Source organism: Arthrobacter sp. 05L417, from assembly GCF_056397865.1.
The window spans coordinates 1-112700 of sequence record NZ_JBFTOG010000018.1; the positions used below are offsets into that span (position 1 = coordinate 1).

The 112700-nt window shown below is 64.1% G+C and carries 106 protein-coding genes and 2 pseudogenes; 47 read left to right on the forward strand and 61 right to left on the reverse strand.

Annotated elements, in window-relative coordinates; translation table 11 throughout:
• From AC1DJW_RS14060 to AC1DJW_RS14085, 6 genes and pseudogenes are all read right to left on the reverse strand, one after another.
• Positions 1-278: pseudogene (locus AC1DJW_RS14060) on the reverse strand (urocanate hydratase); the annotation flags it as partial.
• 45 nt (positions 279-323) lie between these two features.
• Positions 324-1241 (reverse strand): ABC transporter substrate-binding protein, encoded by a 918-nt coding sequence (locus AC1DJW_RS14065; protein ID WP_476901697.1) that lies wholly within the window; start codon positions 1239-1241, stop codon positions 324-326.
• Positions 1242-1370: 129 nt separating this feature from the next.
• Positions 1371-2099: an ABC transporter permease gene (locus AC1DJW_RS14070; RefSeq protein ID WP_284753633.1), complete on the reverse strand. Its 729-nt coding sequence runs from the start codon at positions 2097-2099 to the stop codon at positions 1371-1373.
• Complete coding sequence (locus AC1DJW_RS14075; protein WP_059389395.1) at positions 2096-2746, reverse strand: ABC transporter permease; 651 nt, start codon at positions 2744-2746, stop codon at positions 2096-2098. Before AC1DJW_RS14075 ends, AC1DJW_RS14070 begins: the two co-directional genes overlap by 4 nt.
• Complete coding sequence (locus AC1DJW_RS14080) at positions 2743-3849, reverse strand: ABC transporter ATP-binding protein (protein ID WP_390282482.1); 1107 nt, start codon at positions 3847-3849, stop codon at positions 2743-2745. Before AC1DJW_RS14080 ends, AC1DJW_RS14075 begins: the two co-directional genes overlap by 4 nt.
• Entirely contained in the window at positions 3846-4577 is a 732-nt protein-coding gene (locus AC1DJW_RS14085; RefSeq protein ID WP_459342879.1) for an IclR family transcriptional regulator, read from the reverse strand. Before AC1DJW_RS14085 ends, AC1DJW_RS14080 begins: the two co-directional genes overlap by 4 nt.
• 201 nt (positions 4578-4778) lie before the next feature.
• Between AC1DJW_RS14085 and AC1DJW_RS14090 the strand changes: the two genes are divergently transcribed.
• Together AC1DJW_RS14090 and AC1DJW_RS14095 are read left to right on the forward strand one after the other, a co-directional pair.
• Positions 4779-5978, forward strand: a complete 1200-nt coding sequence (locus AC1DJW_RS14090) for an allantoate amidohydrolase (protein ID WP_459342878.1) — start codon at positions 4779-4781, stop codon at positions 5976-5978.
• Entirely contained in the window at positions 5975-7333 is a 1359-nt protein-coding gene (locus AC1DJW_RS14095; protein ID WP_476901698.1) for a formimidoylglutamate deiminase, read from the forward strand. Before AC1DJW_RS14090 ends, AC1DJW_RS14095 begins: the two co-directional genes overlap by 4 nt.
• A gap of 190 nt (positions 7334-7523) precedes the next feature.
• Here the strand turns inward: AC1DJW_RS14095 and AC1DJW_RS14100 are convergent, their stop codons facing one another.
• The 9 genes from AC1DJW_RS14100 to AC1DJW_RS14140 form a co-directional block, all read right to left on the reverse strand.
• Entirely contained in the window at positions 7524-8465 is a 942-nt protein-coding gene (locus AC1DJW_RS14100; RefSeq protein ID WP_459342876.1) for a carbohydrate ABC transporter permease, read from the reverse strand.
• 11 nt (positions 8466-8476) lie between these two features.
• Positions 8477-9433 carry a carbohydrate ABC transporter permease gene (locus AC1DJW_RS14105; RefSeq protein ID WP_390282490.1) on the reverse strand — a complete coding sequence of 319 codons (957 nt, stop codon included), beginning with the start codon at positions 9431-9433 and terminating at the stop codon, positions 8477-8479.
• Between the two features lie 31 nt (positions 9434-9464).
• Positions 9465-10427: a phosphodiesterase gene (locus AC1DJW_RS14110; protein ID WP_459342875.1), complete on the reverse strand. Its 963-nt coding sequence runs from the start codon at positions 10425-10427 to the stop codon at positions 9465-9467.
• Between the two features lie 29 nt (positions 10428-10456).
• On the reverse strand, positions 10457-11254 hold the full coding sequence (locus AC1DJW_RS14115) for a tyrosine-protein phosphatase (RefSeq protein ID WP_476901699.1): 798 nt from the start codon (positions 11252-11254) through the stop codon (positions 10457-10459).
• Positions 11255-11284: 30 nt separating this feature from the next.
• Positions 11285-12640, reverse strand: a complete 1356-nt coding sequence (locus tag AC1DJW_RS14120; protein WP_390282493.1) for an ABC transporter substrate-binding protein — start codon at positions 12638-12640, stop codon at positions 11285-11287.
• Between the two features lie 62 nt (positions 12641-12702).
• On the reverse strand, positions 12703-13854 hold the full coding sequence (locus AC1DJW_RS14125) for an ABC transporter ATP-binding protein (protein WP_476901700.1): 1152 nt from the start codon (positions 13852-13854) through the stop codon (positions 12703-12705).
• Positions 13855-14013: 159 nt separating this feature from the next.
• A complete protein-coding gene (locus AC1DJW_RS14130; RefSeq protein ID WP_390282495.1) occupies positions 14014-14904 on the reverse strand; it encodes a MurR/RpiR family transcriptional regulator in 891 nt (296 codons plus the stop codon).
• 94 nt (positions 14905-14998) lie between these two features.
• Positions 14999-15472, reverse strand: a complete 474-nt coding sequence (locus tag AC1DJW_RS14135; protein ID WP_390282496.1) for a sensor histidine kinase — start codon at positions 15470-15472, stop codon at positions 14999-15001.
• A gap of 230 nt (positions 15473-15702) precedes the next feature.
• On the reverse strand, positions 15703-16539 hold the full coding sequence (locus tag AC1DJW_RS14140; protein ID WP_476901742.1) for an alpha/beta fold hydrolase: 837 nt from the start codon (positions 16537-16539) through the stop codon (positions 15703-15705).
• A 177-nt stretch (positions 16540-16716) separates the two neighbouring features.
• Between AC1DJW_RS14140 and AC1DJW_RS14145 the strand changes: the two genes are divergently transcribed.
• The 6 genes from AC1DJW_RS14145 (at position 16717) to AC1DJW_RS14170 (ending at position 23283) form a co-directional block, all read left to right on the forward strand.
• Complete coding sequence (locus tag AC1DJW_RS14145; RefSeq protein WP_459342872.1) at positions 16717-17757, forward strand: LLM class flavin-dependent oxidoreductase; 1041 nt, start codon at positions 16717-16719, stop codon at positions 17755-17757.
• A gap of 157 nt (positions 17758-17914) precedes the next feature.
• Positions 17915-19648, forward strand: coding sequence for an ABC transporter ATP-binding protein (locus AC1DJW_RS14150; protein ID WP_476901743.1), 1734 nt, complete (start codon positions 17915-17917; stop codon positions 19646-19648).
• Complete coding sequence (locus AC1DJW_RS14155; protein WP_390282498.1) at positions 19645-21615, forward strand: ABC transporter ATP-binding protein; 1971 nt, start codon at positions 19645-19647, stop codon at positions 21613-21615. The genes AC1DJW_RS14150 and AC1DJW_RS14155 overlap by 4 nt, the downstream gene beginning before the upstream one ends.
• Before the next feature lie 5 nt (positions 21616-21620).
• The gene (locus tag AC1DJW_RS14160) at positions 21621-22382 is read left to right on the forward strand and encodes a formylglycine-generating enzyme family protein (RefSeq protein WP_476901744.1); all 762 of its coding nucleotides are present in this window, start codon (positions 21621-21623) and stop codon (positions 22380-22382) included.
• Between the two features lie 57 nt (positions 22383-22439).
• Positions 22440-22772, forward strand: a complete 333-nt coding sequence (locus AC1DJW_RS14165; RefSeq protein ID WP_284753649.1) for an ArsR/SmtB family transcription factor — start codon at positions 22440-22442, stop codon at positions 22770-22772.
• A 13-nt stretch (positions 22773-22785) separates the two neighbouring features.
• Positions 22786-23283 carry an SRPBCC family protein gene (locus AC1DJW_RS14170; RefSeq protein WP_476901701.1) on the forward strand — a complete coding sequence of 166 codons (498 nt, stop codon included), beginning with the start codon at positions 22786-22788 and terminating at the stop codon, positions 23281-23283.
• An 89-nt stretch (positions 23284-23372) separates the two neighbouring features.
• Here AC1DJW_RS14170 and AC1DJW_RS14175 read toward each other — a convergent pair whose 3' ends face one another.
• From AC1DJW_RS14175 to AC1DJW_RS14235, 13 genes are all read right to left on the reverse strand, one after another.
• Positions 23373-23585: a hypothetical protein gene (locus AC1DJW_RS14175; RefSeq protein WP_284753651.1), complete on the reverse strand. Its 213-nt coding sequence runs from the start codon at positions 23583-23585 to the stop codon at positions 23373-23375.
• Positions 23586-23722: 137 nt separating this feature from the next.
• Positions 23723-24622, reverse strand: a complete 900-nt coding sequence (locus AC1DJW_RS14180) for an N-acetylglucosamine kinase (protein ID WP_476901702.1) — start codon at positions 24620-24622, stop codon at positions 23723-23725.
• A 3-nt stretch (positions 24623-24625) separates the two neighbouring features.
• Entirely contained in the window at positions 24626-25705 is a 1080-nt protein-coding gene (locus AC1DJW_RS14185) for a glycoside hydrolase family 130 protein (RefSeq protein ID WP_476901703.1), read from the reverse strand.
• Between the two features lie 38 nt (positions 25706-25743).
• Positions 25744-27828: a hypothetical protein gene (locus AC1DJW_RS14190; protein WP_476901704.1), complete on the reverse strand. Its 2085-nt coding sequence runs from the start codon at positions 27826-27828 to the stop codon at positions 25744-25746.
• A 55-nt stretch (positions 27829-27883) separates the two neighbouring features.
• Positions 27884-28966 (reverse strand): glycoside hydrolase family 130 protein, encoded by a 1083-nt coding sequence (locus AC1DJW_RS14195; RefSeq protein WP_459342866.1) that lies wholly within the window; start codon positions 28964-28966, stop codon positions 27884-27886.
• Positions 28967-28971: 5 nt separating this feature from the next.
• On the reverse strand, positions 28972-29727 hold the full coding sequence (locus AC1DJW_RS14200) for a carbohydrate ABC transporter permease (RefSeq protein WP_284753762.1): 756 nt from the start codon (positions 29725-29727) through the stop codon (positions 28972-28974).
• A gap of 217 nt (positions 29728-29944) precedes the next feature.
• A complete protein-coding gene (locus AC1DJW_RS14205; RefSeq protein WP_476901705.1) occupies positions 29945-30907 on the reverse strand; it encodes a carbohydrate ABC transporter permease in 963 nt (320 codons plus the stop codon).
• A gap of 13 nt (positions 30908-30920) precedes the next feature.
• Positions 30921-32231, reverse strand: a complete 1311-nt coding sequence (locus tag AC1DJW_RS14210; RefSeq protein ID WP_284753659.1) for an extracellular solute-binding protein — start codon at positions 32229-32231, stop codon at positions 30921-30923.
• Between the two features lie 124 nt (positions 32232-32355).
• Entirely contained in the window at positions 32356-33381 is a 1026-nt protein-coding gene (locus AC1DJW_RS14215) for a LacI family DNA-binding transcriptional regulator (RefSeq protein ID WP_476901706.1), read from the reverse strand.
• Positions 33382-33639: 258 nt separating this feature from the next.
• Positions 33640-34119: an RpiB/LacA/LacB family sugar-phosphate isomerase gene (locus tag AC1DJW_RS14220; RefSeq protein ID WP_476901707.1), complete on the reverse strand. Its 480-nt coding sequence runs from the start codon at positions 34117-34119 to the stop codon at positions 33640-33642.
• Positions 34116-35846, reverse strand: a complete 1731-nt coding sequence (locus AC1DJW_RS14225) for a dihydroxyacetone kinase family protein (protein ID WP_476901708.1) — start codon at positions 35844-35846, stop codon at positions 34116-34118. The genes AC1DJW_RS14220 and AC1DJW_RS14225 overlap by 4 nt, the downstream gene beginning before the upstream one ends.
• Positions 35847-35879: 33 nt before the next feature.
• Positions 35880-36656: an SDR family NAD(P)-dependent oxidoreductase gene (locus AC1DJW_RS14230; RefSeq protein WP_284753664.1), complete on the reverse strand. Its 777-nt coding sequence runs from the start codon at positions 36654-36656 to the stop codon at positions 35880-35882.
• A gap of 29 nt (positions 36657-36685) precedes the next feature.
• The gene (locus AC1DJW_RS14235) at positions 36686-37510 is read right to left on the reverse strand and encodes a sugar phosphate isomerase/epimerase family protein (protein WP_390282511.1); all 825 of its coding nucleotides are present in this window, start codon (positions 37508-37510) and stop codon (positions 36686-36688) included.
• A 193-nt stretch (positions 37511-37703) separates the two neighbouring features.
• Between AC1DJW_RS14235 and AC1DJW_RS14240 the strand changes: the two genes are divergently transcribed.
• From AC1DJW_RS14240 to AC1DJW_RS14265, 6 genes are all read left to right on the forward strand, one after another.
• Positions 37704-39041, forward strand: a complete 1338-nt coding sequence (locus AC1DJW_RS14240; protein ID WP_476901709.1) for an MFS transporter — start codon at positions 37704-37706, stop codon at positions 39039-39041.
• Positions 39041-39955, forward strand: coding sequence for a transketolase (locus AC1DJW_RS14245; RefSeq protein ID WP_390282515.1), 915 nt, complete (start codon positions 39041-39043; stop codon positions 39953-39955). The genes AC1DJW_RS14240 and AC1DJW_RS14245 overlap by 1 nt, the downstream gene beginning before the upstream one ends.
• Positions 39952-40959, forward strand: a complete 1008-nt coding sequence (locus AC1DJW_RS14250; RefSeq protein ID WP_476901710.1) for a transketolase family protein — start codon at positions 39952-39954, stop codon at positions 40957-40959. The genes AC1DJW_RS14245 and AC1DJW_RS14250 overlap by 4 nt, the downstream gene beginning before the upstream one ends.
• A 123-nt stretch (positions 40960-41082) precedes the next feature.
• Complete coding sequence (locus tag AC1DJW_RS14255; protein ID WP_284753764.1) at positions 41083-41742, forward strand: GntR family transcriptional regulator; 660 nt, start codon at positions 41083-41085, stop codon at positions 41740-41742.
• A 182-nt stretch (positions 41743-41924) separates the two neighbouring features.
• Entirely contained in the window at positions 41925-42251 is a 327-nt protein-coding gene (locus AC1DJW_RS14260; RefSeq protein WP_390282518.1) for a type II toxin-antitoxin system PemK/MazF family toxin, read from the forward strand.
• 112 nt (positions 42252-42363) lie between these two features.
• The gene (locus AC1DJW_RS14265) at positions 42364-43764 is read left to right on the forward strand and encodes an MFS transporter (protein WP_476901711.1); all 1401 of its coding nucleotides are present in this window, start codon (positions 42364-42366) and stop codon (positions 43762-43764) included.
• Positions 43765-43779: 15 nt separating this feature from the next.
• Here the strand turns inward: AC1DJW_RS14265 and AC1DJW_RS14270 are convergent, their stop codons facing one another.
• A complete protein-coding gene (locus AC1DJW_RS14270; RefSeq protein ID WP_476901712.1) occupies positions 43780-46170 on the reverse strand; it encodes an ATP-binding cassette domain-containing protein in 2391 nt (796 codons plus the stop codon).
• A 57-nt stretch (positions 46171-46227) separates the two neighbouring features.
• The gene (locus AC1DJW_RS14275) at positions 46228-46587 is read right to left on the reverse strand and encodes a VOC family protein (RefSeq protein WP_284753672.1); all 360 of its coding nucleotides are present in this window, start codon (positions 46585-46587) and stop codon (positions 46228-46230) included.
• A gap of 215 nt (positions 46588-46802) precedes the next feature.
• Between AC1DJW_RS14275 and AC1DJW_RS14280 the strand changes: the two genes are divergently transcribed.
• Complete coding sequence (locus AC1DJW_RS14280) at positions 46803-47234, forward strand: YybH family protein (RefSeq protein ID WP_476901713.1); 432 nt, start codon at positions 46803-46805, stop codon at positions 47232-47234.
• On the opposite strand, the gene AC1DJW_RS14285 is transcribed toward AC1DJW_RS14280, so the two are convergent.
• A complete protein-coding gene (locus AC1DJW_RS14285) occupies positions 47231-47701 on the reverse strand; it encodes an NUDIX hydrolase (protein ID WP_476901714.1) in 471 nt (156 codons plus the stop codon). The genes AC1DJW_RS14280 and AC1DJW_RS14285 overlap by 4 nt on opposite strands.
• A gap of 19 nt (positions 47702-47720) precedes the next feature.
• Positions 47721-48353 carry a TetR family transcriptional regulator gene (locus AC1DJW_RS14290; RefSeq protein WP_476901715.1) on the reverse strand — a complete coding sequence of 211 codons (633 nt, stop codon included), beginning with the start codon at positions 48351-48353 and terminating at the stop codon, positions 47721-47723.
• Positions 48354-48435: 82 nt separating this feature from the next.
• Between AC1DJW_RS14290 and AC1DJW_RS14295 the strand changes: the two genes are divergently transcribed.
• The gene (locus AC1DJW_RS14295; protein WP_390282523.1) at positions 48436-49215 is read left to right on the forward strand and encodes an SDR family NAD(P)-dependent oxidoreductase; all 780 of its coding nucleotides are present in this window, start codon (positions 48436-48438) and stop codon (positions 49213-49215) included.
• A 6-nt stretch (positions 49216-49221) separates the two neighbouring features.
• Here the strand turns inward: AC1DJW_RS14295 and AC1DJW_RS14300 are convergent, their stop codons facing one another.
• The gene (locus AC1DJW_RS14300) at positions 49222-49473 is read right to left on the reverse strand and encodes a DUF2630 family protein (protein WP_059389430.1); all 252 of its coding nucleotides are present in this window, start codon (positions 49471-49473) and stop codon (positions 49222-49224) included.
• 158 nt (positions 49474-49631) lie between these two features.
• Here AC1DJW_RS14300 and AC1DJW_RS14305 point away from each other — a divergent pair, with 158 nt between their 5' ends.
• Positions 49632-50249 carry a DnaJ family domain-containing protein gene (locus AC1DJW_RS14305; RefSeq protein WP_476901716.1) on the forward strand — a complete coding sequence of 206 codons (618 nt, stop codon included), beginning with the start codon at positions 49632-49634 and terminating at the stop codon, positions 50247-50249.
• A gap of 238 nt (positions 50250-50487) precedes the next feature.
• Complete coding sequence (locus AC1DJW_RS14310; RefSeq protein WP_476901717.1) at positions 50488-51960, forward strand: HNH endonuclease; 1473 nt, start codon at positions 50488-50490, stop codon at positions 51958-51960.
• On the opposite strand, the gene AC1DJW_RS14315 is transcribed toward AC1DJW_RS14310, so the two are convergent.
• Genes AC1DJW_RS14315 through AC1DJW_RS14325 form a run of 3 tightly spaced genes read right to left on the reverse strand, consistent with a single transcriptional unit; the run spans position 51957 to position 53767 of the window.
• Positions 51957-52178: a nuclear transport factor 2 family protein gene (locus AC1DJW_RS14315; RefSeq protein WP_476901718.1), complete on the reverse strand. Its 222-nt coding sequence runs from the start codon at positions 52176-52178 to the stop codon at positions 51957-51959. The genes AC1DJW_RS14310 and AC1DJW_RS14315 overlap by 4 nt on opposite strands.
• 33 nt (positions 52179-52211) lie before the next feature.
• Positions 52212-53027 (reverse strand): SDR family NAD(P)-dependent oxidoreductase, encoded by an 816-nt coding sequence (locus tag AC1DJW_RS14320; protein WP_476901719.1) that lies wholly within the window; start codon positions 53025-53027, stop codon positions 52212-52214.
• Complete coding sequence (locus AC1DJW_RS14325) at positions 53024-53767, reverse strand: hypothetical protein (protein WP_476901720.1); 744 nt, start codon at positions 53765-53767, stop codon at positions 53024-53026. Before AC1DJW_RS14325 ends, AC1DJW_RS14320 begins: the two co-directional genes overlap by 4 nt.
• Positions 53768-53865: 98 nt before the next feature.
• Here AC1DJW_RS14325 and AC1DJW_RS14330 point away from each other — a divergent pair, with 98 nt between their 5' ends.
• Entirely contained in the window at positions 53866-54387 is a 522-nt protein-coding gene (locus AC1DJW_RS14330) for a MarR family winged helix-turn-helix transcriptional regulator (RefSeq protein ID WP_476901721.1), read from the forward strand.
• A 4-nt stretch (positions 54388-54391) separates the two neighbouring features.
• Here AC1DJW_RS14330 and AC1DJW_RS14335 read toward each other — a convergent pair whose 3' ends face one another.
• Both AC1DJW_RS14335 and AC1DJW_RS14340 read right to left on the reverse strand, forming a co-directional pair.
• Positions 54392-55453, reverse strand: coding sequence for a Gfo/Idh/MocA family protein (locus AC1DJW_RS14335; RefSeq protein WP_390282532.1), 1062 nt, complete (start codon positions 55451-55453; stop codon positions 54392-54394).
• 1 nt (position 55454) lies between these two features.
• Positions 55455-56309, reverse strand: coding sequence for a sugar phosphate isomerase/epimerase family protein (locus AC1DJW_RS14340; RefSeq protein WP_476901722.1), 855 nt, complete (start codon positions 56307-56309; stop codon positions 55455-55457).
• Positions 56310-56462: 153 nt separating this feature from the next.
• Between AC1DJW_RS14340 and AC1DJW_RS14345 the strand changes: the two genes are divergently transcribed.
• The 8 genes from AC1DJW_RS14345 (at position 56463) to AC1DJW_RS14380 (ending at position 64643) form a co-directional block, all read left to right on the forward strand.
• Positions 56463-57980: a M81 family metallopeptidase gene (locus AC1DJW_RS14345; RefSeq protein ID WP_476901723.1), complete on the forward strand. Its 1518-nt coding sequence runs from the start codon at positions 56463-56465 to the stop codon at positions 57978-57980.
• 149 nt (positions 57981-58129) lie between these two features.
• On the forward strand, positions 58130-59428 hold the full coding sequence (locus AC1DJW_RS14350) for an extracellular solute-binding protein (RefSeq protein WP_476901724.1): 1299 nt from the start codon (positions 58130-58132) through the stop codon (positions 59426-59428).
• 30 nt (positions 59429-59458) lie between these two features.
• A complete protein-coding gene (locus AC1DJW_RS14355) occupies positions 59459-60421 on the forward strand; it encodes a carbohydrate ABC transporter permease (protein WP_284753690.1) in 963 nt (320 codons plus the stop codon).
• A complete protein-coding gene (locus AC1DJW_RS14360) occupies positions 60422-61261 on the forward strand; it encodes a carbohydrate ABC transporter permease (RefSeq protein ID WP_284753692.1) in 840 nt (279 codons plus the stop codon).
• A gap of 7 nt (positions 61262-61268) precedes the next feature.
• Positions 61269-62279, forward strand: a complete 1011-nt coding sequence (locus AC1DJW_RS14365; RefSeq protein ID WP_476901725.1) for an ROK family protein — start codon at positions 61269-61271, stop codon at positions 62277-62279.
• Between the two features lie 2 nt (positions 62280-62281).
• Positions 62282-63481 carry an ROK family transcriptional regulator gene (locus tag AC1DJW_RS14370; protein ID WP_284753696.1) on the forward strand — a complete coding sequence of 400 codons (1200 nt, stop codon included), beginning with the start codon at positions 62282-62284 and terminating at the stop codon, positions 63479-63481.
• A 27-nt stretch (positions 63482-63508) separates the two neighbouring features.
• The gene (locus AC1DJW_RS14375) at positions 63509-64255 is read left to right on the forward strand and encodes a copper homeostasis protein CutC (protein WP_390282538.1); all 747 of its coding nucleotides are present in this window, start codon (positions 63509-63511) and stop codon (positions 64253-64255) included.
• Between the two features lie 85 nt (positions 64256-64340).
• A complete protein-coding gene (locus tag AC1DJW_RS14380) occupies positions 64341-64643 on the forward strand; it encodes a DUF4193 domain-containing protein (protein ID WP_059389433.1) in 303 nt (100 codons plus the stop codon).
• A gap of 54 nt (positions 64644-64697) precedes the next feature.
• On the opposite strand, the gene AC1DJW_RS14385 is transcribed toward AC1DJW_RS14380, so the two are convergent.
• On the reverse strand, positions 64698-66203 hold the full coding sequence (locus tag AC1DJW_RS14385; protein ID WP_476901726.1) for a CYTH and CHAD domain-containing protein: 1506 nt from the start codon (positions 66201-66203) through the stop codon (positions 64698-64700).
• Positions 66204-66405: 202 nt separating this feature from the next.
• On the opposite strand from AC1DJW_RS14385, the gene AC1DJW_RS14390 reads away from it, so the two are divergent.
• Both AC1DJW_RS14390 and AC1DJW_RS14395 read left to right on the forward strand, forming a co-directional pair.
• Positions 66406-67074, forward strand: coding sequence for an alpha/beta fold hydrolase (locus AC1DJW_RS14390; RefSeq protein ID WP_476901727.1), 669 nt, complete (start codon positions 66406-66408; stop codon positions 67072-67074).
• A 315-nt stretch (positions 67075-67389) separates the two neighbouring features.
• Complete coding sequence (locus tag AC1DJW_RS14395) at positions 67390-67689, forward strand: ribbon-helix-helix domain-containing protein (RefSeq protein WP_284753700.1); 300 nt, start codon at positions 67390-67392, stop codon at positions 67687-67689.
• Positions 67690-67724: 35 nt separating this feature from the next.
• Here the strand turns inward: AC1DJW_RS14395 and AC1DJW_RS14400 are convergent, their stop codons facing one another.
• The 5 genes from AC1DJW_RS14400 to AC1DJW_RS14420 form a co-directional block, all read right to left on the reverse strand.
• Positions 67725-67916 (reverse strand): hypothetical protein, encoded by a 192-nt coding sequence (locus tag AC1DJW_RS14400; RefSeq protein ID WP_476901728.1) that lies wholly within the window; start codon positions 67914-67916, stop codon positions 67725-67727.
• Between the two features lie 121 nt (positions 67917-68037).
• Entirely contained in the window at positions 68038-68379 is a 342-nt protein-coding gene (locus AC1DJW_RS14405; protein WP_284753703.1) for a hypothetical protein, read from the reverse strand.
• Positions 68380-68552: 173 nt separating this feature from the next.
• A complete protein-coding gene (locus AC1DJW_RS14410) occupies positions 68553-70265 on the reverse strand; it encodes an alkaline phosphatase family protein (RefSeq protein WP_476901729.1) in 1713 nt (570 codons plus the stop codon).
• Between the two features lie 221 nt (positions 70266-70486).
• Positions 70487-71398, reverse strand: coding sequence for a carbon-nitrogen hydrolase family protein (locus AC1DJW_RS14415; protein ID WP_390282544.1), 912 nt, complete (start codon positions 71396-71398; stop codon positions 70487-70489).
• The gene (locus AC1DJW_RS14420) at positions 71399-72964 is read right to left on the reverse strand and encodes an APC family permease (RefSeq protein WP_476901730.1); all 1566 of its coding nucleotides are present in this window, start codon (positions 72962-72964) and stop codon (positions 71399-71401) included.
• A gap of 106 nt (positions 72965-73070) precedes the next feature.
• On the opposite strand from AC1DJW_RS14420, the gene AC1DJW_RS14425 reads away from it, so the two are divergent.
• Positions 73071-73763, forward strand: coding sequence for a TetR family transcriptional regulator (locus AC1DJW_RS14425; RefSeq protein WP_476901731.1), 693 nt, complete (start codon positions 73071-73073; stop codon positions 73761-73763).
• Here AC1DJW_RS14425 and AC1DJW_RS14430 read toward each other — a convergent pair.
• Positions 73691-75865 (reverse strand): transglycosylase domain-containing protein, encoded by a 2175-nt coding sequence (locus tag AC1DJW_RS14430; RefSeq protein ID WP_390282547.1) that lies wholly within the window; start codon positions 75863-75865, stop codon positions 73691-73693. The two genes, AC1DJW_RS14425 and AC1DJW_RS14430, sit on opposite strands and share 73 nt — an antisense overlap.
• 205 nt (positions 75866-76070) lie before the next feature.
• Here AC1DJW_RS14430 and AC1DJW_RS14435 point away from each other — a divergent pair, with 205 nt between their 5' ends.
• The 4 genes from AC1DJW_RS14435 (at position 76071) to AC1DJW_RS14450 (ending at position 79864) form a co-directional block, all read left to right on the forward strand.
• Positions 76071-76343 (forward strand): hypothetical protein, encoded by a 273-nt coding sequence (locus AC1DJW_RS14435; protein WP_284753713.1) that lies wholly within the window; start codon positions 76071-76073, stop codon positions 76341-76343.
• Between the two features lie 38 nt (positions 76344-76381).
• Positions 76382-77314: a threonine/serine dehydratase gene (locus tag AC1DJW_RS14440; RefSeq protein WP_284753714.1), complete on the forward strand. Its 933-nt coding sequence runs from the start codon at positions 76382-76384 to the stop codon at positions 77312-77314.
• 91 nt (positions 77315-77405) lie between these two features.
• Positions 77406-77990 (forward strand): adenylate kinase, encoded by a 585-nt coding sequence (locus AC1DJW_RS14445; protein WP_284753716.1) that lies wholly within the window; start codon positions 77406-77408, stop codon positions 77988-77990.
• 41 nt (positions 77991-78031) lie between these two features.
• Positions 78032-79864 carry a glycoside hydrolase family 15 protein gene (locus AC1DJW_RS14450; protein WP_476901745.1) on the forward strand — a complete coding sequence of 611 codons (1833 nt, stop codon included), beginning with the start codon at positions 78032-78034 and terminating at the stop codon, positions 79862-79864.
• Here AC1DJW_RS14450 and AC1DJW_RS14455 read toward each other — a convergent pair.
• Positions 79844-82453: a bifunctional lysylphosphatidylglycerol flippase/synthetase MprF gene (locus AC1DJW_RS14455; RefSeq protein WP_476901732.1), complete on the reverse strand. Its 2610-nt coding sequence runs from the start codon at positions 82451-82453 to the stop codon at positions 79844-79846. The two genes, AC1DJW_RS14450 and AC1DJW_RS14455, sit on opposite strands and share 21 nt — an antisense overlap.
• 221 nt (positions 82454-82674) lie before the next feature.
• Here AC1DJW_RS14455 and AC1DJW_RS14460 point away from each other — a divergent pair, with 221 nt between their 5' ends.
• Genes AC1DJW_RS14460 through AC1DJW_RS14470 form a run of 3 tightly spaced genes read left to right on the forward strand, consistent with a single transcriptional unit; the run spans position 82675 to position 84695 of the window.
• On the forward strand, positions 82675-83529 hold the full coding sequence (locus AC1DJW_RS14460; protein WP_284753719.1) for an SGNH/GDSL hydrolase family protein: 855 nt from the start codon (positions 82675-82677) through the stop codon (positions 83527-83529).
• The gene (locus AC1DJW_RS14465; protein WP_476901733.1) at positions 83526-84398 is read left to right on the forward strand and encodes an NAD-dependent epimerase/dehydratase family protein; all 873 of its coding nucleotides are present in this window, start codon (positions 83526-83528) and stop codon (positions 84396-84398) included. Before AC1DJW_RS14460 ends, AC1DJW_RS14465 begins: the two co-directional genes overlap by 4 nt.
• 54 nt (positions 84399-84452) lie before the next feature.
• Positions 84453-84695: a hypothetical protein gene (locus AC1DJW_RS14470; protein ID WP_284753723.1), complete on the forward strand. Its 243-nt coding sequence runs from the start codon at positions 84453-84455 to the stop codon at positions 84693-84695.
• Here the strand turns inward: AC1DJW_RS14470 and AC1DJW_RS14475 are convergent.
• Entirely contained in the window at positions 84692-85360 is a 669-nt protein-coding gene (locus AC1DJW_RS14475) for an FMN-dependent NADH-azoreductase (RefSeq protein ID WP_476901734.1), read from the reverse strand. The genes AC1DJW_RS14470 and AC1DJW_RS14475 overlap by 4 nt on opposite strands.
• Positions 85361-85614: 254 nt before the next feature.
• Here AC1DJW_RS14475 and AC1DJW_RS14480 point away from each other — a divergent pair, with 254 nt between their 5' ends.
• Entirely contained in the window at positions 85615-86031 is a 417-nt protein-coding gene (locus AC1DJW_RS14480; RefSeq protein WP_390282557.1) for a winged helix-turn-helix transcriptional regulator, read from the forward strand.
• 52 nt (positions 86032-86083) lie between these two features.
• Here the strand turns inward: AC1DJW_RS14480 and AC1DJW_RS14485 are convergent, their stop codons facing one another.
• Complete coding sequence (locus AC1DJW_RS14485) at positions 86084-87469, reverse strand: AAA family ATPase (protein WP_390282558.1); 1386 nt, start codon at positions 87467-87469, stop codon at positions 86084-86086.
• Between the two features lie 58 nt (positions 87470-87527).
• Here AC1DJW_RS14485 and AC1DJW_RS14490 point away from each other — a divergent pair, with 58 nt between their 5' ends.
• Positions 87528-87758, forward strand: a complete 231-nt coding sequence (locus AC1DJW_RS14490) for a hypothetical protein (RefSeq protein ID WP_459342515.1) — start codon at positions 87528-87530, stop codon at positions 87756-87758.
• A 10-nt stretch (positions 87759-87768) separates the two neighbouring features.
• Here AC1DJW_RS14490 and AC1DJW_RS14495 read toward each other — a convergent pair whose 3' ends face one another.
• From AC1DJW_RS14495 to AC1DJW_RS14515, 5 genes and pseudogenes are all read right to left on the reverse strand, one after another.
• Positions 87769-88977 carry a serine hydrolase domain-containing protein gene (locus AC1DJW_RS14495; protein WP_476901735.1) on the reverse strand — a complete coding sequence of 403 codons (1209 nt, stop codon included), beginning with the start codon at positions 88975-88977 and terminating at the stop codon, positions 87769-87771.
• Between the two features lie 168 nt (positions 88978-89145).
• Positions 89146-89856 (reverse strand): annotated as a pseudogene (locus AC1DJW_RS14500) (bifunctional allantoicase/(S)-ureidoglycine aminohydrolase); the annotation flags it as partial.
• Positions 89857-89866: 10 nt separating this feature from the next.
• Entirely contained in the window at positions 89867-91135 is a 1269-nt protein-coding gene (locus AC1DJW_RS14505) for a DUF6986 family protein (protein WP_459342517.1), read from the reverse strand.
• 2 nt (positions 91136-91137) lie between these two features.
• Positions 91138-92733 (reverse strand): malate synthase A, encoded by a 1596-nt coding sequence (gene aceB / locus AC1DJW_RS14510; protein WP_459342518.1) that lies wholly within the window; start codon positions 92731-92733, stop codon positions 91138-91140.
• Between the two features lie 26 nt (positions 92734-92759).
• A complete protein-coding gene (locus AC1DJW_RS14515; protein WP_284753739.1) occupies positions 92760-94148 on the reverse strand; it encodes an NAD-dependent malic enzyme in 1389 nt (462 codons plus the stop codon).
• A 210-nt stretch (positions 94149-94358) separates the two neighbouring features.
• Between AC1DJW_RS14515 and AC1DJW_RS14520 the strand changes: the two genes are divergently transcribed.
• Complete coding sequence (locus tag AC1DJW_RS14520) at positions 94359-95114, forward strand: IclR family transcriptional regulator (protein WP_059389461.1); 756 nt, start codon at positions 94359-94361, stop codon at positions 95112-95114.
• 197 nt (positions 95115-95311) lie between these two features.
• On the opposite strand, the gene AC1DJW_RS14525 is transcribed toward AC1DJW_RS14520, so the two are convergent.
• From AC1DJW_RS14525 to pucL, 4 genes are all read right to left on the reverse strand, one after another.
• Positions 95312-96898 carry an NCS1 family nucleobase:cation symporter-1 gene (locus AC1DJW_RS14525; RefSeq protein ID WP_390282563.1) on the reverse strand — a complete coding sequence of 529 codons (1587 nt, stop codon included), beginning with the start codon at positions 96896-96898 and terminating at the stop codon, positions 95312-95314.
• Positions 96899-97054: 156 nt separating this feature from the next.
• Positions 97055-97879 (reverse strand): MurR/RpiR family transcriptional regulator, encoded by an 825-nt coding sequence (locus AC1DJW_RS14530; RefSeq protein ID WP_284753741.1) that lies wholly within the window; start codon positions 97877-97879, stop codon positions 97055-97057.
• Positions 97880-97991: 112 nt separating this feature from the next.
• Complete coding sequence (locus tag AC1DJW_RS14535; RefSeq protein WP_476901736.1) at positions 97992-99482, reverse strand: nucleobase:cation symporter-2 family protein; 1491 nt, start codon at positions 99480-99482, stop codon at positions 97992-97994.
• Between the two features lie 218 nt (positions 99483-99700).
• A complete protein-coding gene (gene pucL / locus AC1DJW_RS14540; protein ID WP_172465633.1) occupies positions 99701-100615 on the reverse strand; it encodes a factor-independent urate hydroxylase in 915 nt (304 codons plus the stop codon).
• 416 nt (positions 100616-101031) lie between these two features.
• On the opposite strand from pucL, the gene AC1DJW_RS14545 reads away from it, so the two are divergent.
• Positions 101032-101208 carry a hypothetical protein gene (locus tag AC1DJW_RS14545; protein ID WP_172465634.1) on the forward strand — a complete coding sequence of 59 codons (177 nt, stop codon included), beginning with the start codon at positions 101032-101034 and terminating at the stop codon, positions 101206-101208.
• A gap of 113 nt (positions 101209-101321) precedes the next feature.
• On the opposite strand, the gene AC1DJW_RS14550 is transcribed toward AC1DJW_RS14545, so the two are convergent.
• Together AC1DJW_RS14550 and AC1DJW_RS14555 are read right to left on the reverse strand one after the other, a co-directional pair.
• Positions 101322-102032 (reverse strand): DUF2510 domain-containing protein, encoded by a 711-nt coding sequence (locus AC1DJW_RS14550; protein ID WP_476901737.1) that lies wholly within the window; start codon positions 102030-102032, stop codon positions 101322-101324.
• A gap of 40 nt (positions 102033-102072) precedes the next feature.
• Positions 102073-103467 (reverse strand): 8-oxoguanine deaminase, encoded by a 1395-nt coding sequence (locus AC1DJW_RS14555; RefSeq protein ID WP_476901738.1) that lies wholly within the window; start codon positions 103465-103467, stop codon positions 102073-102075.
• Between the two features lie 387 nt (positions 103468-103854).
• Between AC1DJW_RS14555 and AC1DJW_RS14560 the strand changes: the two genes are divergently transcribed.
• The 5 genes from AC1DJW_RS14560 to AC1DJW_RS14580 all read left to right on the forward strand — a co-directional run bounded on the left by AC1DJW_RS14560 (position 103855) and on the right by AC1DJW_RS14580 (position 111169).
• Complete coding sequence (locus AC1DJW_RS14560; RefSeq protein ID WP_459342524.1) at positions 103855-104349, forward strand: nucleoside deaminase; 495 nt, start codon at positions 103855-103857, stop codon at positions 104347-104349.
• Between the two features lie 15 nt (positions 104350-104364).
• Positions 104365-105936, forward strand: coding sequence for an NCS2 family permease (locus AC1DJW_RS14565; protein WP_390282585.1), 1572 nt, complete (start codon positions 104365-104367; stop codon positions 105934-105936).
• A gap of 288 nt (positions 105937-106224) precedes the next feature.
• Positions 106225-107415: an XdhC family protein gene (locus AC1DJW_RS14570; protein ID WP_476901739.1), complete on the forward strand. Its 1191-nt coding sequence runs from the start codon at positions 106225-106227 to the stop codon at positions 107413-107415.
• The gene (locus tag AC1DJW_RS14575; protein ID WP_390282574.1) at positions 107406-108344 is read left to right on the forward strand and encodes an FAD binding domain-containing protein; all 939 of its coding nucleotides are present in this window, start codon (positions 107406-107408) and stop codon (positions 108342-108344) included. Before AC1DJW_RS14570 ends, AC1DJW_RS14575 begins: the two co-directional genes overlap by 10 nt.
• Before the next feature lie 2 nt (positions 108345-108346).
• On the forward strand, positions 108347-111169 hold the full coding sequence (locus tag AC1DJW_RS14580) for a molybdopterin-dependent oxidoreductase (protein ID WP_390282576.1): 2823 nt from the start codon (positions 108347-108349) through the stop codon (positions 111167-111169).
• Between the two features lie 51 nt (positions 111170-111220).
• Here AC1DJW_RS14580 and nboR read toward each other — a convergent pair whose 3' ends face one another.
• Positions 111221-111850, reverse strand: a complete 630-nt coding sequence (gene nboR, locus AC1DJW_RS14585; RefSeq protein WP_476901740.1) for a nicotine blue oxidoreductase — start codon at positions 111848-111850, stop codon at positions 111221-111223.
• Between the two features lie 202 nt (positions 111851-112052).
• Between nboR and AC1DJW_RS14590 the strand changes: the two genes are divergently transcribed.
• Positions 112053-112244 (forward strand): YegP family protein, encoded by a 192-nt coding sequence (locus AC1DJW_RS14590; RefSeq protein ID WP_236812809.1) that lies wholly within the window; start codon positions 112053-112055, stop codon positions 112242-112244.
• 57 nt (positions 112245-112301) lie between these two features.
• Here the strand turns inward: AC1DJW_RS14590 and AC1DJW_RS14595 are convergent.
• Positions 112302-112700 (reverse strand): transketolase-like TK C-terminal-containing protein (locus AC1DJW_RS14595; RefSeq protein WP_476901741.1); only part of this gene is annotated, 399 nt, incomplete at its 5' end.

Below are 112700 nucleotides of genomic sequence, written 5' to 3' on the forward strand. Positions count from 1 at the left end.
AACACCCCGACGGGCTTGCCGGACTGGACCAGGAGCGTCTCGTCCTTCTCCATCGTCTCCAGGGTCCGGGTGATCGCGTCGAACGCGGCCCAGGACCGGGCGGCCCGGCCCGTGCCGCCGTACACGACCAGGTCATCCGGGCGCTCGGCGACCTCCGGGTCCAGGTTGTTCATCAACATGCGCAACGGCGCTTCGGTCTGCCAGCTCTTGGCCGTCAGCTCGGTGCCGCGGGCGGCCTTGACCGGACGAGCTCCGGTAGTGAAATCGGCGGGTGCCATTCTTCGTACTCCTTAGTCTTCTGGACTAGTTGCTTCTTGCTCGAACTAGGCCAGGTTCTTGGATTTGAGCCAGTCCTGGGCGATTTGTCCCATGTCCTCGAACTTGGCGGTCCTGCCGTTCATCTGGATCAGGTCATCGGTGGTCAACGCTGCAGACACCTTGTCCAGCACGCTCTTGACGGTGTCCGTGGACTTCTTCTGGTTGATGAGGGGGACGATGTTCTCTGACAGGAACAGGTTCTTGTTGTCATCCAGGGCAACCAGGTTGTTGGCGGCGATTGCCGGATCGGTGCTGAAGAGATCGGCAACCTGTACCTGACCGGAAAGGAGGGCGTTCAGCGTCAGCGGACCGCCGGCGTCGAGCGCTGAGAAGTCCTTGAAGTCGAGGTTGTAGACAGACTTCAGGCCGGCGACACCGTTAATACGGGTCTTCCACTCCGGCGGGCCGCCCAGGACCAGGTCCTTGGCAGCAGGCTGGAGGTCGCTGATGGACTTGAGGTTGTACTTGTCGGCAGTTTCCTTCTTGATGGCCAGGACGTCCTTGTCCTGTGCCTTGGATGCCGTCAGCTGGGTCAGTCCGGAAGGGATCTTGGTGCTCAGCTCTTTGGTGACTTCATCCGGGGTGACCGCTTTGGTGGCTGCGTCAAGATACTGCAGCAGGGCTCCGCCGTATTCCGGCATGAGGTCGATGGAACCGTCCTTCAGCGCCGGGATGGTGACTTCGCGGCTGCCGATGCTGGGCTTTTCGGTGACCTGGACGCCCTTGGCCTTGAGGGCCTCGGCGTAGATCTTCGCGATGAGCTGGCTTTCCGGGAAATCAGCGGAACCCACGATGATGCTGTCCGTGGAACCCGCGGCCTGGGAGTTGTTGTTGGAGGAGCTCATGGGATCCCCACCGCCACAAGCGCTCAGGGCGATGGCGGTGGCTGCCGCGAGGGCGAAGCCGCTCAGGTACTTTTTCATGTCAATTCTCTCTGGGGAGGGCCGTTGCAGGGCATGCGGTGGCCAAGTGGGGGTGGATTGGTGGTGTTGCCGCCGCGGGACGAGGGCGCCCGACGACGGATGAAGCGGGGGGGGGGGGGGGAGAGATGCCTAGGCCGCGACGGGGGTTTTCACGGTGTCGGTCGCAGCGGTCGGGGCGGCCGCCTTGACGGTGCGCCGGGTCAGTCCGGGTGAGACGACCCTGCGGGTGATGAAGGCGAGCAATTGGTCGAAGAACAGGGCCAGCAGCGCAACCAGCACGGCGCCGGCAACCATCTGGCTGTAGTCGTTCTGGGCTTTGCCGTCGATGAGCAGCCGTCCGAGGCCGCCGAGCGAAATGTACGCGGCGATGGTCGCCGTCGAGATGATCTGCAGCAGTGCGCTGCGGACGCCGGACAGCATGAGCGGGAGCGAGCAGGGGAGCTGGATGTCCGTGAGGATTTTCATGGTGCGGAAGCCCATGCCCTTGGCGGCGTCGACGGCGGCAGCATCCACAGCGCGGACGCCGGCGTAGGTGTTGGTCAGGATGGGCGGGACCGCGAGGAGCACGAGGACGATGAGGCTCGGCAGGATGTAGCCCATTTTGGACGGGAACGCGGGCGAGATCAGCAGGACCAACAGGATCAGCAGGCCCACGCTGGGGAGGGCACGGAGGGCGTTGGCCAGGCCTGCGATCATGAAGACGCCCTTGCCGGTGACGCCGATGTAGATGCCGAGTGGAACCGCGATGATTGCCGCGACCGCCAGGGCGATGAGGGAGTAGAGCAGGTGCTCCCCGATGAGGGTGGGGATGCCGTCGGCGCCGCTCCAGTGCGCGGGATTGAACAAGTAGTTGATCATGATGCCACCACCTTGGGGGTCCACGGTGTCAGCCACCGGTTGAGGAGGATGATCAGTCCGTCGAGGATCATGGCCAGGACCACACAGAGGATGATGCCGGCGATGATCGGGGTGAAGAACCGCAACTGGAAGCCTTGGGTGAAGAGCGAGCCGAGCTGCGGGATGCCTAGCAACGCTGCCACGGAAACGAGGCTCACGTTGGAGACCGCCGCGACACGGAGTCCGGCACTGATGACGGGGACGCCCACGGGTAGTTCCACTTTCACCAGGCTTTGGTAGCCGCGGTAGCCCATGGCCTTGGCGGCTTGGACCGTGTCTTCCGGCACGGAATCCAAGGCATCGGCCACCACGCGTACGAGCAATGCGACGGTGTAGATGGTCAGGGCCGCCACGATGTTGAGGGGGTCCAGGATCTTGGTGCCAAGGACCAGCGGCAACAGGACGAACAGGGCGAGGGAAGGGACCGTGTACAGCAGGCCTGCCACGCCCACCAGAAGGGGGTAGATCCGGCGGCTGCGGTGCGCCCACCAGCCGAGCGGCAGCGCGATGAGCAGTCCCAGGATGAGGGGAGTGACGGCGAGCAGCACGTGCCAGCCGAGGAGGAAGACGATGTTGTCGGACTGACGGCCGAGCCATTCAAAGTTCATCGCGCCGTCTCCAAGTGCGGCTCGGCCTCAATCGCCTTGACGACGTCGGTGGCCGTCACTGTGCCGATGAGCTCGCCGTGTTCATTGACGACGACGCCACGCCGGCTGGGGGAGGAAAGCGCCGCGTCGAGCAATTGGCGCATGGTCCCGGACGATGATGCGGAGGTGCCGCTGAGGTTGAGGTGCTCCCTCTTGAGTTCGCCCTTAATGAGATCGGCTTGCGCCCAGCCGAGCGGTTTCCGGCCGCCGTCGACCACGAGCACCCAGGCTCCCGTGGCCTTGCTTTGCGCCTCGGCGGCGGAGGCGCCGATGGTGACTACTGCTTCCTCTGAAACAGTTACCGTGCCGGCCGCGTTGGTGAAACCGAGCGAACGATAGCCACGGTCACGTCCCACGAAATCGGCCACGAATTCGTCAGCCGGGGAAGTCAGCAGCTCCGACGGCGTCGCCATCTGGGCGAGTTTTCCGCCGACGCGCATCACGGCCACCTGGTCGCCGAGCTTGAGGGCCTCGTCGATGTCGTGGGTGACCATGATGATGGTCTTGCCGATCTCGCGCTGCAGCCGGAGGAACTCCTCCTGGAGCTGTGCGCGGACCACGGGGTCAACGGCACTGAAGGGTTCGTCCATGAGCATGAACGCCGGATCCGAAGCTAGGGCCCGGGCCACGCCGACGCGCTGCTGCTGTCCGCCGGACAGTTGCCACGGGTAGCGCTTTGCGAAGCTCGCGGGAAGGCCGACGCGCTCCATGAGTTCGAGGGCTTTCATGCGGGCCTTCTGCCTGCTCTCGCCGAGCAGAACGGGCATGGTGGCCACGTTGTCGATAATGGTGCGGTGCGGAAAGAGGCCTGCGTGCTGGATGACGTAGCCGATCCGGCGGCGCAGCAGCGCCGCGTCCATGCCCGACGTCGGCTGGTCATCGAGGTAGATGGTTCCGCTGGTGGGTTCGATGAGGCGGTTGATCATCCTCAGCGAAGTTGTTTTGCCACAACCGGACGGGCCAACCAGGATGGTCAACTTGCCGGTGGGCGCCTCGAGGTTCAGGCCATCGACGGCGACCGTCCCATCGGGGTACGCCTTGGTGACATTTTCGAACTTGATCATTTCTTTTCCATGCTTTCCTGGGGCACTTCATGGTTTCCGGAGGGTTCCACGAGGATGTTGTTCGCCACCCTCGCCAGTTCCTCGCCAAATGTCTGGGCCTTCGCTTCGCCCAAGCGGTAGCTCGGTGCGACGATGCTGAGGGCTGCCACGGTGCGGCCGCCGATCACGATAGGTGCGGCGACGGCCGTAATGTCGTCTTCTACGCCGCTTCGCACGATGGCGAAGCCGCGGCCGTTTTGTCCGCCAGTCAGGACCTTTCCGGCGGCGGATCCTTCCAGCGGAATGCTCCTGCCGACCCAGCTGGTGTGTCGGACAGAGTGGGTACCTTCGACAATGGCGATGTAGATTCCGGTTTCCCCAGGACCGGGAATGCTCAAATAGCAGGACTCGCCCGTGTCGGCCACCAGCCTCTTCATATGCGGTGTGCATAGAGACACGAGGGATTCCTGACCCAGCGCGAGTGCTCCCAACTGGATCACACTGGCGCCGGGCCGGAAGTTTCCGCTCGGATCCCGCTTCACGAATCCGCTGCCCTCCAGTGTGCGGAGGAGGCGGAGTGCGGTGCTGGCCGACAAGTCGACAACGCGTGCTGCGTCGCTCAAGCTGATGGCGCCATCGGTGCAGACCGCGCTCAGGAGGGCCAACGCCCTTTCGACCGTCCGGGTGGAAGAGTCTGCTGCCACTGACTGACCTGCTTTCAAGTGGTCTGAATCACCATGTCTTGCCACTTAGTAAAAATCAACTTTCATCGAATGGCAATAGATTTCGAGAAATTACCTGAGATTCCGGGATTTGAGACGCTCAGTGGGAACAAGCCGTTTCGGCGATGTTTCAGGCCTGTTAATTGTCATGCTTCTAGGCTCAGGGCCTTGTCATTGGGTGACATGTGGTTTTTACTTGGTGGCAGTCTTCATTAATCGGAGGAACACGTGGAAACCGTCAATCAGCTCCTTGACTCAATCAAGGACGTGGGCCGCGATGCGGTTCGCGGAGGATACTCCAGGGCCGTCTACTCGACACCCGAGCTCGACCTCAGGCACTGGTTCATCGAACAGGCCCAGCAGCGCGGCCTCGGCGTCGAGACCGACCGCAATGGCATTATCTGGGCCTGGTGGGGAAAGCCCCAGGACGGTGCGCTCGTTACCGGCAGCCACCTCGATTCCGTCCCGGGCGGGGGCGCCTTTGACGGGCCGCTTGGCGTCGCGTCCGCACTCGCCGCCGTCGACATACTTAATTCCCGCGGTCTTGAGCCTGGACGTTCCCTGGCCATCACGGTCTTCCCGGAAGAAGAAGGATCCCGCTTTGGCGTGGCCTGCTTGGGCTCGCGGCTCCTGACCGGTGCCATCGACGTCGACAAGGCGCTGAACCTGCGCGACGTCGACGGCAACACCTTCGCCGACGTCGCGCGCGGTAACGGGCTGGATCCCCGGCACGTTGGTCCCGACCCGGAAACCATGGCTCGAATCGGCGACTTCGTTGAACTGCATGTGGAACAGGGAAAGGGGCTCGGCCAAGGCGGTCCGGCCATCGCCGTCGGAAGCTCGATCCTGGGCCACGGCCGCTGGAAGCTGAGCGTCAGCGGCCAAGGCAACCACGCCGGGACCACGCTCATGGCCGACCGCGCCGATCCCATGGTCGCGGCCGCGCAGATCGTCGTTGCCGTCCGCGACACCGCGGCGAAACAGCCGGATGCGCGGGCCACGGTCGGCCGCTTGACCCCGGTACCGGGAGGCACCAACGTGATTGCCTCCCGGGTCGATCTGTGGCTCGACGCCCGCCATCCCGACGACGCCGTCACGGCGCAACTGATCGAATCGATTTACCGCGTGGCCCGGGAAATCGCGGCAGGTGAGGGGTGCACTGTCAGCCTCACCGAGGAGTCCTACAGCGACACCGTGCACTTCGATCCCGAGCTGAGCCGACGCGTTGGCGAACTCCTGCCGGGCGCGCCGGTGCTGGCAACCGGCGCAGGGCACGACGCCGGAGTCTTGGCTGGACATGTCCCCTCGGCGATGCTTTTCGTCCGCAACCCGAGCGGAATTTCGCACTCCCCGGAAGAATACGTCGCTGACGAGGATGCTTCAGCCGGCGCCGTTGCCCTCGCCGACGTTCTGGAGGGACTCCTGTGAGTGGGATCTGGTGTGAATCGGCGCTATTGAACGTCGACGGCGGTTCTGTCGGGGGCGGCGCGGCTGTCGCCACCGGTGTTCGGCTGGAAGTGCACGAGGGCCGCATCTCCGGGATCTCTACCGGGGTCCAGCCCGAAGCCGCTGACCGGATATTGAACGGGGTCGTCTTCCCCGCCGCGGCCAACGCCCATTCGCACGCTTTTCACCGGATCCTGCGCGGACGGACGCATGACGGGCGCGGTGACTTCTGGGTGTGGCGGGAGCAAATGTACCGGAGCGCTGCGGAACTGACACCGGAGAAATACGAGAAGCTCGCCACGGCAGTCTTCACGGAAATGGTGGTCTCGGGCTTCAGCAGCGTGGCGGAGTTCCACTATGTCCACCACCAGTCGGAAGGAACGCCGTACCCGGAGCCGCACGCGATGGAACTGGCGTTGGCCAGGGCAGCCGTGGCGGCCGGGATCCGCCTGACATTGCTGGACACCCTGTATCTCGCGGGAGGGATCGGGACGCCGCTCAGTCCGGAACAGGCACGGTTTGGCGACGCCGACGCCCAGGCCTGGCTGGACCGGCTCGCCTCGTTGCGGGCCGAGGTGGCTCGGACTTTCCCGCCGGACAGGGTGAGCGTGGGAGCCGCACTGCATTCCGTCCGCGGCGTACCGGAGGAGGCTCTCAAGACTGTCGCACAGCAACTGCCTGCGGACATCCCGCTGCACATCCACCTCAGCGAACAACCGGCGGAGAACGAGGCCTGCCTGCAGGCTTACGGTGTCACACCGGCCGGACTTCTTGCCCGGCATGGCCTACTGTCCGGGCGGCTTTCCGCCGTCCACGCGACCCACCTGACGCCGGACGACATCCAGCTCCTCGGGGATGCGGGATCTACTGTGGTGATGTGTCCCAGCACTGAGGCCGATCTCGCCGATGGCATCGGGCCGGCACGCGCATTGTCCGACGCCGGCTCCACCATCGCCCTGGGCACGGACCAACACGCGGTGATTGATCCCTGGGTTGAAATGCGCACCTTGGAACACGGGGAACGCCTCGGTTCCGGTCAGCGGGGCAGGTTCTCACCCCAGGAACTGCTCCGTGCCGCTACGGTTGGTGCGGCGGCATCCATGGGCACACCCGTCGCATCGGCATTGGAAGTCGGTGCAATCTGCGACTTGATGGCCGTGGCCCCGGACTCGGTTCGAACCGCGGGCTCCATGCCGCAACAGTTCGCGTTCAGTGCGACGGCGAGCGACGCCACCGCCGTCGTCATAGCTGGCGAACTCGTGGCTTCGAACGGAGCCCATGTCCGGCTCGGGTCTCCGGGGAGCCTGCTGACCGAGGCGTTGAAGGAGTTTTCCTAGGGGGCTTCCTTAGGTGATATGACGGGACTCCTTGGCTTGACTCGCTCACCCAAGACGCTCGCTCACTTATGTGGTTGTTTTCCGGATCCCTCGCTCACATCTAGTGAGCGAGGGATCCCGGAATTGGGCCTGTATGTGAGGGGGCGTCGGCCGAAACGGCCCTATATGTGAGCGGGCGTTCGGGGCGGGGCTACTTCAACCCTGAGCGGACAAAGGCGTCCACCACGTATCGCTGGAGGAAGATGTAGATCAGGAAGATCGGCAGGCAAGCGAGCGAAGACGCTGCCATGATGGCTCCCCAGTTGTTGCCTTCGGCTCCCAGGAAACCGCGGATGCCTACCTGGATGAGGGCATCGGACTTCTGCATGATCAGGGAAGGCCACAGGTATTCGTTCCAGGCGCTGATGAACAGCATGATCCCAAGGGCCGCAAGTGCCGGCCGGAGGTTCGGAACCACCACTTCCCACAGCGTCCTCCAGGATGACCGTCCGTCCATCTGGCTCGCATCCAGGAGGTCCTTCGGGAAGGCCTCGAGGTGCTGGCGCAGCATCATCACGGCGAAGGCCGAACACAACTGCGGGATGACGACACCGGTGATGGTGTTGAGAAGGCCCATCTGGGACACCAGCAAGTAGTTGGGAATCATGGTGACTTGGAAAGGCACCAGCCAGGACCCCACAAACAACAGGTACAAGGCCTTCTTTCCGAGGAAGTCCCAGCGCGCAAAGCCGTAGGAAGCCAGGATGGCCACGAGCAATTGGGACACCGCCAGTGTCAGTGCCATGCCGAAGGTGTTTGCCAGCATGCCCGCGATGGGGATGGTCTTCAGGACGTACTGGAAATTCTCCAGGCTCAGCGGTCCCGGCAACGGATTGGTGGACAAGGCGTCCGACGACGGCCGGAAGGCCGTGACGAACATCCAGTAGATGGGGAAAATGGAGACGACCGCGAGGGCGATCAGGAGAGCGTGGCTGGGTACTAACCGCAACCACGGGAGCCGCAGCGACCCAGACCGCAGGCGTCCGCGCCCGGCGGCGGGCGCCGTCGTCGGCCCTGGGACTTTCGTCGGCCCTGAAAGGGGAGCATCCAAGGAACCAGGCTGGGCCGGCGGGGCGATGGTGATGAAGGCCATGGTGGTTCTTTCTAGTTGTCGTAGAAGCTGAGTCGCTCCGAGAGTTCCACGAAGACCAAGGCGATCAGCCCGAATCCGAGGAAGAAGAGCGTGCCCGCCGCGGAGGACAGGCCGGCGTCGAAGTTCCTAAAGCCGAACTGGTACAGCAGGTAGTAGATGTTCGTTGATGAATTGCCCGGCCCGCCCTGCGTCACGAGGTCGATGATCGGATATGTCCACTGCGCGGACAGCAGGATGGTCATGAGCGAGAGGAACACCAGGCTCGGCGAAAGCAGCGGGATGATGATCCGCCACGTGATCTGCCTGCCGCTGGCGCCGTCGATCGAAGCGGCTGCGGCATAGTCGGGGCTGATGCCTGCTAGTCCGGCCGAAACCACCAGCACGCCGAAGCCGAGCATCTGCCAGCCGACGATCACGATCACCGCCGTCATCGAACTGTCGGGATCGCGGAACACGTTGCCCATGGGTGCGCCCAGCGCGGCGGCGATCGCGGGAATCGTTCCGCCTTCTGGAGCGAACAGCCACCGCCAAATGGCGCTGCTGGCAACTGGAGTGATGAGGAAAGGAACGAAGATCAAGGCCTGGTACGCGGTGCGGGCCTTGCCCTGGACCTTGCGCGAGAGCAGCGCGAACACGAGCGGCAAGGCAACCGAAATACCCAGGAACGCCAGGATGTACAAGCCGGTGTTGATGAGCGCTTGGTGCAGTTCGGGCAGGCTCAGGACCTTCGCGTACTTCTGCACGTCAACGTATTGCTTGGGCTTGGTGGGGATCAGGTTCCAGTCATTGAAGGACAGGTTGACGGTCTGTCCCAGAGGCCAATACGTCCAGACGAGCAGCAGGACGACGGCGGGCAGGATGTAGAGGTAGGGGCTCAGGGCGCGGCGCTTGGGACGCCTGTTGGCCGGGAGCCCCGCCGGGCCGGCAGGGGCAATGCCCGTTGCCGGCCCGGCAGTCTCGATGAACATTCTTTAGGCTTCCTTCCGGTGCTGTGACTGGTTAGCGAACGCTTTCGGCGAGTTCGCCGTCGCCCGCTTCGGCAGCGATGGAGGGCTCGACGTCGGACTCCTCACCGGGAGCGGTCATCGCTGCGGTCGCCTCTTCGAGGGTCATCTTCTCGAACGCGGCCATCTGCTCAGCCGTGACGGAGTACACCGTGGAGAACTCGCCGATCGGCACAACCGAGCTGAGCATCTTGTCCTGGTAGAGATGGATCAGGTTGAACGCCTGGGCACCGTTCTGGCCGCGCATCGACTTCGGCGCAACGTTCAGGTCCTGCGTGTAGCACGTAGCCGAAGCGACCGTCACGGGGGCGCCTCCGAAGGTGCTGAAGGTGGAGTAGTGCAGGTGGCCGGCCAGGATGCCGCGGACGTCGGTGCCTTCGATGACCTTCTCGAAGCGGCTCTGCTCACGCAGTTCGAACATGGCCATCATCTCCAGCGGGCTGGGAACCGGCGGGTGGTGCAGGGCAATGAGGGTGCCATGCGGGGCCGGGGTGGCCAGGACATCGGACAGCCAAGCGAGCTGCTCGTCCGAGATCTCGCCGTGGTGCTTGCCCGGAACCGTGGAGTCCAGGGCGATGATGCGCAGGCCGTTGACATCGTGGACCATGTCCACGGATTCCTCGCCGGCGTCGGAGTCAAGGAGGCCCGAACGGAAGGCGGTGCGCCCGTCGTGGTTGCCCATGACCCAGATGATCTTGGCGCCGAGTTCCTCGGCCACGGGCTCCACGATGTTGCGGAGGCGGACGTAGGCGTCCGGGCGGCCGGTGTCGGCGAGGTCGCCGGTGAACACCAGCGCTTCGGGCTTGATCTGGGCCTTGACAAAATCGCGGAACAGCTGGCGGAGGTTCTCGTCGCTGTCCACGCTGCCGTGCAGGAGGTCGTTGTCGGCCACGAAGTGAGTGTCGCTGATGTGCAGGATGAAGTGCTCGGGGGCGGGGCGCTGGAGTTCGGCGTTCATGGTCTTGTCTCCTTGTAAGTGAGTGCTTCTTAGCGGATGGAGCTGATGGTCAGGACATCCCTGAGCCGTTCGAGGTCGGCGTCGCTGAAACCGCGTGCCTGGAGAAGGCCGGTAGCGCTGCCGTACATTTCGTCCACGAGGTCCAACGTGGTTTCCAGGACGGCGGCGGGGCTCGCGGAAATGATTTCCCGGAGGTCCTCGCCGATGCCGGCAAGGCCCGGGTGGCTGGAGGCGGCGGCCATCATGGCCTCGCTCCATTCGCCGCGAAGGTTTTCCTCGCTGGCGGTGTAGTCGAGGATCACCTGCTCGGGGTCCACACCCGCGGCCAGGAGGGCCAGGGCGATCACGACGCCGGTGCGGTCCTTGCCCGCGGTGCAGTGCACCAGGACGGGGTCCGTTCCGGAGCTGGCTATGAGGCGAACGGCGTCGGCAAGGCGCTGGGCGTGGCCCTGGATCATGAGCCGGTAGATGTGCGCGAGGGTGGTGGTCTCCGCAGCACCGGGGACGTTGCCCTCTTCGAAAATCGGGTTGTGCCTCGTGTCGATGGCGAGTCCGTCAAGGTTGCTGGGCGCCTTCGCCAACTCCGTGCGATCGCGCAAATCGATCACCAAGCGGATGCCGAGCTCGGAGAATTGCCGGCGTCCGGCGTCGGTCAGTCCGTGCAGCGCGTCCGAGCGGTACAGCTTGCCCTCGCGGATGGTGCGCGCGGAGGCGGCATCGCTCCCCGCGGCGGCATAGCCGGCCGTGCTCCGGAAGTTATAGGTGCCCTCCACGGGGTAGGGGCGGTTGCGGGTTCCGAAGACAGCGTCCTCGGTAGTGGTTGTCACAGTTGGTGTCCTTCCGGATGGGCAGGGAGCTTAGGGGATCAGGTCCTGGGCGCGTTTCTGGGCGTCGGCCATGGTGGTTTTTGCGTCCTTGCCGTAGTAGACGACGTTCTCGACGGCCTTGCCGAGGATGTCGTCGATCTGTACGTAGCTGTTTCCGGGGTAGGAAACCCACGGCTGGAGGCGGTCAAGCTGGGTGAGGTTCGGCGCCAGGAGCGGGTTCTTCTGGGCCCAGTCGTAGAGCGAGCCGCCGGGAGCGGTCAGCGAGGTGCGCAGCGGCAGGTAGCCGATCTTGGTGGAGATCTGCTCGTAGGCGTGGTCGCTGGTCATGAACTTGATCAATTCCCAGCCGGCGCGCTGCTTCGCGGGATCCTGCGAGAGGACGAACAGCGCCGAGCCGGAGTTTGTGGGCACTGCAGGCTTGCTACCGAAGGAGGGCATGCCGGCGGCCTTGAGCTGCCATCCGCCCTTCGTCGCGGCCGACATGAATGAGCCCTGCAGCGCCGAAGTGGTGAGGATGAAGGCGGTGTCGCCCTTCGCGAGGCCTTCGGACTGGGCGCTGCTGTCCGCGTTGCGCAGCACGCCGTCCTTCGTCAGCTGTGCGAGCTTCGTGACGGTGTCCACGGCCGCGTCCGAGCCGAATCCGATGGTCTTGCGGTCATCGGAGAGGACCTGGGCCCCGTTCGACTTGAAGACGCCCTGCATGCACCAGTTCCCACCGATGCTTGCGCACGAAATGTCCAGGGACGGCTTCCCGGTCTTCGCGGAAACCGCCTTTGCAGCTGCCTCGACCTTGTCCCAAGTGGAGAGGTCAGGGTTGGTCACTCCGGCGTCGGCGAGCTTGGTGGCGTTGTAGAACAGGACGGGCGTCGAAAAGACGTAGGGAATGCCGTACGTCTTGCCGTTCCAGTCGGCCAGGTGCTTCGCGTTGGGGTGGAAGGGGTGGGCACCGCCGAGGGCGTCGTCAACGGCTTTCTGGCCGACAAGGTCGCTGATCGGCTGGGCGCCGAGCTGGGTGGCGGCGAAGTCCAGGGAATCGAACGTCAACTGCGCGACGTCGGGCGCGTGTCCGGCAAGGAGCTGCGTCTGGACGCTGCTGACAGTGTTGGACCCGACGGCGCCGCCGCCCTGCGGTGCCTGCGCGGAGACGTGGATGTTCGGGTGGGCCTTCTCGAAGTCGGCCACGAGGCCTTTGACGGTATCGGTCCACACGCCGGCTTGGGCCAGGTTGTAGCTTTCGAAGGTGATGTTGACTTGCTGGTCTGCTTTGAGCTCCGGGATGACTTGGTTGCTCACGGTGCCGGCCTGCGAGGCGCCGGAACAGCCCGCGAGTGCCAGGGCGGCCGTGCCGGCGGCGATGGTCAGTGCAATTGAACGGAGAGGGCGCACAATATTTCCTTGCTGGGTTGGGTGGGTTGCTGATTCCGGGTTGGGGTCCGGAAAGAGGAAGGCTAGACGGACGCGGCCGGCTGCGCCGAGCTGGCGGTGGACGCGTGCTTCGCGTGTGCTTGCCATTCGAGGCGCCGGCCGCTTGCGCGGTCAAAGAGGTGGAGGTTCGCGGCAGTAGCGCTGAGAACGACGGCGTTGCCCGGCTCCCAGTGCAGGCCCCGCGGGGCGCGGACCGCCACGCGGTTCTCGCCGACCCGGCAGTAAATGACCTGCTCGCTGCCGAGGTTTTCGGCCAGGTCAACGATGCCCCGAAGGGCTGCCCCGGAGCTTGGCGCGGCTGCGGAAGAACCGGGCGCGTGGATGCTCAAGTGTTCCGGGCGGATGCCCAGCACCACGTCCCGCTGGGGCGTTTCCCCGTCCCACAGCACGGCCTCCACAGAGGGCGCCATGACGGTGATGGAGCCGTTGCTGATGGAAAGCTCGGCGTCGATCAGGTTGGTGGCGGGGGATCCCAGGAAGCCCGCGGCGAACACGGAAGCCGGCTTGTCGTAGAGCTCCTCCGGCGTGCCGAGCTGCTCGAGCTGGCCTCCGTTAAGGAGCGCGATCTTGGTTGCCATGGTCATGGCTTCCACCTGGTCGTGTGTGACGTAGATGAACGTGGCTCCGAGGCGCTTGTGCAGTCCAGCCAGTTCCTGTCGGGTTGCGGTGCGGAGCTTGGCATCCAGGTTGGACAGTGGTTCGTCCATGAGGAAGGCCTTGGGTTCGCGCACCAGGGCGCGTGCGACTGCAACGCGTTGGCGCTGGCCACCGGAGAGTTCCTTGGGTTTGCGGTCCAGGAGGTGGCCGATCTCCACCATTTCGGCTACGGCTTCGACGCGCTTCTTGACTTCCTGCTTGTCGGTCCGCCGCACGTGGAGCGGGAAGGCAAGGTTCTTCGCCACGCTGAGGTGCGGGTACAGGGCGTAGCTCTGGAACACCATGGCCAAGTCGCGCTTCTTGGACGGAGCGGCGGTGATGTCCGTTCCGTCCAGTTCGAGCGAGCCCGACGTCGGTTCCAACAGGCCCGCGATCATGCGGAGTAGGGTGGTCTTGCCGCAACCGCTGGGGCCGAGCAGGACCAGGAAATCACCGTCTTCGACGGTGAGGGATACGTTCTTTACCGCCGACACGTTCTTGAATGAACGCGACAACTGGTTGAGCACTAGTCGGCCCACGAGCACCTCCGGGGAAACGATGTTTCCTAAATCGAATTATTTAGGAAACGTCTTACCCTTGAAGGGTGGGGCTCGATTATTAACGGTTGGTGCGGGGTTGATGAACTCCCCGTACGCGGACAGGAAACAGTTGAAACTGCGCGCATTTCGCGCCGGAAGCTATTCGGGGTTTTCCACCATGTGGAGGACTTCTTCGAACACGGCGGAGCGGGCGCGCTCAACATCGGGAGAATCTGCAGTCACCGCGGCGTGCAGGGCGGACAGCACCAGCATCTGGACGATATTCCCAATAGGCAACTGATCGTTCCAGGAATGGAATTCCGCCCCGGCCACGAGTGTGTGGGTCGAGAGAGCGGCGAGCTCGGATTTCGCGTAGCTGGTCACCCCGATCACCGTGGCCTGGCGTTCGGCGGCTATCCGCGCCGAACCAATAGTGAAGGAGTTCATTCCGCTGTCACTCACTGCGATGCAGACGTCGCCCGCTGAAAGGAGCTTGGCGGAGATGTGCTGCGAAACAATGTCGGATGGCGCTTCGCATTGCACCCCGGCAGACAGGAACCGCAGGGCAAGGGATTGCGCAGGAGCCAAGGATCCTCCGTTGGCCACCACCAGCAGGCGTCCACCCTGGCGGATCGCCTTCACCGCGGCGTCGAACGCCTCGAAGTCCAAAGACCCTAAAGCTCCGCGGATGTCGTGGGATGCCCGGGAAAAGATCCCCGAGACCAAATGCTCCGAGGACCCGGGTTCGCCGGTTGCCCCCGATTCTTCCTGCTGGATGCTGTCCCGTGCCGCGGCGCCCAGATCGCGCAGCAGGACTTGGCGCAAGTGCTGGAATCCGTCAAAGCCCATGCTCTTGCACGCCCGCACGATCGTCGCCGGCGACGTCCCGGTCTGGGTGACAAGGTCCGCCACTGACATCCTGGCCACGGTTTCCGGGGAATCGAGGCATAACTGCGCCACGCGCTGTTCGCTGCGGGCCAGCGACGGGAAAATCGACTTGATGTGAGCGCGGGAACCGCCCAGGGGCGGTTCGGACTTGTACGGGGTCATTGGCCTTTCATACCAGATTCACTTGAATAGCGAACCAGCAGCGCCGAAACCGACGACGGCGGCTGCCCGCCGCCGTCGTGGGCTGGACCTAACGTCAGTCGAGCGGCAGGGTGACGGTTACGCAGGTTCCGTTGCCCGGACTGGAGACAATGGAGACCTCGCCGCCCACTTCGCTGACGGCGATGGACATGAGGCGGAGGCCGAATCCGTGGTGTGCTCCGGTGGGCGTTGCCTCGCTGTCGAAGCCGGCGCCGTTGTCCGTGACTGTCAGCCGGATCCCGTGGTAGACGGCGGCGAGCCGGACGGTGATGTCGTGGGCGTGCGCATACTTGAAGGCGTTGCTGAGGACTTCCTTGGCGGCGTGGTAGAGCAAGGAAGCGGAGTCGGACGAGATTTCGACGCCATGGTGCGGCGTCTCCCAGTGGATTTCGGTCCCTTGGCGGCGGAGCGGAGCGGCCAGGCGGTCGATGCAGCCGGCGAGCCCCAAAGAGTGGAAGTCAACGGGTTGCTGATCGGTGATCACGCCGTTGATGGCGGTGACTTCGTCCAGGGCTGTTGTTGTCTTCATGGCCGGTCCTGCTCCCCTTGCAGCTTTGGTGCTTTCGCCGGCGGGTGGTCCGCCTGTGCTTGCATTAAGACTGGACCCGAGGAGTTAAGGTTCCCGCGATATTCGCTCAGTTTCGTCCTAATTTTTTGTCAGGAATCTTCCAAGTTCCGCACAAGCGAAATGAGGACGACGACGGCGGGGGCCCTCCCGGCGTCGTCGTCCTCCTCGTCCTCGTCGCCCTCTGGGTCGCGCTACTTCGCGAGGAAGCCGAGCAAGGTCTGGTTGACCTCGGCACCATGCGTCCACAGCAAGCCGTGCGGGGCGCCGTCGATCTCCACATACTCGGCGCTGGGGAGCGCTTCGGCGAACTTCCGGCCGGCGACGTCGATGGGGAGGATGTTGTCCGCGGTGCCGTGCACGATCAAAGCAGGCACGTCGATCTTGGGGATGTCGGCCCTGAAATCCGTGAGCCACGTGGGCTGCGCGGCCACTGAGGCGTGGGCTCCTGATTGGGCCGCGAGGTTCCAACTGGCTCGCACTGATTCCTCGCTCAAGCGGTGCGTTCCGAGGAAGGTGGAGGCGTTGTAGAAGTTGTTGAAGAATTCGGTGAAGAAGGCGTACCGATCGGAAATGACGGCTTCGGAAAGTCCGTCGAACACGGACTGCGGGACGCCTCCAGGGTTGTCCGCGGTCTGCAGGAGGAACGGCTCCAAGGAAGCCAGGAATACGGCCTTCGCCACCCGGGCGGAGCCGTACGTGCCGAGGTAGCGGGCCACCTCGCCGGTACCCATCGAGAAGCCCACAAGTACGGCGTCGTTGACATCGAGGGTGTTCAGCACGGTGTTCAGGTCCGCGGCGAAGGTGTCGTAGTCGTAGCCCGCAGTCGGCTTACTGGACTTTCCGAAGCCGCGGCGGTCGTAAGTGATGACGCGGTAGCCGGCGTCGAGCAGTGCGGCGGTCTGCTTCTCCCAGGACGAACCATCCAGGGGATAGCCGTGGATGAGGACCACTGCCTGGCCGGTCCCGTGGTCCTCGTAGTAAATCTCTATCTCGGTGCTGTTTTCATTTCCGACGGTGATGTATGCCATGACTACGGTCCTTTCGTAGCGGATCTTGCCGAGTGTTTCCAGCCTACTGTCCGGGTACGACGGCGGCACGCCCCCGGCGCCATCAAGACGCTCGCTCACGTATGTGGGGGTTGCGGCGGACGCTCGCTCACTAACGGCTTCGGGAATGAATCCAAATACTTGAATGTTCAATTAATTATGGATTTTGGAATCTTCACTTTCGGTGAGCTATCCCGCGACATCAAGACCGGAGTCTCCCTGTCACCGCACCAGCGGGTCAAGGACATCATTGAGCTGGCGAAGCTTGCCGAGCAGGCAGGACTATCGTTCCTGGGCCTGGGGGAGCATCATCGGCACGATTTCGCCCTCTCTGCCCCCGAAATGGTGCTCGCGGCCATCGCTCGGGAAACCACCAACCTGCGGCTGGGCACCGCCGTCACGGTTCTCTCCACCCAGGACCCTGTCCGGCTCTTCGAGCAGTTCTCCACGCTGGATCTAATTTCGGGCGGGCGGGCAGAGATCATTGCCGGCCGTGGCGCCTTTGTGGAGTCGTACTCGTTGTTTGGCCACAGATTGGAGGACTATGACGAGCTGTTCGAAGAGAAGCTGAACATGCTGCTCGCGCTGCGTGACAACGACAACCTTCGCTGGGAGGGAAGCCTGACCCAAACCGTCTCCGGGATGGACATAGCGCCCCGTCCGATCCAGGAAAAGTTGCCCATCTGGGTGGGCGTGGGCGGTACTCCGCAGAGTTTCGTCCGGGCGGGGCGGTTGGGCCTGCCGCTGTTTATCGCTCTGCTGTCCGGGCCGGCACGATTCCGCCGGCTCGTGGAACTGTACCGGGAGACCGCCGAAAACGCGGGACACGATGCTGCCGCCCTGCCAGTCGGTGCTGGGGGCCATTTCTATGTGGCGCCGACGTCGCAGCAGGCCAGGGACACCTTCTACCCCTACTATCGCGCCTACTTCGAGCAGAACATGCCCCGGCCAGTTGACCATTTCCCGCGGAACACCTTCGATGAATGGACCGAACCGGGTGGCGGCCTGCTTGTGGGAAGCCCCCAACAGCTCGTCGAAAAGCTACTGGAAATTCATAACGCCCTCGGTAACACGCGGTATCTGGCTCAGGTCGGTCTCGGCGGCTTGCCTTTCGCTGAGACGGCGCGGTCCATCGAGCTCCTGGCTACCGAAATCATCCCTGCAGTGAATCGCGAGATCGGCGTTGCTCTTGCGCGGTAAACCCCACGATCTGAGCGAGGGTTGGGGAAAGAGGCCCCATAGCTGAGCGAGGGTTGCACCTGATCACCCGCCGCACTTCGCCCTGAGGGAAAGCTCTAGTTGCCCCCAGCAACCAGTCGTAGACTGGCCTTCGAATCACTACGTGAGTTGGAGAACGATGCTCTGGAAACTTCTCGTTCACTACCTGCGGCCACATCGGCGGCTGCTGATCGCCGTCGTCATTTTCCAGTTGGCGCAGTCGATAGCTTCCCTGTATTTGCCCACGCTGAATGCCGACATCATTGACGAAGGCGTGGCCAAGGGGGATACCGGGTACATCCTGGGGACAGGCAGCCTCATGTTGCTCATCACCCTCCTGCAGATCGCCTGTTCGATCACGGCCGTGTACTTCGGCGCGAAAGCCGCCATGGGCTTGGGGCGGGACCTGCGCGGCGCTATTTTCACGAGGGTCGGGGAGTTCTCCGAGCAGGAGGTCACCCGCTTCGGTGCGCCCTCGCTGATCACGCGCTCCACCAACGATGTGCAGCAGGTCCAGCAGCTCGTCCTGATGTCCTGCACCCTCATGGTTGCGGCGCCCATGCTCAGCATCGGCGGCGTCATCATGGCTGTCCGTCAGGATGCGCAGTTGTCCTGGCTGATTGCCGTGAGCGTCCCCGTGCTGCTCGTTGCGGTGGGCCTCATTGTGAGTCGGATGGTGCCGCTGTTCCGCAAGATGCAGGTCCGGATCGACACCGTGAACCGGGTGCTCCGCGAACAACTCGCCGGCATCCGCGTTGTGCGCGCGTTCGTGCGCGAGGACATGGAGACGGAACGCTTCGCCTCGGCCAACCAGGACGTCACCGAGATGGCGCTTCGGGCCGGGCGGCTCATGGCCCTCATGTTCCCCGTGGTGATGCTGGTGCTCAACGTCTCCAGCGTGGCCGTGATCTGGTTCGGATCTTTCCGGATCGACGACGGGTCCATGCAGGTGGGCACCTTGATCGCCTTCCTGAGCTACCTCATGCAGATCCTCATGTCCGTCATGATGGCCACGTTCATGGCCGTCATGATCCCTCGTGCGGCCGTTTCGGCGGACCGCATCGGACAAGTGCTGGAGACCCAATCGAGCGTGCGGCCTCCCGAGAACCCGGTGACCGAGACTGCCGGCCGCGGCGAGCTTGAATTGCGCGACGTCGGATTCGCCTACCCGGGTGCCGAGCAGCCGGTCCTCAGCGGCATCAGCTTCCGGGCACGCGCAGGCCAGACAACGGCTATCATCGGCAGCACGGGCGCGGGCAAGACCACCTTGGTGAACCTGCTGCCGCGGCTCTTCGACGCGAGCAGCGGCTCGGTGCGGATCGACGACGTCGACGTCCGCGAACTTCACCCGGACCTCTTGTGGGGGCACATCGGGCTGGTCCCGCAAAAGCCCTACCTGTTCTCCGGCACCGTCCGAAGCAACCTGCTCTACGGCAAGCCCGATGCCACAGAGGAAGAACTTTGGCGGGCGCTCTCCATCGCACAGGCCCAGGACTTCGTCGAGGAAATGGAGGGTGGGCTTGACGCTCCGATCTCGCAGGGCGGCACCAATGTTTCCGGCGGTCAGCGGCAGCGCCTCGCCATCGCCCGGGCACTCGTGAAGCAACCCGAGCTCTACATCTTCGACGACTCCTTCTCTTCCTTGGACACCGCCACCGACGCCAGGCTCCGCCAGGCGCTCAAGCGCCACACTTCCGGCGCCACCATGGTCATCATTGCGCAGCGGGTGTCCAGCATCGCCGACGCCGAGCAGATTCTAGTGCTCGACGACGGGCGGCTCGTGGGGCGCGGAACCCACGAAGAGTTGTTGGAGGCTTCAGAAACGTACCGCGAGATAGTTTCCTCGCAACTGGCAGCGGAGGAGGCGGCATGAGCGGCACAGCAGGCACCGCCAACCGCCCGCAGCGTCCCCCGATGGGACCAGGCCGCGGCGGACCCTTCGCGGGAATGAGCATCCCGGCCGAAAAGGCCATGAACTTCCTGCCCTCGGCCAAGCGGCTCCTGGGCACACTGCGGCCCGAGCGCTTGTGGCTGACCCTGGTCCTCTTCCTCGCCGTGGCCAGCGTGACCCTGTCCGTGATCGGCCCCCGGCTGCTGGGCGAGGGCACCAACTTGATCTTCGCCGGCGTCGTGTCCAAGCAGCTTCCCGCCGGGGTGAGCAAGCAACAGGTCATCGACGGGCTGCGCGCTTCCGGCCAAGGCTCCAAAGCGGACATGTTGAAGGGCATGGACCTGACTCCCGGCGTCGGAATCGACTTCGGGGCGTTGTCCTCGATCCTGCTGTGGGTGCTGGTCTTGTATGTCCTGGCCTCAGCGTTCGGCTGGATTCAGGCCTACGTGCTCAACGGCGTCGTGCAGCGGACCGTGTACCGGCTCCGCGAGCAGATTGAAGCGAAGATCAACCGGCTTCCGCTGCGCTATTTCGATTCGGTGCAGCGCGGCGAGCTGCTCAGCCGCGTGACCAACGACGTCGACAACATTTCGCAAAGCCTCCAACAGTCCATCAGCCAGGCGGTCACGTCCCTGCTCACGGTGGCCGGCGTCATCTTCATGATGTTCCTGCTCTCGCCGATTCTGGCGTTTATCACCTTGGTCACGGTGCCGTTGACGCTCGTGACCACCGTGCTGATTGCCAAGCGCTCGCAGAAGCTGTTCGTGGCCCAGTGGAAGAACACCGGCGAGCTGAACGGCCAGATCGAAGAGACCTACACCGGCCACGCGCTTGTGAAGGTGTTCGGCCGCCAGCGCGAAGTGGAGGAGCGCTTCCGCGAGAAGAACGCAGAGCTGTTCTCGGCCAGCTTCGGCGCCCAGTTCATCAGTGGCTTGATCATGCCGGCACTGACATTCATCGGCAACCTGGTCTATGTCGGGATTGCAGTGGTGGGCGGCTTGCAGGTGGCCTCCGGCGCCATGCAGTTGGGCGATGTCCAGGCCTTCATCCAGTACTCCCGGCAGTTCACGCAGCCCTTGGCCCAGCTTGGTTCGATGGCCAATCTGCTCCAGTCCGGCGTCGCGTCCGCCGAGCGCGTCTTCGCGCTCCTCGATACCGAGGAGCAAAGCGCTGATCCTGAGCCTTCAGCTGTTCCCGAGGTGACGCGCGGACGACTCGTGTTCGAGAACATTTCCTTCTCCTACTCGCCAGACAAGCCGTTGATCCAGAATCTGAGCCTGGTGGCCGAGCCCGGACAGTCCGTGGCGATCGTCGGGCCTACCGGGGCGGGCAAGACCACCCTGGTGAACCTGATGATGCGCTTCTACGAGCTGGACGCGGGGCGGATAACGCTCGACGGCGTGGACGTCGCCTCGATGTCGCGCTACGAACTGCGCTCGCGGATGGGCATGGTGCTCCAAGATACGTGGCTGTTCGGCGGCACCATCCGGGACAACATCGCCTACGGACGGCCCGAAGCTACCGAAGCCGAGATTCTGGAAGCCGCCCAAGCAACGTACGTGGATCGCTTCGTGCACTCCCTCCCGGAGGGCTACGACACCGTGCTCGACGACGAAGGCAGCAACGTTTCCGCCGGGGAGAAGCAGCTGCTCACCATCGCCAGGGCATTCCTGGCCCGTCCGTCAGTCCTGATCTTGGACGAGGCCACAAGCTCCGTGGACACCCGGACCGAGGTCCTGGTGCAGAAAGCCATGAACGCCCTGCGTTCCGACCGGACGAGCTTCGTGATCGCACACCGCCTCTCCACGATCCGCGACGCCAACCTCATCCTGGTGATGGAGTCCGGCCAGATCGTAGAGCAGGGAACCCATACGGAGCTGTTGGCTGCTGGTGGCGCGTACTCGCGGCTCTACGAAGCCCAGTTCGCGGCGCCGGTGGCGGAGGTCTGAGGCTCATCAACCCGCCAGGGCTCCTCAGCCTGCCTGGTGGCCGGATTGAACTCCGCGATGCGCGCAGTGGCAGCACCAACTCGGTGGACCTGGTGGGCTTTGAAATTGGAAGGACGGCGGTTACTCGGGCCGAGTTTGCCGGGGTCAAGGGTGACCCCACCCCTGGCCTCTCTCCAAACGCGCCGGCACACGGTGTCACCTGGCTTGAGGCCATCGATTGGTGCAACGCGGCCTCGGGAGCGGAAGGTCTCAGCCCGGCATACGCCCGCACCGGACGAAACGTCGAATGGAACGTCGCGGCCAACGGCTACCGGCTGCCCACCGAAGCGGAATGGGAATACGCCTGCCGCGCCGGGTCCTCGGGTCCGCACTATGGTCCGCTCAACGAGATTGCATGGACCGCGAAGGACGGCTTGTCCGCACCCGCCGGCGTCGCGTTAAAGGCTCCCAACGAGTTCGGCGCCTACGACATGCTCGGCAACGTCTGGGAGTGGTGCTGGGACTACGCGGATCCGGCGAGATACGGCGACTACAGGACATTCCGTGGTGGTGGCTGGGCTGACGAAGCCTGGAACGTGCGTGCGTCGGTACGGCGGGGCAGCGCTCCGGATGCCGTCCTGGAAGACGTTGGATTCCGGGTGGCACGTGGCGCAACGGGCATTCCAGCCGCAAGCTCTGGGCAGGGTTGGTCGGACGAAGCCGACAGGAGCCGGGCCAAAGTGCGCGGCCCGATTCCGTTCGGTTGGACTCCGCTGAAGTTCGACTAAGGGCGATATACCTATGCCCATTGACTCCCCTCCGCCGTCGGCATATCCTACAACCAAATGGTTGTAGATCAGCTCAGTGAAACCGAACTTGACCGCCTGTTCCAGGCACTTGCCGATGCCACGCGCCGGGATATCGTCCGACGAGTGACTATCGGGGAGTACTCAGTGTCCGGCTTGGCCGCTCTCTACGCCATGAGTTTCGCCGCTGTCCAGAAACACGTGGCGGTGTTGGAACGCGCGTCCCTCATAACGAAGGAGAAGCGCGGAAGGGAGCAGATCGTGCGGGGCAACCATGATGGCTTGCAAAAAGCCCGCCAGCTGCTCGATGAGTACGAGGCGATCTGGCGGCAGCGCGTCGAGCGGATCGCAGACATCCTCGCCGAAAAATAGGAAGGGTTCCGCAATGACGGTTATCAGTTCCACCCAGAATCCCGAAGCGTTGACCTTGACCCTCGTCGCTGAGTTCGATGCCAGCCCCGAACAGGTCTGGCAAATCTGGGAAGACCCGCGCCAGCTTGAGCGCTGGTGGGGTCCGCCCACGTGGCCGGCCACGTTCGAGCAGTACGAGTTCGAGCCGGGCGGGAAGGCCAGCTATTACATGACGGGTCCCGACGGCGAGAAGCCCCGCGGCTGGTGGCGCATCACGTCCGTCCAAGCTCCGAACAGGCTGGAATTCGACGACGGTTTTGCCGACGAAAATGGCGCTCCCGTCGAGGACATTGGTGCCGGCCACGCGATCGTGACCATCGAGGAGATAGGCGACCGCACCCGCATGACCATCCTGTCCATCTTCGAATCAGAAGAACAGATGAAGAAGATGATCGACATGGGAATGGAAGAGGGAATGCAGGAGGCGGCCGGCCAGATCGACGCGCTCATTTCCGAGCACTCCCGCGCCTGACCCTTCCCTTTCGGACTGGCCCGGAACAGCGAACGACGGCGGGAGGTGACTCCCGCCGTCGTCGTCGCTTTGCGTCCGAAAGGGCGCTGTTACAGGGAGTGTGCGTCGAAGGCGGTGGCCTTGGCCGCGCCGCCGTTCAGGCTGACGGTGAAGGTGTTCGGCCCGCTGCAGGTAACCGCGATGCTGGCCTTGGGGGTGTTGTGGCGCACCGAGAAGTCGTGCACCAGCGCGTCCAGCGTGTGGTGGGTGGTTGAGCGGTCCCAAATCTTCAGGGTTACGGAGTCGGCAGTTTCAAACGTCATTGTTCAGTGCTTCCATTCATGAATCCGGATATCCGGCTATCGCGCCAGTGCGAAAGCCGCCGTACAAGCCTTTCCATAGTGCACAGTGAGGCGATGGCGGCTCAAGCCAGAACGGCGTTTGTTGCTAGTGAGACTCATCACAGCGGTGTCTCGTGGGATGCAAGGTGCAACGCGCCGAAGACCGGATCCTGGGTGAGGACCTGCAGAGTGTCGAGGCCTCGAGTGGCAAGGGCTAGACGCATGGCTGTCTGCAAAGGGGGCTGGTTCATGCCGAGGCCACCGCCGACGACAATGGGCCCCTTGATGTTCAGTTGCTCAGCGCATTTTGCTGCCAACGAGGCAAGATCGGCGCCTGCCTGGAGGATCATGTCCAAGGAGGCGGCATGCCCCGAGGCCGCGCACTCAAAGACAATCGGTGATTTGGAAGCCCAATATTCGCGCCCGGTGTCGCCGTGGAAAAGGGCAATCAAACCCTCCGGGCCGAGGAGTCCACAAGATTTCACAAGCGCTTTCGTCAGTTCGTCGGGGCGCAGCCCGTTGTTCATGCGCTCGAGGCTGTACTTCACCGCCTCACGACCGAACCAGTAACCGCTGCCTTCGTCGCCAAGCAAGTAACCCCAGCCGCCCGCACGCGCCTCGTCCTCGCCGTTAGTACCCCAGGCCGCGGATCCAGTGCCGGCGATTACGGCGATTCCGGTGCTGCAACCTGCGGCAGCCAGCAGAAGGCGCGTGTCATGGACAACGGAGACGACGGCGTCGGGAGCCAATGGCTGGATCAGTTCCGCCAGTGCGTTTGCATCTTCGGCGGTGTCGATCCCTCCGGAACCAACCACCACCCGCGCAACGGACTCAGCGCGGAGGGTGGCAAAGACGCCCTCCAGGTTGCTGCGGGCCTGGGTCCGGCTTACGTTCTGGACATTGGCGCTGCCGCCGGAAGTATCGGCAACGGCAGTGCCATCCAACCATTTGATGCCGCGCGTCTTTGAACCTCCGATGTCCAAACCTACAACTGCGCCGATCGTACTGGGGTGTGTCACTGCTTAGCCCTGGTCTGCCCGGTAGAAGTACATCTCCCGCGATCCCGAAGGGGCATCCCAGCCTTGGGCGAACATCCACGTTCCGTCGAACTTGAGCAGGCCGCCCCAAGCCAGTGAGCCTCCCCTGTGCATCGCCTTCTGGGTGAACGGTTTGTCCACGTCGTAGAGTGCCTGCGCAGCGGAGAACTGGCCGTCTGCATCACCGTAGAAGAAGTCCAGCACCAGCTTGCCGCCGCCGCTCCCGGTGCTGCCGCCGTCGTCGACAATGGCGCAAGCCACTTCGTGCAGCGAGCCGCCCAGCGGCCCAAGGTCCAGATACTCCTGCGGCCCAAACGTCCAATTCACCATGTCTGTGGACCGTCCCACGTGCGTGGTCCCACCGCAGCCCTCGGACAGATACATCAGGTAGTGCCCACCGATCTTGACGGCGTCGCCCTGGGCGTTCCTGGGGATGACAGCTCCCTTGGCCCAGAACCGCGAAACCTGGTAAGGGACGGCCAAGCCGAGCTTTTCCCAATGGATCAAATCGTCGGACACCGCGACATTGATGTCGCAGCCGACATCGCCAAGGGGATAGACATCCGGGTCCTGGCCAGACTGCTCCTCGCTGCGGTCGATCGTCCAGATCCCGTTGTAAAACATGTAGTAGCGGCCATTGGCCTGGTACACCTTGGGATCTTCGCAGCCAAGGATCTCATTGTCCTGGGTGGGGTAGATCACCGGATTGGACGGGCTGTCCTGCCAACCGGTTCCGGGATCGTAGACGGCGACGCCGATGCGGCTCGAGACCGATTCCTTGCGCGGTGATGCGCGGTAGAAGAGGTAGAGCTTGCCGTCGCGCTCCATCACGGAGGGATTGAAGATCGAATCCGCGGTCCAGCCGATGCCGGTTGGATCGGCCCAGTCCTGGACTTGCCGGAACGTCAGGGAATCGTCCTTGTGGAACGGGCCAACAGCCCATTCCGGGTGCTCAGGATACTCGGCGGAGAACTGGTCGGTGGAAATGGTGTCGGTCAGCGGATTGCTGAACGTGAGCGCTCCCTCGTAGCTGTGGAGCAAGGCTTCTTTAGTGATTTTCTGCATGGGTTCTTCCTGTTGCGAAGGCTGGGAGCCGGTGGGGACTAGTTGCGGACCAGGGTCACCCAGGTGAAGCCACCCGGGGCTACAGTGACGCGGCCGGAGTGGTCTGCGCCGTTCTGGTCAGGACCTGGTGCGACGGGCTGGCCTGAAGCGTCAAAGGCTTGCTGGCTCACATGGAACCCTTGGGGCATGTCCACTTTTCGGTCGATGTTTCCCGGGGCCGCGCTGATGTACAGGGTCGATTGGCCTCCGGAGCCGGAGACGGAAACCGAGGAGATCTGCGGCTGCAGCAGCACACCGTCGATCGACACATCGCTTCCGGCCTTGGCGGTCAGGCTGTCCTGGCCGGCCGGCATCGCGTGGTCGAGGGAGAACGGGAAGAGCTTGCCCGGAGCTGCCGTGATGCCTTGCTCGCCAGCGCCACCGTTGGGCGTGGTGCCGAGGAAAGTGCTCCCGGACGTCCACGACGTCGTGCCGGCGGCTTCTGGGCGCTGGTTCACGATCGGGTACGCGTTCCGTGCCTGGTCCGAAACCGGGACCGGGATCGTCAGGGTGCCGCCCGCGTTGAGGACGACGTATGCACCGCCGGACCAGTTCGCTTCACCAGTCCATGAGGAGGCAGGTTTGACCACGTCGCCGCCGGTTATGGTTGCGGATTCGGCTTCGGCCACCATGAGTCCGTCCGTCCCCACCGTGCTGCTGATCCCTAGGGCCTTGGCCTTGAGCTCCGGATCGGCGTCCAAGGCGAGCATGGACAACAACGTGTGGATGGTGGATTCCGCCCCGGAGTTGGGGTTGACGCGGCCGTCGGTTTCGATGCCGTCGATCGCTGTGCCTGTAGCCGGGTTGTACGCAGGCTTTCCACTGCGGTTGGCACCGAAGTACCAGCCGGCAGCAACCGCCGCGACGTCCAGCAGGCCGGGAGCATTCGCGGCTTTGGCGGTCGCCACGAGTCCTTCAACCCGCGAGTCCACGCCGTAGGCTATCTGCGCCTCACCCGGGGTCGGGCTCCAGGCATTGTCCGGTCCGCCCGCGGCGAGGAGCTGCGGAGTGAACTGGGCGGAGTCCTTCACCGCGGCCGTCAGCAGATCAGGGCGATGCAGCAATGGGGACGCGTTCGCGACGGCGGCCGCGGCCATTCCGCCCCAAGCGTGCCACAGGGTCCGGGACTGGTTCCACGGAAGAATCGCGCCAAAGGGCCACTGCTGAACCGATCCCGAGGACATCCCGGCGATACCCTCGGTGAGCTGGCTCAGCGCGGTGGCGGCAGCGCCGTCGTCGGGCGCGGCCTTTGAGTAGGCGGAGAGTCCGAGCACGGCTTCCGCCGAGGCATCCGCCCCTCCGGTGATGAGCCAGGCAGGGACCTTGGCGCCGTCGGCAACGTCGTACTTCCCGTACTTGGCGAGCGACTGCTTGTTCAGGGACCCGACGGCGAGGTCCAGCCTGGACTGCAGGAACGCGGCGAACTGGGGATCGGCGGACTTGAACGCCGCATACCCTTCGCCCAGCGCCCACACGGTCCGGGCAAGCCAGTAGGACTCGGCTGAATCGCTGGGGTCGGGAAGTTCCACAGGCTTGGCGCTCGGCGTCAGTGCGCCATCGGCTTGCTGCCACAAGACCACGTTGCCGGCATTGGGGCCGGAAGTTGTCTGCAAATACGTCAGCTCGCGCAGCACGTCGAAGGCACGGGTGCGGCTCGAGGCGTCGCCGGTCTGCTGCCAATGACGCAAGTAGACGACGGCGGTGCGCGCAACGTCGTCCGCGTTGAAGGCCCCCTGGCTCCAGTTGCCTGTGACAGGGTCCTTGGAACCTCCGCCTACCCGCGTGTAGCTGCCGTCGGCATTCTTGTTGGCGTACGTCGACGGTGCTTGTGCTGCTGGGTGTTCGCCGATCTGGTACGTCGTGTGGCCATCCACGGCGTGCAGGGGAACCGTGTCCAGCAGGAAATTCAGGTGGGAAAGATTGGTCAACGGCGCCTGCGACGCAGCAGCTTGCGCCTGAGACGCCGTGGCCGGAACCGGCTGCGTCGCTGAGGCCACGCCTGCCCCGGCCAGGAGCATCGACAGCGTTGCAACAACTGCCACCGGGGCGGATTTCAGCCGTGCATAAACAAGGGGAGGTGTCATGTCTAACTCCTAGGGGCGTGGAAGAGGGGCTGGACTGCCGGGCGCGGTACTGCTTTTAGGCGCGGTCCAGGCGCGCCACGCCGATCTTCGAATCAGCCATGCCATAGAAGACGAACAGCTGCTCGCCGATCTTCTCTATTGCCGTCGGAAAAACGACGTTGGGGACGATGCCCGAGATCTCGTCTTCCGTTTCCGGTGCCAGGAGCGGCTTGTCACTGCGGGCGATCACGATCGAGGGATCGTCACTGTCGAGGATCATCGCAGCGGCGGTGTAGTTGACGTTCTGCTGGTGGTCGAAGGCGGACTTTTCCATCGACCCGGAGACGCCGTGGTAGATCAGGAGCCAGCCCTCGTCGACCCGGATCGGTGCCGGTCCGCCGCCGATCTTGAGTTCTTCGAAGGGGAACTCGCTCAGGGCGACGAGCTTGTGCTTGCGCATGTGGACGAGGTTGCGGATGTCCTTCTCGACGTCGGCAACTGCGACATAGGAAATCCAAATGCCCGGGCGGTTGTCATCGAGGCCGGCCGGCAGGTGCTCGCCTTCGCCCTCGCGGATCCAACCGAGGTCCCACATGGGGCGGTGCAGCAAAGCGTAGGAGGGAACGCCGTCGGGATCGTTGACTGGTTCCGGGAAGAACACGGCATCCTTGTTGGCGAACAAGTTCAAGTCCATGGACAGGTCGGCCTGATACTCGAAGTGGCAAGGCCCCAGGCGGTCCCACGTGCGCAGGTCTTCGGAATGGGCGAAGGCCAGGCGGGGGCCCAGCGGTCCGTACGCAACATAGGTCATGAGGTGGCGGCCGAGGGACGGCACCCAGGTGATGCGGGGATCTTCCGTTCCCGCGTTGTTGAGGCCCCTTTCCCATCCTTCGTCCGGTGCCAGGACGACGCCCTGGCGTTCGACGCCGGACGGCACGCCGTCGTCGCCGATGATCACCTTGGCGAGCCCGACGCGGGAGACGTTGCCCTTCGCCACGAGGCGCGGCAGGAGGTACAGCTCACCGTCGGGTCCGCGGCCGCTGGCCGGGTTGAGGACGCCTTCGGCTTCGAACTCGTTCCCGTCCTCCGGAGTCATGATGACGCCGGCGCGGGTGAGGGTGAAGGGGACGGTGGGGAGTGCTGAAGTTGGGGAAGTCATAGAGCTTAGCCCTTTACGCTTGAACCGATATTGGTGGAAATGAATTGGCGCTGGAAGAAGATGAACAGCGCGACGGCGGGGGCCGCGAGGACGCAGGCACCGGCAAGGATGGCGCCGAACGGGTTGGATGCCGTGGCGGCAATGTTCGAGATGTAGTTCGCCAGGGAGACGGCGAGCGGCTGAATGGCTTGGTCCTTGGTGACGAGGAACGGCCACAGGAACTCATTCCACGGACCGATGAAAGTCAGCAGGATTGCCGTGACGATGGCGGGCCGGACCAGGGGGATCGCGATCTGCCAGAGGATCCTCAGCTCGCTGGCTCCGTCGATGCGGGCGGCCTCGAACAAGGTGGAGGGCAGCTGCATGAAGTACTGACGGAAGACGAACACCGCGGTCGAATTGATCGCGAACGGCAGGATCATGCCCAGGTACGTGTCCGCAAGTCCGTAGTCCCGGACAATCATGACGTACAGCGGGATGAGCAGGAGCTGGAACGGAATCATCTGCACCAGCAGCATCATCCCGAAGACAACCCCCTTGCCGCGGAACTGCATCTGGGCGAGCGCGTAGCCCACCAGGAGCCCGAAAACCACCGTGAAGAAGATGACGCCACCGGTGAAGATACCCGAGTTGACCAGGCCTTTCAGCAGGTCGATCGAGTTGTTGATGTTGCTGTAGTTCTCGCCGGTGATGTTTGCCGGGCTTGGGAACGCGCCGGCCACTGAAGTGTCCGGGGAGGTCTGCAGCGAGCCGATGAACATGTAGTAGAACGGGAACAGGAAGACGAACGCTCCTAGCGCCAACAGCACGAAGCTGCCCACGCCGAGGTTCTTGCGCTTCGCCACGGAACTGCCCTTGCGGGAGGCCGGCGCTACGGGTGCCGGGGCTTCGGAAGTCGCTCCTTCGTGAGCGCCGGCACCAGGCCGGCGGGCGTCGTCGTCGTCGTTCCTGAGAGGCGTCTTGTTGAAAATCGACACGTCAGTCCTCCTTCCCGCCCACGAGGCGTTTCTGGATCAGGGCGATCAGCAACACGCCGATCACCAGCACCACGCCCAGCGCTGCCGCGACATCGGGATTCCCCTGCAGGATCCCCTTCTGGTACATGAGGAACACGGGCGACGTCGAGGCTCCGTCCGGTCCGCCTCCGCCCGTGAGCAGATAGGGCTCAGTGAACAGGTTCGCTCCTGTGATGGTGGCGAGCAGCGTCACCAATACGCTGGCCGAGCGCACTCCCGGAACGGTGATGTTCCAGAACTGGACCCATTTGTTCCCGCCGTCCACCGAGGCCGACTCGTAGAGCTCGTCCGGGATGTTTTGAAGGGCGGCCAGGTAGAGCAGGATGAAGAACCCCAATTGCTTCCACGTCACGTACAAAGCGACGGTCGGCATTGCCAGCCAGGAGTTCGTCAACCACGAGGGGTTCGGGGCCAGCGGCCCCAGAATGGCGTTGACCAGCCCGTCCTGCTGGAATAGGAACAGCCAGACCCCGACGACGGCGACGCTCGCCGTGACGTATGGGACGTAGTAGCTGACCCGGAAGAAGGTCTTGAGCCGGGTGACGCGGTTCAAGGCGTTGGCCAGGACCAGGGACAGGCCCACGGTCAGCGGCACGTTGATGATCAGGAACACGCCGATATTGGCGAAGGACCGTTGTACTTCGGGATCGGACAGGACGCTGATGTAGTTGTCCAACCCCACGAAGGGACGGTCAACCTGGACGCCCGGAGCAGTGAAGAAGAATTGGTGGAAGGAAATGTAGACGGCGTACCCAAGCGGATAGGCCAGCACCGCAAGGACGAAGATGACATAGGGGGCGCTGAACAGCAGTCCCAATGGCTGGCGGCCCAGGAAGTTCTTGCGTTTCCTGGGCGCCTGCCGCTGGTCCACGGTCCGCCCGGCAGTGTCTCCCGTGGCGGGACCCCCAGCTGAGCGAAGTGACATGGGGATTCGCCTGCTACTTCTGGGCTGCCAGTTGGTTGATCTTGTCAGATGCACCCTTGAAGGCGTCGTCGATGCTCTGGTTGCCGAAGATCACGGACTTGCTCCAGGCGTCACGGAAGGTCTGCCAGATCTGGACTGAGTTGGAGACGTTGGGGACTTCCACGGTCCGCGCGGCTTCGTCGGCGAAGGTCTTGTAGGCCGGGTTCTGGTTGAAGTAGTCCGCGTAGGTGGTGGCCAAGTCCTTGCGCATCGGCATCTGGCCGGTTCCGGAGAGGAGCTTGCCGTCTTGTTCCTTGCTGGTGGCGAACTTCATGACCTCCCACGCGGTGCCTTGGTTCTTGCACGAGGAGTACATGGCGATGTTCTTGGCGTCGGAGAAGGTGGAGCCGTCGGTCTGGGCTTGAGTACCCGGGACCGGGACCGTGCCCCAGTTCACCTTGCCCTTGTAAGCCGCGACTGCCCAGGGGCCGGCGAGGGACATGCCGGCCTTGCCATCAGCGAAGGAGTCACCCTTGTACGCTTCCTTGGATGCCAGGTTCTCCTTGTAGAGCGTCTGGAACATGGTGGCGACCTGCTTGCCTTGATCGCTGTCAAAGGTGGACTTGCCATCCTTGAGCAGCGTGGTGCCACCCGAATTGGCGGCATAGAACGGGTAGAAGTCGAACCAGGGCTGGTAGAAATCGCTCGTGGGCGAAGGCCACACGGCGTTCGCGACTGCGCCGGACTTCACGAGGGTGCGGGCAGTGTCCAGGAACTCGGACTGCGTGGCAAGCTTGGGCTTTTCCGGGTCCAGGCCGGCCTTCGCGAAGACGTCCTTGTTGTAGAAGAGGACCACCGGGTTGGACTTCCACGGAAGCTGGTACGTCTTGCCGTCGGAGGACTTGTACTGATTGGCTAGGTCGCCGGTACGGTCCTTGATGTACTGGGCGCCGTCCGGGAAAGAGTCCAGCGGGACCAGGCCACCCTGCTTCTGGAACTGCGGAACAGCTACCGGGGCAGTGTTGAAGACCAGGCAGGGAGCGTTGCCGGCGGTGATTGCTGCCCCGATGACCTCTTCGGAGCTCTTGCCTGCGGGGATTTCCTGCGCATCGACTTGCTGGTCAGGGTGGGCAGCGTTCCATGAAGCCACCATGTCCTTGCCCCACTTCACCTCGAACTCGTTGTTGGAGTACCAGATCTTGATGGGACCCTTGGCCGTGGTGGCGGAGTTCGCTCCAGAAGCTGTGCTGCTGGAGGCTCCTCCACCGCATGCTGCCAGGCCGGCTCCGATAACGGCAATAGCGGTAAGGGAGAGGACTCTCGAACTGATTTTTCCGTGCTTCATTGCAACTCCTTTTGCGGGTAAAAACTGAAAATGCGGTGGCGGCATTGCCTTCAAGCGGGAATGGCAAATAGCCCCACCCAATTGCGGGTAAATCGGTAATAGTCAGGCTGGACGTCTGAGGCGGCTAGTTTTTCGGCATGCTGGGGGCCGGCCCGGTGGATGCACGGACTACCAGTTTTGGCGATGGCAGATAGACGTCTTCAGCCGGGGCTCCGCCGAGAAGGCTCAGCAACTGCTGGGCGGCAACCCGCCCCCAGAGCAGTGGATCGGCGGGAACAGTGGTCAACGGAGGGTTGAGATATGTGGCGAGCTCGGTGTCGTCGTAGCCCGTGATGGATAGATCGTCGGGAACATCGAGTCCGAGGGACTGGGCGTAGGACTGTCCGGCAGTGGCCATCAGATCGTTCGCGTAGATGATCGCAGTGGGTCGCTTGGGCGAGCGAAGCAGCTCCGCGGTAGCAGCCAATCCGCCGGCTGCGGTGAAGTCGGCTTCAATGAAGGAACCGGCTTCGAGCCCGGCTTTCGACATGGCGTTTTGCCAAGCCAACCGCCGGCTTCGGCCGTGGATGTAACTCTGCGGTCCGCCCACGTGCCCGATTCTGGTGTGTCCCAGGGAAACGAGGTGCTCGACGGCGGCCGCTATGCCTTCCGTATCGTCCATGCAGACGGCAGGGAACGGCGAGGGGGTTTCAGGCCGGTTGAGGGTGACGGCCGGAATCTTCAGGCTCGTCAACAAAGCGATCCGGGAGTCGTCAACCCTCATGTCCGTAAGGATGACGCCGTCCACGCGGCTGTCGGCAGCCAGCTTCCGATAGCCCAGTTCCTCAGCTTCGGCGCTGGCGGCGACCGTGAGGACCAGCGCGTATTCGTGCTCAACGAGGGTGGTCTCGATCCCGGCGATGAACGCGGGGAAGAAGGGGTCCGTTCCCAAAAGCCTGGGATCCCTTGCCACCACGAGCCCCACGGCGAAGGCTTTGGCGGACGACAGGCTCTTGGCGCGAAGATTCGGCTTCCACCCCAGTTCCCTGGCTACCCTGAGAATGCGCTCCCGGGTGTCATCACTGACGCCGGGCTGCCCGTTCAACGCGTACGAGACGGCACCCTTGCTCACGCCGGCTGCCTGCGCAACGTCGTTGATGGTCACTGTCATGTTTGCCTCATTGCCACTTGGTGATTGGGGTCACTGAACCGGTTTTGTTATCTCTACTGAACCGGTTCAGAGAACTCTTGTCAAGGGCAAACGAGAAATTGATGGGTATTTGCGCGTCGTTTGCAGGCAGTCGACGGCACTGGCGATCGCTCACACGACACTGGCGGCCGGTATAACCCAACTGACTCGCAGTTGTTGTCGTTATGAGGGCTCATAACGACAACGACTGCGAGTCAGTTGGGAACGCGGGGACGGGAATCAGCAGCCCTCGAAGTCCGTGAGCACCTTCACTTTGTCGGCCGACGCCGAGGCCGGGTCGAAGGCATAGCCGAGCCATTCCCGTGCCAGCCTGCTGGCCAGTTCCACCCCGACTACGCGCTGGCCCATCGTGAGCACCTGGCAATCGTTGGACAGGATGGATCGCTCGACGGAGAAGGAATCGTGGGCTGTGGTGGCGCGGATTCCGTCCACTTTGTTCGCCGCGATGGCCACGCCGATTCCGGTGCCGCAGAACAGGATGGCCCGGTCTGCATGGCCGTCCCGGATGAGTTCTCCCGCCTTGATCCCGACGTACGGGTAGGGAGTGGTGAAGTCTTCCAAGGAGTCGCCCCGGTTGACGCCAATGTCGATGATTTCGATGATCCGCGGATCGTCCCGCAGGTCCGCCATGATCCGGTCTTTGTAGTCCACGCCTGCTTCGTCGGCGCCCAGGATGAGTCGGAAACGTTTCGTGGTCATGCCGTGACCTTCCCGGCACTCACAACATGCGGGCCCATGACGGTGAAGATCATCGCCAGTGACGTGGCTCCGGGGTCTGCTGTGCCCAGGCTTTTCTCGGCGAGCGGCCGGGCCCGTCCTTTGAGGGGACGGAGCGCGGCCGTAGCTTGCGCAGCCGAGGTGGCCGCCGAGGCAGCTTCAGCCCAGGCACGCTCCGGAAGGACACCCTCGGAGACGCGCTCGCTGAAGGTTTCGGCGAAGGGGAGCAGGGCATCCACCATGGTCTTGTCGCCTATCTCGGCCTTGCCCAGGTCGGTGATCCGCGCGGCGAACGCTGTCACGGCTGCGGCGAGTCCAGCCGGTTCCGGCGCCTCGTCGTTGCCAAGGGATTCGCCGAAGGCGCGGAGGCCTGCGCCCCACAGAACGCCCGAGGTTCCCCCCGCTTTGTCCGCCCAGGCATCGCCTGCGGCACCCAACATATCGCCGGCTCCCGCGCCACCGGCCAACGCCGCAACCGCTGCCGCGGTTGCGGCGTCAATTCCGCGTACCATTCCGCGGCCGTGGTCGCCGTCGCCCGCTACCGCGTCCATGTCGCCGAGGCGCGATTCGGCGTCGTGCAGTGCTTTCCGCGCCGCCTCGAGCGCGTCCGCGCAGCTCGCGGCGTAGTTGCGCGAGTCCGGGGTGGCCGCGAAAGCGATAGCCTCAGCGCCGCCGTCGTACGCCTCCTCCGAAAGCAAACCGCCAGCAAGGGTGGCGTTGCCGCGCCGGTAAGCGGGTGTTTCGGCGGGTGCCGTCCAGAGCGGCTCGAGTTCATCGTCCAGCCACGTGATGGTGAGGGAAACGCCGGACATGTCCAGGCTCGTCACCAGTTCGCCCACCTCCGGCATGACCAAGGTGTACCCGGCGGCGCGCAGCAACGGGGCCACCGTCAGCCACAGGACGAAGAGTTCCTCGTGCTTGGTGGAGCCGAGTCCGTTGAGGATGACGGCAAGGCGGTTTCCCGCTCCGTGCGGGGTTTCTGCCAGTAGCCGAGCGACGAGTTCCTGGCCGAGTTCCTTGGCCGACGGAAGGTCGGTGTCGAACAATCCGGGCTCGCCGTGGATGCCCAGGCCAAGTCCCATCTGCTTGTCCTTGAGCGTGAACAGCGGCGTGTCGGCGCCGGGGAAGGTGCAGCCGTGGAATGCGCTGCCGATGGTACGGGTCAGGTTATTGGCTTTCCGGCCCAGGCGCACGACGTCGGCCAGTCCGGCTCCCGCTTCGGCGGCGGCGCCCATGATCTTGAAGACCGTGAAGTCGCCCGCGATGCCGCGGCGCTTGGCCGATTCCGACGGCGGCGCGCTCGCGATGTCGTCCGTCACCAGCACGTTTTCGACGGCGATGCCTTCCGCAGCCAAGCGCTCGCTGGCCATGCCGAAGTTCAGGACGTCTCCGGCGTAGTTGCCGTAGGTGAACACCACGCCGGCGCCGGAATCTGCAGCCTTGGCCACGGAGTAGGCCTGTTGGGCGGACGGCGAGGTGAAGATGTTGCCCACGACGGCGCCGTCGGCCAGTCCAGCACCGATGAGTCCGGCGAATGCCGGGTAGTGGCCGGATCCGCCGCCGGCCAGGACGGCCACCTTGGGCTGCTCGGGACGACGGCGGCGAACTGCGCCGCCGGGAACCTGGCGCACCAGGCCGGAGTGGAGGTCGCAGAAGCCGGCGAGGGCTTCGTCTGCGAAATCGGCGGGATCGTTGAAGATTTTGGTCATCGTGGGCTCTTTCGGCTACGGATGCGGGGGTTGCTAGTGGATGTGGCTTCCACCGTTGATGTCGATGGTGGTTCCTGTGAGGTAGGCGGATTCCTCGGAAGAGAGGAACGTGATGACGGCGGCGACTTCCTCCGTGGTGGCGTTGCGGCCCAGGGGGATGCCGGCGTTGATGGCGGCTTCCTGCTCATCGGTGCTGCCGACGCGGATGTTGGTGTCAACGGCGCCCGGAGTAATGGCGTTCACGGTGACGCCGGTGGCGCCGATTTCGCGCGCCAGCGCCTTGGTGAAGCCCAGGATGGCGGCCTTCGCGGCGGAGTAGGGGACCTTGCCGAACACGCCGCCGCCACGCTGGGCGGAGACCGAAGACATGTTCACGATGCGGCCCCAGCCGTTGGCGATCATGTCCGGCAGGAAGGCCTTGGTCACCAGGTATGTGCCGGTGGCGTTCACGTCCATGACCTTGTGCCACAGTTCCAGCGTGGTTTCGAGGAACGGCACGGGCGAGGTGATGCCCGCGATGTTGGCGAGGGCGCCGACGGCGGGGAGGTTGCCTGCGCTGATCTCGGCGGCGACTGCTTTGTAGGCCGCGTTGACGGAAGCTTCGTTGGCGACGTCGATCTCGTAGCCGAACGCGGGGACGTTGAACTGGTTGCCGATTTCCGCTGCGACCTTGGCGGACTTCTCGCCGTCGAGGTCCAGGATCACCACGGCCCAGCCGGCGTTGGCGTAGCGGCGTGCGGTGGTGATGCCGATGCCCCGGTCCGAGGTTGCCCCGGTGAGGACGGCGGTGCGCTGGATGGTGGTGGTCATGATGCTCCTTGGGTTTGTTGTTGTGAAAGTCAGATGAGGTCTGTGATGAAGCTGGCGGCTTTGGCGGCCGCCGCCGGTCGTTCGTCGTGGGTGACGTCGCGGGTTTCGAGCTCGAGCGAGAAATGGCCGCTGTAGCCGGTGGCTGCGAGCGAGCTGAGTCCGGCGGCGAAGTCCGCCTGGCCGTTTCCGATGCTGAGGTTGATGTTGCCCGGAACCGCGTCCCGCAAGTGGACATGTGCTATCCGGCCGCGATGGCGTTCGATGTATTGCAGCGGTTCTTCGCCCGCGGCGACGATGTGGCTGAAGTCCATGACAATCCCGACGCCGGAGCCCGCCAGCCGCGCCGCTAGCTGTTCGGCGCGCTCCAGGCTCCAGCAGAACCGGAGGAAATGCAGGGATTCGGTCCAGAGTTCGACGCCGAACTCCGCCGCGCGCTGTCCGGCGCCGATGAGTTGGGCTGCGATGGTGTCCAGGTCCTCGTCGAGGCCGCGGACCGGATCGCGGGACAACGTTCCGCACGGGAGGACCAAGGCCTTCGCTCCGGTGTTGGCCGTGAGGGTGAGGAGTGCGTCAAGGTGACTTTCGCGGGCGGCGCGCTGGCCGGCGTCGAGCACTGCGTTGAGGTCTCCTATGTCGCCGTTGACCGAACGGACCCGCAACCCTGAGGCGGCGACCTCCGCGGTCACGGCCGCGACGGCGTCGGAATCAAGCTCATAGGGAACGTGATCGCAGACACCCGGCAGCGCGCCGAGGTCGATCTCCTCAAAGCCCAAACCGCCGATGGTGCGCAGGGCGGTGGGCAGATCCTGGTGCCGGAAGCTGATGGACGAGCAACCGAGTCGGGAGTTGAACATCTTCGTTTCCTCCAGTCGTGCCCGAAGGCAGTAGTGATGGGAACCACAGTAGCTAGGTTAACTGTTAACAGTCAACCCTTGAAGTTGACTGTTGACAGAAACGGATGATGCAGGTCACACTGGCGTATCATGTGTTAACAGTCGACAGTGCTGAAGCGCCTAGCCTCAGTCGCTCTTCGAAAGGGATTCACCAATGAGCAAAGAAGCTCTGAGCATGCGCGGTCCGGTCCATGGAACCAAGGACGCCAGACGCGTCGCCATCGGCTCCGGCGTCGGCGCGGTCATCGAAACTTATGACTTCATCGGCTTCGGCACCGCGGCTGCCCTGTACTTCGGAACGGCGTTCTTCCCCACGGGTGATCCCGTAACCGGCACCCTCGCCGCTTTCGCGACCCTCGGCGTCGGCTTCGCGGCCCGTCCCATCGGCGGCATCATCGGCGGCCACCTCGGCGACAAGCTGGGACGCAAGCCCGTCCTCGTCGCTTCCCTCATCCTGATGGGCGTGGCCACCTTCCTGATCGGCCTTCTTCCCACCTACACCCAGGTGGGCCTGTTGGCTCCGGCGCTGCTGGTGTTCGTCCGCATCGTCCAGGGCCTGGCCTTCGGAGCCGAACGGGGTGGCGCCATCCTGATGAGCTATGAGCACGCTCCATGGAAGAAGAAGGGGAAGTACACGGGCATCGTCCAGGCCGGATTCCCCGTGGGCCTGCTGCTGGCCAACCTGGTTTTCCTTGTCAGCGTCCAGCTCGGCGGCGAACTCGCCTGGCGCATCCCGTTCCTCGCCAGCATCGTCTTGGTCGTCGTAGGCCTGATCATCCGCTCCAAGGTCCCCGAATCTCCCGTCTTCGACGAGGTCAAGGACAGCGGGGCCATCGTGAAGTCGCCCATCGTGGAGGTCCTGAAGACCGATTGGCGCAACATCGTCAAGGGCATCGGCCTCCGTATCGCCGAGACCGCAGGCTACGCCGTCTCCATCACGTACATGATTTCCTACCTGAACAGCCAGCACTTGGCAGATAAGACCCAAACCCTGGTGGCCCTCTGCATCGCTTCCGCCATCGGCATCTTCGCAACCCAGGCCTGGGCGCGGCTCACGGACAGGATCGGACGGCGTCCCGTCTACATCTGGTCCTGCGCCTTCGCCGTGCTGTTTGCCATCCCGATGTTCCTGCTGGTCAACACCGGCTTGTTCATCTTCATCATTGCCACGATCGCCGTCTCCTACGGCGTCTGCCAGAACTCCCTTGCCGGCGCCCAGGGCGCCTGGTTCCCCGAGCTGTTCCAGGCCAAGACCCGCGCCTCCGGCGCTTCGCTGGCCTACCAGATCTCGGCAATGGTCTCCGGCTTTACACCCTTCATCACCACGCTGCTCTTCGTCGCCATGGGATGGATGGGCCCGGCATTGCTCTTCGGCCTGTACGCGGCCATCGGCCTCTGGGCGGCTTTGGCTACCCGTGAAACCTGGGGCAAGCGGGAGCGCCAGTTGGCCGATGAGGCCACCAAAAGCACTCCCCAGTCGGTGAATGTCTAATGACTGTGGCGCAGGAACAAAATACGGCAGGACGGGTCGGAAAGACCGTGACGGAACGCATTGAACGCGTAGCTGCAGCCGCCAATCGGATCAGGCACCACGCCCTCAACATGGGCGAAGTCCAGGGCCAGGGCTACGTTGGCCAGGCGCTAGGAGCGGCGGACATGCTCGCCGCCGTCTATGCGGACCAGCTCCGCTACCGCGCCAATGACCCCGAGTGGGAGGGCCGGGACCGCTTCCTGCTTTCCACGGGCCACTATGCAATCGGCCACTACGCAGCGCTGGCCGAGGCTGGGATCATTCCCGTGGAGGAACTCGAAAGCTACGGCTCGGACGATTCCCGCCTGCCCATGTCCGGGATGTCGACGTACACGCCCGGCATGGAAATCTCCGGAGGGTCGCTTGGCCACGGGCTCTCCATCGCTGTAGGAATTGCCCTTGGCCTCCGGCATCGCGCTCCATCGGGAGAGGGCTCCAGTGCGAGGGTGTACAACTTCCTCTCCGACGGAGAACTCGACGAAGGATCCACGTGGGAAGCCGCCATGGGCGCGCACCACCATCAGTTGGGGAACCTCACTGCCATGGTGGACATCAACGCCCTGCAGGCGGACGGTAAGACCGACACGGTCCTCCGGACCGAACCCGTGACGGAGAAGTGGGAAGCTTTCGGCTGGTACACGCAGCGGGTGGACGGGAACGACGTCGGTGCGTTGCTGGCGGCGTTCGACAACGCAGCCGCCCAGGCCGCCGCCGTCGGACGTCCTTCCGTCATCTTGTGCGACACGAAGGTGGGGCGCGGAGTGCCGCTGCTCGAAGAACGTGAAAAGGCGCACTTCATGCGCATCGAAGAACACGAATGGCAGCTCTGCCGCGAGCAACTGACCGCAGGATCCAACGGGAGGGCCGGCCGATGAGCACCGTCACCGCTTTGAAAGGCGCAGCACCCAGGCTGAAAACGTCGGCCATGATCGCGTCCTTCGCGGACCCGGGCCAGAAGACTTCGTCGGCGCCTTTCGGCCATGCGTTGGTGAAGGCCGCCGAGGCTGACTCGCGAATCGTCGGACTCACCGCCGACCTGGGCAAATACACGGACATGCATATCTTCGCGAAGGCGTTCCCGGAGCGGTTTTTCCAGATGGGCATGGCCGAGCAGTTGCTCTTCGGTGCGGCGGCAGGCTTGGCCGAGACAGGTTTGATTCCGTTTGCCTCAACCTATTCCGTGTTCGCCGCGCGCCGGGCCTACGATTTCCTCTGCCTCGACATCGCCGAACCGAACCTGAACGTGAACATCGTGGGCGGCCTCCCGGGCCTGACCACGGGCTACGGCCCCAGCCACCAGGCCACGGAGGACATGGCGATCTTCCGCGGAATGCCGAACCTGACCATCGTCGATCCGTGCGACTCCGTGGACATCGAACAGGCGGTGCCGCAGCTGGCCGCCAGCGACGGACCTACGTACCTGCGCCTTCTTCGCGGCAACGTCCCCACTGTGCTGGACGAGTATGACTACACCTTCGAACTCGGCAAGGCGAAGGTGCTTCGTGGTGGCAACGACGTCGTGTTTGTCTCCAGCGGGTTGATGACCATGCGCGCGCTGCAGGCAGCAGAGGCGCTCGCCGCGCACAAGGTGGATGTCGCCGTCGTGCACGCGCCCACCATCAAACCGTTCGACGCCGCCACCGTCCTGGCGGAACTGGACACCGACCGCCTGGCCGTCACGCTGGAGAACCACAGCGTGGTGGGCGGCTTGTTCGAAACCGTGGCCTCGGCAGTGGTCACAGCCGGGCTGGGCAAGCGCGTGGTTCCCGTTGCCCTGCCGGACGAGTTCCTCGACGCCGGTGCGCTGCCGACCCTGCACGAACGCTACGGACTGTCGGTGCAGCGGATCGTGGCAAAGGTCCTCGCGGAACTGGGCTGACCCGGTTCTTCAAAGAGGCGGGAGCGCGGAACAGGCATGAGCCGGTTCCGCGCTCCTGCCGTAAGATCAACAGTTAACACACCGACTGTAAACAGTCGACCACTGACATTGAGGACGGACATGATGGCCGGAGCAACAGCACCCCTTCTGGGACTGGAAAAGAAGAGCCTCCGCGAGCAGGCGCTCTCCGCCCTGCGCACCGCCATTACGAGCGGCGAGCTGGCGCCAGGACGGCATCTCGTAGAGACCGAGCTCTCGGACATGCTCCAGATCAGCCGCGGGACGCTCCGGGAAGCCCTGCGGCAACTCGAGCAGGAGGGCCTGCTGTCTGCAGGACCCCGCGGCCGGCTCTCCGTCCGCCACTTGGATGCCAAGGAAATCCGCGATATCTACTCAGTGCGGGCAGCCCTGGAGTCCCTCGCCGCGCGCACGCTCTGCGAGTTGGCGGACCGCCAACAGGTGATCACCTCGCTGCGTGCCGCCATCGACGCCATGGCCGCCGCGACCAAGGGAAGCCTTGAAGAACGGATCGAGTCCGATCTGGAATTCCACCGCACGATGTGCCGCCTCACCGGCAACGAGACCCTGCTCCATTCCTGGGAATCGCTGGAGGGATCCATCCGGATGTCCATCATGTTCGCCGGATTGGAAAAGGGCGTCAAGAACATGAGCGTCGAGCGTCACCACGACATCGTGGCCGCCATCGAGACCGGGGACGTATCCCTGGCCCGCAAGACCATCCTCGAGCACATGGACAGCGCTGCCGCGGAGCTGGTCGCTTAAGCGCCCGACGGCGGCGCCTGACTTTCACGGTGGCGGCACTTCGAGTGAGGGCGTCTCTGAACCTGTCGCCAGAGTGACGTTACATGTAACATTGATACCATGGCAGTTCGAGATCGGGTCAGTGACCGCCACTCCGATGACCAAGAGTTCATCGAGGCCGTGTCAGCGCCCTGGGACGGCGAGTGAACCGTGGAGAACTTTGGACTGTGGCCGGCGGCGTCTACGCCTCCAAGCCACGGCCGGCGCTTGTGATCCAGGATGACCGATTCGATGTCACCGATTCCGTCACGGTTCTTCCTCTGACAACAACCCTCATCGACGCACCTCTCCTTCGGGTCAGTGTCTCAGCTTCAGAGCTGTCCGGCTTGCGGCAGGAAAGCCGCGTGATGATCGACAAGTTGACGACGGTCCGGCGTTCCAACGTGCAAAGCCGTATCGGCCGTTTGACATCCGCACAGCTCGTAGAGATTGAAAGAGCTTTGCTAGTGTTCCTTGGACTTGCCGGGTAGCACATCGTCGGGTGGCGCCGACGGCGCTCGCCACATTTCCGTTGAGGGTCACTGCCAGTACCCCTCACGACAGAGACTCCCTCATCTTCTCCAGGGGCTGTTTCCTTAATCCATGACTCGCCCCGAAACCACTTTGCCGGCTCCGGTTCCTCCCTCGGCCACGGCCGATGCGCCACGGGCACGGCTCACGCTCATGATTGCGTCGCTGGGGTTCTTCCTCATCACCCTCGACATCCTGATCGTCAATGTCGCGCTCACCAGCATCGGCAAGGAACTCGGGGGCGGAACTGCCAGCCTCCAATGGGTGATCGACGGCTACACGCTGATGTTCGCCGCGTTGCTGCTGTTCGCGGGGAACTTGTCCGATCGGATCGGCGCGAAAAGGGCGCTCGGGTGGGGCATCGCACTGTTCCTTGTGGCGTCGGTCGCGTGCGCACTAGCGCCAACGTCGGGGGTCCTCATTGCCGCCCGTTTCCTCCAAGGAGGTGCGGCATCGATCATGCTGCCGGCGTCGATGGCGCTGATCCGGCAAGCGTTTCCCGATCCCCGCCGCCGCGCACATGCCCTCGGGATCTGGGCGGTCGGCGGGGCCGTGGCCGGAGCTGTGGGCCCACTTGTCGGTGGCCTTCTCACGACGCTGGACTGGCGGCTCGTCTTTGGCATCAACCTTCCCGTCTGCATCGCGATGCTGGTGCTCCTGGCTTCCGTTGCCACGTCCCCGCGACGGCCAACCCCATTCGACTGGGCCGGCCAGGCCGCGGCGATCGTTGCCCTGACCGCCTTGATGTACGGCCTCATTACGGGAGGAACCGAAGGCTTCGGCACGGCGCCCGTCAGCGGAAGCCTGATACTGGCAGCCGTAAGCCTCGCGGCTTTCCTCTTGATCCAGGCGCGCGGCCGGCACCCGATGATGCCGCTTGAACTGTTTCGCTCCACTGGCATGAGAATCTCGCTCTCGGTGGGGTTCGCGTTCATGGTGGGCCACTTCGGCACGGTCTTTGTCGTCAGTCTCTTCCTCCAACAGCACCTCGGGCTAACACCACTTCAGGCCGGTTTCACGTTCCTTCCGTCGGCGGCGTTCAGTATCGTCGGCAACATCGTCAGCGGAACCCTCTCGAACCGCTTCGGGACGCGGGTGCCGGTGGTCGTCGGATTGACGTCCATGGTGGTGGGCCTCACCGCCATGCTTCTCACAGCGCCGCTGGGATCGCCGCTGCTCGTCGGTACTTTCCTGATTTTCACGGGTTCCGGCGGATCGATCGCGATGCCGCAGGTTACCGCCGTCGTGCTCGCGAGCGTGCCGAGCGAAAAGGCGGGCACGGCAAGCGCAGTCTTCAACACCTTCCGCCAAGTGGGCGGCGCCGTAGCCATCGCCGTCTTCGGCGCCCTCATCGCCGACCGCGGCAACTTCGTCCACGGGATGCAGACCAGCTTCATCATCGCGGCGTCGCTTCTCCTCCTCACCGCGCTCGCCAGCCTCTTCATCCACTCACCGGGCGCCGCCAAAGACTAAGAGCCGTCCCGCTAGTCACCCTCCCACGTAAGCCGCCAAATGCTCGCCGGTGAGGGTGGAGCGGGCTGCGACGAGATTGGCGGGAGTGCCCTCGAAAACGATCTGTCCGCCGTCGTGACCGGCGCCCGGGCCGAGGTCGATGATCCAGTCGGCATGCGCCATGACCGCCTGGTGGTGCTCGATGACGATGACAGACTTCCCGGAGTCCACGAGCCGGTCGAGCAAACCGAGCAGCTGTTCGACGTCGGCGAGGTGCAAGCCCGAGGTGGGCTCGTCGAGAATGAGCACGCCGCCCTTTTCGCCCATGTGGGTGGCCAGCTTGATCCGCTGCCGCTCGCCGCCGGAAAGGGTGGTGAGCGGCTGGCCGAGGCTGAGGTATCCGAGTCCGACGTCGGCCAGCCTCTGCAGGATCGCGTGGGCTGCGGGGATCCTGGATTCACCCGCGGAGAAGAACTCCTCGGCCTCTTTCACCGACATCGCCAACACCTCCGCGATGTTCCGGCCACCGAGGCGGTACTCGAGCACCGCTGCCTGGAACCTCTTGCCCTCGCATTCCTCGCACGGAGTGGCGACGGTGTCCATGAACCCGAGGTCGGTGTAGATGACGCCCGCGCCGTTGCAGGTGGGGCACGCTCCCTCGGAGTTCGCGCTGAACAGCGCCGGCTTCACGCCATTGGCCTTCGCGAACGCCTTGCGGATGGGCTCGAGCAGCCCGGTGTAGGTCGCGGGGTTGCTCCGCCGCGAGCCTTTGATGGCCCCTTGGTCAATCGAAACGACGCCGTCCCGCTTGGACAGCGAGCCATGGATCAACGAGCTCTTCCCTGAACCGGCGACGCCCGTGACCACAACCAGGACCCCGAGCGGAATGTCGATGTCGACGTCGCGCAGGTTGTTCTCGCTCGCGCCACGGATTTCCAGTGCGCCGGCGGATGTCCGCACCGTCTTCTTGAGGGTTGAGCGATCCTCGAGGTGACGCCCCGTGAGGGTGCCGCTGGAACGCAGCCCTTCGAGGGTGCCTTCAAAGACCACTTCGCCACCGGCGGTGCCCGCGCCGGGACCGAGGTCGACGACGTGGTCGGCGATCGCGATCGCTTCCGGCTTGTGCTCCACGACGAGCACGGTGTTGCCCTTGTCCCGCAGTTGCAGCAACAGCTTGTTCATGCGCTGGATGTCGTGCGGGTGCAAGCCGATCGTGGGCTCGTCGAAGACGTAGGTGACGTCGGTCAGCGAGGAGCCCAAGTGCCGGATCATCTTGGTGCGCTGCGCCTCGCCGCCGGAGAGCGTACCTGCCGGCCGGTCGAGGGAGAGATAGCCGAGTCCGATCTCAGCGAACGAGTCGAGGAGGTGCCGCAGCCCTTTGAGGAGCGGTGCCACCGACGGTTCGTCGAGACCGCGCACCCATTCAGCGAGGTCGCTGATCTGCATCGAGCACGCGTCGGCGATGCTGATTCCCTTGATCTTGGACGAGCGGGCCGCCTCGGTGAGCCGGGTGCCGTCGCACTCGGGACAGGTGGTGAAGGTGATGGCCCGCTCCACGAAGGCACGGATGTGCGGCTGCATTCCCTCCGGGTCCTTGGAAAGCATGGACTTCTGGATCTTCGGGATCAGGCCCTCGTACGTCAGGTTGATTCCCTCGACCTTGATCTTGGTGGGCTCCTTGTGGAGCAGGTCGTGGAGTTCCTTCTTCGTGTACTTGCCGATCGGCTTGTCCATGTCGAAGAATCCCGAGCCGCCGAAGATGCGGCCGTACCAGCCGTCCATGCTGTAGCCGGGTATGGTGAGCGCGCCCTCGGCAAGCGACTTGCTGGCGTCGTACAGCGCGGTGAGGTCGAAGTCGGTGACCGAGCCCCGCCCTTCGCAGCGCGGACACATGCCGCCGGTGATGCTGAAACTCCGCCGCTCCTTCGTCGTCGTGCCACCGCGCTCGAAAGTGACCGCTCCCGCGCCGGAAACCGAGGCGACGTTGAACGAGAACGCCTGGGGCGATCCGATGTGCGGTTGGCCAAGCCGGCTGAAGAGCATGCGCAGCATGGTGTTCGCATCAGTGGCGGTACCGACCGTTGAACGGGTGTTCGCGCCCATCCGCTCCTGGTCGACGATGATCGCCGTCGTGAGTCCTTCGAGCAGGTCCACATCCGGCCGCGCCATGGTCGGCATGAACCCTTGCACGAAGGTGCTGTACGTCTCGTTGATCATGCGCTGCGACTCCGCCGCGATCGTGGCGAACACCAGGGAACTCTTGCCCGAACCGGAGACGCCCGTGAACACCGTCAGCCGGCGCTTGGGCAGCTCGATGCTGATGTCCTTGAGGTTGTTCTCCCGCGCTCCCTGCACGCGAATCAGATCGTGGGTGTCGGCGGTATGCAGCTCTGGCGACTGCGTGTCCGTGCTCGTGGCCGTGCTCATCGTGTCTCCATCTGGTACGCGGGTCCGTCTTCGGTCTTGGTCGGCAAGTCTGGTTGGCTACTGAGGATCCTGAAGCAGTCCGAGGACGTTGCCGTCCGGGTCGGTCACGGTGGCCACCAGACGGCCGCCGCCGACGTCGCGGGCTGCTTCCTTCAGGGTGGCGCCAGCGGCAGTCACCTCGGCCAGCTTTGCTTCGATGTCCGAAACGTGCCAGTAGGCGACGGGTGAGGTCATGGCCTGCGGGCCGCCTCCCGGAACGAGCCCGATGTGCTGGCCCGCGACATCGAAGCCGACGTAATACGGCCCGTCGGCCTGCGGCGCTGTCCCGAGCAAAGCGGTGTACACCGCCTTCGCCGCGGCGAGGTCGGTCACGGGATGCAGCACGGTCTTGATTCCCTCGTTGGAAGAGTCGCTCATGATCACTCCTGAAGTCATTAGGGGACGAAGCTGGCGTGGACGGTGTTGTCCATGACCGCCATTCTAGGCGCGGCCCGAAAGCAGCGCTTCTCCATTCCTGACCGGTCTTGTTCCGCGAGATTCGTTGTATGGACATCCCTGGTGAGTGGTGCCACCATGGCCGAATACGGGGCCTTGGCGCGCCGCGCCAGCGTAAAGCGAGGCTGGAGGAACCAATGCCGGAATCCGATCTCGAACTGATGGTGGAGAAGTACCATCGAGCGCTCGATGCGTTCGTCAAGGGAGACCCGGAGCAGCAGAAGAAGCTGTTCTCAAAGCGCGACGACGTCACGCTCGCTAACCCGCTCGGCCCGCCTGCGCGGGGCTCGAGCGCGGTCGAGGCGACGATGGATCGGGCGTCTTCCCAGCTGAGGGAGGGCGAGCCCATCAGATTCGAGCGAATCTCCGGGAACGCCGGGACGGAGCTTGCGTACATCGTCGAAATTGAATGGGCGCGGGCCAAGGTCGGCGGATCTGATGAGGTATCCCCGATACCCCTTCGAGTGACGACGATTTTCCGCCGGGAAGACGGCGAGTGGAAGGTCGTCCACCGTCACGCGGATCCCATACTTTCCCCGCGGCCCATCGAGTCGCTCGTCCAGAGCTAGTGTGGCCCAAGGTGCCGGATCAACGCGTCGAGGATCGGCACCTGCCCGCCTACCAATTTGGCGCGGGCTACGGTCTCCGTGGCCCAGATGGCGTCGTCGATCTCCGGATAGCTTCGGATGACGCCTGATCCGCGCGGCCATTCGAGATCGAAGGTGTTGCTCACGATTCTCTCCGGGTCGAAGTCCGATTCCGCTGTGAAAGCCGCCACGAGTTTGCCCGACGGTTGCCGGAAAATGCCCAGCTGCTGATAGTCGACGGCGGGAGCAGCAACGCCCATCTCCTCGGCGAATTCACGCTTGGCGGCTACCAGGGGATCCTCGTCTTCGAGGTATTCGCCTTTGGGAATGGACCAGGCGCGTGCATCCTTGTGCGCCCAGAAAGGTCCGCCCATGTGGGCTATCCAGAATTCCAATTCCGCCGCGGAATTCCGACGGTACAACAGAATGCCCGCGCTTCGAACTGTCATTTGCCCTCCCAGGCATAGGTTATCCGCCGGGTTCAGCGGCCGGAACCCGCAGCACGGCCATGGACTCAAGCAAATACGGCACCGGATCCGCCTCCGTCCCCGTGGCCCACTGCATCCACGCCTGGAAGGTCGCCCCGAGATAGGCGGCGCACAAATAGCCTGCCGCGCGTTCGCTGACGCCCTGCGCAACGAGGTAGATCCGTGCCCGGTCCCGCTGGGGAGCCAGGGCATCGTAGCTCCTGCTCGCCAGCTCCGGGTGCTCTGCGATCAGGCGCAGGCGCCCGCGCGTCACGGAAAGGTCCGGGATCGCCGAAACCCCGGCGATGGCGGCCGCCCGAAGTCCGGCGAGGATGCCGCCGTCGGAAGTGTCGCCGTCGGACTGCTCGGCTGTGCGAGCGGCCTCCAGCGCCCGGCCCGAGGCTTTCACCACCGGTTCCATGCCGCCCCACACAAGGTCAGCCTTGCTGGGGAAGTAGCGGTGCAGGCTCTTCCGCCCGATTCCCGCCTCTCGTGCGATGTCCTCCATTGACGTCCGCTCGTAGCCGTTCTCGGCAAAAAGCCGGAGTGCGACGCCAGCCACGGCGTCCGGGTCAATCGTCGCCGGGCGGCCGGTGGTGCGCGCGACGGCGGGCTTCGTATGGTCTGAGGGCATCTTTCCAGTATCCACTCTTACATAATGACACGGAGTGTCATAAGGTGGATGGAAAGCCATCAACACGTTCGGGAGGAACAACATGGGCAACGAAGCTGCATGGCAGGAAGCCACCATCAATGGCCGTTTTGCCGGAAAAACGGTGATCATCACAGGGGCGGGCTCGGGCATCGGCCAGGCCACGGCCCTGCGCGTCGCGAAGGAAGGCGGCCGGGTCATCGCCGCCGACATCAGCAAGGAGCGCCTTGACGCCTTGGTGGAGGAAAACAGCGGCCTGGACCTGGTTCCTGTGGCCGGCGACATCTCCACGGAGGAGACCGTTGCCGCGGTTGTCGTCGCCGCCGAAGGCCGTGTGGACGCCCTCGCCAACATCGCCGGCATCATGGATAACTTCGCCCCGATCCACGAAGTGGACGACGCCATGTGGGAGCGCGTCTTCCGGATCAACGTCACCGCCCTTATGCGCCTGACGCGCGCCGTGGTGCCCTTGATGCTGGAGACAGGCACCGGCTCCGTGGTCAACGTCGCCTCCGAGGCCGGGCTGCGCGGCTCCGCCGCCGGCGCCAGCTACACGGCGTCGAAGCACGCCGTCGTCGGCCTTACCAAGAACTCGGCCGTGATGTACGGGCCGAAGGGGCTTCGCTTCAACGCCGTTGCCCCCGGGCCAACCATCACCAACATCGAGGCAACGTGGGGGTCCCAGTTGGCCGCCGAACGCCTCGGCCCACTCATGCAGGCCACTGTCCCTAACCCAGCGACAGCCGCGCAGTTGGCTGCGTCCATCACCTTCCTGCTCAGCGACGACGGCACCAACGTCAACGGCGCCATCCTCGCCTCCGACGGCGGCTGGTCGGCGCTGTAGGGCGCTTCAGCCGGTGTAGCCTTCCACCTGCTTTGGGGGCCGTGGTTTGGCCTCGTTCGGGTTCTCCCCGTATTGCCTCTTGGCCCGCCGTTGGCGCAGCAGGTCCCAGCTCTGATCCAGGTCCTGTTCGATGCGCTCCAGCCTTGCACGGTCGGGGGCGTGCGCAGGACCCGGCGGGGCCGCCTCTGCCTTCTCCCGGAGTTCCCGCTCCTCCTCCACAAGTGACTGGATGTGGTGCAGAATGCCCTGTTCGTCCATGGTTACCTCTTCCTGAACTAGCCGTTACCAGTCAGGTTAGTGAGCTGCGCTAGGCGTGAACAGAGGCCGTGTTCGCGGGAGCCATCCCGGCAATCTCCCGTTTGCGGAATACTTGGACGCAGATCCAGGATTTCCGCAGGCGAAGGCGGTGGTTGGCCGTGAACGGCGAAAACAGCGTGTTCAAGCGCCGGCTGGAGCGAGCCATGGAGCTGCGGAATATCCGCGCAACCGGCATGACGGCCGAAGAAGAAGCCGACTTGGAGGCCGCCGAGGAGGAAGAGCGTCGGAAGCGCAAGAAGGTGGACGACGCCGCGCGGGTGGAATACCTGATTCGCGACGCCATGGCGCAGGGGAAGTTCGACAACCTGAAGTACGCAGGCAAGCCGATCCCCGGGCTGGGGGAGCGTTACGATCCCGATTGGTGGGTCAAAGGCCTCATCCAGCGAGAACATCTCAGCGGACTTGGCCCGAAAGCCATTTTGCTCCGCACCGAGGATGCCGAGTTGGATGCAAAGCTTGACGCGTTGTACTCGGAAAAGCAGGTGCGCGATCTTGTGGAGGACTTCAATGCCCGGGTCATTGACGCGCGGCGCCAGCTCCAGGGCGGCCCTCCGGTTATCACGAAAACCCGCGACGTCGGCGTCGAGCTGGAACGCTGGCGCGAGCGCCGGGTGGCGGCTGCTGAGGCTGCCGAGAAAGCCGCTGCGGCGGCCGCCGCGCAGAAACGTGTCACCGAGCGGTCGTGGTGGCACCGTCTCTGGGGCACCCCCGGCTAGGGAACGCTTGGGAAACCCGGTAGTGGAATCCGGCCCGCGGCGCGACGCATCGACGTCGTCGTTGTCCGAGACAAGCCAGGCACCCGCGTTGTTGCCGAGGACGTCGTTGCGATGAATGTTCGCGGTGACCGCCCGGCCGGCACCTTAAATGTCAGACCCTCCCCCTAGCCTGAAAGTGTCAGGCAGCCGAGTGGCCTCGCATGGTTGAGGGGCAGGAATCCAGGAAGGGGGGGCAGGCGTGGAAAACCGGGTGTTCGGAGCGGAAGGCGATGCGTGGGTTCCGGCCGTCAGCTTCACAGACCGGGAGGATTCGCCGCTGGTTGGCACCGTGAGCCTGCCGCTCGCATCCTTCCTCAGTGCCGACGATGCGCTCAGTGTTGTGGAATCGACCGACAGGCTCATTGCCTGGGCCACGGCCGTGAAGTATCAGGCCCTGGTCCGCGTTGAAGAAGTAATCGGTGAAGAATCCCCGAGGAGGCACGAGAGGCAGCCGGTACGGTTCGGTGGGGACGAGGCCCATGCCTTGGCTGTCTCCGAAGTGTCCACCGCCTGCGCCCTGACGGAGGGCACGGCCGCGCGCTTGCTGAATGATGCCGCGGATCTTGCTACGTCCCAGTGGGCAGTCCTCGAGGCGGTCGAGGCCGGGGAGATCTCCGAGATGCACGCCCGGATCATTCTCGACCAGGCCCGTTCCCTCCCGGCCGAGCACGCCGAAAAATTCGCTACCGTGGCCCTGCTGCGCACGCGGACGCGGCAGGGCCGGCGCCGCACGCCGTCAGAGTTCCGCGCCTGCCTGCGGCGGCTGCGGGAGCACGTGCACCCCGAAAGCATCATCGCCCGCAAAGAGTCTGCCCAGCGTGAGCGCGGCGTGTGGTTCACGGCCGAGCCGGACGGCATGTGCACGTTGTCCGCGTTCCTCACGGCGGAGGTCGGGATGGCCATTTACAACGGCCTCGACCATGATGCGCGGCAGGCCAGTGCGCGGGCTGCGGAGCTTGGAGATCTTCCGGGGCCGCACCCTACGTCCGATTTTGGTGCCGCCTTCGATTCCCGCACGCTGTCGGAGCTCCGCGCGGATGCGCTGGCCTACCGCCTCTTTGGTGGATCTGACCGGCTTTTGAGTGGATCAGGCGAGCTGCTTGGCGGATCTGACGTGCCCGAATCCGGGGCATTCCGCGCCGAGGTCGTGGTAACCATTCCCGTTGGATCCGTCTTTGGCGGCAGCATCGTGCCCGACGGTGGCGAGTTCGAAACAGCTGAACTCGAAGGATACGGACCAATAGACGCTGCAACGGCCCGGCGCATGGCGGCCCTTGCGCCAACGTGGCAACGGCTGTTCACGGACTGCACCAGCGGCCAGGTCCTGGGTGTGGGGCGCACGGCCTACCGTCCACCGAAGGCGCTTCGCCGGTACCTGCAGTGCCGTGACGGGACCTGCCGGTTCCCCGGGTGCACGCGGAGGGTTGTCGTTTGCGAACCCGACCACATCACCGAGTGGCAGGATGGCGGCACCACTGACGCCGACAACCTTGCAATGCTCTGCCGAAAGCACCACGCGCTGAAGTCCATAGGCGCCTGGAGCTATAGACAGTCCTCACCAACCGGCGACCTCGAGTGGAAGTCGCCCCTCCGTCGGCAATACAGGACCGAGGCGGCAGATGTTGGCAGGACGGTCCATTTGCTCCAGCGGCCAGAACCCCCGCCTTTCTAGGGCGGGGCCTGCAGTGGTGCGGTTTGGGTGGCGCGGCTTGGGCGCCGTAAGTTCTGCGTGTCCTCGGGCTGTGCCAGGGGTGATAAGTGCAGGCCTGCTAACTGCCACCGTTCGTCCTCCCTGACCATGATCTGCGTAACGCGGAACTGGCCGTTGGACGGTTGTCCGCGGTAGGCGGACTGTTGGTGCTGGACCCGGATGAGGCGGCGCTTGCCCAAAGAAAGCTGAGTTCTTCGAGGTCGGGATGGTATTCATTCATGGCTGGTTCCCTTTCTGCTGGTGTTGAACGAAGGCGTTCCTGCCAGCCGGCCGCCGTCGACGGCGAGCACGGTTCCGGTGACGAACGACGACTGCTCCGAGCAGAGCCAGACGGCGGCAGCGGCAACCTCGGCCGTGGAGCCGATGCGTCCCAGCGGCACGGCGGCGGCGACGCGGTCCTGGGCCGCTTGGCCCGCCCCTGCGAGTCGCTCGGTGAGGATGGGGCCAGGAGCGATCGCGTTGACCCTGATCCCCTGGGAGGCGTAGTCGAGCGCGGCCACCCGGGTCAGGCCACCGACGCCGAACTTGCTCGCCACGTAGCCGCTCATGCCGGCAACGCCTTGTTCGCCCGCGGTGGAGGACATGTTGACGATCGCTCCGCCGTCTCCGCTTTCCAGCATGAGCTCGATTTCGTATTTCAGGCAGAGGAACACTCCGCGCAGGTTGACCGAAATCGCGCTGTCGAACTCCTCGCTCGCCCACTCGGCCAGGGGCGCCGGGATCCGCCCGCCGCCTGCGGCGTTGTTGACCGCGGCGTCGAGCCGTCCGAAGCGGTCCCGGATCTGTGCCATCAGGGCTTTCACCGAGTCCTCATCGCCCACATCCACGGCCATGGCCACCGCTTTTCCGCCGCCCGAAGTGATGTTGGCGAGCTGATGTGACAGGCTTGCGCCGTCGCGCGAGGCAAGGACGACGTCCGCTCCGGCGCGAGCCAGCGCAGTTGCGATCTCCGCACCGATTCCGCGGCTCGCTCCGGTGACGAGCGCGACCTTGCCGGACAGCGGCCGGGCGGGATCCGACGTCGTCATGGCGTTGTCCGGCTCGTGTGCGGCGCGTGCGCCCGTGGCTCTTGGTTCGCGGCTGCCCGGTTGCGCGGGAGCAGGAAGCCTGCGGCAACCAGCCAGAGCAGCCCGCCGAAGCGTCCGATCGGCAGTAGGAACTGAAGAGGCTCGATCGCCATCGACAGGAAGCTCAACTCGGACAGTGCGGCAATGACCAGGCCGGTCCAAGCCAGCCAACGGGGCATGAAGCCAAGGATCAGGGCCGGGACGGCAATTCCCGCCATGAGCAGGCCGGTCCCGACGACGAAGCCGACCCCTCCCGTGATGAACGCGAGGAAGTCGAGCGCGTGGGTGAGCGTCACATCCGTGGTGATTTCCGGCCGGCTCAGCAGCCACGTCACGGAACCCGACAACATCAGGAAGATGGCCGCGCTGACGCCGCCAAAGAAGCCAATGGCCGGTCCGGGAACACGCACGCCAAGCCGGAGCTGCCGGGCGTAGACGGTGGCCGCGTAGATCCCCAATGGCACTCCGGAGCCGAATTGGAGCATGCCGCCGAGCCGCGTCGCAGCGACGTTTTGCTGGAAGAATGCGGCCACCTGCCCCGCCGGGGCAAAGGGCGAGACGAACGTCTGGCCGCCGGTCAGGACTGCGGACGTGATGAGGCTGGCGAGGAAAATGCCCAGGCTGACGAGGGCAAGAACGCCGGGGTGTGGGCCGCCTGACCGGGCTGGACGGCCTTCATCGGGAATCGAACGACTACTCATGGCTGAACCTTTCTAGCAGTGGCTGGACTTTCGTAATTGCATCACTACTGAAATGGTTCACCTCTGGAATTATTCTGTCAAGCATGTATTCTGAAGACATGGACTTAGCCACACCGGGCCGGCCGAGACGGACCGCATTTCTCTTGTCGCAGCTAGGCGCCGCGGCATCGTCCCGCTTTGCGGACCGCACACGGGATATCGGGCTCACGCCCAGCGACGCCGGTGTCATCCGCCTGATCGGACGCGCCCCCGGGTTGAGCCAGCGCTCCCTTGCGGACAGGCTCGGTGCCGTCCCCAGCCGGGTGGTTTCACTCATCGACTCGCTGCAGGAGCGCGGCCTGGTGGAGAGGATGCGCAGCAGTACGGACCGGCGGAACTATGAACTGCACCTCACGGAGGCCGGCAAGCGCGTGCTGGGGGAACTTCGCGGGATTGCCGAACAGCATGAAGCGGAGCTGCTGGCCCCACTAAACGACGAACAGATCACGCAACTTGGCGAGCTGCTCGCGCAGCTCGCCAACGGCCACGGGCTGGACAGGGACCTCCACCGCGATGTCGGCCGCCAGTCCGGACGCGATGTCGGAGCTGACGGCGGACCTGAGCGGGCACGAAAGGCCTGAGCGGCTACAGCACCACCTCGTGGCCTGTCCTGCTGGACTCGTAGATCGCAGAGATGATCTTGATGAGCTCAAGGCCGTGGGTGGCCGGAGCGGCCTCGGCGGCATCGCCCCGGGCAGTAGCCAGGAACTGCTCCACCTCATTGCGGTATGCCACAGTGCTAAAAGTCGGCGAATCCAGCACGGGCGAAATATCCAGCAGCGTGTCGTGCTGTTCGGTGAAGATTTCCAGCGTCGGCTCCAGCTGCGCGCCGCCTTTGTCTCCGAAGATTTGGACCTTGGTTTCATCCGCGCCGTGCATCGAGTAGCTGGTGTCGAAATGCATCACTGCGCCATTGCTGAACTTGATCAGTGCTGTGGCAAGATCCTCGACGGGGTCCGCCGGGGGTCGTGCCGGATCGAAATCGGCGGAGAGATACCGGCTGAAGTTCGAGATATTGTTCCGTGCACCGATCTTGTGGAAGACGGTCCCAGAGACCGAAGCCACGGAGGGACAGCCCATGAGCCACCAGCAAATGTCGATGAAATGGACGCCCAAGTCGATGAGCGGACCTCCGCCGGACAAGGCTTTGTCGGCGAACCAGCCGCCGGGATTTCCTACCCGGCGCAGGCAAGTGGCCTTGGCGTAGTAGATCTGCCCGAGGTCGCCGGCGTCGATGAAGCGCTTGAGTACCTCGGCGTTGGGCGAGAAACGGCGGACATACGCTACCTGCAAGACGGCCGCACTCCGCTGGGAGGCAGCAGCAACAGCCAAAGCCTCCTCCAGGGAGGCCGTCATGGGCTTCTCGACCAGTACATGCTTGCCGGCCTCGAGCGCCGCAATCACGATTTCGGCGTGCGTGTCATTGCGCGTGCAGATGCTGACGGCGTCGATCTCGGGATCGGCCAGGAGCTCCTTGTAGTCCGTGAAGACCTTGACCGCTCCGTATTCCGCGGCCCGGCTCCCGGCACGCACAGCGTCGATGTCGCAGACAGCCACCAGGTGCGCCGACGGCGAATCACGGTATGCGTCCAGGTGCATGTCCGAGATTGTCCCCAGCCCGATGACCCCAACGTTCAATGCCCCCATGTCAGCAGCCCTCCCACAATGCGGCGGCGTTGCGCAGCGATTCGGGCGCCGCCGTGAGGCAGTCCTCGCGGCCCTCGTATTCCACCGAACACGGTCCGCTGAAACCGAAGTCCTTGATCAGGCGAAGGACACGCGGCAGGTCCATGTCCCCGAGTCCGAACACGGAGCCCTGGATATGGTCCCCTGCCAGCGTTTGCAGCCAGCCGTCGCCGGGGTTTCGCTTCCGGCGGTAGAAATCCTTCAGATGCACCACAGACGCGTAGGGGATGAGTTTGGCGACGGCCGATTCCGGCACCTCATCGACGCACAGGAAGTTGCCGATGTCCAAGGTGATCTTGAAATTGTCGCGGTCCACCGCGTGCACCAACTGCAGCAACCGTTCGCTGACGTTGAAGGCCATGCCGTGGTTTTCCACGCTGGTGGTGATTCCCAGGGTTGCCGCGTAGTCGGCGAGTTCCCTGGATGCAGGGACCACCTTCTCCAGGGCATCCCGGTATTCGATGTATGAGGCGGGGCGCCAGGCCCACGGGACAACATCGTGGCGGAAGCGGCTGATCCCCATCCGGTGGGCCGTGTCCAAGTGCGTCTTCACCCGGGCGATTTCAGCCGCCGCGTCGGCGCCAAGGAAATCCGCACCCACCACATAGTTGACCAAGGCGATCCCGGACGCCTCTGCACGCTCGCGCAGCCCTTCGGCTGCCCCGTGGTCCGCGGAAAGGTCCACGCCCAGTCCGGCCTCGGCCACTTCGAGATGGCCGGCCTGATGGGATGCCGCCCAGCCCGGCAGGTCCAAAAGGCCCACCCGGCCGTCAGCCAAGGCTCCCGCCAAACTGTACGTACTCAGCCCAATCTGCATTGTTCGATCCTCTTCCGTGGAGTCCGCGTGCCGTCACTTGCGAGCCCACGTTAGGCAGGATTCCGGGCGAAAAGGGCTGGTTGAACTTCATTCGGCATTGAACTTTCGCGGCCGCGCCCCGGTCCCGCAGCGAACCTCAATATCGTGGCAGGCATGATGGAAAAGAAGCACCGGATCCTCATTACCGGAATCGCCCTCGAGGCCAGCACCTATTCCCCTGCCCGGACCCGCACGCAGGACTTTGTCCGGCGGGATGGCCAGGAGATCTTGGACCAGTACCCCTTTTTCGCCCCGGACCATCCGGTGCGCGAGGCGGCGGAATGGCTGCCGCTTGTCCACTTCCGTTCCATCCCGGGCGGGGCTGTCCCCTCCGCGGACTATGCCGAGATGAAACGGACGATTCTTTCCGCTGTGGCGGATGCTCTGCACGCAGGCCCCGTGGACGGGCTCTATTTCGACATCCACGGTGCCATGAGCGTTGAAGGCCTCGACGATCCCGAGGGTGATTTGCTCCTTGCCCTGCGCGGTCTGATCGGCCCGGACGTACTGGTGTCCAGCGGCATGGACCTGCACGGCAACGTTTCCTGGACTTTGGCGCACCAACTCGATATCCCCAGTTGCTACCGCATGGCCCCGCACGAGGACTGGCTGGAAACCAAGGAACGCGCCGCCGTGAACCTGCTGGAGCGATTGGCATTACCGGAGGCCGCCCGCCGCCCCATCAAGGCCTGGGTTCCGGTCCCCATCCTGCTGCCCGGGGAAAAGACCAGCACCCGATTGGAACCGGCCAAGTCGCTATATGAGGAGGTCGGGGTGATCGCCGGGCGGCCCGGCGTGCTCGACGCCGCGCTATGGATCGGTTATGCCTGGGCAGACGAGCCGCGCAACCGGGCCGTGGTGATGGTCACCGGTGACGACGCCGACGCCGTCGCACGCCATGCGAGCGGGCTCGCCGTCGATATGTGGAACAGGCGGGACGAGTTCCGTTTCGTGGCGCCCTCGGCGCCGCTCGCTGAATGCCTCGCGGCAGCGGAGGCGAGCACGAAGCGGCCGTATTTCATCAGCGATTCCGGGGACAATCCCACGGCCGGGGGAGCCGGTGACGTCACTTGGACCCTGCACAAACTCCTTGAGCACCCACCCATCGCCGCCGGAACGATGCAGGCAATCTACGCTTCGATCCCGGATCCTGCCGCGGTGGACGCGTGCATTGGCGCCGGCGTCGGTGGATCCGTCTCGGTGGACGTGGGCGCCCGCGTGGACGGCACACAGTCCGGTCCGGCGCGGCTGGACGGCATTGTGGAGCATCTGGCTCAGGGCGACCCTGTGGCCATTGACGAGGCCGTCATCCGCGTTGGCGGGCTGCGCGTCATCGTGACCCGGCGGCGCAAGCCGTATCACCTGGAATCGGACTTCCTCCGGAACGGCTTGGATGCCCGGACAGCCGACGTTGTGGTGGTCAAGATCGGCTACCTCGAGCCCGAGCTCTTCGACATGGCCGCGGACTGGATGCTGGCGCTCACTCCAGGCGGCGTGGACCAGGACCTGCACCGGCTGGGCCACCGCAGGATAGCGCGGCCCATGTTCCCGTTCGACGACGGCGGTGCAGCGCCCGACCTGACCGCACGGTTGGTACCTGCGTCGAACCAGCCGGCGGGCGTAGAGCGCTGAGGGGCGGGCCGCGTGCGTCCGGGCTCCAAATCGGACCCTAACTAAGTTCGATTCTGAACTAAGTTAGAGGCCCTTCCGAAGCATCATGCCTCCATGATTTCGTTTCCTGCATGGTCAATCGACCCTGTGAGTTCAAAGTGGAGGAAGCGATGAAAGAACTTAGTCGACGTGGTTTGCTCGGTCTGGGCGGAGCCCTGGGTGCCGCAGCCTTGCTGTCCGCATGTGGCGAGGCCTCGGGCTCCGCCTCTTCGGACAGCCTCTCCACTCCGGCAAAGCTGCGGGTCTGGTTCATGAAGGACTCCGTGTCGGACAAGGCCCAGGCGTGGCTCAAGCAGGAGTTCGAAAACAAGTTCCAGGGATCCACCCTCACCATCGAGCAGCAGGAGTGGGATGGCATCGTCCCGAAGCTCCAGACGGCCCTCGCCAGCCCCGAATCGACGCCGGACATCATCGAACTCGGCAACACCCAGGCGCCCACCTTCTGTGCGGTAGGAGCATTGGCCGACCTGAGCGGCATGAAGGAAGAGCTGGGCGGTGCGAATCTGACTAAATCGCTCGTGGAACTCGGCAGCTTCGAGAACAAGATGTACGCCGCCCCCTTCTACGCGGGAAGCCGGATCGTGTTCTACCGGAAGGACATGTTCCAGCAGCTCGGGCTCGCGATACCGAAGACCATTGATGAGCTGACCGCCGTCGCAACGAAGATCCAGACCGGCAACCCAGAGAAGAACGCACACTTTTCCGGGATGTTCCTGCCCGGGATTTCCTCACAATCCGCGTTCGCTTGGGTCTTCAGCAATGGCGGGCGGCTGGCCGTGCAGAAGGACGGGAAATGGGAAGGCAGCTTATCCTCGCCGGAAAGCCAGAAAGCCATCGCCCAGCTCCAGCAACTGTGGACGACCGGCTCCACCACCGGGACCATCACGGATTCGACCATCGGTTCCCAGCCGTACACCGCCTTCAACACGGGCGAGGCGGGAATGTTCTTCGGCTTCAACTTCCATCTGAAGAAGATCAAGAAGGAACTCCTGGACGCCGGCAAGGTGGGGTACTTCAACTTCCCGTCGCCTAAGGGCGACGCCGTGGGCAATCCTTTTGCCGGCGGCTCCAATGTGGCCATCTCGAACAACAGCAAGGCGCGGGGGCTGGCCAAGGAGGCCCTCAAGCTCATCTTCAGCAAGCCGTTCCAGGAGTTCTTCGCGACCGAGGGAGGCTGGGTCCCGGGAAACCTGAACTACGCCGCGGCCCTCGGGCAGGACGAATTGTCCAAGGTCACCATCGAGGCCGTCAGGAATTCCGTGGGCACCCCGGCAGCAAAGAACTGGGCATTGGTGGAGAGCGCCAAGGTGGTTGACGACTTCTTCGTGGCCATGGGCGCGCTGAAGGATCCCGTGGGGCTGGCCAAGATGGCCGACGCCAAAATGACGGAAATCCTCAACAGCAAGTAGGCCCGGCGGGAAGCAGAAAGGACCGAAGCCATGACCGTAACCAGTACCCGTGCGAAGCCGGAAGGGACCCTGCCCGACCGGACTGAACCAGCGGCCCCCAGGAAACGCAGGCGCAACCCCCTGCCGTACATCCTTCTGCTTCCCGCGGTGCTCATTGTCCTGGTGGACATGGGCTACCCGTTGCTCCGCCAAATCACCATGGCGTTCCAGCACTTTTCCCTTGAGCAACAGTTCGGCAAACCCGCGGAATTCGTCGGGCTCGACAATTTCACCCGGGTGCTCGGCGATTCGGCATTCTGGCTCACCCTGGGAAGATCCCTTGCCTTCTGCCTTGTGTGTGCCGCCCTGACAATGGCCATCGGGATCGGAGGCGCGCTTCTGCTCACCAAACTCTCGCGCCCGGTCTCCGTCTTCGTCCAGGCCGCCATGCTGCTGGCCTGGGCGATGCCCGTGTTGTCCTCGCTCCAAGTGTTCCAATGGATCTTCGATTCCAGGTCCGGGGTGGTCGACTGGACACTGGCCGGACTGGGAATGCAAGGGATGGCTGGCTACAACTGGTTTTCCAACCCCCTGACCTTCTTCGCGGTAGCGGCCATCCTGGTCATCTGGATGAGCGTGCCGCTGGTGGTCTTCATGGTCTACGCATCGGTCACCCAGATCGATGAGTCCATGCTGGAGGCCTCAACTCTCGATGGTGCCAACGGCTGGAAGCAATTCCGGGAAATCACCGTTCCCACCATCGCCCCGGTTCTCCTGCTGGTCACGATCCTTGAAATCATCTGGGACCTGCGGGTCTTTACGCAGATCTTCATCCTGCAGAAAAACGGCGGCATCACCGAGCAGACCAACGTCCTTGGCACATACGTCTACCAGGTGGGCTTGTCCGGCGGAGACTACGGTGTGGCTTCCGCGACCGCCCTGATCATGCTGCTGATCACGCTGCTCCTCACTTGGCGTTATGTCACCCAATTCCTGAAGCAGGGAGAAGTCTGAATGGCCCTCAAACCCAGCCCCGTCCGCCGCTCGGCGGCCAACATCACCGGCCTGGTCTTCGGGCTGCTGTGGATTTTCCCGGTCTACTGGTTGGTCAACAATTCGCTCGTCACGGACGACGCCTTGCAGTCCCGCACGCCGTCGTTCCTGCCGCTCGACTTTACTTGGGCGCACTACGAAACAGTGCTCCACGACAGCCGCTTCTGGTCCGCCCTGCGGATGAGCTTCGGGGTTGCCCTGATTGTGGTGGTGGCCGCATTGCTTTTCGCCTTCTTCGCGAGCATGGCGCTCAGCCGCTTTCGATTCAAGGGCCGCAAGATCATCATCATCTCGGTGCTCGTGATCCAGATGATCCCTGCTGAAGCCATGTTCATTTCCCAGTACAAGATGATCGACAGCTGGCACCTGCTCAACTCCGTGCTCGGCCTGAGCCTGCTGTACGTCGGGGCGTCCGTGCCTTTCACTATCTGGATGCTCAAGGGATTTGTTGACGGGGTCCCTGTGGAGCTCGAAGAGTCAGCGATGATTGACGGTTGCTCCCGAATGGGCGCATTCTTCCGGGTGACCTTTCCGCTACTGGGCTCCGGACTGGTGGCCTCCGGAATCTTCGCCTTCTTGGCCGCATGGAACGAATACACATTGGCGCTGGTACTGCTGAGCAGCGACAACAGCAAGACCCTCCCGCTGTGGATCCAAGGCTTCAGCGGCCAGAACCAGGCCACGGACTGGGGTGGGATCATGGCCGGGTCCACCCTCATGGCGCTACCGGTGATCATTCTCTTCGTCATCGTCCAGAAGAAGATGGCCCAGGGCCTCGTTGCCGGTGCGGTGAAAGGCTGACATGCAGTTGAGTGTTCAAACCGCCGGTTCCCCTCCGACGTCGTTGATTCCGGGACCGGGCGCTCCGGTGATGGTCTTCGACGTTGGCGGCACCGACCTCAAATACGGCGTCGTGGATTCCACTGGCCGCTTCGCACACCAAGGAAGCACACCAACGGCAATTGGTTCGCAGGAAAAATTCCTTGACCAGCTTTCCGGCCTCGTCGCCACCTACCAGGCTGGGCCCCGGGAGCAGCGACCGCAGGCAATCGCCGTCAACGCGCCGGGGATTGTGGATGCGAGCACCGGCGTTGTGGTCTCCGCAGTGAACCTGGGCTGGAGCGACTTCGCCCTCTCCTCGGCTTTGGAAACGCGCGTCGGACTTCCTGTGGTGCTCGGCAACGATGTGCAGATGGCCGGTTTGGCGGAGCACCGTCTGGGGGCCGCGAAGGGGCTGCGGAACGCCCTGGTGTTGGTCATCGGCACCGGGATCGCCAGCGCGGTCATCCTGGACGGCGAGGTGTACGACGGCGACGGGTACGCCGGAGAAATCGGCCACGCCCGCATGGAACCACTCACGAGCACCGTGGCCATCCTGTGCACGTGCGGCGCGTCAGGATGCCTGCAGACGGTGTCCTCAGCCTCGGCCATCGCACGCAACTATGCAGCCGTCTCCGGCACCCCCGTTGTTGGCGCGAAGGAAGTGATGGAGGCCGCAGCAGCGGGTGACCCGGCCGCCGTCGGGGTCCTGAACCAGGCATATGACGGGCTCGCGCTGGCGATCGCGCAGAGCGTCGCACTCCTGGCGCCGCAGGCCGTCATCTTCGGCGGTGGCCTGTCCAATGCCGGCGACGCGCTACTTCGCCCGGTAGCGGAGCGGCTGGACTCCATCCTGAGTTTCCACCGCAGGCCCCGGCTCCTGCCTGCGCGGTTCGGCTCTTCGGCGGGACTTCTCGGCGGCGCAGTGCAGGCCCGTCAGCTACTCTGCAAAGAGCAGCCCAACGGCGGGCAGCAGACACCGAGCCCCTGGAGGGACTGACTTTGGGTTACAAGCCTTCCTATGCCAAGACCGTCAAAAGAACCGGCCCCCGGGACATCGCGCTGACCGAATACTCCTCCAGCATCCTGTCCATGATCGCGAGCGGCCGGGCGACGTCGCGCGCCGACCTCGCGCGCACCCTGAACCTTGCCCCATCCACCATCACCATCAAGGTGAACGAGCTGATGGAAGCCGGGCTCATCAGCGAGAGCGGCTCAGGTTCGGCGACCGGAGGCCGAAGGCCAACGCTCCTGGAACTGGTCCCGGACGCGGGGTTCATCCTGGCGGCGGATTTGGGCGCCCATCATTTGTGGGTCGGCAAGCTGAACCTCTCAGGCAATCTGCTTGTCTCCGAAATCAGGACCATCGACATCAACGACGGCCCCGAAGTGGTTCTGCCCCAGGCCGCCGCGATGATGCGTGCCCTGAGCGATCCGGCCGTCGACCCGCCGCTGCGCGGCGTAGGGATGTCCTTGCCCGGACCGGTCAACTTTGCCTTGGGTGCGCTCGACTCGCCGTCCAGAATGCGCGGCTGGCACGAGTTCAAGGTCCGGAACTGGCTTGCCGAGGAATTCGGGACTTTGGCGGTAGTGGACAACGACGCCAACATGATGGCTTTGGGTGAGCACACGCTGCGCCAGCGGGAATCACCCGATTCCAAAGTCCGGCAGAACACGCTGTTCCTCAAAGCAGGGGCCGCGATCGGCTGCGGGCTCATCATTGACGGACAGGTCTACCGGGGCGCCACGGGAGCGGCCGGAGACATCGCCCACGTGCAGATCCCGGCCGCGGGCGATGCGCCATGCTCTTGCGGCAACCGCGGCTGCCTGGAGACGGTGGCCAGCGGGTCCGCCATCATCCGCGACCTGGCCGCCGTCGGGATCGATGCCGCGGACGTCAACGACATCGTCCTGCAGGTCAACAACGGCGACCCGCACACCACGACGCGAGTCCGCACTGCGGGCCGGATTTTGGGGCAGACCCTCAGCATCGTGGTGAATTTCGTGAACCCGGATGTGGTGGTGCTGGGCGGCGGACTTTCCCAATTGGAGCCGTATGTCGCCGCTGTGCGCTCGCAGCTCTACGAAAGCTGCCACCCGCTCGCCACCAAGAACATCGTGATCGAAGCCTCGCTCGCCGGTTCGCAAGCAGGCCTGCTAGGCGCGGGGCAGCTATGCCTGCGCACCGTGCTGGCCTCGTGAACATTCGGCCCGTCCGACGGAGGAACCATGAAGATTGAAATATGCGTGCAGGACCTGGACGGTGTTCGCTGTGCCATCGAAGCCGGCGCGGACCGCGTCGAGCTCTGTTCAGCGCTTGAGGCCGGCGGCCTTACCCCGAGCGCCGGCCTCGTTGAGGCAGCCGCTGGGCTCGCGCGCGACGCCGGTCGCCAGGATTTCGTCCACGTGCTCATCCGCCCGCGGCCGGGTGGCTTTGTCTATACACCTACCGAGATCGAGGTCATGAGGCGGGATGTCCGGCAGTCGCTTTCCCTCGGTGCCGACGGGGTCGTCGTCGGATTACTGACCGCGTCGGGCGACGTCGACGTCGCTGGCGCCGGGGCGCTGATCGATGCCGCGGGCGGGACCTTCGTCACGTTCCACCGCGCGGTGGATGCGGCCCGGGATCCGCTTCAAGCAGTGGACGACGCCGCCCGGCTGGGTGCGCAGCGCATTCTCACCTCGGGTGCAGCCCGGGCCGCTGGCGACGGTATTGACATGCTCAAACGCATGGTTGCGGCCCTCCCCACTGACGTTTCCGTCATGGCCGGCGGCGGCGTCACTGAGCGGGCCATACCCGCGCTTTTGGCCACGGGAATCCGTGACATACACTTCTCTGGCCGTAAGCTCATGGTCGATTCCGCTCCGTCCGGGCCAGGCGGCGGGGATGGGATACGCTCAGTCACGCATCCGGCCACAGTGGAGCGGATGGTCAAGGCGATGCGCACCGCGGAGGCAATGACGCACATGCGCTGATTTTTGCCACATTGTGGGGAATAGCAGCCGCATGGTGTATGTTGCACATTCGCCAGCAAATATACAAGAGAAGAGATAACCCCAGGTGGCAACCGATTACGACGAACTCCGCTCCGACGTCGCGGAATCCCAAAGCACGTCACTTCAGGCCCTGCAGTCTGCCAATGCTCCGGACGCCCGCAGCGTTGTACGGGAGCTGGACGAAGCCGATGCTTTTGAAGGCAACGAGGTACCAGGCGGCGAATTCGTGGCCGAGGAACTGATCATTGCGGTCGTTCCCCAGAAGGAAGACGAGTTCACGTGCTACTCGTGTTTCCTCGTCCGTCACCGCTCCCAGATTGCCCGTGAAAAGAACGGCCACGCCTACTGCGTAGAGTGCGAGGGCTGAGCCTCTGAGGCTCAGATCCGTCCCTCACAGTCCCGTCCCCGAGAGTTGCGTTCATCACAGGGGATTCAAGCGCTTCTTCTTGGCGAGCTTTTCATAGCGGGCCTCGGAGTCCGCGGCTCGCTGCTCTTCGGCAGCGAGCAGGGGGCCATAAGGCGAGTTGTCCTCCACCGATCCGCCGGTATCGTTTGCGAGGCGGAGCAGCACCGAGCGGCTCACGACGCTGTCCTGGTGCTCTCCTAGGATCTTCTGGATCTTCTGGGCGTTACGCGCCAGCTTCACGGCGGGCTTCCCATGAACGTCTTGCAATGCTTCGGCTGCATGGCGTAGGCGTTTGGCGTCTTTGCGGACCTGATGCAGTGCCGCGTCGTTTTCGTCGCCGCTGTTCTGGGCCACTGCCTTCTGGGACCGGCGCAACCGTTTGATCGCTTTTCCGGCCAGCTTGGCCGTGACGGGACGGGCCTTCTTCCCGGCACGAGGCCTTACGGGAGGCTCGTCGCGGAACTCCTCAAGCGCGTCCAGGAGCCGGAAATACCGTTTCGTTCCCAAGGAGCGGAGCATCTGGCGATACCCGGAGTTGAAGGCGGCCTCGAGTTCATCATTGATCTTGGTGGCAGCTGGGGCGGGTACCAAGCCGTCGGGTTGCTCATTCATCAGTTCCCCGATCCGGTCGCGCAGCACCTCGGCATCCCGGGCCTTGCCCAGGACCTTGCTCAGCCATTTCAGTTCGGCCTTGAGCTGATCCCCGGCGTCGGCGTCGAAGAGCTTGCCATACGTGGACAGGGTCGAGCGCAGCCTGCGGGTGGCCGAGCGCATGCGGTGAACGGCGTCGTCGACGCCTTGCCGGACTCCGGAGTCCAGTGCGGTGATTTCGGCGATCTGCGCGGCAACGTAGGCAACTATTGCGTCTCCGGCAGAACCCTTCGGACGGGCTTTTGGTGGCGTCGGCACAGCGGCTGGCCAGGCCGTTCCGAATGCGCGGGCAAGCTTGGAAGCATGCCCTGAGGGGGTTGCGCCGGCCCCTGACAAGACGCGCTCCGCACTCTCGAACAGCGCTTCATCGCCGTGGACCAGCTCGATTTCCCATTCCCGCCATCGCCTCTCCAATTGCCTTGGGTGCAAGGTCTCGGCTGTCACGTGGTCATCCACGAAGTCGGCCAGGGTGACGTCTTCGCTTCCGTGCAGGCGATGCAAAGTGCGGCGGGTATGGATCCGGGCCACGGGCCTGAGCTCTTCGCCGCGGGTGAAGACGATGAGCCTCTCCGCCAGTTCCTCGGGGACGATCTCGGGCTGCCCCAGCGGCGCCTGGATCTCCACACGGGTGTCCCGGTCTGCCGGCAGTTTCAGGTGCCATCCTGAATCGGTGCCGCCGGTGCGGCGCCGCAAGGTGATGCGGTGCCTGGCAAGGGTCAGCCCGTCCGTGTCGAAGTAGACGGCCTCGAGTTGATGATCCGCAGGGTCTGCGACCTGTTCGACGCCGGTGATGTCCACGAACGCGGGAAGCGGCGTTTCCAAGTCGGCGTCGTACTTGCGTTCTGTTTCCACGGATTCCTGGGTCGACATGTCGTTTCCCGTCCTTCTCGTAGCTGCTCGCACCTATAGGCATCCTCCCACCAGGCCTCCTGCAGGAAAAGACCGGGCCAAAGCCTCTCCAGCGGGTCCCTTGCGGGCGCGGCGATCTGGGGAAGAATGTGGGCATGACTTCGACGCCGAGCCTCGGTCCGTTTGTTGATGGCTTCACTGATGGCTTCACGGGGGATGCCTCGTGAGCGCGTTCGTGCTCGTGCCCGGAGCAGGCGGCTCAGCCTGGTATTGGAGCCGCGTCGTCCCCCTCTTGCAGGAGGCAGGCCACGATGCTGTCGCCGTCGATCTGCCCGGCGACGACGAAAATGCGGGACTGCCCGAATACGCGCGCCTGGTTGGGGCCGCTGTCAGTGGCCGGAACAACGTCGTGCTTGTGGCGCAATCGCTTGGCGGTTTCACGGCACCCATGGTGGGAGCCCGGACCGGCGTCGCAGAGATCGTCTTCGTCAACGCGATGATTCCCAACCCGGGTGAGACCCCCGGAGCATGGTGGGACAACACGGGCTGGGAGGACGCGCGCAAGCGTGCTGCCGCGGCCGGCGGTTACAGCGCGGAGTTCGATGTGAACGAGTACTTCCTGCATGACGTTCCGCCGGAGCTTGCGGCCGAGGGGGAACCATACCAGCGCCCCGAGGCCAACGCAGTCTTCGCGTCGAGCTGCGAATTCGTGGAGTGGCCGGCAGTTCCCATCAGGGTGCTCAGCGGTGAGGGGGACCGGTTTTTCCCGCTCGAGTTCCAGCGCACGGTCGCACGCGATCGCTTAGGCATTGAGCCGGATGTCCTGCCTGGCGGGCATCTCCTTGGGCTGTCGAATCCGGTTGGGGTTGCGGATTATCTCTTGCGCCGATGAACTTTTTACAACCCCGGTCCTTCGATTCCCTAGACCGGAGTCGGCCCAAGCCCTAAGATCGCTCTGACGGCACCAGCCCTGGCTGATCGATGTCCGTCGCGGTCTCACCCTTAAGCGTGAGCGCCGGGTCCGTTCCGCGACTCCTGGGTCTCCGAACGGGCCCGGTCGACCTCCGTCCGGCTACTCAATGGCGATGCTGATGCGGCGCGCTCAGTGTCCGAAGGCACCAACTTCGCGATAGTTAGAGAGTAATTACTCGTAGATGGTGACTGTGGCCTTCCAACGGAGGATGCTTGATTGTTGGGAGGGAAAATCATGACACGAGATGTGACTCATTTCGAGCGACTTTCGGCGTGGACCGAAAACGACATGAAGCCAGCCGTCGGCAAGTTGTTGCGCGGTGATGGTTTGCCTGCCGATGCCCGGGAAAGCAACCATCCCTCGCCCTTGGATTTCCAGATCCCCCAGGAACTGGACCGCGCCTTGGAGTCGGCTTCACAGACGCTCAGCCTCACGCCCAGCGAGATCCTGCGCGAGGCCCTGTCTGAATGGTTGGGCACTCACGGACAGCCGGCCACGGGCCACCATCCGTTCGGGAAGCACACCGCGCTGTAGGGTCGGCCAGGCTGCGGGTCGAGGAGCTGCAGCCGCTACTGGAGGCTGCCCTGGGCAGCGTCTCCGTGCTGTGCGGAGCGGAATGGCGACGCCGCAAGGAACACAGCAGCCGCCACGAATCCCGCGAGAGCGATCCACAGCGTCGGCTGGTACCCGACTGATACGGCGAGCAGGCCACCGGTGGGTGCGCCGACCACAATCATGGCCCGTGGACTCGAACTATCCATGGGGTTTCAGCGACCGTTCACGGGCAGGCTGAAGCCGATAGAGCGGACACTTGTGCCGACGCCGCCCACCCGGGGACTGGGCGCCCATGGCCAGTCCCCGGGTATGCAATGCAAACTGCTCTTAGCCGCCGCAGTACTTGCTGTAGTTGGCGCCCGCGTTCTGGTAATCGTTCTTCAGGGCGTTGAGCTTCGCGGTATCCGGGTTGTCCTTGGAGGACTCGTCCAGGTAGTCCACAAGCGTCTTCAGGGTGGGCTTCAGCTCATCCGAGGACACGGCTTCGATCGGGCGGAGCTGGTTCGCTACCCGGATGGTTCCCGTTTTGTCCGTGGTGTTCGTGGGGTTCGAGATGACGGTCTTGACCCGGCTGCAGGTGTCCGCGGTGCTCAGCTGCTGCGGTGCGGAGCAGGCTGAAGCGGAGAGGACGAGCCCGGCCGCGAGCAGGGCTGTGGTGATTTTCTTCATGGTTCCCTCAGTAGTTGCTGACGTTTGATTGTAAGCAGACCGGGCGTGGCGCCCAATGCAGGCTTGGCCAGCGGAAGGGTCTATTGCGTGCATCCTAGGGCCTGATGGTCACAAGGGAGGGGCCCCTTGGCCGTCTGGCCGCGGAACCCCTCCAGTGTTTGAGGCGCGCTGGATCAGCGCTCAGGAAGGGCCTTGGTCCCCTCGATCTGCACGGCCTGCAGTTTGTTCGGATCCAGGCCAAGGGTCTTCAGGATGGTCGGGGCAATCTGGGTCGTCTCGACGGTGCTGGTCACTGTCCGGGCGTGTTCGTCATTTGCGCCGGAGACCACGAGCGGCACATCGCGGTCGTCCGCGCTGGCTCCGCCGTGTTCGGCGATCTTGGCCTTGCCGCCGGTGTAGACCACGCCCGTCTGGGCGATGCCCAAGATGTCCGGGTAGCGTGCGTCGCTGGTTTGGGTGCCGAAGTAGTTCGCAACCTCGCTGCCCGCGTAGATCTTGCTCAACCCCGAGGTTGCCACGGTCTTGGCAGCACCGTTGACGTCGTTACCGGCGGCCGAATGCCCTGCCAGGTAGTCCTTGGCGAACTGCGCAGCTGCCTGGTCCGAAAGCCACAGCTGCATGATGTCGTCGTCGGTGGAGAACGCAACGAGGTCTGCGGAGCCCGGGTGTGCGGACTTCCACGCGGCGTTCAGGCCGTCGATGATTGCGCTGTCAGGGACCCTCGTCAATGTCGACGAGTCCATCGGTGACTGGCCGTGCTTGGCAGAAAGGATCACTGTGGTGTCCTTTGCGTGGCCGGAAGTGGCCAGTGCGGACTCGAACTTCCCCACGGAAGCGTTGACGAAGTCCAGGGCTTTGCTCAGGAGCGGCCCGGGAACGGTGCCGCCCTGAAGGTAGCCGCCGGTCAGGCCGTCCGACGTCGGGAGCTTCTGAGCCGTCGACACGGCCTGGAAGTTCATCCCGAAGATGCCCGGTACTGCGGCCGTCTTGGTGCCGGAGTGGTCCTTGCCGTCGATTTCGTTCACCACGGCCTGGACCTTGTAGCCGTCGTACTGCTGGGTTGCGGCGTTGTCCTTGGTCCAGTCGCCATTGAAGGGAGCGGGGGCGATGCTGTTGATCTCAGGAGTGAACAGGTCATCCAGGCCCTTGCCTGAAGGGCCGTTCAGGATTTCGTATGCAGGGTGCTTGTCCGACCACGCCGTGGTCAGGCCAGCGCTCTTCGCCACCTCGAAGACCGTATTGACCTTCAAGTACTGGTGCGGATAGACCGGCTTGCACGTCGCCGGGTCAACCGGGAGGGCGGCCGGGTCGAGGAGAGCGCCGGGCTGTCCCGTCATGTTCAGGATGCTGGCCGGAAGGCCGGCCAGGCCTTGGCCGGCGTCGAGGGCGTTCTGGTCCTTGTCGGCGGCTTCGGTGAAGGCCACTTCGGCGCCGGGCGCCGTGTTCTTGCAGTCCGTTGTGCCGGCTGGCAGGAGTGCCCTGTTGAAGGTGTCGTCATAGTAGACGCCGGTGGTCCCGGGATTTCCACCGGTCAGCTGGCCGACCATGCCGGGGAAGGAGTCCGAAGGCACGGGAGTCTGGGCGTGCGTGTAGCTGGTGCCGTGGTTTACCAGCGACGCCAGTGCCGACGTCGGGTGGTTCTTCACGTACAAATCCAGGTCCTTCTGGTGGAGGCCATCCACCGACAGCAGCAGGACATGCTTCGATGTTTCGCCCTGGCCCTTGTTGCTGTCTGATTCCTGCTGGCCCTGGACGTTCTGGACGTCCTGGACGTCCTGGCCGCGTGAAGCGTCGTCGGCAATCGCCGGCGCCACCGCGGATCCGGCCATGAGCACGGCCCCCAGGACCGCTGCTGTGGCAAGCCCGTTTTTCTTGGCTGTCTTCATCAAAGTAAGACCCTTCGCTATTGCGTTCTTATCGATCGAAAATGCGTCCCCGGATGATTCTTGTTGCGGGGAGGGACTCCGTCTTGCCAATTGGGCCCAACCGCGGAAACGTTCACGACAGGTTCAATTGCGGGTAGCCGAACTCTTCCGAAACTCACAGGAAGCCCGCGTACCCCCGCGGGTGGCCGGGGGTACGCGGGCTTCTGTTGTCGGTACGGTCCCTAGGAGGACGTCGCGCTGAATTGGCTCCCGCGTGATTCGTCCGCGTCCTCGGGGCTCCAAGCCGGTGGTTGGAAGTGCGCTCCGCCGAACATGGGGTAGGACAGGATTCCTTGTTGGTCCTGGAGCTGCGCCCACGGCCTGTTGATGCCGAGTGTGCCGTAGCGCCGGACCTGCGTGACCCGGTCGAGGTCAAGGACGGCGAAGAGGATTTCTTCGCCTCCCCTCGCTTGCTGCATGATGGTGCCTTCCGGGTCCACGATGACGCTTTCCCCCACTGCGGACGGGTCGGCGCCGTTGACGTTGACCACGTACACCTGGTTTGCGAAGGCGTTGGCCCGTGACATCACGATTTCCATTTCCCTGTCCCGGGTTGTGGTCAGGGTGGGCTGGATGATGACTTCTGCTCCAAGCCATGCCAGCTGCCGGGATACTTCCGGAAAGCTCCCGTCGAAGCAGATGGCGAGACCCACCCGTCCGCGGTCAGGGATGTCGAAAGTCACGAACGAGTCGCCGGGCGTGGTGGTTTCGAACGGGCGCCAGGGAAAGAGCTTCCGGTATCGGGCCACGATCTCGCCGTCGGGGGAAACCGCGATTGCGGTGTTGTACGTGTTTCCTCCATCCGTTTCAAGGAGGGAACCGGGCACGAGCCAGACCCCCAGACGGCGGGCCAGTTCGGAAATGCGGGCGGTGAGCTGACTCGGGATGGGTCCGGCGGAACGCGTCTCGCCGTCCGGGTCCGGGATCAGGAATTGCCCGGGTGCAGCGAGAAGCAGTTCGGGTGCGACGATGACGTCGACTTCGGGGCCCAGGATTTTGGCGGTCTCCGCCTGGGCGGCGAACCGTTCCCAGGTTGCTTCGACGTCGTAGGGAACGGGCTTCGTTTGGATTGCCGCAATGGAAAGAACTCGCATTTATGCCTCGGTTTCGCTGCTCAGGATGGCTTGCAATTCGTTTCGGGTGGAGAAGTTTCCCCGGGGGATCGTTTGCCCGGAAAAGTACGCACGGAGTTTGGGACGGATGATTCCAATGACCACGACACCCAGGGCCAGGGCGCCGATTCCGATCCAGAAGACGGTTCCGATGCCCATCCAGGACATCCCGGCGTATTCAGGGGACAACATGTCAATGGCGCTGTATATGAAAGCCCCCATCATCAAGAGCGCACCAAGGCCGGGCAGGATGCCTTTGAGCCAGAGGGAAGAGGCCGAGGCGCGCATCTGGGGAGCAAAGTACACAACACAGGCCAGGGCCGTTGCGGCGTAGTATGCGGCGATCATCAGGCCGACCGAAAGAATTGCCAAGCCGATGAAGTCGGCACTGATTGACGCCAGCGCCACTGTCACGCCAATGCTCAGGAATGCCCACCACGTGATTGACCTTGTTGGGGTCCCCCTGGATGCGTGCATTTTCGTCGTCGCTGCCGGCAGCGCGCCGTAGGTGCCCATGCTGAGCCAGGACCGGGGGTTGCTGATTGCTACGGTCATCAGCGCCGCCAATGCCGAGAGACCAACGGCGAGGATGATGACTTGCCCGAAGAGGCCACCCGTTGCCTGGGGGCCAAGGACTGACAGGACGTCCGAGACGGTTGTGGGATCCGTGATTCCTTTGGTCCCGGCAAATCCGACGGCAGCTGTTGCAGTCACGACGTAGAAGAGCAGCAGGATCACCGTGGTGATGACCACGGCCCGCCCGGGTGTGCCTTTGCGGTCAGTAGTTTCTTCATTCACGGCTATGAGAGCGTCCCAGCCCCAATAGATGAAGAGGCACAGAATGACACCGTGGACCAGCCCCGAGAGATCGCCGGAGGCAAAGGGATTGAACCAGTCCAGGACCGGCGTTTCCGCACCGGTTACTGAACTGCCGGCGGCCATCGCGATAAAGGCTCCAATGCAGAACCCGCCCAGGGCAATCAGTTGCAAGGCAATCAAGGCGTACTGGAGCCATGCGGAAAGTTCGATTCCCCGGGCTGCCACAACAGCACTGAGGGCGATCAGCCCGCAGGCAATGGCGACGACGATTACCGGTTGGGAGGCCGCCCATCCAAGTCCCAGAAAGGTCAGGAGGTACGTCGTGGCAACCTGGGCCAGGGCCGCGCTGGCGATGAAGGTGGCGACCTGTGGTACCCAACCGCCGAAAAACCAGCCGGCCCACGGCCCGAACACCCGTGAGATCCACACGAAGACTCCGCCGCAGTCGGGCATTTCCCTATTGAGGTCCCGGAACGCGAATGCCGTGAACAAGATGGGGAGGAACCCTAGAAGGAACGCGGCGGGCGTGCTCGTTCCCACTGCCAGGACAACGAAACCGAGGGTTACGGCAAGGCTGTAGGCGGGTGCAACCGCGGCAAGTCCCAGTGCCACTGTGGGGCCGATGCCGATCGATCCGGCCTTCAGTCCTTTGGTGGCCGCGAGGGGCGGAGGGGCAGGGGACTGAGGGGCGAGGGGCGGTGCGGTCGGAGGTGGAAGGTGGTGCGACATGGCGACTCCCTATCGAATCGAAGTTATTTGAATCACATTCAAATTTGAATGCCATTCAATACTCGATTAGGCTGGCTGTCAATGGGCGTCGAAGCAGGGGATGGCAATGACAGGTCTCAGCAAGAGGGAAGTACGCCGCCGGGAGATCGCTGCAGCGGCGCTGGCCGTGGCCGCTCGTGACGGTGCAGAAGGCGCGACTCTGCGTGCAATTGCAGCGGAGGCAGGTATGGCCGCCAACGCCGTCCTGTACTACTACGGGAGCCTCGCCGACATTACGGCCGCTGCAGTCAAGGCCTCCTCCGACCGCCTTCTTGAGAAATTGTCGGAGGCCGTAAGTGCCGACATGAGCCCGACTGTCCGCCTCGCCGCGGTTATTCGGGCTGGAACCACCGCGGGGCTGGACGATGATGTCTCCCGGATACTCTACGAATACTGGCCCCATTCGCTCAGGGACGTGGAGCACCGGCGGATACAAGGGGAACTCACCAGCGCCCAACAGCTCATCTACGAAAGGGTCATTGCCGAGGGAATAGAGGCCGGCGAGTTCTTTCCGGTTCTTGCCCCGGCCAAGATCGCACGCACCCTCGTGGCCCAGGAGGACGGCCTCGTCATGGACGTGCTGGCCGGCAATGCCAGCAGTGACGACGTGCTGGACTTGATCGCGAGCCTCGCCGCGGCCCTTCTGGGGGTCGACAGGGACGCGCTACTGGACAGGAATTCTGAAACTCACCGGGAAGGACTCGGCGCGGGCGTCCCGATCATAGACGCGGGCGGCGCCGGGAAGGGGGCCGTCGGGTAGAGCCCGGCGACCTGCGTCATGTAGTTGGCCCATTGCGGCCCGGCCAGCATGTAGCCGTCGATGGCCGTGTAGAACTTGCCGTTGATCGTGACGTTCTGTCCCGCCCGGCTCTGTCCTGCCATGGTGTCGCCGAAGAAGGACGCTGTGGCGAGCCCGGTGGTGTATCCGACCACCCAGGTGGAGCCGTTGCTGTTGTTCGTTCCCGTCTTTGCCGCGGTAGGGAACAAGTCCTGGACTTTCGGTTGAATGTAGATGCCGGATCCCCGTTTCAGGACGTCCTGGAGCACGGAGTTGACGCCGCGGGCAACCTCGGGCTTGATGGCCGGGTGGCATGAACTGGCTTGGGCGGGCAGCTTCGCGCCGGATGGATCCGTGATGCCCGTAATGGCGATCGGCCCGCAGTACCTGCCGTCATTGGCGAAAGTGGCAAAGGCGTCGGCCATCACGAGCGGCGATACCTCGGTGCCGCCGAGGAGGTTGCCCAGTTGGTGCATGTTCACGGGTGCGTTGTCCACACCACTGTGGAGACCCACGGCATCCACCACCCTCTGGATGCCGCAGAAGTCCAGTTGGGTCGCCTCGGCAAAGGTTGCGGTGTTGATCGAGTTGTAGAGTCCGTAGTTGACGGGCATTGGGCGGTAGTATCCCTCATCGTTGTTGCGGAGATCGTCCGCTGTGCCAAGGCCGGCGATCTTCTGGGCTGTGCTGTATCCGCCCAGCACCCTCCCGCAGCTGTCCCTCCAAGGGAATCCCAGTGGATAGACCCTTCGCGACGCGTCCACCACTGTGGTCATGGACTTGCCTTCGTTGAGCCACTCCGTGAAAGTGAAAGGCTTCATGGCGGAACCTGGCTGGAAACCGCCGGCTCCGTTGAGGTCATTGCCGTTGGCGTCCTTGGAATCAACGTTGAAGTTCAGCTGCGTGTCGAACTTCCCGGGCTCTGGAAGGAACACTGTGTTCTGTGCCATGGCCAGGATCTTGCCTGTGCCGGGCTGCACTGAGACCAAGGATGCGCCCCATTTATCCGGGTTCGCCCCCGCCGTTGCATCGACCTGTTGCTGTGCTACTGCCTGCAGGCGGCTGTCCAAAGAGGTGGTGATGGTCAAGCCGCCGCGGTACAGAAGCTGTTCCCGGTCCGTGACGGTAGCACCGTAGGCCGGATCATTCAGGATGAGATGGGAGATGTAGTCGCAGAAGTACGCAGCCATGTTTGCGGCGGCACAGCCTTGCCTCCCGGGCGTAATGGTGAGCTTGAGGGGAGTGGCGACGGCGGCCGCGTACGCTGCTTGCTGGATCTTGTGCTGGGCGAGCATATCGGCCAATACCAGGTTGCGCCGCTTGATGGCATTGTCCGGATGGATGGAGGGGTCGTAGAAGCTGGGGCTGTTGACCAGGCCGGCGAGCAACGCCGCTTGTGGAAGGCTGAGGTCCTTGGCGGACACGCTGAAGAAGTGCTGCGCTGCGGCTTCGATGCCGTACGCGTCCCGATTGAAGAACACGATGTTCAGGTAGCCCTCCAGGATCTGGTCCTTCGTGAATTTCTTCTCGAGTTCGACCGCGAGCTTCATTTCGCGCACCTTGTCACCCAGGGTTTTCTGGCCGCTGAGCACCACTTGTCCGGTCTGGCCTGCCGCCAAACGGGACTCGTTCAGTACGTTGGTCACGTACTGCTGCGTCAAGGTCGACGCACCCTCGTTGGTGCCCTTGGTGAAATTGGACGCTAACGCCCGGAGAATCCCTTGGGGGTCGATGCCGCCGTGCTCGTAGAAACGGCTGTCCTCGACGGCGACAATCGCGTCCTTGATGTAGGGCGACATCTGGTCCAGGCTGACCTTCACCCGGTTCTCGGCATAAAAGGTGGCGATCGTCTTTCCGTCTGCGCTGAGCACCTTGGTGGACTGTGACGGCGAGTTGACCACCAGATCACCCGGGAGGTTGTCGAAGTACTGGATCGAACCGCTCACGGCCATGCCGGCCGAGGCCACGCCGGGGACTACCAGCCCGGCGGCCAATACACCACAGACCGCACTCACCAGGAAGAATCCCAAGACCCTTCGCAGGACCCTGGCCAAACCACTTTTCGGGTTGTTTTTCCGAGCCATTTTTCCAGCTATCAACCGTGCGTGATTTCAGATTACGCCGCCATTCCACCCGTCACATAGGCCCCAAAATCCGTGGCGACACGCCCGCTGCGGTTATGTTCGTCACTTCGCCCGCGCGCTGACCGTGTCCGGCGATTTTCCGGATGCATACTGAAGTTATTCGGGTGCGGTGATGGAAGGCAGGTGGCAGCCGGTGGAGACACTGATGGCTGTTGTGAGGAGCGAGTATTTTCCGGCGGGAGCCGTGCTCGTGGGCGTGGTTTTGTTCTGGACAATCGGATTGCTCGGAGGGTTGTCCTGGTTGAGCGGAGCGCAGCAGCCCCTGGCCATCCTGACGTGGTTGATCTTCATCTACGGCGTGGTTGTGCTGTCTCCCCTCGCCGGAATCTGGGCCGCCGTGGACCTTGCCCGCCGTTGGTTGCGGAACCGCCAGGCCCGCCGGCAGCAGCTCGGATCGGCCGACGTCGAGTCCCTCTAGCACCTGCCATGATCCGACCGCACGGAACGAGGACTCCCATGATCACACGCGTCGACGTCGATGAAGCTGCCGCCCGGATTGCGGGGAAGATCCGCCGTACGCCCGTTTTCGAGGCGGATGCCGGGACGGTGCCCGGGCAATTGTGGTTCAAATGCGAATTCATGCAGCACACGGGGACGTTCAAGGCGCGGGGTGCCTTCAACCGCGTGCTGGCTGCCCGGGAGCGCGGCGAGCTGAAGGACGATGTTGGAATCGTCGTCGCCTCAGGAGGCAATGCGGGGCTGGCGAATGCCTACGCCGCGGCGCAACTCGGCGTGCCCGCAACCGTTTTTGTCCCCGAGACCGCACCTGCCGTGAAAGTCAAGAAGCTCAAGGCCAGCGGAGCCACCGTGGTCCAGCGCGGAACGGAGTACGCCGAAGCGTTTGAGGCCGCCCTCGCCTACGCTGCGGAAACCGGCGCGGTTTACTGTCACGCCTACGATCAAGCCGAAATTGCCGCTGGCGCAGGCACGGTAGGCTCGGAACTCCTGGAACAGCTAGGAGACGTTGACACCGTTGTGGTTGCCGTTGGAGGCGGCGGGCTCATGGCGGGAATCGCGGCCGCCGTCGAAGGTCAGGCCCGGGTTGTCGGCGTCGAGCCGGACAATGCTCCGACCCTCTTTTCGGCCCTCGCTGCGGGGGCGCCGGTTGACGTTGCCGTCTCCGGGATCGCCGCAGATTCCCTTGGCGCCCGGCAGATCGGCCGGATCGGTTTCGAGGTGGCCGTCCGTACGGGCGTCCGGACGGTCCTGGTGTCCGACGACGACATCGCCGCGGCACGCTCCCTGCTCTGGGAGCAGTACCGGATAGTCGTGGAACATGGCGCAGCCGCCGCTTTCGCGGCCGTGAACTCCGGAGCGTATGTTCCGGCAGAGGGGGAACGCGTGGCCGTGATCCTCTGCGGCGCCAATACCGACCCCGCCACGGTCTAGGAGGCGTGGCCCTGCCGCGAGCGCTCGGCAGTTGCTAAGCTCTAGCCACAATGCCGGGGCACGCAAAACCGCTTCACGATCGGACAGTGGCATGACGCGATTGATCATCATGGGCCCTCCTGGCTCGGGCAAGGGTACCCAGGCTGAGCACATCGCCGCGCATTTCGGTATACCTGCGATTTCCACCGGAGACATCTTCCGCGCGCACGTCGGAGGCAGGACGGAACTCGGAGCCGAAGCCAGCAAGTACATGGACAGCGGCGAGTTCGTGCCGGATCACGTCACCAATGCCATGATCCGACAGCGACTTGGCAACGCCGATGTCCTGGCAGGATTCCTCCTGGACGGATATCCCCGTACGACGGCGCAGATCGAGGCATTGGACGGCATTCTTGCCGGCAACCGGCAGCAGCTGGATGCCGTCGTCGAACTAACGGTCGACGACGACGAGCTGGTGGCGCGAATGCTCCGCCGGGCGCAGGAACAGGGCCGCAGCGATGACACGGCGCCAGTGATACGGCGTCGCCTGGAGCTCTATCGCAACGAGACGCAGGCCGTGGTTGAGCGATACTCCGAGCGCGGAATCGTGCTGGCCGTGGATGGTTCCGGCCAGCGGGAGGAGATCACGGCCAAGGCCATAGCCGCTATTGAATCAGCACTAGGAAAGGGACTGTGAACGGTCAACCGCCTACCGGCCAGAGGATCGAAGACTATGCAATGATCGGGGACCTGCACACCGCGGCCCTGGTCAGCACGGCGGGCTCCATAGACTGGCTGTGCCTCCCACGTTTCGATTCGCCTGCGTGCTTCGCCGCGCTCCTGGATTCCCCTCAAGCCGGGCGCTGGCTCTTGGCGCCTGAAGCCGGGGGAATCTGCACGCGCCGCCAGTACCGGGACGGAACCCTCATCCTGGAAACGGACTGGGAAACCAAAGAAGGACACGTCCGGGTCATCGACTTCATGCCGCCGCGCGACGCCGTCGCGGACATCGTGCGGGTGGTTGAAGGGATCCGCGGGACGGTCAAGATGCGCGGGGAGCTGATCCTGAGGTTCGACTACGGACACGTGGTGCCGTGGGTGCGGCGCGACAGGCACGGCCTCCGCGCGGTTGCCGGTCCGGACTCCGTCTACCTCAAAACCCCGGCGCCGTTGGTCGGCAAGGACTTCACCACGGTCAGCGAGTTCACGGTGAACGCCGGTGACCACGTGCCCTTCGTCCTGACTTGGGCGCCCAGCCACGAACGGCGGCCCCGCACCGTCGAGGCAGATATCGCCCTGGACGACACGGCAGCATTCTGGACGGATTGGTCCAAGCGTTGCAACGTCCGGGGGCCTTACCGGAAAGCCGTTCAGCGTTCCTTGATCACGCTGAAGGCCCTCACCTATGCGCCAACCGGGGGCATTGTTGCCGCGGCCACTACCTCGCTGCCCGAGCAGATCGGCGGGCCCCGGAACTGGGACTACCGCTATTGCTGGCTCCGTGATGCCACGCTGACGCTTCAAGCCTTCCTGGCCGCAGGCTATACCGAGGAGGCCGCCGCGTGGCGGGACTGGCTCCTGCGCGCTGTGGCAGGCGACCCGGCCGACCTCCAGATCATGTACAGCCTGCATGGCCACCGGCGATTGCCGGAGACGGAACTGACCTGGCTTTCGGGATACCAGGGTTCGACGCCGGTGCGCATCGGGAATGCGGCGGCCGAGCAGCTCCAGCTGGACGTCTGGGGAGAAGTCCTGGACTGCCTGTCACTGACCCGTGCATCGCTGATGACCATCGGCGATGAGTCCTGGGCTATCCAGACTGCCCTGATGCGCCACCTTGAGAGCACCTGGGACCAGCCGGACAACGGGCTCTGGGAAGTACGCGGCCCGCGGCGCCACTTCGTGCACTCAAAGGTGATGGCCTGGGTCGCGGCAGACCGCATGGTCCGGGGAATCCGTGAATCCGGGATGCCCGGCCCTTTGGATCGCTGGGAGGCGCTGCGGGACACCATCCATGAAGAAGTCATGACCCATGGATTCGACGCGGACCGCAATACTTTTGTCCAGTCCTACGGGAGCAAGGAGTTGGACGCGAGCCTTCTCCTGATCCCCAAGGTGGGCTTCCTGCCGCACGACGATCCGCGCGTCATCGGCACCATCGACGCCATCCAGCGCGAGCTGACGGAAGACGGCTTCGTGTTGCGCTACCGTCCGGAAGACAGCGACGACGGACTGCCGGGCGGGGAGGGCGTCTTCCTTGCGTGTTCCTTCTGGATGGTGGACGCACTCTTGGGAGCCGGACGCCGTGCGGAGGCGACGGCCCTCTTCGAGCGGCTCCTGGCCCTGCGCAATGATGTGGGCCTGCTCAGCGAAGAATGGGACGCACACGCGGGCCGCCAACTCGGCAATATGCCCCAGGCATTCAGCCATTTCGGTTTGGTGCTCAGTGCCTTGCAACTTCACCACGGCAAAGCGCACCACAGCAACGTCCCGATCGGCGGGGTCCCGCCGTCGGGCTCTTCGCCGGAGGCATCGGAGTCGTCGTCAGCCTCAGGGGCGGGCTTGACCTGAGGTTCCGGAGCGCTTGGGCCAGCGGAAGATCCGGCCTGCCAACGCCAGCCCCGCGCCGAGGTTGAGCATTGGCAGGTAGGCCCGCGCCACTGCGGTCCCAACGGCAGGCAGGGAAGCCGCATCGGGGTAGAGCATGTAGAGGGGCTCGTACCGGGGCCGGAATTTTGCCTTGAACGCCAGGAGTGACCTGAACCCGTATACCGGTTCCAAAGTAGCGCCCAACCAGTCGAGCAAGCGGTCGAGGCTGCCGGGCGGCCGGGATCGTGGCCTTGGGCGTGGCATCTCGGAAGGATCCTCTTCGACCCGTGCCAGGGGTGCTCCGGAAAGGCTCACGAATTCGCATCCTTCATCCTTGAGGCTGAGGGCCGCGGATGCGATGAGGAATTCGATGCTGGCACGGAATCCACCGCTGCGGCGCCGCATGAAATCCAGGGTCCAGCCCACGATGTGCCCGTTGCGGTATACGGGCAACCAAGATGTGACTGCGTGGACTGTGTGGCGCTTGTCGATTGCAAGCAGGCAGCGCACCTCGGGGTCGTCGAGCTCGTCAAGGCTGCCCAAGGTAAAGCCCATTTCGGGCATGCTCCTGTCTGCCACCCATTCTTCGGAGATTTCCTCGATCTGGACCTGGACTGAGAAGGGGGCCGAGGCGTAACTCGTCCATTCGTAGCGGATGCCGGCCTTCGAAGCATTGTTCAACGCCGTGCGGATGTCCTGGAACTTCTTTCCCTTGAAGGAGACCGAATGCAATGGCAGGACCGTTTCCTGGGCTACCTGTGCAGAGCTCCATCCGGAGGAATCCGCGTGGTCGCGCAATTCCTGGGGCACGGAGTAGAAACACGGTGTCCACCCATTGCCCCTGCAATAACGGGCAAATTCTTCGAAGACGGCGGCCATCTCGGATTTGGGTCCCACCGGGCCGCCGAGCGTGAGAGCAACCCCTGTGCTGACCCGGTACGCAACAAAGGACTCCCCGGAAGAGGAGAACCAGTACATGTTTCCCGGCCATGTGGTCATCCAGGACAGTGAGCTTCCCTCCCACGTCTTGATGACTTTCCGGGCACGCTCCGTGCTGGCGTCGTGCCGGGTGTGGGCCTGGTGGAGGAAAGTCCTGAAGATCAGGACGCCCGCGACGGCCCAAAAGACGACCCCGACGCCTTCGTACACGAGAACAGCGGCCGTGCCTTGGGGGAAGATGGCCGGGGGCACGTCCAGGACGAAGCCCAGCGGGAGGAAGCGGTCAGGGACATCCGCCAGCAGATCCGGCAGACCTGGAACTGGGGAGAAATCCTGGGCCAGGAAGAAGCCGGCTCCGACATAGACGACACTGAGCACAGCCGCCATCGCAAGTACCCGGACCGCGAGGCGCCGGTAGGTCCCCTTCGGCGCCTGGACATGAAACAGCCGCCGGGTCGCGAGCAGAATGATGGTCAGCGCAAGAGGCAGGAGCAGTGGCAGGGCCAGGGTGAACGGCTGCGAGGAAGCCGATCCTTCGATTGCGACAATCCCCTCGCTCGCACCGGTATCCGAAGTAGTTTGCTGCAAGACTCCAGCGAGTGCGATTCCGGCCAGAACGGAAAGGCCCACCTGGATCAAAAGGGCCCCTACCCAGGCAAAGCGCCGTCCCCGGCGGAGGCCCTCAGCAAGCAACAGCAGGAGGAAAGACGGAAGGATGGCCATGAAGATCCCGCCGGCGCCGGCGCGCAACTGCAACTGCGCGACGGCACAGTCCTTCGCCTGCGCCGGATCCGAGCAGAGGCTCTGCAGTGTTTGGGGATCGACGGGCTGGATGTTGGTGAACAGGAAACGCAGGATGGACAACGGTCCCACCGCATGCGGGATAAGGCCGGCGACTACCGGACCGATCGCCGACACCGCAATGAGCAGCGAAAGCAGCACACGCCCTTCGTGCCGGGAACTGACCGGACGCGCAAACCGCGGCCGGCGCCCCATCAGCAGAGGCCCGAGAACCGTGCCCGCACCTGCGGCGCCGAGCCTCACCAGGTCCGCAAACCCTCCGCTGTACAGGGCCAGGAGCAGCAACAAGGCGAAGACGACCAGCCGGATCCGGCGCCTCCACAGGGTTGCCATGGACGCAGTTCCCGCCATGGCGGTACCGATGATGAATGCGCTCGGACCGAAAAAGAGGTGGCTGCCTATCTCCTCCGTCCAGTTACCAAGCAAGCCTTGGGCCAAGGCAAGGAATCCCAGGGCAATGCCAACGCCCAGAATCTGGCTGGAGACAGCAGCTATTGCGTACGCCCGCCATCCCATTCGCCGTTCCAAAGGCACGCCCAGCAGCAGCACCAACGCAGAATCCAGGACGTAGCCCGTCAGGTCCCTGGCCCAGGCTGCGGAAGCCACAGCGGCCCACCAGTGATCTGGAAGAGAGCGCGGGGTCAGTGCGACGTTGAGCCGCCATTGCGCATCCGGTCCCGTGGCCAGACTCGAGGTCAGCGCTCCCAATCCCCAGAAAACGATGACAAAACCCAACGTGAGCTGCACGGAGCGCAGCCATCCCGTCCAAGATCGCCGCAAACGGACGTCGGGGACGGACGGGGTTCCCGGCTCGGGCGCCGGTGCGTGCACGGAGTTCCTATCTGTGCGTCGGAAGGATGGGTGCGAAATGAAATTCTTTCACACCGGCCGTCCGAGCAGGATAATTCCGACGTCGTCGCCACCTTCCCCGTTCCGATCCAATAGACTCCGACGTAGGCAGGCTGCCGGCTCGTTCCGTCACCGGCCTTTGGGCAATGGAAAGTTGCTTCTGCAACGCTCTAACGAAGAGAAAGCACGCTCGGGACAGGACGATGGACAAACCTCGCATATTCCGCTTCGCCGTCGCCGTTGTAGCCGCTGCTGCGGTCCTGGCCGGCTGTGCACAAGCGCCCGCCGTACCTGCCGACCCGTCCAGCGGGAACCCGACGGCGGCCCCGATCGCGCCCTCCGGGAGTCCGGCGGCAGCGGCCCAGGGCCCCAAGAAACCCGATTCCGGGCAGGATCCGTCAAAGCTTCCCGTGGGGTCCTTGTACAAGAACCCGGGCAACAACCGGAACGAAATCATCCTCGAGGACATCCGGCATACGGCTGTCCTCATTGGTGACTCCCAGTCGGAGCCACCGGGCTCATGGCCACGCGTGGCTTTGGGTTCCCTTGGTTACAAGGTGTACTCCGTGGCCCGCGGCGGTACAGGATACGTGGCCGCGACGAAGGCCAGTGGCAACTACATCGATGCGCTGCAACGTGGAGACTGGGTCCTGCCGTACGGGACCCCGCCGCTGATCATTGTCGAAGGTGGTGGCAACGACGCCTCCCGCAACGCCAGCGACGAGCAGATCACGGTCAACGCGAACAGGCTGCTTGCCGCCCTCAAAAAGAGGTACCCGCAGGCGAAGATCGCGATGATCGGAACCCTCGCCAGGGGCGCCAACGCCGGCGGGGGCCGGCGTACGCAGGTTGACACTTTGCTGGGCAACATCGCGGCAAAAGCCGGAACGACATTCTTCAGCGTGGGCGACTGGGTCAGCAAATATCAGCTTGCCGGGGACTTGGTAGACGGCGTGCACCTGAACGCTGCCGGGCATGCCAAGCTGGGCGGTGTCCTGGCAGCGGACATGGCCGCGGCGGGCCTTCGTCCGCAGCCGGATCAGGGGAGTGCCTCATGAAAATTGCAGTAACCGGAGGAAGCGGGAAACTGGGCAAGAGCGTGGTCCGTAGGCTGAGGGCCGATGGCCACGATGTCATGAACCTGGATCGCGCCGGTATGAAGGCGCGTGGAACGGTCACTGTGGACCTCCGCAACTACGGCCAGGTGGTGGATGTGGTCTTTGGCCTGGACGACCGCCACCACGGATTCGACGCGATCGTCCACCTCGGAGCGATCCCGGCTCCCGGACTGGTCCCGGATGCCGCAACGTTTGAAAACAACATGCTCTCCACCTACAACGTCTTCCAGGCCGCCAGGAGGGCAGGGATCAAGAAGATCGTCTACGCCTCCAGCGAGACAGTGCTGGGGCTGCCGTTCGACGTCGATCCTCCTTACATCCCCGTGGACGAGGAATACCCGGCGCGGCCGGAAAGCACCTATTCCTTGGTGAAGCATCTCGAAGAACAGATGGCCATCGAACTCACGCGCTGGGATCCCGAGCTGAGCATTGTGGCGTTGAGGTTCTCGAACGTGATGGACCCCGAGGATTATGAAGCTTTCCCGTCCTTTGATGCCGACGCGAAACTCCGCAAATGGAACCTCTGGGCGTACATCGACGGGCGCGACGGCGCGCAAGCTGTTGCTCGTGCCTTGGAGAACGGCAAACCGGGATTCGAAGCGTTTATCATCGCGGCTGCGGACTCCGTCATGAGCCGCTCAAGTGCCAGCCTGGCCGCCGAAATCTTCCCTGAGGTCCACGTGACCAAGGATTTGGGAGAACACGAAACCTTGTTGTCCATCGACAAGGCCAAGCGCCTCCTTGGTTTTGCACCGGAGCACAGTTGGCGGGACCACCACTCAAACCGCACCACACCCACCGAAGACTGAGTCCGCCGAAGACTGACGCTGGCAGAACTTCGCGCGCCGGAGAACAATTGATTTATGGTCAGCTATTCAGCCCTTGAAGACGCGTCCAGCAAGAATCCGCATGACTGGGGCCGGGCGATGGCAACGGCGATGACAAAGCTCCTGGATGCGGCTCGCATTGACGGACGGCATTTTGAACACGAGTTTCTCTATGGCGAAGAACTGCGCTTGAGGATCGACGAGAACAACGACGGCGCCACGGTCAAGCTCACGTGGACGCCCACGGACCAGGACCCCGGGCAGGAGGAGTCCCCCTAGTCGTTGACCAGCTGTAGCAGGCCCGCTGCGCTGAGCTTGCCGGCGAACGTTGTCGCAACCTCAGAAAGTTCCGTCTCAGCCGCACGGCGGGTGCCATCGACGTCGCCGTTGAGCACCGTCGGCGCGAAACGCACGTGGGTTGCATCCTCGATGCCCACAAAGTTGAGCCAGTCCGCGAAAAATGTGCTGCTGAAATCCTGCCCGAACGCTGCTGGCACGCCCGGCGCATACACTCCGCTGGTATGGATGGCCAAGGCCTGCTTGCCCTCCAGAAGGCCGCGGTAGCCGGTGGCCGGATCAAAGCCGAAGCTCCAGCCGGGCTGGGTCACGATGTCAATCCACTGCTTGAGGACGTACGGGACACCGGCGTTCCACATCGGAATATTGAAGACGTAGGCATCCGCCGCGGCGAACTGCTCGAAGACAGCTCGGGCGGCCTCCCAAGCGTTCATCTGTTCGGAGGTTTGGTCCTGCCCGGCCATCTTCGCGGCAGCGGCGATGCGCCCGAATTCGGGGAGGACGCCGGCGTCGAACAGGTTCAACGTCTCGACCTCAAAAGTCCGGCCTCCGGCAGACTGAACTTCGTCAATGAAGTGACGGGCAAGCCTCAGCGAGCCGCTGTGCGAGTCGCGGGGAGAAGCGTTGATGTGCAGGATCGCGGGCATGATAGTCCTTTCGGGCGGTGCCTTGGGCCGGGCGAAATGCCCGCCTGTATGATCCTCGCGGAGTTGCCGATGGCCCGGAAGAACGCACTTTGATGTGCCTAGGGCACTTTAAAGTGCCTTGCCTTACGGTGCTTCGGCAGGAATGGCCTCAAGACTAATCCGTGTGACAAATATTGCGGGAGCTTCCCGGAAGGAAACGCGTCGGTAGTACGCTGAGGCCGGCAAACGGATGAGCACGGGGAAAGTCTGGGGCAATGTCTCTCACAGCGGAACTGAAGCGGCAAGCAGCACAAACCGAATACAACGCGGAGCTGATCCATTGCCCTGCGCGCCACCTCCTCGAGGCAATCAGCAGCAAGTGGGTCACTTTGGTGATGCTGGCGCTCGCGGAAGGTCCACTCCGGCACAGCGAACTCCGCAAACGGATTCCAGGGGCCAGCCAGAAGATGCTTACGTCCACTTTGCGATCGCTTGAACGCGACGGGCTCGTGTCGCGCTGCATTACCGCGTCTGTTCCCGTGCGGACCGACTACGAGCTGACGCCCCTTGGCCATTCGCTGCTGAGCGTTGTCCACGAGATGAAGGAATGGGCCGAGGCCAACATGGACGACGTAGCTCATGCCCGCCTGGAGCACGACCGTCGTGCCTCAATTTCGGGTGACACGCGCTGATGTGGCGCTAGCGTCCACCAGCCAAGAACGGTGCTGCCGATGGATAACATGGCTACCCCGCACCCCCGTTGCTTCCGAGCAGGCTCCGCGTCAGGGCCTCGCTGTCCGCCATGAGCTGCCCCACTGCGGAGCCCAAGTGCACGTCGCTAGGGGTTTCGCCCGCCAGCGCGGCCGCGACCACCGCGCGTCGGATCAGTTCCTTCGCGAACGACGCCGTGGTGCCGGCGGTGTGGGCTGCGGCACCTTCGATAGCCGAACCCGAGAATGAGATTTCGTTCGAATACAGCCGTAGCAGTTCCACGCGTTCGTGCTTGGACGGAAGCGGGATTTCGACCGCCAGGTCCACGCGTCCGGGACGCTGGGCGAGGGCCCGTTCCAGCAGGTCCACGCGGTTGGTCGTCAGTACGAACGCGACATCGGCATCGTCGTCCAGACCGTCCATCGCGTCGAGCACCTCGAAAAGCAACGGTTTAGGCCCATGGCCGAAGCTGCGGTCTTCAGCGATCAGGTCGCAGTCTTCGAGCACGACGATGGACGGCGCCAAGGCCCTCGCGATCTTGGCCGCTTCGGAAATTCTGGCGAGCGAACCGCCGGAGAGGAGCACCGCCGTCGTGCCCTCGCTTTGGCTTAACAGGTACCGGACCGTGTGTGTCTTGCCCGTCCCCGGCGCCCCGTAGAGAAGGAGGCCGCGTTTGAGATGTTGTCCGTGTACCGCAAGGATGTCCGCTTGCCGCGCAATGCCAAGGGTGTGGCTCTCCACCTTGCTGAGGAGCCCATCCGGAAGGACCACGTCACTGCTGGCGAGCTGCGGGCGCCTGATGAAGGTCACGCCGCTGATGCTCGGCCCGTAGTCGCTGACGGCGAGCGCGATAACTTGGCCCTTGAAAACGCTTTGGTGCTCCATTTCGCGCCGCACCTCGGCAAGGAGTTCGGAAGCGACCCCAGGGTGCGTGGCCAGGACTTCAAGTGACGCGGTTTGCCGGCCGCGATCCAACTTCGCGCCGCGCTGGAGGACCGCTACAGGTGATCCGGCGTAGTTGAAGAGCCGGAGCCCCAGCGCAACGGCTTGTCGCTGTTGGTCCGGACCAGTGGCGAGGTTGCTGTAGTCCGGCTGGGCGAGGGGAAAACTCGGGTAACTGCGGGATTGCTGCAACATGTCGCTGAACGACATGTGGTGGCGCTGATCGCCGCCGCCGATTCCTACCAGCCGCCAGTCCGGGTCGCGGCCAGCCAGCCCTTCCATCACGATGTCCACATCCACCAAGCGATGCTGCGGGATCTCCTCCGTCACGACGGAAAGTTCGTGGGCGGGAACGGCGAGGTGCCTGGTCAGTGCCTGCAGGAGTTGTTCGCCGTCATCGGCACGGTCCAGCCCAAACTGGGCCAGCCTTGTCAGTGTTCCGAAGTCCTCGATGAATTTCCCCAATTTTTCATCCATGCACAGACCCTAGCAGGAGGGGCATTGCACGGTCAGCGGGCCAGTGCGACAGTGAACCATGGCTACGGAGGAAGACGCCCGAGTGATTTGCCGTGGATTGCCCGGCGTAAGCGAGCGGCCCAGTTGGGGCCAGCCGGCGTGGTTCGGCAAGACATTGATGGCCCGGATGTGGGTCCGCCTGGCGAGGATCGACGTCGAGGAACTGGACGAACTGCTGCAGGAGTCGTACCGGCTCGCGGGCGGAGGGGCACCTGGCGGAGAGAAACCTGGCGCGGGAGCGACGGGCTGAGCATTGCGACTCAGCAGAGCCCGTTCATGGTCGCGATAGCCACTTGCCGAAGCTGCTCGAACTCTGCTTGGCCGCTGCCATCTGTCGATTCAATGTGCTTGTCCGTATCGGATGGATACGCGAAGCTCATTGCTATCTGGCGGCTCCCGTCGCTCGTGGATAACGCGATGCTCGCAAACCATGTGCTGCCGCCGTAGCCGTAGTAGAAGCCGTTCGTGCATTCGTCATTCCAACGCTGCAGGCCGAGTCCGTGGTTGTCCTGCCACAGGGTTTGCATGTCGCGGAGGGTGCTCGCCGTGAGTAGCCTGCCCTGCATGAGCGCTGCATAGAACGTGTTGATATCGCCTACCGTGGAGATAACTCCTTCTGCGGGAGAACCGACGAGATACTCCGGCTGCGAGGCGTTGATGCGCTCGCCGTCGATGAATTCATAGCTCTGGATCATGTCGCGCGCATCACGGTCCGGCTCGGCTGACAGCGAGGTGTGGCTCATTCCGAGCGGCACAAAGATATCTGATTTCAGGACATCGCCGATAGGCCGGCCGCGGAGTTTTTGCACGATCGCGGCCAAGGCGAAGTAGTTGGCATCCGAATAGCGGAACAGCTGGAAGTTTGCGTGCGCCCACGGCACGGTCCCGGCCATCCGGAGGTAGTCCTGGATGCTGAACTTCGTGTCGATGGCCTGCTTGGTCGGCATGGCCTTCAAGATGGCTTCGGGTGCGTCGGGCAGGCCGGAGCTGTGGTTCAACAGGGAGCGGACCGTGACAGGGCCCGGCGGGTGGACGAGCTGCTCGAATTCCGGGAAGTACTCCGTGACAGGGTCTTCAAGGCCCAGCTTTCCTTCCTGGACCAGCTTGAGTACCGAGACTGCAACCATTGACTGAGTGATGCCGCCGGCCTGGATCCGGTCGGTCACGGCTACCGGTTCGCCGGTCTCGACGTCTTGGCTCCCGTAAGCCTGGGACCATTCCCGGCCCCGGACTTTGATCTGGACGACGACGGCCGGCGCGCCCCGGTTGAGCATTTCATGCGCAAAGAAATCCGCAACAGGGGATTCCGGCACTGCCCCTTGCGAATCGGACGACGAGGTACCTGCGGGGGGTTCACTTGTCAGAGGGTAAGTGCAAGCGCCGGACGCCAAGATCAAGGCCAGGACGACGGCCACCCGGAATCCCGCCCGGGATACGCCGGAAGTGTGAGAGGCCCGCGCAGCCTCCATGGCTGCCTCCTGAAGCTACGCCGCGGGGCAACGGCTAGGCGCCCTTGCCCCCGTAGTTTTGATCGTCCTCTTCGGAAGCGAAGGGGTCAACGTTGAGAACCCGGGTGCGGCCCAAACCCAACCGACTCGCAGTAGTTGTCGTTATGAGCGCTCATAACGACAACAACACATGAAGTCGCCTGCCTCCACTTCGACCCAGTCGTTGTTGAGCAGGTACATGCCCTTGCCCTCCAGGACGTACAGGCCGTGTTCCATGACGTGGGTTTCCGGGAACGGGATGACGCCGCCGGGCTGGAACGTCACGATGTTCACGTGCATGTCGTGGGCCAGGTCGTTGGGGTCCGCGAAACGCGTGGTTGCCCAGACACCGTTGACGTCAGGCATTTCGCCGGCTTCAACTTCGTCGTCACTCGTGACAAAGGACTTGGCTTCGTAGCCCTCAAGGCGCTCGTAGGCCTTGCGGATCCAGTGGAAGGAGACGATGTCGTCCGAGACGTTCTCAAGGCCCCAGTTGGAACCGGCAGCCAGGTAGGCATAGCCGCCCTCTTCGAGCTGGTGCAGTTCGCCGTCGAGGGTCAGGTTGACCTTGCCCTTGGTGACAAAGACGACGCCTTCGACGCCTGCTTCGAACTCTGCCTTGGGAGCGCCGCCACCCGGGCCGATCTCAACGATCAACTGGGAGAACGTCGTGGCGAATCCGGAGATCGGGCGGGCAATGATCCAGGAACGCGTGTTCGAGAAACCCGGCAGGTTGCTGGTCACGATATCGGTCAGCACGCCCTTGGGGATGACCGTGTAGGCCTCCGTGACGATCGCGCGTTCAGTGGTGAGGTGGGTCTGCGGCGGCAGGCCGCCCTGGGGATAGTAGTACTTGCCCATCATTGGATCCTTACTTGGAGGTGGTGTGTGCGAGCCGGGGATGCGCCAGTGCAGTCAGCCGGGGGAGTTCGACGCCGGCAAGCGCCAGCACTTCTTCGGCACCTACCGCTCCGCACTGGACGCCGCGGAGGACGAAGGCGGCCAGTGCCCGGGCGGTGGCGGGTTCGTCCATGACGCCGCCTTCGGTGCGTTCCACGTAGTTGCGGAGGCGGGCCGCTGCGGCGGGCAGGCCCTCGCGGTAGAAGGCGTACGTTGCAGCGAAACGGCTCGGCAACTGGGCAGCATGCAGGTCCCAGCCCTGGTAGTAGCCGCGCTCAAGGGAGCGGCGGACCAAACGGCCGTGCAGCTTCCACGCGTTTTCCACGTTGTCGCCCACCGGGATGATGTTGGTGGAACCGTCCGAGAGCCGGATGCCCGTCCCCGCAACGGCCAACTGCATGACTTCCTTCGCGAAATCCGCCACCGGGTGCTCCATGGACTGGTACTCCGCGGAGATCTGCAACGAAGCGGAGTAGTCATAGGTGCCATAGTGCAATCCACTGATGCGGCCCGGAACTGCGTGCGGAAGCTGGGCCACGGGGGAGGTCCCCTCCGGGCCGAGGATCAGTTGCGGCGTCTCTACCTGGACTTCGAAGCGGAGCCGGCCCGCCGGTAGCGAGTGGATCTCTTCGAGCCGGGAGACCGCGAAGTCCATGGCCTGCACCTGGGCCACCGTGGTGACCTTCGGCAGGGTCAGGATGAGTCCCTCGGGCAGTTCTCCGGCCGAGGCCAAAGTGGAGACGAACAGGTCCAGGGTCTTCAGGCCACGTGCCCGGGTGGGGGCCTCGAAGCACTTGAACCGGATGCCGATGAACGGCGGGGCCGAACCTGCGGCAACGGCTTCGCTGACAGCCTGGGCAGCCGCTACGGCCGCGACGTCTTCTGCTTCGTCGCCCCGGTCGCCGTAGCCGTCCTCGAAGTCGAGGCGCAAGTCTTCGATCGGTTCGCTGCGCAGTTTGGCAGCCACACGGGTGGCGACGGCGGCGGCCAGTTCGGGCTCCTGGCCCAGCAGCGTACCGAGCCTTTCGAGACCGCCGTGGGCCTCCGCCGTCGTGATTGCCTGGGCGCCCCATTCAGCCGACAGCGACGGCGTGAAACGGTCCGCCGGGACGTACACCGTGTGCACAGGCTGGCGGGTGCCGTCGTCGCCGGGGTAATTGCGCTCCAGTAACTGGTCAGTCGCGGCCAGTTGGGAGTCGATCGCGGCAAGATCTGCCGCCGAGAAGGAGGATGCGGCCATTCCTACACCAGCTCGTAGGCGGGAGTGGTGAGGAAGTCCGTGTAGTCCTCGGAGAGACAGATGTCCCCGATCAGGCGGCTCGCCGGCTCGTAGAACTTCTCGAAGGACTCGGCGTCGACCTCTCCGCGCAGGCGGTCAGTCTCTTCGCCAAGGATCCGGGTGACCAGTTCGCGGGTGACCGTGTTGCCGGTGTCGGCGAGGACGGACTTGTTGCGGATCTGCTGCCACACCTGGGAGCGGGAGATTTCCGCCGTGGCGGCGTCTTCCATGAGGTTGTGGATGGCGACGGCGCCGCTGCCCGAAAGCCACACCGCGGTGTACGCGACGGCGACGTAGAGGTTCAGGCGAAGCCCGGCCTCGGTCACGTGGCCACCGGCTGAGGAGATGTCCAGCAGCTGATCGGCGGTGACGGAGACCTCCGGGCGCTGCTTGTCCAGCTGGTTCGGCTTGTCGCCGAGCACGGAGTCGAACACTTCGCGGCACGTGGAGACGAGGTCCGGGTGGGCCACCCAGGAGCCATCGAAACCGTCGTTGGCCTCGCGGGTCTTGTCCGCGCGGACCTTCTCGAAGGCCTGGGCCGTGACTTCGGGCTCGCGGCGGTTCGGGATGACGGCTGCCATGCCGCCCATCGCGAAGGCTCCGCGCTTGTGGCAGGTCTTGACCAGCAGTTCCGTGTAGGCCCGCATGAACGGGGCCGTCATGACCACGGACGCGCGGTCCGGCAGGATGAAGGACTCGCCGGCGTCGCGGAAGTACTTCACGATGCTGAACAGGTAGTCCCAACGGCCCGCGTTCAGGCCGGAGGCGTGGTCCCGCAGTTCGTAGAGGAACTCGTCCATTTCGAACGCGGCAGGGATGGTTTCGATCAGCATGGTGGCGCGGACGCTGCCCTGCGGGATGCCGAGGTAGTCCTGAGCGAAGACAAAGATGTCGTTCCAGAGGCGTGCCTCGAGGTGGCTTTCCATCTTGGGCAGGTAGTAGTACGGGCCGTGGCCGTTGAGCAGGAGCTGCTTGGCGACGTGGAAGAAGTGCAGGCCGAAGTCCACCAGTGCGCCCACGGTGGGTTCGCCGTCGAGCAGCAGGTGCCGCTCGTCCATGTGCCAGCCGCGGGGGCGGGCGACGACGACGGCGAGCGGCGCGTCGGTGCGGAGCCGGTATTCCTTGCCCTCCGGTGAGGTGTAGCTCAGGGTGCCCTGGGCGGCGTCGCGGAGGTTGAGGATGGCGTCGATGACGTTCGCCCACGTGGGGGTGCTGGCGTCCTCGAGGTCCGCGAGCCATACCTTGGCGCCGGAGTTCAGGGCATTGATCGCCATCTTGGCCGGGGAGGCCGGGCCGGTCATCTCGACCCGGCGGTCCTGCAGGGCCTGGGGTGCTTCGGCAACCTTCCAGTCGCCGTTGCGGATGTCCTGCGTTTCGGGCAGGAAGTCGAGGCGGCCGGTGCGGGCCACTTCTTCACGCTTGGCGACGCGGGCCGCGAGGAGCTCGGTGCGGGTGCCCGCGAAACGGCGGTGCAGTTCCTCCACGAAGGCCAACGCCTTGGGAGTCAGGATCTCCTCGGCGCGTTCGATCGGCCGGGGGTCTGTGACTGTGAGAGCCATGGGGTGGTCCTTTCCTAGGGAGCGCTCTAGCGGGCTGCGTTTGCTGCGTTTGCTACGGCTGCGGCGACGTCGGCGGCAACGTGGGGGTCGAAGACGCTGGGGATAATGTAGCTCGCATTCAGTTCATCATCTGCAACCCGCTTGGCGATAGCCTCTGCGGCGGCCACGAGCATTTCCGGGATGATGTCCGATGCTCCGGCGTCGAGGAGTCCGCGGAAGAAGCCCGGGAAGGCCAGCACGTTGTTGATCTGGTTCGGGAAGTCGCTCCGGCCGGTGGCGACCACAGCGGCGTGCTTGGAAGCGATCACCGGGTCGATTTCCGGGGTGGGGTTGGCCATGGCGAACACGATCGCGTTCTCGGCCATCGAGGCGACCTGCTCTTCGCCGATCACATGGGGAGCGCTGACGCCGATGAACACGTCGGCACCCTTGAGGGCTTCGTGCAGCGTGCCGGAGAAGCCTGCCTCGTTGGTGTTCGCGGCAATCCAGGAACGGTGCTCGTCGTCGTACTTTTCGCCCGAGTGGATGGCGCCGGAGCGGCCGGCGGCGACAATGTGCTGCGCGCCCTGCGCCTTGAGGAGCTGGATGATCGCAGAGCCGGCGGCGCCGACGCCGGAGACAACGATCTTGACCTCGGACAGCTTCTTGTCCACCACGCGCAACGCGTTGACGAGAGCCGCGAGGGTGACAATTGCCGTTCCGTGCTGGTCGTCGTGGAAGACCGGGATGTCCAGCTCGTCGCGGAGCCGCTTCTCGATTTCGAAGCAGCGCGGGGCTGCGATGTCTTCAAGGTTGATGCCGCCGTAGACCGGAGCCATGGCCTTGGCGATCATGATGATTTCTTCAGTGTCCTGGGTGTCCAGGCAGACCGGCCAGGCGTCGACGTTGGCGAACTGCTTGAACAGCGCGGCCTTGCCTTCCATGACAGGCAGTGCCGCGGCCGGGCCGATGTTGCCCAGGCCAAGGACGGCCGAACCGTCGGTGAGGACGGCGATGGTGTTCCGCTTGACCGTCAGGTTGCGGGCAGCTGCCGGGTCCTCGGCGATGGCGAGGCAGACGCGAGCGACGCCGGGAGTGTAGGCGCGCGAAAGGTCGTCGCGGTTGCGCAGGGCCACCTTCGGGACGACCTCGAGCTTGCCGCCCAGGTGCATGAGGAAGGTGCGGTCCGAGACGTGCTGGACAGTGACGCCATCGAGCGCGTTGAGGGCGTCCTTGACGCGGTTGGCGTGGTCTTCGTCCGTGGTGTTGCAGGTGACGTCAACAACCAGGGTGTCGTGGTGCGACTCGGTCACATCCAGCGCGGTGACGGCCGCACCGGCAGCGGCGACCGCAGCGGCCAGCTCGCTCGTGGCAGTGAAGCTCGACGGCGCGGCGACGCGCAGGGTGATCGAATTTCCGGGGCTCGGGTTCGCCATTGAATTTCCTCCTCGTACAGGCCCTTAGCGGGCCTCCGCTCAAACCGAATGTTTTCGTATTATGGATATTATTATCTACAAAGTGGAAACACAAGCCCTGATCGGCAGGCAAGCATTCCGGCGTCGCGTGCTGTATCTTGAGTGTTCTAAGCAATTCTTTTCACGATGCGGATAAGAGTTGTCGGATTCCGAGCCATAGGAGACAACGGAATGGCTGAAAAGCCCTCGGGAGGCGTGCAGTCCGTCGAGCGCGTCTTCGAACTGCTGGAACTCATCACCGACGCCGGCGGAGACGTCACGTTGAGCGAACTGTCGTCGTCGACAGACCTGCCCCTCCCCACCATCCACCGCCTGCTGCGCACGTTGGTGTCCCTCGGCTACATCCGGCAACTGCCCAATCGTCGCTACGCACTGGGCCCCCGGCTCATCCGGCTTGGCGAAGGCGCCAACAAGCAACTCGGAGCCCTTGCCCGTCCCCAGTTGAAGTCCCTCGTGGACCGGCTCGGCGAAACATCCAACATGGCCGTGCTGGATTCCGACATGGTCATCTACGTTGCCCAGGTTCCGTCACTGCACTCCATGCGCATGTTCACAGAGGTGGGCCGCCGCGCCCACACGCATGACACCGGCGTCGGAAAGGCCATCCTGGCCCAGCTGGATGACGAAGTGGTCCGCGGCATCGTAGCCCGCACGGGTATGCCGACTCCCACGGCAAAGAGCATCGGGGACATCGACTCCCTGCTCGCCGATTTGAACCGGATCCGTGAACGCGGCTACTCGATCGACGAGGAAGAGCAGGAGATCGGCGTCCGTTGCTTCGCGATGGCCGTCCCGAACGCTCCGACGCCGACCGCTATTTCCGTTTCCGGACCGGTGTCCCGCGTGGACCAGCACTTTGCCGACCGCGCCGTGCCGTTGCTGCGCGAGGCCGCCCTCGCGATCTCTGCCGAGCTGAACCAGAACTAATCCGTCCCGATGCTCGCTCACTTGTGTCGGGTTTCGGGTGGACGCTGGCTCACTTGTGTCGGGTTTCGGGCCGACGCTCGCTCACCTATGTCGTGTTTCGGCCGATGCTCGCTCACGGGGTGAGCGAGCATCCTGGTATTTGGCCCCATAGGTGAGCGAGCGTCCGGCGGGTCCGTTCCGTGGGGAGGGGCGGGCGCTCAGGCGAGGGCGCCGTCGTTCGCTTCGACGCCGTTAGGCTCCAAGTTGATCATCGGGGAGCGCCGCTCGAAGTACCAGAAAGTCAGCAGGCCCAAGGCGCAACCGAGGAACCAGCTGTAGTTGCCGATCCACGTGGCGTTGACCGTGGTGGCACCAGAGTCAAGGAGCGCTTTGGGGACCAGGACCGAGGCGATCGACACCACGCCGCTGATGGCGACTGCCTTCACCGCGTTCGGGTTGTAGCCGTTGCGGAACCAGTACTTGCCGCTGGGCTTCATGGTGTACATGTCCTCAACCCATACCTTCTGCTTTCCCACGAGGTAGTAGCCGGCGATGAGGATGCCGAAGAGCGGGCCGATCAGCGCCCCCAGAACCCCGAGGGTGTAGTGGATGGCGTCGTCATTCGAGTACCAGTTCCACGGGGTCAGCACGACGGATCCGCCCGCGGCGATCATGCCACCCATGCGCCAACTGATCTTCTGCGGGCTCACGTTGGAGAAATCGAACGCCGGCGAGATGAAGTTGGCCACGATGTTGATGCCCACGGTCGCGATGACAAAGGTCAGTCCGCCGAGCAGCACCGCGAACACCGAATCGATTTCCTGCACGGTCTTGACCGGGTCCGTGATGAGGTGCCCGAAGACCGGGATGGTGGCCGACGCCGTGATGACCGTGAGCAGCGAGAAGAACAGGAAGTTGATGGGCAGGCCCAGGAGATTGCCCTTCTTGACGGCCTGGAAGCTCTTTCCGTAGCGCGCGAAGTCGCCGAAGTTGAGCATGGGGCCGGAGAAATAGGACACCACCAAGGCGATCGCGGAGATCATGACCGGGATGGAGGCCGCGAAGTCGAGCGGTTCGCCCGCGGAGAGGTTGAGGCTGATGTTGCTGATGCCGGCCTTGGATACCAAGTAGATGGCAAGAACCAACATGACAACGTAGACGGCCGGTCCGGCGAAGTCGATGAACTTGCGGATGCTTTCCATCCCGTTCCAGAACAACGCGGCCTGGGCTACCCAGAGGATTCCGTAGCAAATCCAACCCAGGGCGGAAAGCCCGAGGAATCCGTACTGGTGGACGTCGTACAACGGTTTCATGGCCGGGAAGAACTTCAGGAACACGATCACCAGTGCTTCCGATGCCAGGAAGGTCTGCACCCCGTACCAGGCAACAGCGATGAGCCCGCGGATGATGGCGGGGATGTTGGCGCCCTTGACGCCGAAGACCGCCCGGTTGATCACGGGGTACGGCACGCCGGTCTTCTGGCTTGGCTTTGCCACGAGGTTGCAGAAAGCCTGGACAATCACGATGCCCACCAGCAGTGCCACCAACACTTGCCAGCTGGCCAGGCCGAGGGCAAAAAGACTGCCCGCCGTCACATAGCCGCCGATGCTGTGGACATCTGACATCCAGAAGGCGAACAGGTTGTAGCTGCTCCAGCGCTGGCTCTTCAGGGGCGCGAGGTCTTCGTTGCTGAGCCGCGGATCGCGGAGTGCCGCGGCGTCGTCGGTCGGGCTGCCCGGCAGGGTGCCCAGCGCGCCTGTGGGCCTTGTGCCGGTTTGCTCTGGGGCGAGTTGTGCTTCGGCCATCAGTTCCTCGAATCAGGGTTTTCCACGACAGGGGCAGTCGTTTCACTGATTCAATTCAATGGAACAGATGTTTCAGGACCGTTTCCGGGCAGCTAACTCTTCTTTACGCTTGGCGCCGGGTGCCCGGCGAGCGAGCCGGGGACAGCCGCCGTCGGACTACCGTCGCTCGATCTCTTCCAGTGCGTCGAACACCCCGGTGATTTCCCGGACGCGATCCCTTCCCGAGCGGCCCTTCGCCGCCAACACCCCATTAGCGATGACGCTCATGAGGCTCATGGCCGACGCGTAGCTGTCGAAGGCTCCGCTGCCCTCCACCGGGCATTCGATCCAGAGGGAGGCATCGGACGCAAGCCAGCGGGCGCTGGGGTCTCCGATCAGGATGGTGCTCGCGCCGGTGGAGGTGGCGGCCTTCAGGACATGCTGGAAACGGTCCGGCCTGCGCCGGAAGCCAAGCAGGACCACGACGTCGTTCCCGTCCAGTCCTGCCAGCTCCTCGCCCACGCTCTGGCCCGGCTGAGGGGCCAGGCTTACCGATGAACGGCATTGTAGAAGTTGCTGCCGTAAGTGGAGGGCTACGGGGAAACTGTTGCGGAAACCGATCAGCAGGACATTCCGGGCCTCAGCCAGTTGTTGTGCAACATTGAGGAGGCGATCGTCGTCGAGCGTGTCGAAAAGGCGGTCCAGGTTCTGCTGTTCCTGTGCCAAATGCAGGGGGAGCCCGCCGTCGCCCTCTTGCCTGGCGAGCGGCACTCCGCTGGACCTCAGGCTCCGGGTGTGTTCCTTGACCTCATTGAAATCGGCGAATCCCAGCCGGCGGAAGAGCCTGCTCATGGTGGCCTTGGAAACGCCGCTTAGCTGGGCGAGCTCGGCCGCGTTGTAGACCGCAAGGTCGCCCAAGCGGTCCAGCAGGGTATCCGCGGCCTTTTGTTCCTGCGGCCCAAGCTCCGAGTAGTGTTGTTCGATTCGCTCATCGATCCTCATGAAACAACCGTCTCACGCGGATCCGTAACTATCGCGAAATGGCAGGTGCTGCCGTTCTTGAGGAAGAGGGGCAACACCTGCCAGTTCGGCGCAGAAAGGCGCTTAAGGCCCGTCAGTGTTCGGCGGCGGTGCTCGACTTGAGCGGCACTTCCTTGCCCTCGGCGTCGATCAGCTTGCCGTTCTCGAAACGGTCGCCGTTCGCAAGGCAAGCAATATCCGATTCGTTGACCACGCGTCCCGTGCCCGCCACGAACACCGACTGGTTGTCCGAGTTGCCGGCCTTGAAGTGGTTGAAGAGCACGTTCAGCAGGATGGCCATGATGGCGGCCGAGCTGATGCCCGAGTGGAAGATCGTGGAGAACCAGGATGGGAACTGGTCGTAGAACTTCGGGGCCGCGATCGGGATCATCCCGAAGCCGATGGACGCAGCCACGATGATCAGGTTCATGTTGTTGCGGTACTCCACCTTGGAGAGCGTCCGGATGCCGCTGGCGGCCACAGTTCCAAAGAGTACGACGCCGGCGCCGCCCAGGACGGGCGTCGGAACCGCTGCGACCACTCGGCCGAGGACGGGAAGCACGCCGAGAACCACCAGGATGAGTCCGCCGGCACTGACCACGAAGCGGCTCTTGATTCCGGTGATGGCCACGAGGCCGACGTTCTGGGCGAAGGCGCTCTGGGTGAAGGAGTTGAAGAGAGGTGAGACGGCGCTTGAGAGCATGTCCGCACGCAATCCGTTGCCGATGCGCTTGGAGTCGACCTTGGTGCCCACGATTTCGCCAACCGCGATGATGTCCGCCGAGGTCTCGGTCAGGGTGACCAGGATGACGATCAGCATCGAAACAATGGACGCGATTTCGAAGGTGGGAGCACCGAAGGCGAATGGAGTGGGGAAGGCAACGATCGGACCCTGGCCGACCTTGGAGAAATCGGCCATTCCCGTGGCGAGGGCGATGACGGTACCGATAGCCATCGCAAGGAGGATGGAAAGTCGGGAGATGGCCGCGTTGCCGATCTTGCTGAGGAGCAGGACGATGCCCATCGTCGCGGCGGCGAGACCGATGTTCGCCATGCTGCCGTAGTTGGGTGCGGCGCTGTTGCCGCCCATGGCCCAGTTGGCTGCGACGGGCATGAGGGTCAGCCCGATCGTCGTAATGACGGTACCCGTGACCACAGGCGGGAAGAACTTGATGATCTTGGAGAAGAGTGGAGTGATCGCCAGGCCGATCAAGGACGCCACCATGACCGAACCAAACACCGCCTGGATTCCGCCGCCTCCGTGGACGATCGCCACCATGGTGGAAACGCCGGCGAAGGATACGCCCTGGACCAGCGGCAGTTGCGATCCGAAGAACGGGATGCCGATGGTCTGAAGGATGGTGGCGAGGCCGCCGACAAACAAGCAGGCCGCGATCAGGAGGCCGATGTCCTGAGAGGACAAGCCCGCGGCGGCTCCGATGATGAGCGGCGGTGCGATGATTCCGCCGTACATGGTCAAGACGTGCTGGAAGCCGTAGGCGAATGTGCTCCCGATCGAGAGGCGCTGGTCCTCGGGGCGGGCCGGCCCGGACTCTGCGGGGCGCGTTTTCTTCTTGGTGTTCATGGCAGACTTTCTTGGTTCATGGCAGACGTCTTTGTCTGGCTAACTTTGTCTGGCTAACAATGTGGTTTTGGGTATGGTTGCCCAACTGACTCGCATTTGATGTCGTTTTGAGGCTCCAAAACGACATCAAATGCGAGGGCCCACGCCGCCAGGGTTCCCTGGCCGAGCTTGCGAGGCGAGGGAGGCGGTGGGGATCAGTTGGGCGGGTACCTGGGGGCTTAGCAGAAGCCGGCGATGCCGTTCCACGCAGCCGGGGCAGGTGTGGTGTTGTCGCGCTGGACCGTGGCTTCGATCAAGCCGTACGGGCGGTCAGCCGCGAAGAAGACCTCGTTGGGGTTGTCGAGGCCGAACGGGCTGAGGTCCACCAGGAAGTGGTGCTTGTTGGGCATCGAGAACTTGATCTCGTCCACTTCGCTGTGGGCCTCGAGGACCTTCTTGCCCATGTCGAACAGGGTCTGCTGCAGGGCGTGGGAGTAGTTCTCCGTGAAGCCTTCCAAGAGCAGGGCCTTGATGTCCTCGTAGCTCTTGTTGAAGTCGGTCCCGGCAGCGTCGAGCCCGGTGTTGTAGCGCCAGCGTGCCGAGACGTCGGTGGCGAGGATGCGGTCCGTGGTCTCGGGCAGCGTGGTGTACCGGTCGCGGGGGTAGCCCACGAAGCCGGACTGCGTGGTCTTGAGGACGGTCAGGTCCTTGAGGCCGGAAATGACGTGCGTCGTATTGCCTTCGCGGACCACGACGGCGGTGCGGACTTCCTGCCCCTTGCGGACAAAGCTGTGGTCGTGTTCGGAGCCATGTGCCTGGATGCGGTCCCAGGTGTAGGCCTCGGCTTCCCAGCGGCCGCCCGTGACCCACTCGAATCCCGAGGTGAAGTGTTCGCTCAGGCGCAGGAGGAAGGCTTCGGGGGAGCCGATGCCGTCGCGGGCAAAAGCGTAGATGGTGTTCTTCTGGGTGTCCGTGGCGACGACGTGTGCGTTGTCGCCTTGGAGGTGCGCAGCCTGGAAGTCGCCACGCAATTGCGAGGTGACGTTAAGGTCTTCGATCTGGTGGCGGTCGGTGTCGCGGGTGACTTTGACGACGCGGACTTCAGCCTTGCCGTACTGGTTGTCGCCGAGGACGATCTTGTTGCTCATGGTCATATCCCAACTTCTATGAGGTGGAACCCCTAAGGTCCACCAATGAAATTAAGCGCGTGTTTCGTACGCGTTTCTGGTGGAGCCGACCCAACAAAAAAGAGCCGGCATCCGTTGATGCCAGCTCATTACGACCCTGCCTGCTGCTCCCAGGTTACGTGACCTGCGCCACGAATTGAAGAAAGCGTAGCCCACGTTTGCCAGTGGTGTACATCACTTCCGGAGAATCGTTATCTACTTTCCGATTGTGACCGACGGCGGCTGGCGGCGGGGGCGTGGCCCCGCGGGCGCCCCTTGACGCCGTTCGGGAATCCCCTCTACCATTTCCATATAACAAAAAATGTTTTCCAAGATGTGGAAAATACTCAAAAGCTTCAACCGCATCGCCACGGAGAACTTGAGCGCATGAAATAGGAGGACAGATGGACTCGCAGGATAAGAACAACGTCGTGGAATTCCCCGCGCCCGGCCAGGAACTGTACCTGCCGTTCGGCGCCACGGATCCTGACTTCTACATTCCGGCCGACTGTGACCGCACGCCCGGGACTTTCTCCCGCTGGCTGCGTGCCCTTCCCGTATTCGGCCGGCAGCGTTCCTAGGGCTCCTGCCCCTGGGGATGAGGGACTCTGCGCAACAGAGCCAAAAGGCGGGCGGCACCTGGGGAGGTGCCGCCCGCCGCTTTGTGCCGTGGGACAGATATTTCGCCCGGAGCCTACATTGGCAGGGCCTTGGCGATGGTCGAAACGATCATGCTCGCTTTGACCGCCACCAGGATGAAGCTCACAGCCACCAGGCCAATCAGTGCCCAAACCGGCGCGAGTCCGCGCTGCGGAGCGACCTTGTGGACAATCACGGAGCGGCCCACCACGTAGACTCCGGCGCCCAGGAATGCCCATGCCCAGTGGAAGGGGCGGACCACCCCGTCCCTTTGCAGCTTTTGCCAGTCGAGGTAGGACAGCAGAACACTGACCCCGTAGATCAGCCAGCCCGAAACGATGAGCAGGAAATATGGAACGCTGAATGCGCTGGGGTCGAGGGTGGGTACGCGCCTGGCGCCGACATACCGCAGGTGGAAGACCGGATTCCAGAGCAGCAGGATGATCAGGGTGATCACCGGCAACAGGGTGACGAGCCAGATGAATGGGTTGTAGACCGGGGTCTGCTTGCTGATTTCCGGGCGCGGTGCGGGCTGGACCGGTCCCGCGTATTGCGGAGGCCCCCCGTACTGCCCCGGACCGCCGTATGGCCCTGGCCGCGCGGCCTCGGGCCACGCCGCGGCGGGCTGACCCATTCCGGCCTGGCCCGGTGGGTTCCAAGCGTTTCCAGTCCAAGCGTTGCCGTCCCACCACCGTAGTTGCCCGGAGCCCGAGGGATCCGGGTACCAACCTGGAGGAGTCGGCGTGTTGTGCTGGGGGACGGTCATGATGTGCCTCCTGATCTACGACCTAATCGAGAGGCTACTCCTAACCCCTGACGATTTTCTGTGCGGCGGCTGAATGTTTGGCAATAAGTTCCGGGATGTCCAGATCGGGGATCAGACCGTCCACAACGCGCCACTTACCGGCCACCATGACGCGGTCGGCGCGGTCCGCCGCGCAGAGCAACAAGGCCGCGATGGGATCGTGGCTGCCGGAGAAGCGCAGCTCGTCAAGCGTGAACAAGGCTAGGTCGGCCTGCATCCCGGGAGCAATCTGCCCGATGTCCGTGCGGCCCAGCACCGCAGCGGATCCTCGCGTCGCCCAGCCGAGGGCGCGTTCCACAGGGACGTCCGCGCCGTAGCGCAGCCGCTGCAGATACAGCGCCTGCCGCGCTTCGAGGATCATGTTGGAGGCATCGTTCGAAGCCGAACCGTCCACTCCCAGCCCCACCGGAACTCCGGCCGCCTCAAGTTCCAGCACCCGTGCGGTGCCGGACGCGAGCCGCATGTTCGACGTCGGGCAGTGTGCGACGGCGGTGCCCGCGGCACCCAGCCGGGCGATCTCGTCGTCGTCGAAATGGATGCCGTGGCCAAGCCAGGTACGTTTTCCGAGCCAGCCGACGCTGTCCAGATAGTCCACCGTGCGCAGCCCGAACATCTCGCGGCAGAAATCTTCCTCGTCGATGGTTTCCGCGAGGTGTGTGTGGAGCCGGACATCCAGCCGTTCGGCCATGGCGGCGCTCTCGGCCATGATTTCCCTGGTCACGGAGAACGGCGAGCAAGGGGCCAACGCGATTTGGATGACCGCTCCGTCTCCACGTTCGTGGTACTCCCCGATCAGCCGTTCGCTGTCCGCGAGGATCACCTCCGGACGCTGCACAGTGGAACGCGGCGGCAGCCCGCCGTCGTCCTCGCCCAGCGTCATGGACCCTCGGGTGAGGGTGGCGCGCATCCCGAGTTCACGCACGACGCCGACCTCGATATCGATCGCGTCCTCAAGTCCCGCGGGGAAGAGGTAGTGGTGGTCGGCTGCCGTGGTGCAGCCGGAAAGCAGGAGTTCCGCGAGTGCTACCTTCACGGCAAGTTCGAGGCTGTCCGGCGTCAGCCGCGCCCACACGGGATACAGGTTCTGCAGCCAAGGGAACAGGGGAGCGTTGGCCGCCGGACCCCAAGCCCGCGTGAGGGTTTGGTAGAAATGGTGATGCGTGTTGATGAGCCCGGGTAGCAGGACATGGCTGCCGGCGTCGAAGGTTTGATCGCATTGCGCGGAAGGCTGTGCGCCGGCGGGGACGAGCTCGGCGATTTTCCCGTCGCTGACCACGATGCCGCCGCTGGCGTCGAGCCCGTTGGCGGTGAACACTGCGAGGGGATTCTTGATCCAGAGCCGGGAAGGTGCAGGCCTTGCTGGAGTTGCTGGCTGGAAATCGGATTTCGGGGACACGGGGATCCTTGTCTGGTCGGCGTAATTGCGTTCCAGCTCAGTGGTTCCTGTCTGCTGATCCAGGTTCCGGAGGTCAACCCTGCCGGTGGCACCCAGCGTAGGTCGCTCGCCGAAGTGCGTCAATGTGACCGGCGCCCGAACACGGCCTCATGCCCGGCGTTCAGCGTGAATTTCACATCTCGAAACTTTTTTTCCAGAAACTATGGCGCGGCTCACATCTCCGGTGCTAATCTCAATTTGCCAAAGGCGGGCACCCGGACTCCGGGAAGCTATCTACCAGGCGAAACCTTCAAAAGCACATGCTGAAGCCTGGTAATCGCAGCACTGGTCCGTCATGTCCAGACGCCTCCCTGGTTACAGGCTTCCTCAGCACTAAGGAAGTCGCACATGAGTACCACCGTCACGGCCGAACGTTTCTTGGCCACTTCCATTGAGCTGGCAACAGCCAATGTCCTCAACAGCGGCGGGCCGTTCGGCGCCGTCATTGTCACCGCGGATGGCCGCGCCTTCGAAGGCGTCAACCGGGTCACCGCTACCAACGACCCCACGGCCCACGCCGAGGTCACCGCCATCCGCAATGCCTGCCGCGAGCTCGGCACCTTCGATCTCAGCGGAGCCACCCTCTACACGAGCTGCGAGCCATGCCCCATGTGCCTCGCCTCGGCGCTCTGGGCACGCATCGGAAACGTGGTTTTCGCAGCAGACCGGCACGACGCCGCATCCGTCGGCTTCGACGACGCCGTCTTCTACGAATACTTCGAGAACGAAGACCGGGACAAGCTTATGCCGGTCCGCAAGCTGGAACTGGGCGACCCCCAGGCCCCGGCCATCCTGGAACCGTTCAACACCTGGAACACGCTTGACTCCAGGATTGACTACTAGGGCCCGGTGGCTGAAATGACAATCCTGGACCCCGCAGAAATGCGAACGGCAACTGAAAAGCAGGCTGCGCCTTCCGGCGCAGGGCAGACAGAAGCACGCGAAAAGCACACGGCAACCGGACTGGCGCAGCGGGGCAGCAGCCCCAGGCCCCCGGCGTCGAACTCCTTCCTGGATCGTTTCTTCCAGATCACCAAGCGTGGCTCCACGCTGGCCCGCGAATTCCGCGGCGGCATAGTCACGTTCTTCACGATGGCCTACATCGTTATCCTCAACCCCCTGATCCTGGGCGGATTCTCAGCCCAGAACGCACCCACGGATGTAGCTGGCGGATGGTTGTCCGCAGCCCAAGTGGGGGCGGTCACCGGCCTGACCGCCGGTGTCATGACGGTCCTCTTCGGCCTTATCGCGAACCTGCCGTTCGGGCTCGCCGCAGGCTTGGGAATCAACTCGTTCCTCGCAGTCGCCGTCATCCATGAAGTCACCTGGCCGGAAGCCATGGGCCTTGTGGTCATCAACGGCATCCTGATTGTCCTGTTCGGCGTCACGGGCGCCCGGACCGCGATCTTCAAGGCTGTTCCCAAGGAACTCAAGGCCGCCATCACCGTTGGCATCGGCCTGTTCATCGCCTTCATCGGCTTCGTCGATTCCGGATTCGTCCGCGCCACAAAAGGCGGACCGCCGGTACAGCTCGGCAACGATGGCTCCATCACCTCTATACCTACCCTCATTTTCATTGTCGGTCTGCTGGTCATGGGAATCCTCGTGGCCCGTAAGATCCAGGGTGGCCTCCTGATCGGAATCGTCGCCACCACGGTCCTCGCCGCCGTCGTCGAGGCCGTCATGCACATCGGGCCTGGCAGCGCCGCCAATCCCGGTGGCTGGCACCTCAACACCCCGGTACTGTCCGGCCAGCTGGTATCCGCCCCGGACTTCAGCCTGGTAGGCCACTTCGACCTCTTCGGTTCGTTCTCGAGGATCGGCGGCCTGGCGGCCACGATGCTGGTGTTCACCTTGGTGTTCACCAACTTCTTCGACGCCATGGGCACCATGACCGGCCTCGCCAAGAGCGCCGGCGTGGCTTACAAGGACGGTACGTTCCCCAAGCTCAAGTCGGCCTTCATTGTCGAGGGCCTGGGCGCGGTAGCCGGCGGCGCGACGTCGGGTTCGTCCAACACCGTGTACATCGACTCCGCTGCCGGCATTGGCGAAGGCGCCCGTACCGGCCTGGCGTCGGTGGTCACCGGCCTGCTGTTCCTGGGGTCGATGTTCCTGACCCCGCTCACCAGCGTGGTTCCGCTCGAGGTCGCAGCCGCAGCCTTGGTGGTAGTGGGAGCCATGATGATGGCACAGATCCGCGAGATCAAGTTCTCCAAGTTCTCCGTGGCCCTGCCGGCCTTCCTGACCATCGTTACCATGCCGCTGACCTACTCCATCGCCAACGGCATCGGCGTCGGGTTCATCTCCTGGGCCGTGATCCACGCGGCATCGGGGAAGGGCAACAAAGTCCACCCGCTCATGTGGGTGGTGACCGTGGGCTTCCTGATCTACTTTGCCCGCGGGCCGATCAGCGCGCTGATGGGAGCGTAGCCGGCCATTGAGACGGCGGTCCGGCCGCAAGTCACCGCAATGAATAGGCGTCCGCCGATCGTCACCAACCGCATAGTGCGGACGACGACGGCGGGCGGCGGTGGGGTACGGCCGCTCCGCTAAGGACCGGGGTGGGAAATGAGAGGCCCGCCCCGGTCCTCTTCGCGAAACGGGTGATCACCCACCCAAGCTTCCCCGAACACACGCAAGGAATGAGAATATGAGGCAAGATCGCACACTGCCCCGGGCGGGTCTCCGGTCCGGGACCTCGGTAAAGGAGGTGTTGCCATGCTGGATTTGATGCCCTCGCTGGGCACCTGGCGACCCGCGGTCTCCGGGCAGCGATGCGCCGTCGCCACCATCGTGGCCGTGGGAGGTTCCGTGCCCCGGCCCCCCGGCACGTCCATGCTCGTTTCCGAACAGGGCGACGTGCTTGGCAGCCTCTCCGGAGGCTGCGTGGAAGGCGCCGTGGTGGAGGCCGCCCTTCAAGCAATGCGCGACGGCGGCAGTCGCCTCGAGTCGTTCGGCTACAGTGCCGAGGACGCGTTCGCCGTCGGGCTCACGTGTGGCGGCGAGCTCGAAGTCCACATCCAGCCGACCGGGGCCGCCGGCCTGGACTTGGCTTCATTGAACAACGCTTTCGGCGGCTCCTCCCTGGCACTCATCCGCAGGCTCGACGCCGCGGGAGGCGCCGTCGTCGTTCCCGATCCGGCAGCTTTTTCCGCCGCAGGTTCACAAGAACTTTCGGACCTTCTTGGCGGGGATGACTCCGTGATCCGCGCGGCCGCGGCGCAGCTTGAACCGCTTATCCGCGGAGGCCGTGCAGGGATGGTGCGGCTCGCCCCGGCCGAAGGCTGCGGGGGCTCCGGGCCGGAAACCGAACCCATCACCCTCTTCGTGGAAAGCCGCCTGCCCGCGGCCCGCATGCTCATCTTTGGCGCCAACGACTTCGGCGCGGCATTGCTCCCCGCCGGGAAACTCCTGGGCTACGAGGTCACCTTGTGCGATGCGCGGCCCGCTTTTGCGAGCCAGGGCCGTTTCCTCGCCGCCGACCACCTTGTCACGGACTGGCCGCACCGCTACCTTGCCGCCGAAGCAGCCGTCGGCCGGATCGATTCCCGCACCGTCGTTTGCGTGCTGACCCACGATCCCAAATTCGATATTCCCCTGCTGGAAACTGCACTCGCTTTGGATCTCGCCTATGTGGGAGCCATGGGTTCCAGGCGCAGCCACCGGCAGCGGATTGATGGACTGCTGGACTGCGGCATCCCGGCCGCGGCCCTTGAGCGCCTGCATTCGCCGATCGGGCTGGATCTTGGCGCGGTCACTCCCGCCGAAGTGGCCGTTTCCATTACCGCCGAAATCCTCGCGTCCCGCGCTCCGCAGCCGGCCTCCGCCCGGGGTTCGCTCAAGGACGGAACGGGACCGATCCACCGCACCAACACCCCCGAACAAACCCAGGAGAACCCATGGACATGAACACCATCGAGTCCGTGGTTGCCACCACGGATCCAGGCCAGTGGCGCGAGGGCGATGCTTGGCTCGCCGGCGGCACGGTCCTGTTTTCTTACGGAAGCCCGGTGGGCAGCGAGGAGCCGCTCAAGCGGTTGCTTGACCTAGGGCAAGCAGGCTGGCCGGCCGTAAACGTGAGCGACGCCGGCATTGAGCTGGCCGCCACCTGCACCGTCGCCGAACTCTACGCGCTCCCGGTGTCTGACGCTGTGGCCGGCCGGAACTGGCCGGGACTGGCTCTTTTCCGGCCGTGCTGTGACTCTTTCGTGGCTTCCTTCAAGGTGTGGAACATGTCCACCGTTGGCGGCAATGTGTGCACCGCCCTCCCCGCCGGGCCGATGATTTCGCTGTGCGCAGGCCTGGATGCGAGGGCCACCATCCTTGGCCGGCACGGCAGCAGCCGTACGGTTCCAGTGGCCGAGTTCGTTACAGGGGACGGGAAAAACTGCCTGGCACCCGGCGAGCTCGTGCGCAGCATCCAGCTGCCCGCGTCGGCCTTGGGGGCGAAGGTCGCCTTCCGCCGGCTCTCGCTCAGCAACCTCGGGCGATCCGGGGTCCTGCTGATCGGAAGGCTCGACGCCGATGGCAGCTTTGTCCTCACCGTCACCGCCGCCACCAAACGGCCTGTTCAGCTGCGGTTCGCTGCCGCGGAGTTGCCGGACGCCGAGCGGCTGGCCGCCGCCGTCGCGCATTTAATCCCTACAGAGCTGTACCACGACGACATCCACGGGCTCCCGGAATGGCGCCGCGACATGACCTTCCGACTTGCCGAGGAGATCCGCGCGGAGTTGCTCGAGCCGGTTCCGGACGGACCGCTCACCGTCTCGGGCGATTTCTGGCCGCCGCACGCCACGTCGCCGCAACCATCCACCCAACTCGCACAGAAGGAGGCCTGAGCATGGCAATCGAGATCAACGGAACCGCCACCGAGGCCGCACCCCGCCCGGGCCAGTGCCTTCGGACGTTCCTGCGCGAACAGGGCAACTTCGGAGTCAAGAAAGGGTGCGACGGCGGCGACTGCGGCGCGTGCACCGTCCACGTGGACGGCACACCCGTGCACAGTTGCATCTACCCCGCCGTCCGCGCCGAAGGGCACTCGGTCACCACCATCGAGGGGTTGTCGAACGGGGAAGAGCTTCATCCCGTGCAGGAGCAGTTCCTGGAAAACCAGGGCTTCCAGTGCGGTTTCTGCACGGCCGGCATGATGATGACCGCCGCCACCTTCGACGAGGAACAGAAAGCCAACCTCCCGCGAAACCTCAAGGGAAACCTGTGCCGCTGCACGGGCTACCGCTCCATTGCGGACGCCGTGTGCGGTAGCCACGGGCACGACGACGGCGACGCCGCGTCGCGGGCCGGCGCGGGAGCTAAGGGTTCGGGCCAGCTCGGCGACAACGTTCCCGCCCCCGCGGGTCGCGCCGTCGTCACCGGCACCGCCCGCTACACCCTCGACGTCCCCGCGGAACAGCTCCCGGGACTGCTGCATCTGAAGCTGCTGCGCTCGCCACACGCGCATGCCCGGATTGTTTCCATCGATACGACGGCGGCCCTCCAAATACCCGGCGTCGTCGCGGTTTTCACGCATGAGGACGCGCCGGACCGGTTGTTCTCCACGGCCCAGCACGAGCTTTACACCGATGATCCCGACGACACCCGCGTCCTCGACAACGTGGTGCGCTTCATCGGCCAGCGGGTTGCCGCCGTCGTCGGTGAATCGCTGGGCGCAGCGGAAGCCGGGGCTCGGGCCATCAAGGTGGAGTACGAACTCCTGGACGCTGTCTTCTCGCCGCAGGACGCGTTGCTGCCCGGTGCGCCAGCGATACACGGAGAGAAGGACGGGGAAACGGCCCGGATTTCCCGCCCACAGAACAACGTCGTGGCGGAGGTCCATTCCGAGCTGGGGAACGTCGAAGCCGGATTTGCCGCGGCCGACTTCATCCATGAGAACACGTACCAGACCCAGAGGGTGCAGCACGTCGCGATGGAAACGCACTGCTCCATCGCCTGGGTGGAACCCTCCGAGAACCCCGGGGAGGACCGGCTCATGGTGCGTTCCTCCAGCCAGGTCCCGTTCCTGGTCCGGCGGACACTTGCCCGCGTGTTCGATCTTCCCGAAGACCGCATCCGCGTCGTGGCCGGGCGCGTCGGCGGCGGGTTCGGCGGCAAGCAGGAAGTGCTCACCGAGGATCTCGTGGCCATGGCGGCACTCAAACTCCGCCGGCCCGTGCAAGTGGAATTCACGCGCACCGAACAATTTACCGCCACCACCACACGTCACCCCTTCACCATCAAAGTCAAGGCCGGGACGAGCAGTGACGGCCACTTGACCGCGATGAAGGTGGACGTGGTCACCAACACTGGTGCATACGGAAACCACGCGCCTGGAGTGATGTTCCACGGTTGCGGCGAATCCTTGGCCGTCTACAAATGTGCCAACAAGAAAGTGGATGCGCAGGCCGTCTACACCAACACGGTCCCGGCCGGCGCCTTCCGTGGCTACGGCCTGAGCCAGATGATTTTCGCGATCGAATCCGCCATGGACGAGCTCGCTGTCGGAATCGGCATGGACCCCCTGGACTTCCGGCTCAAGAACATGGTCCGGCCGGGTGACGACATGCTCTCCACGAACCCGGAACCGGAAGAGGACGTCTTCTACGGCAGTTACGGTCTGGACCAATGCGTGGCGCTGGTCCGCGATGCCCTCGAACGCGGCGGCCAACGCTACCGGGACGCCGGGCTCGACGATCTCGGTCCGGAGTGGGTCACGGGCGTCGGTTCCGCGCTGTCCATGATCGACACCGTTCCGCCTCGCGGGCACTTCGCCCACACGCGCCTCAGGCTCCTGCCGGACGGTACGTTCGACGCCGCCGTCGGGACGGCCGAGTTCGGCAACGGCACCACCACGGTCCACGCCCAACTGGCGGCGACCGCCCTGTCCACCTCGGCGTCGAACGTGGCCGTGCGCCAGTCCGATACGGACCTCGTGGAGCACGATACCGGCGCGTTCGGCTCCGCAGGAACCGTGGTGGCCGGGCAGGCAACCTTGCTCGCAGCGCAGGAGCTCGCAGTGCGGATCCGGGCCGTGGCTGCTGCGTTTGCCGGTGTTTCGGAGGCGGAGTGCCTGCTCGAGGACGGTGCGGTGCGTTGCGGTGAGCGGGTCTTGGCGCTAGCGGAGGTGCACGACGCCGCGCGGCAGCAGGGCATGGAACTCGCCGCCGAAGGGCGTTGGGGCGGAACTCCGCGTTCGGTTGCCTTCAACGTCCACGGATTCCGGGTGGCCGTGAACACCGGCACGGGGGAGCTGCGGATCCTGCAGAGCGTCCAGGCGGCCGATGCCGGCGTCGTGGTCAATCCACGGCAATGCCGCGGCCAGGTGGAAGGCGGAATCGCCCAGGCGCTGGGTGTCGCACTGTATGAGGAAGTCCGCGTGAACGACGCAGGCAAGGTCACCACCGACATCCTTCGGCAGTACCACATCCCTTCCTTCGCGGACGTGCCACGCAGCGAGGTCTACTTCGCGAAAACGAACGACCAGATGGGGCCGCTCGGCGCGAAGTCCATGAGCGAGAGCCCGTTCAACCCCGTTGCGCCCGCGCTGGCCAACGCCATCCGGAACGCCACCGGGGTGAGGTTCGCGGCGCTCCCTATCGCCCGGGACAAAATCTACCTGGCACTGAAGGACGCCGCCGCCTCCGCCCCCACCCAACTGACTCGCATTTAATGTCGTTATCGAGCCTCATAACGGCATCTATTGCTAGTCAGTTGGGGGTGGCTAGCCGCTGAGGAGGTGCAGCTTGTCTTTCGTGTCCACGTCGGCTCCGTCGGCGAGGTCGCTGCAGTCGATGACGTCCACGAGGCCGGGGTGTGCTTTGAGGAAACGGCGTGCTCCGGCGTCGCCCACGGCCGATTCTGCTACCTCGGCACGGAGCGAGACGTCGATGATCAAGGGGTGGCCGCGCCTTAGCTTTGTTGTGTGGCCACCGTCGAAGGCGGCTTCCGGGTATCCCGCCGCGGTCACCCGGCCGGCTTGGTGCGCTGCTAACAGCCTGGCGACGACGGCGGGGGTCACCCCAGGCTGGTCCACCAAAGTCACCATGACATTGTGGCCGTGTGTAGCTGCCGCAATACCGGTGCGGAACGAGCTGGCCATGCCGGTCGCCCACTCCGGGTTGTCGACGACGAGGTACTTGTCCAGCTCCGTAGCGCCACGGACATCCTCGGCTCCGGCACCGAGCACTACGACTACCTTGGAGCATCCGCCGTCGAGCAATGTCTTGGCGAGCACTTCAACCAAGGTGCGGCCGCGGAAGGGCAGCAGCGCCTTGGGGCCGAGGCCCAGGCGTGTCCCTGCGCCGCCGGCCAACAGCACACCAACGGTGGGCGCGGGGCTGGAATCGTTCATGGGGTTCACCCTATCCATGCGCCCTCGAGAGATCTCTAGGTTCACCTTGCACTCCAATATAGGTCTACCGAAAAAGGTTGAATATTACCCGCGGGTAGGCCTTCTGGCTGGCTCCCATGGCCGATATTCTCTTAGGGACTTCACGAGAGTCAGTGGTCATCGAAGGGGATGCAATGACGCATCCGCGGTGGAAAGAGGGTTTATGTCTGGCATTTTCGAAATCTTGACGGCTGGGGAGCAATCGTTCCGTTTCCGGTTGAAGGCCGATGATGGAACGGTAGTGGCAGTGTCGCCCAGGTTCCCGGATATTGCGGCCCTTGTGGCCGGTATCAACGCAGTCAGGGAGAATGCCGCCACAGGATTCGTGGTGGATCGCCGCTCGCTCGGAGCGTGACAACAAATCGGCGGTAGTGCTCATGGAGCACTACCGCCGATTCTTTTTTGCACCTGTTTAGGAGTCGCCCCCCGAACCGCCGGTGGTGCCGGCAGTCACGTCGAGCAGTTTGTACCGATCGATGGCGTACGACGGCGCACTCGGGTCAACCTCGCCCCTCGCCGCGAGGAGTTGGAGGGCTTTGACGACGATGGAGTGGGTGTCGTTTTTGAAGAAGCGGCGTGCGGCTTGGCGGGTGTCGGAGAATCCGAAGCCGTCGGCGCCGAGGGAGGCGAATTCGTTGGGGATGAATTGGCGGATCTGGTCGGGGACGGCCTTCATGTAGTCGGTGACGGCGATGACCGGTCCGGTGGCGCCGGCGAGTTGCTGGGCGACGAACGGGGTGCGGGGTTCTTCGCCGGGGTTCAGGAAGGCGTGTTCTTCGGCGGCGAGTCCGTCGCGTCGGAGTTCGTTCCA

Bases quoted from the DNA above. Each gene is read 5' to 3' on its own strand.
- AC1DJW_RS14065 (WP_476901697.1), bottom strand. From the start codon at position 1,241: ATGAAAAAGTACCTGAGCGGCTTCGCCCTCGCGGCAGCCACCGCCATC.
- AC1DJW_RS14070 (WP_284753633.1), bottom strand. From the start codon at position 2,099: ATGATCAACTACTTGTTCAATCCCGCGCACTGGAGCGGCGCCGACGGC.
- AC1DJW_RS14075 (WP_059389395.1), bottom strand. From the start codon at position 2,746: ATGAACTTTGAATGGCTCGGCCGTCAGTCCGACAACATCGTCTTCCTC.
- AC1DJW_RS14080 (WP_390282482.1), bottom strand. From the start codon at position 3,849: ATGATCAAGTTCGAAAATGTCACCAAGGCGTACCCCGATGGGACGGTC.
- AC1DJW_RS14100 (WP_459342876.1), bottom strand. From the start codon at position 8,465: ATGGCCTTCATCACCATCGCCCCGCCGGCCCAGCCTGGTTCCTTGGAT.
- AC1DJW_RS14105 (WP_390282490.1), bottom strand. From the start codon at position 9,433: ATGTTCATCGAGACTGCCGGGCCGGCAACGGGCATTGCCCCTGCCGGC.
- AC1DJW_RS14110 (WP_459342875.1), bottom strand. From the start codon at position 10,427: ATGAACGCCGAACTCCAGCGCCCCGCCCCCGAGCACTTCATCCTGCAC.
- AC1DJW_RS14130 (WP_390282495.1), bottom strand. From the start codon at position 14,904: ATGACCCCGTACAAGTCCGAACCGCCCCTGGGCGGTTCCCGCGCTCAC.
- AC1DJW_RS14135 (WP_390282496.1), bottom strand. From the start codon at position 15,472: ATGAAGACAACAACAGCCCTGGACGAAGTCACCGCCATCAACGGCGTG.
- AC1DJW_RS14140 (WP_476901742.1), bottom strand. From the start codon at position 16,539: ATGGCATACATCACCGTCGGAAATGAAAACAGCACCGAGATAGAGATT.
- AC1DJW_RS14145 (WP_459342872.1), top strand. From the start codon at position 16,717: ATGGATTTTGGAATCTTCACTTTCGGTGAGCTATCCCGCGACATCAAG.
- AC1DJW_RS14150 (WP_476901743.1), top strand. From the start codon at position 17,915: ATGCTCTGGAAACTTCTCGTTCACTACCTGCGGCCACATCGGCGGCTG.
- AC1DJW_RS14155 (WP_390282498.1), top strand. From the start codon at position 19,645: ATGAGCGGCACAGCAGGCACCGCCAACCGCCCGCAGCGTCCCCCGATG.
- AC1DJW_RS14165 (WP_284753649.1), top strand. From the start codon at position 22,440: ATGGTTGTAGATCAGCTCAGTGAAACCGAACTTGACCGCCTGTTCCAG.
- AC1DJW_RS14170 (WP_476901701.1), top strand. From the start codon at position 22,786: ATGACGGTTATCAGTTCCACCCAGAATCCCGAAGCGTTGACCTTGACC.
- AC1DJW_RS14175 (WP_284753651.1), bottom strand. From the start codon at position 23,585: ATGACGTTTGAAACTGCCGACTCCGTAACCCTGAAGATTTGGGACCGC.
- AC1DJW_RS14185 (WP_476901703.1), bottom strand. From the start codon at position 25,705: ATGCAGAAAATCACTAAAGAAGCCTTGCTCCACAGCTACGAGGGAGCG.
- AC1DJW_RS14190 (WP_476901704.1), bottom strand. From the start codon at position 27,828: ATGACACCTCCCCTTGTTTATGCACGGCTGAAATCCGCCCCGGTGGCA.
- AC1DJW_RS14195 (WP_459342866.1), bottom strand. From the start codon at position 28,966: ATGACTTCCCCAACTTCAGCACTCCCCACCGTCCCCTTCACCCTCACC.
- AC1DJW_RS14200 (WP_284753762.1), bottom strand. From the start codon at position 29,727: ATGTTCATCGGCTCGCTGCAGACCTCCCCGGACACTTCAGTGGCCGGC.
- AC1DJW_RS14205 (WP_476901705.1), bottom strand. From the start codon at position 30,907: ATGTCACTTCGCTCAGCTGGGGGTCCCGCCACGGGAGACACTGCCGGG.
- AC1DJW_RS14210 (WP_284753659.1), bottom strand. From the start codon at position 32,231: ATGAAGCACGGAAAAATCAGTTCGAGAGTCCTCTCCCTTACCGCTATT.
- AC1DJW_RS14215 (WP_476901706.1), bottom strand. From the start codon at position 33,381: ATGACAGTGACCATCAACGACGTTGCGCAGGCAGCCGGCGTGAGCAAG.
- AC1DJW_RS14220 (WP_476901707.1), bottom strand. From the start codon at position 34,119: ATGACCACGAAACGTTTCCGACTCATCCTGGGCGCCGACGAAGCAGGC.
- AC1DJW_RS14225 (WP_476901708.1), bottom strand. From the start codon at position 35,846: ATGACCAAAATCTTCAACGATCCCGCCGATTTCGCAGACGAAGCCCTC.
- AC1DJW_RS14230 (WP_284753664.1), bottom strand. From the start codon at position 36,656: ATGACCACCACCATCCAGCGCACCGCCGTCCTCACCGGGGCAACCTCG.
- AC1DJW_RS14235 (WP_390282511.1), bottom strand. From the start codon at position 37,510: ATGTTCAACTCCCGACTCGGTTGCTCGTCCATCAGCTTCCGGCACCAG.
- AC1DJW_RS14240 (WP_476901709.1), top strand. From the start codon at position 37,704: ATGAGCAAAGAAGCTCTGAGCATGCGCGGTCCGGTCCATGGAACCAAG.
- AC1DJW_RS14245 (WP_390282515.1), top strand. From the start codon at position 39,041: ATGACTGTGGCGCAGGAACAAAATACGGCAGGACGGGTCGGAAAGACC.
- AC1DJW_RS14250 (WP_476901710.1), top strand. From the start codon at position 39,952: ATGAGCACCGTCACCGCTTTGAAAGGCGCAGCACCCAGGCTGAAAACG.
- AC1DJW_RS14255 (WP_284753764.1), top strand. From the start codon at position 41,083: ATGGCCGGAGCAACAGCACCCCTTCTGGGACTGGAAAAGAAGAGCCTC.
- AC1DJW_RS14265 (WP_476901711.1), top strand. From the start codon at position 42,364: ATGACTCGCCCCGAAACCACTTTGCCGGCTCCGGTTCCTCCCTCGGCC.
- AC1DJW_RS14270 (WP_476901712.1), bottom strand. From the start codon at position 46,170: ATGAGCACGGCCACGAGCACGGACACGCAGTCGCCAGAGCTGCATACC.
- AC1DJW_RS14275 (WP_284753672.1), bottom strand. From the start codon at position 46,587: ATGAGCGACTCTTCCAACGAGGGAATCAAGACCGTGCTGCATCCCGTG.
- AC1DJW_RS14280 (WP_476901713.1), top strand. From the start codon at position 46,803: ATGCCGGAATCCGATCTCGAACTGATGGTGGAGAAGTACCATCGAGCG.
- AC1DJW_RS14285 (WP_476901714.1), bottom strand. From the start codon at position 47,701: ATGACAGTTCGAAGCGCGGGCATTCTGTTGTACCGTCGGAATTCCGCG.
- AC1DJW_RS14290 (WP_476901715.1), bottom strand. From the start codon at position 48,353: ATGCCCTCAGACCATACGAAGCCCGCCGTCGCGCGCACCACCGGCCGC.
- AC1DJW_RS14295 (WP_390282523.1), top strand. From the start codon at position 48,436: ATGGGCAACGAAGCTGCATGGCAGGAAGCCACCATCAATGGCCGTTTT.
- AC1DJW_RS14300 (WP_059389430.1), bottom strand. From the start codon at position 49,473: ATGGACGAACAGGGCATTCTGCACCACATCCAGTCACTTGTGGAGGAG.
- AC1DJW_RS14320 (WP_476901719.1), bottom strand. From the start codon at position 53,027: ATGACGACGTCGGATCCCGCCCGGCCGCTGTCCGGCAAGGTCGCGCTC.
- AC1DJW_RS14325 (WP_476901720.1), bottom strand. From the start codon at position 53,767: ATGAGTAGTCGTTCGATTCCCGATGAAGGCCGTCCAGCCCGGTCAGGC.
- AC1DJW_RS14330 (WP_476901721.1), top strand. From the start codon at position 53,866: ATGGACTTAGCCACACCGGGCCGGCCGAGACGGACCGCATTTCTCTTG.
- AC1DJW_RS14335 (WP_390282532.1), bottom strand. From the start codon at position 55,453: ATGGGGGCATTGAACGTTGGGGTCATCGGGCTGGGGACAATCTCGGAC.
- AC1DJW_RS14340 (WP_476901722.1), bottom strand. From the start codon at position 56,309: ATGCAGATTGGGCTGAGTACGTACAGTTTGGCGGGAGCCTTGGCTGAC.
- AC1DJW_RS14345 (WP_476901723.1), top strand. From the start codon at position 56,463: ATGATGGAAAAGAAGCACCGGATCCTCATTACCGGAATCGCCCTCGAG.
- AC1DJW_RS14350 (WP_476901724.1), top strand. From the start codon at position 58,130: ATGAAAGAACTTAGTCGACGTGGTTTGCTCGGTCTGGGCGGAGCCCTG.
- AC1DJW_RS14355 (WP_284753690.1), top strand. From the start codon at position 59,459: ATGACCGTAACCAGTACCCGTGCGAAGCCGGAAGGGACCCTGCCCGAC.
- AC1DJW_RS14360 (WP_284753692.1), top strand. From the start codon at position 60,422: ATGGCCCTCAAACCCAGCCCCGTCCGCCGCTCGGCGGCCAACATCACC.
- AC1DJW_RS14375 (WP_390282538.1), top strand. From the start codon at position 63,509: ATGAAGATTGAAATATGCGTGCAGGACCTGGACGGTGTTCGCTGTGCC.
- AC1DJW_RS14385 (WP_476901726.1), bottom strand. From the start codon at position 66,203: ATGTCGACCCAGGAATCCGTGGAAACAGAACGCAAGTACGACGCCGAC.
- AC1DJW_RS14395 (WP_284753700.1), top strand. From the start codon at position 67,390: ATGACACGAGATGTGACTCATTTCGAGCGACTTTCGGCGTGGACCGAA.
- AC1DJW_RS14400 (WP_476901728.1), bottom strand. From the start codon at position 67,916: ATGGATAGTTCGAGTCCACGGGCCATGATTGTGGTCGGCGCACCCACC.
- AC1DJW_RS14405 (WP_284753703.1), bottom strand. From the start codon at position 68,379: ATGAAGAAAATCACCACAGCCCTGCTCGCGGCCGGGCTCGTCCTCTCC.
- AC1DJW_RS14410 (WP_476901729.1), bottom strand. From the start codon at position 70,265: ATGAAGACAGCCAAGAAAAACGGGCTTGCCACAGCAGCGGTCCTGGGG.
- AC1DJW_RS14415 (WP_390282544.1), bottom strand. From the start codon at position 71,398: ATGCGAGTTCTTTCCATTGCGGCAATCCAAACGAAGCCCGTTCCCTAC.
- AC1DJW_RS14420 (WP_476901730.1), bottom strand. From the start codon at position 72,964: ATGTCGCACCACCTTCCACCTCCGACCGCACCGCCCCTCGCCCCTCAG.
- AC1DJW_RS14425 (WP_476901731.1), top strand. From the start codon at position 73,071: ATGACAGGTCTCAGCAAGAGGGAAGTACGCCGCCGGGAGATCGCTGCA.
- AC1DJW_RS14430 (WP_390282547.1), bottom strand. From the start codon at position 75,865: ATGGCTCGGAAAAACAACCCGAAAAGTGGTTTGGCCAGGGTCCTGCGA.
- AC1DJW_RS14435 (WP_284753713.1), top strand. From the start codon at position 76,071: ATGGCTGTTGTGAGGAGCGAGTATTTTCCGGCGGGAGCCGTGCTCGTG.
- AC1DJW_RS14440 (WP_284753714.1), top strand. From the start codon at position 76,382: ATGATCACACGCGTCGACGTCGATGAAGCTGCCGCCCGGATTGCGGGG.
- AC1DJW_RS14445 (WP_284753716.1), top strand. From the start codon at position 77,406: ATGACGCGATTGATCATCATGGGCCCTCCTGGCTCGGGCAAGGGTACC.
- AC1DJW_RS14450 (WP_476901745.1), top strand. From the start codon at position 78,032: ATGATCGGGGACCTGCACACCGCGGCCCTGGTCAGCACGGCGGGCTCC.
- AC1DJW_RS14460 (WP_284753719.1), top strand. From the start codon at position 82,675: ATGGACAAACCTCGCATATTCCGCTTCGCCGTCGCCGTTGTAGCCGCT.
- AC1DJW_RS14465 (WP_476901733.1), top strand. From the start codon at position 83,526: ATGAAAATTGCAGTAACCGGAGGAAGCGGGAAACTGGGCAAGAGCGTG.
- AC1DJW_RS14470 (WP_284753723.1), top strand. From the start codon at position 84,453: ATGGTCAGCTATTCAGCCCTTGAAGACGCGTCCAGCAAGAATCCGCAT.
- AC1DJW_RS14475 (WP_476901734.1), bottom strand. From the start codon at position 85,360: ATGCCCGCGATCCTGCACATCAACGCTTCTCCCCGCGACTCGCACAGC.
- AC1DJW_RS14480 (WP_390282557.1), top strand. From the start codon at position 85,615: ATGTCTCTCACAGCGGAACTGAAGCGGCAAGCAGCACAAACCGAATAC.
- AC1DJW_RS14485 (WP_390282558.1), bottom strand. From the start codon at position 87,469: ATGGATGAAAAATTGGGGAAATTCATCGAGGACTTCGGAACACTGACA.
- AC1DJW_RS14490 (WP_459342515.1), top strand. From the start codon at position 87,528: ATGGCTACGGAGGAAGACGCCCGAGTGATTTGCCGTGGATTGCCCGGC.
- AC1DJW_RS14495 (WP_476901735.1), bottom strand. From the start codon at position 88,977: ATGGAGGCTGCGCGGGCCTCTCACACTTCCGGCGTATCCCGGGCGGGA.
- AC1DJW_RS14505 (WP_459342517.1), bottom strand. From the start codon at position 91,135: ATGGCCGCATCCTCCTTCTCGGCGGCAGATCTTGCCGCGATCGACTCC.
- aceB (WP_459342518.1), bottom strand. From the start codon at position 92,733: ATGGCTCTCACAGTCACAGACCCCCGGCCGATCGAACGCGCCGAGGAG.
- AC1DJW_RS14515 (WP_284753739.1), bottom strand. From the start codon at position 94,148: ATGGCGAACCCGAGCCCCGGAAATTCGATCACCCTGCGCGTCGCCGCG.
- AC1DJW_RS14520 (WP_059389461.1), top strand. From the start codon at position 94,359: ATGGCTGAAAAGCCCTCGGGAGGCGTGCAGTCCGTCGAGCGCGTCTTC.
- AC1DJW_RS14525 (WP_390282563.1), bottom strand. From the start codon at position 96,898: ATGGCCGAAGCACAACTCGCCCCAGAGCAAACCGGCACAAGGCCCACA.
- AC1DJW_RS14530 (WP_284753741.1), bottom strand. From the start codon at position 97,879: ATGAGGATCGATGAGCGAATCGAACAACACTACTCGGAGCTTGGGCCG.
- AC1DJW_RS14535 (WP_476901736.1), bottom strand. From the start codon at position 99,482: ATGAACACCAAGAAGAAAACGCGCCCCGCAGAGTCCGGGCCGGCCCGC.
- pucL (WP_172465633.1), bottom strand. From the start codon at position 100,615: ATGACCATGAGCAACAAGATCGTCCTCGGCGACAACCAGTACGGCAAG.
- AC1DJW_RS14545 (WP_172465634.1), top strand. From the start codon at position 101,032: ATGGACTCGCAGGATAAGAACAACGTCGTGGAATTCCCCGCGCCCGGC.
- AC1DJW_RS14550 (WP_476901737.1), bottom strand. From the start codon at position 102,032: ATGACCGTCCCCCAGCACAACACGCCGACTCCTCCAGGTTGGTACCCG.
- AC1DJW_RS14560 (WP_459342524.1), top strand. From the start codon at position 103,855: ATGAGTACCACCGTCACGGCCGAACGTTTCTTGGCCACTTCCATTGAG.
- AC1DJW_RS14565 (WP_390282585.1), top strand. From the start codon at position 104,365: ATGACAATCCTGGACCCCGCAGAAATGCGAACGGCAACTGAAAAGCAG.
- AC1DJW_RS14570 (WP_476901739.1), top strand. From the start codon at position 106,225: ATGCTGGATTTGATGCCCTCGCTGGGCACCTGGCGACCCGCGGTCTCC.
- AC1DJW_RS14575 (WP_390282574.1), top strand. From the start codon at position 107,406: ATGGACATGAACACCATCGAGTCCGTGGTTGCCACCACGGATCCAGGC.
- AC1DJW_RS14580 (WP_390282576.1), top strand. From the start codon at position 108,347: ATGGCAATCGAGATCAACGGAACCGCCACCGAGGCCGCACCCCGCCCG.
- nboR (WP_476901740.1), bottom strand. From the start codon at position 111,850: ATGAACGATTCCAGCCCCGCGCCCACCGTTGGTGTGCTGTTGGCCGGC.
- AC1DJW_RS14590 (WP_236812809.1), top strand. From the start codon at position 112,053: ATGTCTGGCATTTTCGAAATCTTGACGGCTGGGGAGCAATCGTTCCGT.